The 115343-nt window shown below is 70.5% G+C and carries 98 protein-coding genes (2 of these 98 only partly in view); 38 read left to right on the top strand and 60 right to left on the bottom strand.

Translation table 11 applies throughout. From position 1 onward, the window contains the following. Window positions 1–1451: the final stretch of a tetratricopeptide repeat protein gene (locus ACFZBU_RS30100; protein WP_391586825.1), read on the top strand. It extends 1534 nt beyond the left edge of the window; only the last 1451 of its 2985 coding nucleotides appear in the window; its start codon lies off the left edge, out of view; the stop codon is at window positions 1449–1451. 81 nt (window positions 1452–1532) lie between these two features. On the opposite strand, the gene ACFZBU_RS30095 is transcribed toward ACFZBU_RS30100, so the two are convergent. Beyond that, entirely contained in the window at window positions 1533–1859 is a 327-nt protein-coding gene (locus ACFZBU_RS30095; protein WP_391586824.1) for a DUF6299 family protein, read from the bottom strand. A gap of 495 nt (window positions 1860–2354) precedes the next feature. Here ACFZBU_RS30095 and ACFZBU_RS30090 point away from each other — a divergent pair, with 495 nt between their 5' ends. After that, window positions 2355–3884, top strand: a complete 1530-nt coding sequence (locus tag ACFZBU_RS30090; RefSeq protein ID WP_391586823.1) for an IPT/TIG domain-containing protein — start codon at window positions 2355–2357, stop codon at window positions 3882–3884. Between the two features lie 40 nt (window positions 3885–3924). Then, on the top strand, window positions 3925–5214 hold the full coding sequence (eno, locus tag ACFZBU_RS30085) for a phosphopyruvate hydratase (protein ID WP_391586822.1): 1290 nt from the start codon (window positions 3925–3927) through the stop codon (window positions 5212–5214). Between the two features lie 429 nt (window positions 5215–5643). On the opposite strand, the gene ACFZBU_RS30080 is transcribed toward eno, so the two are convergent. Then, complete coding sequence (locus ACFZBU_RS30080; RefSeq protein WP_391586821.1) at window positions 5644–6804, bottom strand: acyl-CoA dehydrogenase; 1161 nt, start codon at window positions 6802–6804, stop codon at window positions 5644–5646. 197 nt (window positions 6805–7001) lie between these two features. Here ACFZBU_RS30080 and ACFZBU_RS30075 point away from each other — a divergent pair, with 197 nt between their 5' ends. Together ACFZBU_RS30075 and ACFZBU_RS30070 are read left to right on the top strand one after the other, a co-directional pair. After that, window positions 7002–8321, top strand: coding sequence for a UDP-glucose dehydrogenase family protein (locus ACFZBU_RS30075; RefSeq protein WP_391586820.1), 1320 nt, complete (start codon window positions 7002–7004; stop codon window positions 8319–8321). A gap of 106 nt (window positions 8322–8427) precedes the next feature. Then, entirely contained in the window at window positions 8428–8853 is a 426-nt protein-coding gene (locus ACFZBU_RS30070) for a CoA-binding protein (protein ID WP_391586819.1), read from the top strand. A gap of 60 nt (window positions 8854–8913) precedes the next feature. On the opposite strand, the gene purE is transcribed toward ACFZBU_RS30070, so the two are convergent. Further along, window positions 8914–9417, bottom strand: coding sequence for a 5-(carboxyamino)imidazole ribonucleotide mutase (purE, locus tag ACFZBU_RS30065; RefSeq protein ID WP_391586818.1), 504 nt, complete (start codon window positions 9415–9417; stop codon window positions 8914–8916). Further along, window positions 9414–10553 (bottom strand): 5-(carboxyamino)imidazole ribonucleotide synthase, encoded by a 1140-nt coding sequence (locus ACFZBU_RS30060; RefSeq protein WP_391586817.1) that lies wholly within the window; start codon window positions 10551–10553, stop codon window positions 9414–9416. The genes purE and ACFZBU_RS30060 overlap by 4 nt, the downstream gene beginning before the upstream one ends. Before the next feature lie 229 nt (window positions 10554–10782). Between ACFZBU_RS30060 and ACFZBU_RS30055 the strand changes: the two genes are divergently transcribed. Together ACFZBU_RS30055 and ACFZBU_RS30050 are read left to right on the top strand one after the other, a co-directional pair. Next, window positions 10783–11280, top strand: a complete 498-nt coding sequence (locus ACFZBU_RS30055) for a GtrA family protein (RefSeq protein WP_391586816.1) — start codon at window positions 10783–10785, stop codon at window positions 11278–11280. After that, window positions 11277–11888, top strand: coding sequence for a GtrA family protein (locus ACFZBU_RS30050; protein WP_391586815.1), 612 nt, complete (start codon window positions 11277–11279; stop codon window positions 11886–11888). The genes ACFZBU_RS30055 and ACFZBU_RS30050 overlap by 4 nt, the downstream gene beginning before the upstream one ends. 49 nt (window positions 11889–11937) lie before the next feature. On the opposite strand, the gene ACFZBU_RS30045 is transcribed toward ACFZBU_RS30050, so the two are convergent. The 9 genes from ACFZBU_RS30045 to ACFZBU_RS30005 form a co-directional block, all read right to left on the bottom strand. Then, window positions 11938–13203: an ATP-binding protein gene (locus ACFZBU_RS30045; protein ID WP_391586814.1), complete on the bottom strand. Its 1266-nt coding sequence runs from the start codon at window positions 13201–13203 to the stop codon at window positions 11938–11940. A 68-nt stretch (window positions 13204–13271) separates the two neighbouring features. Then, window positions 13272–13943: a response regulator transcription factor gene (locus ACFZBU_RS30040; RefSeq protein WP_020556678.1), complete on the bottom strand. Its 672-nt coding sequence runs from the start codon at window positions 13941–13943 to the stop codon at window positions 13272–13274. Window positions 13944–14121: 178 nt separating this feature from the next. After that, complete coding sequence (locus ACFZBU_RS30035) at window positions 14122–14982, bottom strand: hypothetical protein (RefSeq protein ID WP_391586813.1); 861 nt, start codon at window positions 14980–14982, stop codon at window positions 14122–14124. A gap of 229 nt (window positions 14983–15211) precedes the next feature. Continuing rightward, window positions 15212–16549, bottom strand: coding sequence for a hypothetical protein (locus ACFZBU_RS30030; protein WP_391586812.1), 1338 nt, complete (start codon window positions 16547–16549; stop codon window positions 15212–15214). Window positions 16550–16596: 47 nt separating this feature from the next. Further along, window positions 16597–17376 (bottom strand): hypothetical protein, encoded by a 780-nt coding sequence (locus tag ACFZBU_RS30025; protein WP_391586811.1) that lies wholly within the window; start codon window positions 17374–17376, stop codon window positions 16597–16599. Beyond that, complete coding sequence (locus ACFZBU_RS30020) at window positions 17373–18584, bottom strand: hypothetical protein (RefSeq protein ID WP_391586810.1); 1212 nt, start codon at window positions 18582–18584, stop codon at window positions 17373–17375. Before ACFZBU_RS30020 ends, ACFZBU_RS30025 begins: the two co-directional genes overlap by 4 nt. Further along, the gene (locus ACFZBU_RS30015; protein WP_391586809.1) at window positions 18581–20476 is read right to left on the bottom strand and encodes a WxL protein peptidoglycan domain-containing protein; all 1896 of its coding nucleotides are present in this window, start codon (window positions 20474–20476) and stop codon (window positions 18581–18583) included. The genes ACFZBU_RS30020 and ACFZBU_RS30015 overlap by 4 nt, the downstream gene beginning before the upstream one ends. A 283-nt stretch (window positions 20477–20759) precedes the next feature. Next, window positions 20760–22361, bottom strand: coding sequence for a hypothetical protein (locus ACFZBU_RS30010; RefSeq protein ID WP_391586808.1), 1602 nt, complete (start codon window positions 22359–22361; stop codon window positions 20760–20762). A 340-nt stretch (window positions 22362–22701) separates the two neighbouring features. After that, entirely contained in the window at window positions 22702–23556 is an 855-nt protein-coding gene (locus ACFZBU_RS30005; protein WP_391586807.1) for a hypothetical protein, read from the bottom strand. 946 nt (window positions 23557–24502) lie between these two features. On the opposite strand from ACFZBU_RS30005, the gene ACFZBU_RS30000 reads away from it, so the two are divergent. From ACFZBU_RS30000 to ACFZBU_RS29985, 4 genes are all read left to right on the top strand, one after another. Continuing rightward, entirely contained in the window at window positions 24503–25780 is a 1278-nt protein-coding gene (locus ACFZBU_RS30000) for a hypothetical protein (protein WP_391586806.1), read from the top strand. Window positions 25781–26091: 311 nt separating this feature from the next. Beyond that, complete coding sequence (locus tag ACFZBU_RS29995; RefSeq protein WP_391586805.1) at window positions 26092–27414, top strand: WxL domain-containing protein; 1323 nt, start codon at window positions 26092–26094, stop codon at window positions 27412–27414. Window positions 27415–27811: 397 nt separating this feature from the next. Further along, window positions 27812–30181 (top strand): hypothetical protein, encoded by a 2370-nt coding sequence (locus tag ACFZBU_RS29990; RefSeq protein WP_391586804.1) that lies wholly within the window; start codon window positions 27812–27814, stop codon window positions 30179–30181. A 339-nt stretch (window positions 30182–30520) separates the two neighbouring features. Then, entirely contained in the window at window positions 30521–31648 is a 1128-nt protein-coding gene (locus ACFZBU_RS29985) for a hypothetical protein (RefSeq protein WP_391586803.1), read from the top strand. A gap of 553 nt (window positions 31649–32201) precedes the next feature. Here ACFZBU_RS29985 and ACFZBU_RS29980 read toward each other — a convergent pair. Further along, window positions 32202–32735, bottom strand: a complete 534-nt coding sequence (locus ACFZBU_RS29980; RefSeq protein ID WP_391586802.1) for a hypothetical protein — start codon at window positions 32733–32735, stop codon at window positions 32202–32204. 495 nt (window positions 32736–33230) lie between these two features. Here ACFZBU_RS29980 and ACFZBU_RS29975 point away from each other — a divergent pair, with 495 nt between their 5' ends. From ACFZBU_RS29975 to ACFZBU_RS29960, 4 genes are all read left to right on the top strand, one after another. Then, on the top strand, window positions 33231–34835 hold the full coding sequence (locus tag ACFZBU_RS29975) for a hypothetical protein (protein ID WP_391586801.1): 1605 nt from the start codon (window positions 33231–33233) through the stop codon (window positions 34833–34835). A gap of 300 nt (window positions 34836–35135) precedes the next feature. Further along, the gene (locus ACFZBU_RS29970; RefSeq protein WP_391586800.1) at window positions 35136–36845 is read left to right on the top strand and encodes a hypothetical protein; all 1710 of its coding nucleotides are present in this window, start codon (window positions 35136–35138) and stop codon (window positions 36843–36845) included. Between the two features lie 185 nt (window positions 36846–37030). Beyond that, window positions 37031–38623, top strand: coding sequence for a hypothetical protein (locus tag ACFZBU_RS29965; protein WP_391586799.1), 1593 nt, complete (start codon window positions 37031–37033; stop codon window positions 38621–38623). A 271-nt stretch (window positions 38624–38894) separates the two neighbouring features. Beyond that, on the top strand, window positions 38895–40211 hold the full coding sequence (locus tag ACFZBU_RS29960; RefSeq protein WP_391586798.1) for a hypothetical protein: 1317 nt from the start codon (window positions 38895–38897) through the stop codon (window positions 40209–40211). 100 nt (window positions 40212–40311) lie between these two features. Here the strand turns inward: ACFZBU_RS29960 and gltX are convergent, their stop codons facing one another. The 3 genes from gltX to ACFZBU_RS29945 form a co-directional block, all read right to left on the bottom strand. Continuing rightward, window positions 40312–41682, bottom strand: coding sequence for a glutamate--tRNA ligase (gene gltX, locus ACFZBU_RS29955; protein ID WP_391586876.1), 1371 nt, complete (start codon window positions 41680–41682; stop codon window positions 40312–40314). A 227-nt stretch (window positions 41683–41909) separates the two neighbouring features. Next, on the bottom strand, window positions 41910–42317 hold the full coding sequence (locus ACFZBU_RS29950; RefSeq protein WP_391586797.1) for an ATP-binding protein: 408 nt from the start codon (window positions 42315–42317) through the stop codon (window positions 41910–41912). Between the two features lie 146 nt (window positions 42318–42463). Further along, complete coding sequence (locus ACFZBU_RS29945) at window positions 42464–42832, bottom strand: STAS domain-containing protein (protein ID WP_391586796.1); 369 nt, start codon at window positions 42830–42832, stop codon at window positions 42464–42466. Window positions 42833–42986: 154 nt separating this feature from the next. On the opposite strand from ACFZBU_RS29945, the gene ACFZBU_RS29940 reads away from it, so the two are divergent. Beyond that, the gene (locus ACFZBU_RS29940; protein ID WP_391586795.1) at window positions 42987–43889 is read left to right on the top strand and encodes an RNA polymerase sigma factor SigF; all 903 of its coding nucleotides are present in this window, start codon (window positions 42987–42989) and stop codon (window positions 43887–43889) included. Window positions 43890–44031: 142 nt separating this feature from the next. Here the strand turns inward: ACFZBU_RS29940 and ACFZBU_RS29935 are convergent, their stop codons facing one another. Beyond that, on the bottom strand, window positions 44032–45000 hold the full coding sequence (locus tag ACFZBU_RS29935; protein WP_391586794.1) for an HpcH/HpaI aldolase/citrate lyase family protein: 969 nt from the start codon (window positions 44998–45000) through the stop codon (window positions 44032–44034). Between the two features lie 115 nt (window positions 45001–45115). Here ACFZBU_RS29935 and ACFZBU_RS29930 point away from each other — a divergent pair, with 115 nt between their 5' ends. Next, window positions 45116–45733, top strand: a complete 618-nt coding sequence (locus ACFZBU_RS29930) for a hypothetical protein (protein ID WP_391586793.1) — start codon at window positions 45116–45118, stop codon at window positions 45731–45733. Between the two features lie 52 nt (window positions 45734–45785). Here the strand turns inward: ACFZBU_RS29930 and ACFZBU_RS29925 are convergent, their stop codons facing one another. Both ACFZBU_RS29925 and ACFZBU_RS29920 read right to left on the bottom strand, forming a co-directional pair. Next, a complete protein-coding gene (locus ACFZBU_RS29925) occupies window positions 45786–46742 on the bottom strand; it encodes a hypothetical protein (RefSeq protein ID WP_391586792.1) in 957 nt (318 codons plus the stop codon). A 110-nt stretch (window positions 46743–46852) separates the two neighbouring features. Then, complete coding sequence (locus ACFZBU_RS29920; RefSeq protein ID WP_391586791.1) at window positions 46853–47680, bottom strand: hypothetical protein; 828 nt, start codon at window positions 47678–47680, stop codon at window positions 46853–46855. A 143-nt stretch (window positions 47681–47823) separates the two neighbouring features. On the opposite strand from ACFZBU_RS29920, the gene ACFZBU_RS29915 reads away from it, so the two are divergent. The 3 genes from ACFZBU_RS29915 (at window position 47824) to ACFZBU_RS29905 (ending at window position 50378) form a co-directional block, all read left to right on the top strand. Then, window positions 47824–49098: a magnesium transporter MgtE N-terminal domain-containing protein gene (locus ACFZBU_RS29915; RefSeq protein WP_391586790.1), complete on the top strand. Its 1275-nt coding sequence runs from the start codon at window positions 47824–47826 to the stop codon at window positions 49096–49098. After that, the gene (locus tag ACFZBU_RS29910; RefSeq protein ID WP_391586789.1) at window positions 49088–49672 is read left to right on the top strand and encodes a DUF1003 domain-containing protein; all 585 of its coding nucleotides are present in this window, start codon (window positions 49088–49090) and stop codon (window positions 49670–49672) included. Before ACFZBU_RS29915 ends, ACFZBU_RS29910 begins: the two co-directional genes overlap by 11 nt. A gap of 124 nt (window positions 49673–49796) precedes the next feature. Further along, window positions 49797–50378 carry a TetR/AcrR family transcriptional regulator gene (locus tag ACFZBU_RS29905; RefSeq protein WP_391586788.1) on the top strand — a complete coding sequence of 194 codons (582 nt, stop codon included), beginning with the start codon at window positions 49797–49799 and terminating at the stop codon, window positions 50376–50378. On the opposite strand, the gene ACFZBU_RS29900 is transcribed toward ACFZBU_RS29905, so the two are convergent. From ACFZBU_RS29900 to ACFZBU_RS29890, 3 genes are read right to left on the bottom strand one after another with little or no spacing between them, the layout of a single operon-like run. Then, complete coding sequence (locus ACFZBU_RS29900) at window positions 50353–51591, bottom strand: benzoate/H(+) symporter BenE family transporter (RefSeq protein ID WP_391586787.1); 1239 nt, start codon at window positions 51589–51591, stop codon at window positions 50353–50355. The genes ACFZBU_RS29905 and ACFZBU_RS29900 overlap by 26 nt on opposite strands. 19 nt (window positions 51592–51610) lie before the next feature. Then, the gene (locus ACFZBU_RS29895; protein ID WP_391586786.1) at window positions 51611–52087 is read right to left on the bottom strand and encodes a macro domain-containing protein; all 477 of its coding nucleotides are present in this window, start codon (window positions 52085–52087) and stop codon (window positions 51611–51613) included. Between the two features lie 43 nt (window positions 52088–52130). Next, complete coding sequence (locus ACFZBU_RS29890) at window positions 52131–53015, bottom strand: amidohydrolase family protein (RefSeq protein WP_391586785.1); 885 nt, start codon at window positions 53013–53015, stop codon at window positions 52131–52133. 74 nt (window positions 53016–53089) lie between these two features. On the opposite strand from ACFZBU_RS29890, the gene ACFZBU_RS29885 reads away from it, so the two are divergent. Continuing rightward, window positions 53090–54238, top strand: coding sequence for an Mrp/NBP35 family ATP-binding protein (locus ACFZBU_RS29885; RefSeq protein ID WP_391586784.1), 1149 nt, complete (start codon window positions 53090–53092; stop codon window positions 54236–54238). A gap of 152 nt (window positions 54239–54390) precedes the next feature. Here the strand turns inward: ACFZBU_RS29885 and ACFZBU_RS29880 are convergent, their stop codons facing one another. The 5 genes from ACFZBU_RS29880 to sigE all read right to left on the bottom strand — a co-directional run bounded on the left by ACFZBU_RS29880 (window position 54391) and on the right by sigE (window position 59436). Next, the gene (locus ACFZBU_RS29880) at window positions 54391–55035 is read right to left on the bottom strand and encodes a hypothetical protein (protein WP_391586783.1); all 645 of its coding nucleotides are present in this window, start codon (window positions 55033–55035) and stop codon (window positions 54391–54393) included. A 286-nt stretch (window positions 55036–55321) separates the two neighbouring features. Further along, window positions 55322–55759: a sec-independent translocase gene (locus ACFZBU_RS29875; RefSeq protein ID WP_391586782.1), complete on the bottom strand. Its 438-nt coding sequence runs from the start codon at window positions 55757–55759 to the stop codon at window positions 55322–55324. A gap of 165 nt (window positions 55760–55924) precedes the next feature. Then, entirely contained in the window at window positions 55925–57805 is a 1881-nt protein-coding gene (locus ACFZBU_RS29870) for a trypsin-like peptidase domain-containing protein (RefSeq protein WP_391586781.1), read from the bottom strand. A 288-nt stretch (window positions 57806–58093) separates the two neighbouring features. Continuing rightward, window positions 58094–58714, bottom strand: coding sequence for an anti-sigma factor family protein (locus ACFZBU_RS29865; RefSeq protein WP_391586780.1), 621 nt, complete (start codon window positions 58712–58714; stop codon window positions 58094–58096). A 104-nt stretch (window positions 58715–58818) separates the two neighbouring features. Beyond that, window positions 58819–59436 (bottom strand): RNA polymerase sigma factor SigE, encoded by a 618-nt coding sequence (gene sigE, locus ACFZBU_RS29860; RefSeq protein ID WP_052174094.1) that lies wholly within the window; start codon window positions 59434–59436, stop codon window positions 58819–58821. A 325-nt stretch (window positions 59437–59761) separates the two neighbouring features. Here sigE and ACFZBU_RS29855 point away from each other — a divergent pair, with 325 nt between their 5' ends. Next, the gene (locus ACFZBU_RS29855; RefSeq protein ID WP_391586779.1) at window positions 59762–60448 is read left to right on the top strand and encodes an O-methyltransferase; all 687 of its coding nucleotides are present in this window, start codon (window positions 59762–59764) and stop codon (window positions 60446–60448) included. A 131-nt stretch (window positions 60449–60579) separates the two neighbouring features. Here the strand turns inward: ACFZBU_RS29855 and ACFZBU_RS29850 are convergent, their stop codons facing one another. After that, window positions 60580–60747, bottom strand: coding sequence for a DUF3117 domain-containing protein (locus ACFZBU_RS29850; RefSeq protein WP_078976897.1), 168 nt, complete (start codon window positions 60745–60747; stop codon window positions 60580–60582). A gap of 293 nt (window positions 60748–61040) precedes the next feature. Here ACFZBU_RS29850 and ACFZBU_RS29845 point away from each other — a divergent pair, with 293 nt between their 5' ends. Next, window positions 61041–61838: an enoyl-CoA hydratase/isomerase family protein gene (locus ACFZBU_RS29845; protein ID WP_391586778.1), complete on the top strand. Its 798-nt coding sequence runs from the start codon at window positions 61041–61043 to the stop codon at window positions 61836–61838. Window positions 61839–61942: 104 nt separating this feature from the next. Here the strand turns inward: ACFZBU_RS29845 and ACFZBU_RS29840 are convergent, their stop codons facing one another. Together ACFZBU_RS29840 and ACFZBU_RS29835 are read right to left on the bottom strand one after the other, a co-directional pair. Then, a complete protein-coding gene (locus tag ACFZBU_RS29840; protein WP_391586777.1) occupies window positions 61943–62521 on the bottom strand; it encodes a DNA-3-methyladenine glycosylase I in 579 nt (192 codons plus the stop codon). Continuing rightward, complete coding sequence (locus ACFZBU_RS29835) at window positions 62518–63285, bottom strand: DivIVA domain-containing protein (protein WP_391586776.1); 768 nt, start codon at window positions 63283–63285, stop codon at window positions 62518–62520. Before ACFZBU_RS29835 ends, ACFZBU_RS29840 begins: the two co-directional genes overlap by 4 nt. Before the next feature lie 205 nt (window positions 63286–63490). Here ACFZBU_RS29835 and folP point away from each other — a divergent pair, with 205 nt between their 5' ends. Continuing rightward, window positions 63491–64303 (top strand): dihydropteroate synthase, encoded by an 813-nt coding sequence (gene folP / locus ACFZBU_RS29830; RefSeq protein WP_391586875.1) that lies wholly within the window; start codon window positions 63491–63493, stop codon window positions 64301–64303. 119 nt (window positions 64304–64422) lie between these two features. On the opposite strand, the gene ACFZBU_RS29825 is transcribed toward folP, so the two are convergent. The 5 genes from ACFZBU_RS29825 to fdxA form a co-directional block, all read right to left on the bottom strand. Beyond that, the gene (locus ACFZBU_RS29825; RefSeq protein ID WP_391586775.1) at window positions 64423–65832 is read right to left on the bottom strand and encodes an alkaline phosphatase PhoX; all 1410 of its coding nucleotides are present in this window, start codon (window positions 65830–65832) and stop codon (window positions 64423–64425) included. Window positions 65833–65930: 98 nt separating this feature from the next. After that, on the bottom strand, window positions 65931–66713 hold the full coding sequence (locus ACFZBU_RS29820; RefSeq protein ID WP_391586774.1) for a TIGR00730 family Rossman fold protein: 783 nt from the start codon (window positions 66711–66713) through the stop codon (window positions 65931–65933). A 279-nt stretch (window positions 66714–66992) separates the two neighbouring features. Then, entirely contained in the window at window positions 66993–68054 is a 1062-nt protein-coding gene (gene dapE / locus ACFZBU_RS29815; RefSeq protein ID WP_391586773.1) for a succinyl-diaminopimelate desuccinylase, read from the bottom strand. 84 nt (window positions 68055–68138) lie between these two features. Then, window positions 68139–69212, bottom strand: a complete 1074-nt coding sequence (gene dapC, locus ACFZBU_RS29810) for a succinyldiaminopimelate transaminase (RefSeq protein ID WP_391586772.1) — start codon at window positions 69210–69212, stop codon at window positions 68139–68141. Window positions 69213–69308: 96 nt separating this feature from the next. Further along, the gene (gene fdxA, locus ACFZBU_RS29805) at window positions 69309–69635 is read right to left on the bottom strand and encodes a ferredoxin (protein WP_020556628.1); all 327 of its coding nucleotides are present in this window, start codon (window positions 69633–69635) and stop codon (window positions 69309–69311) included. A gap of 204 nt (window positions 69636–69839) precedes the next feature. Here fdxA and ACFZBU_RS29800 point away from each other — a divergent pair, with 204 nt between their 5' ends. Together ACFZBU_RS29800 and ACFZBU_RS29795 are read left to right on the top strand one after the other, a co-directional pair. Beyond that, window positions 69840–70781: a GNAT family N-acetyltransferase gene (locus ACFZBU_RS29800; protein WP_391586771.1), complete on the top strand. Its 942-nt coding sequence runs from the start codon at window positions 69840–69842 to the stop codon at window positions 70779–70781. Then, entirely contained in the window at window positions 70778–71617 is an 840-nt protein-coding gene (locus tag ACFZBU_RS29795; protein ID WP_391586770.1) for a SirB1 family protein, read from the top strand. The genes ACFZBU_RS29800 and ACFZBU_RS29795 overlap by 4 nt, the downstream gene beginning before the upstream one ends. Before the next feature lie 56 nt (window positions 71618–71673). Here ACFZBU_RS29795 and ACFZBU_RS29790 read toward each other — a convergent pair whose 3' ends face one another. The 5 genes from ACFZBU_RS29790 to ACFZBU_RS29770 all read right to left on the bottom strand — a co-directional run bounded on the left by ACFZBU_RS29790 (window position 71674) and on the right by ACFZBU_RS29770 (window position 77140). Continuing rightward, the gene (locus ACFZBU_RS29790; protein ID WP_391586769.1) at window positions 71674–73278 is read right to left on the bottom strand and encodes a cellulose binding domain-containing protein; all 1605 of its coding nucleotides are present in this window, start codon (window positions 73276–73278) and stop codon (window positions 71674–71676) included. A gap of 314 nt (window positions 73279–73592) precedes the next feature. Beyond that, window positions 73593–74198 carry a response regulator transcription factor gene (locus ACFZBU_RS29785; protein ID WP_391586768.1) on the bottom strand — a complete coding sequence of 202 codons (606 nt, stop codon included), beginning with the start codon at window positions 74196–74198 and terminating at the stop codon, window positions 73593–73595. Window positions 74199–74208: 10 nt separating this feature from the next. After that, a complete protein-coding gene (locus tag ACFZBU_RS29780) occupies window positions 74209–75417 on the bottom strand; it encodes a sensor histidine kinase (RefSeq protein ID WP_391586767.1) in 1209 nt (402 codons plus the stop codon). Window positions 75418–75464: 47 nt separating this feature from the next. Beyond that, window positions 75465–76193: an ABC transporter permease gene (locus ACFZBU_RS29775; protein WP_391586766.1), complete on the bottom strand. Its 729-nt coding sequence runs from the start codon at window positions 76191–76193 to the stop codon at window positions 75465–75467. Beyond that, window positions 76190–77140, bottom strand: coding sequence for an ABC transporter ATP-binding protein (locus tag ACFZBU_RS29770; RefSeq protein ID WP_391586765.1), 951 nt, complete (start codon window positions 77138–77140; stop codon window positions 76190–76192). Before ACFZBU_RS29770 ends, ACFZBU_RS29775 begins: the two co-directional genes overlap by 4 nt. Before the next feature lie 91 nt (window positions 77141–77231). Between ACFZBU_RS29770 and ACFZBU_RS29765 the strand changes: the two genes are divergently transcribed. After that, a complete protein-coding gene (locus tag ACFZBU_RS29765) occupies window positions 77232–77951 on the top strand; it encodes a hypothetical protein (protein WP_391586764.1) in 720 nt (239 codons plus the stop codon). 76 nt (window positions 77952–78027) lie between these two features. Here the strand turns inward: ACFZBU_RS29765 and ACFZBU_RS29760 are convergent, their stop codons facing one another. From ACFZBU_RS29760 to ACFZBU_RS29740, 5 genes are all read right to left on the bottom strand, one after another. Further along, window positions 78028–80859, bottom strand: a complete 2832-nt coding sequence (locus tag ACFZBU_RS29760) for a VanW family protein (protein WP_391586763.1) — start codon at window positions 80857–80859, stop codon at window positions 78028–78030. Between the two features lie 355 nt (window positions 80860–81214). Continuing rightward, window positions 81215–81607, bottom strand: coding sequence for a DUF6113 family protein (locus ACFZBU_RS29755; protein WP_391586762.1), 393 nt, complete (start codon window positions 81605–81607; stop codon window positions 81215–81217). Window positions 81608–81617: 10 nt separating this feature from the next. Further along, on the bottom strand, window positions 81618–82520 hold the full coding sequence (gene mshB / locus ACFZBU_RS29750) for an N-acetyl-1-D-myo-inositol-2-amino-2-deoxy-alpha-D-glucopyranoside deacetylase (protein ID WP_391586761.1): 903 nt from the start codon (window positions 82518–82520) through the stop codon (window positions 81618–81620). 59 nt (window positions 82521–82579) lie between these two features. Further along, the gene (locus ACFZBU_RS29745; protein ID WP_391586760.1) at window positions 82580–83200 is read right to left on the bottom strand and encodes a class I SAM-dependent methyltransferase; all 621 of its coding nucleotides are present in this window, start codon (window positions 83198–83200) and stop codon (window positions 82580–82582) included. A 147-nt stretch (window positions 83201–83347) separates the two neighbouring features. Next, window positions 83348–83548 carry a DUF2304 domain-containing protein gene (locus tag ACFZBU_RS29740; RefSeq protein ID WP_391586759.1) on the bottom strand — a complete coding sequence of 67 codons (201 nt, stop codon included), beginning with the start codon at window positions 83546–83548 and terminating at the stop codon, window positions 83348–83350. Between the two features lie 206 nt (window positions 83549–83754). Here ACFZBU_RS29740 and ACFZBU_RS29735 point away from each other — a divergent pair, with 206 nt between their 5' ends. Continuing rightward, window positions 83755–85887, top strand: coding sequence for a prolyl oligopeptidase family serine peptidase (locus tag ACFZBU_RS29735; protein ID WP_391586758.1), 2133 nt, complete (start codon window positions 83755–83757; stop codon window positions 85885–85887). Window positions 85888–85976: 89 nt separating this feature from the next. Here ACFZBU_RS29735 and ACFZBU_RS29730 read toward each other — a convergent pair whose 3' ends face one another. The 11 genes from ACFZBU_RS29730 to typA form a co-directional block, all read right to left on the bottom strand. Then, window positions 85977–87059: an ABC transporter ATP-binding protein gene (locus ACFZBU_RS29730; protein ID WP_391586757.1), complete on the bottom strand. Its 1083-nt coding sequence runs from the start codon at window positions 87057–87059 to the stop codon at window positions 85977–85979. After that, window positions 87052–88095: an ABC transporter ATP-binding protein gene (locus ACFZBU_RS29725; RefSeq protein WP_391586756.1), complete on the bottom strand. Its 1044-nt coding sequence runs from the start codon at window positions 88093–88095 to the stop codon at window positions 87052–87054. Before ACFZBU_RS29725 ends, ACFZBU_RS29730 begins: the two co-directional genes overlap by 8 nt. A gap of 16 nt (window positions 88096–88111) precedes the next feature. Next, window positions 88112–89122, bottom strand: coding sequence for an ABC transporter permease (locus ACFZBU_RS29720; protein ID WP_391586755.1), 1011 nt, complete (start codon window positions 89120–89122; stop codon window positions 88112–88114). Further along, on the bottom strand, window positions 89115–90044 hold the full coding sequence (locus ACFZBU_RS29715) for an ABC transporter permease (protein ID WP_391586754.1): 930 nt from the start codon (window positions 90042–90044) through the stop codon (window positions 89115–89117). The genes ACFZBU_RS29720 and ACFZBU_RS29715 overlap by 8 nt, the downstream gene beginning before the upstream one ends. A 158-nt stretch (window positions 90045–90202) precedes the next feature. Continuing rightward, window positions 90203–91849: an ABC transporter substrate-binding protein gene (locus ACFZBU_RS29710; protein ID WP_391586753.1), complete on the bottom strand. Its 1647-nt coding sequence runs from the start codon at window positions 91847–91849 to the stop codon at window positions 90203–90205. A 493-nt stretch (window positions 91850–92342) separates the two neighbouring features. Then, window positions 92343–93476: an ABC transporter ATP-binding protein gene (locus ACFZBU_RS29705; RefSeq protein WP_391586752.1), complete on the bottom strand. Its 1134-nt coding sequence runs from the start codon at window positions 93474–93476 to the stop codon at window positions 92343–92345. 45 nt (window positions 93477–93521) lie between these two features. Then, the gene (locus tag ACFZBU_RS29700) at window positions 93522–94742 is read right to left on the bottom strand and encodes an oligopeptide/dipeptide ABC transporter ATP-binding protein (RefSeq protein ID WP_391586751.1); all 1221 of its coding nucleotides are present in this window, start codon (window positions 94740–94742) and stop codon (window positions 93522–93524) included. A gap of 13 nt (window positions 94743–94755) precedes the next feature. Then, window positions 94756–95742 (bottom strand): ABC transporter permease, encoded by a 987-nt coding sequence (locus ACFZBU_RS29695; protein ID WP_391586750.1) that lies wholly within the window; start codon window positions 95740–95742, stop codon window positions 94756–94758. 130 nt (window positions 95743–95872) lie between these two features. Next, window positions 95873–97636 carry an ABC transporter substrate-binding protein gene (locus ACFZBU_RS29690; protein WP_391586749.1) on the bottom strand — a complete coding sequence of 588 codons (1764 nt, stop codon included), beginning with the start codon at window positions 97634–97636 and terminating at the stop codon, window positions 95873–95875. Between the two features lie 132 nt (window positions 97637–97768). Further along, window positions 97769–98812, bottom strand: a complete 1044-nt coding sequence (locus tag ACFZBU_RS29685) for an ABC transporter permease (protein ID WP_391586748.1) — start codon at window positions 98810–98812, stop codon at window positions 97769–97771. A 325-nt stretch (window positions 98813–99137) separates the two neighbouring features. Beyond that, entirely contained in the window at window positions 99138–101003 is a 1866-nt protein-coding gene (gene typA, locus ACFZBU_RS29680) for a translational GTPase TypA (RefSeq protein WP_391586747.1), read from the bottom strand. Window positions 101004–101204: 201 nt separating this feature from the next. On the opposite strand from typA, the gene ACFZBU_RS29675 reads away from it, so the two are divergent. From ACFZBU_RS29675 to ACFZBU_RS29655, 5 genes are all read left to right on the top strand, one after another. Next, window positions 101205–102014 (top strand): hypothetical protein, encoded by an 810-nt coding sequence (locus ACFZBU_RS29675; protein ID WP_391586746.1) that lies wholly within the window; start codon window positions 101205–101207, stop codon window positions 102012–102014. A gap of 273 nt (window positions 102015–102287) precedes the next feature. Then, window positions 102288–102611, top strand: a complete 324-nt coding sequence (locus tag ACFZBU_RS29670; RefSeq protein ID WP_391586745.1) for a hypothetical protein — start codon at window positions 102288–102290, stop codon at window positions 102609–102611. A gap of 4 nt (window positions 102612–102615) precedes the next feature. Then, the gene (locus ACFZBU_RS29665) at window positions 102616–103437 is read left to right on the top strand and encodes a hypothetical protein (RefSeq protein ID WP_391586744.1); all 822 of its coding nucleotides are present in this window, start codon (window positions 102616–102618) and stop codon (window positions 103435–103437) included. Between the two features lie 85 nt (window positions 103438–103522). Then, on the top strand, window positions 103523–105451 hold the full coding sequence (locus tag ACFZBU_RS29660; protein ID WP_391586743.1) for a fumarate reductase/succinate dehydrogenase flavoprotein subunit: 1929 nt from the start codon (window positions 103523–103525) through the stop codon (window positions 105449–105451). After that, window positions 105451–106209, top strand: coding sequence for a succinate dehydrogenase/fumarate reductase iron-sulfur subunit (locus tag ACFZBU_RS29655; RefSeq protein ID WP_391586742.1), 759 nt, complete (start codon window positions 105451–105453; stop codon window positions 106207–106209). The genes ACFZBU_RS29660 and ACFZBU_RS29655 overlap by 1 nt, the downstream gene beginning before the upstream one ends. Window positions 106210–106409: 200 nt before the next feature. Here the strand turns inward: ACFZBU_RS29655 and ychF are convergent, their stop codons facing one another. Continuing rightward, window positions 106410–107483, bottom strand: a complete 1074-nt coding sequence (ychF, locus tag ACFZBU_RS29650; protein WP_391586741.1) for a redox-regulated ATPase YchF — start codon at window positions 107481–107483, stop codon at window positions 106410–106412. Between the two features lie 135 nt (window positions 107484–107618). On the opposite strand from ychF, the gene ACFZBU_RS29645 reads away from it, so the two are divergent. Beyond that, window positions 107619–108161: a hypothetical protein gene (locus ACFZBU_RS29645; RefSeq protein WP_391586740.1), complete on the top strand. Its 543-nt coding sequence runs from the start codon at window positions 107619–107621 to the stop codon at window positions 108159–108161. Window positions 108162–108757: 596 nt separating this feature from the next. Continuing rightward, entirely contained in the window at window positions 108758–109141 is a 384-nt protein-coding gene (locus ACFZBU_RS29640) for a DUF6542 domain-containing protein (RefSeq protein ID WP_391586739.1), read from the top strand. Window positions 109142–109274: 133 nt separating this feature from the next. On the opposite strand, the gene ACFZBU_RS29635 is transcribed toward ACFZBU_RS29640, so the two are convergent. After that, the gene (locus tag ACFZBU_RS29635; protein ID WP_391586738.1) at window positions 109275–110228 is read right to left on the bottom strand and encodes a 4-hydroxy-3-methylbut-2-enyl diphosphate reductase; all 954 of its coding nucleotides are present in this window, start codon (window positions 110226–110228) and stop codon (window positions 109275–109277) included. 184 nt (window positions 110229–110412) lie between these two features. Here ACFZBU_RS29635 and ACFZBU_RS29630 point away from each other — a divergent pair, with 184 nt between their 5' ends. Beyond that, entirely contained in the window at window positions 110413–111504 is a 1092-nt protein-coding gene (locus ACFZBU_RS29630; RefSeq protein WP_391586737.1) for an acyltransferase, read from the top strand. A gap of 48 nt (window positions 111505–111552) precedes the next feature. On the opposite strand, the gene ACFZBU_RS29625 is transcribed toward ACFZBU_RS29630, so the two are convergent. Then, on the bottom strand, window positions 111553–112590 hold the full coding sequence (locus ACFZBU_RS29625; protein WP_391586736.1) for an alpha/beta hydrolase family esterase: 1038 nt from the start codon (window positions 112588–112590) through the stop codon (window positions 111553–111555). A gap of 167 nt (window positions 112591–112757) precedes the next feature. Here ACFZBU_RS29625 and ACFZBU_RS29620 point away from each other — a divergent pair, with 167 nt between their 5' ends. Then, the gene (locus tag ACFZBU_RS29620; RefSeq protein WP_391586735.1) at window positions 112758–113258 is read left to right on the top strand and encodes a (deoxy)nucleoside triphosphate pyrophosphohydrolase; all 501 of its coding nucleotides are present in this window, start codon (window positions 112758–112760) and stop codon (window positions 113256–113258) included. A 24-nt stretch (window positions 113259–113282) separates the two neighbouring features. Then, window positions 113283–115343, top strand: partial view of a SpoIIE family protein phosphatase gene (locus tag ACFZBU_RS29615; protein ID WP_391586734.1) — the 5' portion only. The gene runs 393 nt beyond the window's last position; only the first 2061 of its 2454 coding nucleotides appear in the window; it begins with the start codon at window positions 113283–113285; the stop codon falls past the right edge of the window.

The raw sequence follows: 115343 nt of genomic DNA, 5'->3' as shown, positions 1-115343 counted from the left end.
CTCTGGTGTTGCACCACCGCGCGATCGTGGCCCTGACGACCGGGGCCGACGACGTGGACGAGATCCTGACCGAGCTGCACGATCTGGGCCGGGACCACGGGCTGGGGCACCGGCAGGCGGCGGCGCTGCACCTGCGCGCGGAGCAGGCGCTCCAGGAGGACCGTACGGCCGACGCCGAGGCGGATCTGAGCACCGCCATCACGCTCTGCCGGGAGGCGGAACGGCCCTGGCTGGCCTGCCGACCGCTGTTCCTGCGCAGTCAGGTCCGGATGCAGGCGGGCGACCCGGCGGCGGCGGAGGCGGACATGCGCGGCGCGCTGGAGACGGCGGCCTTCTACGCCGAGCCGCAGTTCCCGGTCGGCCACGCGCTGACCATGCTGGCCAACGCCGTCGGCGCGCAGGACCGGCCCGAGGACGCACTGCCGTTCGCGCTGGAGGCCGCGCACGTCTTCGACGACGAGGGCGACGCGGAGATGGCGGCGGCCTGCCGCAGGGGCGCCGTGGGCATGTTGTTCGGCCTGGGCCGGGACGCGGAGGCCGCGGCGATCCTGGAGGAGCTGCTGCCCGAGATCGAGGCGCACCACGGCCCCGAGCACGCGATGCACGAACGGTGGGCGCTGGGCATGTGCCTGCGTCGACTGGGCGATGCGCGGGACGCGGCCAAGCACCTGTCGATGGCGGCCGAGGCCGCGACGAAGGTCGCCGATCGGGCCACCCAGGCGGAGATCGCGGTGGCGGCGGCACACGCGCTGGACGACGCCGGGATGGCCGCGCAGGCGCAGGCCGCGTTCGGCCGGGCGATCGAACTGCTGCGCGCGGAGGGCGACGTACGCGAGACCGTCCGCGCACTGCGGGCGAAGGCGTGGAACATCGCCGGCAGCACGGACCGGGAGGACCCGTCGGGGGTGGACCGGGCGGTGGCGCTGTTCGGGGAGGCGCTGCGGGAGTTGGCGGGGGCTGATCCGGGTTCGGTGGCCGGGGCTGGTCCGGACGCGGAGCCGGGCGCGGGGGCGGAGGCCCGGTCGGGCTCGGCCGACGTGGGTGACGACTCGGGGGCCGGCTCGGCGTCGGGTTCCGGTTCCGGCTCCGGTGATGGCGCGGCCTCGGGCCCGGGTTCGGGTGCCGACGGCGACGATGTGGGGGCGATGATCGCGATCGAGACGGCCGGTACGCATCACCAACTCGCCCACCTGCTGGCGCGCGCCGACCGGCTGCATCCGGCGCTGACCGCGGCCGACCGGGCGGCGGCGGCGTACGTGCCGCTGTTGCCGGAGGAGGGTCACGGGTACCTGGATGCGGTGCAACTGGCCGCCCGAATAGAGGCGTTCGGTCTGGAGCAGCGGCAGACGGCGGTGAACCGGTTGAGCGCGGCGCTGACGGTGTGCCGGACGGCCGGGTTCGACGCCGTCGACGATCTCAGGGAACTGCGGAACGAGCTGGCGAAGAACTGACCGACGGACGTCGGCAATCGCTCCCGCCGCCGCCCGGAGCCCCGCGACGCGGCCCGGGCGGCGGAGGCGCCGAGAGCGGTGTCAGGCCCGCTGGATCACCACGTCGCGCGCGTCGTGGGCGAGGATGTTCGGGAGTACGGGGATCAGGTCGTCGTCGTGCCGGAGTTCGAGCAGCGTGGCATCGCCGCTCGCCGGGCCGGGGACGAAGGTGATGTACGGCTGCTCGGTGTTCCGCCAGGTGTGCGTGCGGCCGTCGCACGTGGCCACGGTGCCGCCGATGGAGGAGTGCCGGCCGGCCTGGGCGACGTTGCCGCCGACCAGCACGGTCCCGACGTGGTCGGCGGAGCACCGGTAGGTCCCCGAGAGGGTGAGCGTCCCGTCCTCCGCCACCCACACGGTCGAATCCATCGCGACCCGGTCATCGCCGGCACGAACGCCCCCGTGCGGGAGCGTATGCGCCTGCGCTGCCGCAACGGGCGCAAGCGCGAGCAGGAGACCGGCACATCCGGCGGACAGGGCCACGGCCGTACGGCCGGCGGTGATCATCATGCCGTCGCCAACGATTGCGAGCCCGAAAGGTTTCGCCCACACGTACGGACGGGACGGCGAGCGCGACGCCCCCTCCGCCGAAGCCGCCCGACCTGCCGCAAGGCCCGATGTCCGCTGCCGGACCGAACGCGGCTGCCGGCCCCCGGCGTTCGCGGTCACGGAGGGACGAACTGCCGACGGCCCGGGGCATCCGAATCCGCCGCCGCCGGCCCACCGAGTAGCCCGATGCGCCACCCGACCTAGCCCAAAGGTATGAACCCGCAGTCGAGTTGCCCCGCGTTTCGCCATGTCCGGTCGGCAAAAAGTAGGTTGGATGCGACCCATTCGGCGCGGTCGGGGGCCAGGAGAGTGCGCATGTCGAACGAACAGCTCCCATCGGCGGTGGCCCCGGTGGCCATGACGCTGGCCGCCATCGCCGCGTCCGCGGCTCCCTCGCGCCCGTCGGGGGAAACCCTGTCGGAGCACGGCAACCGGGTCTTCCTGGGCATCCAACAACAACTGACCGACTCCTCTCTCGCGACCGGGAACAACTGGAGCCAACAGTGGCTCGCGCTGAGCGCGGACAACGCGAACATGGCCTACCTCGCGAAGAGCATCGACGGCTCCAACCAGTTCGCCGTGGTCATCCGTGGCACGGTCGCCAGTGAGACCGACATGCTCGAAGACCTCGACGTCGGCACGGTGGTCCCATTCACCGCCGTCGGCTCGCCGCCACGCCCGGTCTGGGTCTCCAAGGGCGCGATGGAGGCGTTCACCCAGGTCGTCACCATGAACTCGGTGGGCGTCACCCTGGTGAAGGCGCTCGCCAACGCGCTCGTCAAGGCGCCGCCGAACCCGACGGTCCGGGTGATCGGGCACAGCCTCGGCGGCTGCATCGCGACCATGGTCGCGCCCTACCTGCTGGCGCAGTCCTGGTCGAACGCGACCCCGCGGTTCGCGCTGCACACCTTCGCCGCGCCCAGCGCCGGCGGCTCGGACTTCGCGTCCTACGTCGATTCCCTGCCCTGGGTCGCCAACGAGCGCTACTACAACACCTGGGACTTGGTGCCGCAGGCCTGGACGGGTCTCGCCGCCGCCAAGAACTGGTATCCCGACCCCGGCCCGGAGGCGACCTTCGACGTCAAGGCGGTCATCGGGACGCTCGCCGGCCTTCCCGGCCCCAACGTCTACGCGCAGCCCGGTGACGCCTGCGCGCTCAACCCCGTCTACGGAAAGAGCGCACCCGGCTCCTACGACCCGAACCTGACCAGGAAGTCGCTCCAGGACTTCATGGGCCAGGTCGCGTACCAGCACGCCAATTCCACCTACCTGCGCCTGCTCGGCGCACCGAATGTCCTGCCGGGTCCGGTGGTGACCTCCATCAGCCCGAACACCGGACCGACCGGCGCCACGGTCACCATCAACGGCACCGGGCTGGGCATCGGCAGCAACAACACCGGGGTCGACTTCGGCACGCTGCCGTGCCCCCGGTTCGGCGTCTCCGACAACGGCACCGTGATCACCGCCTACCTGCCCACGGGAATCGGTACCGGCGTCGTCGACGTCCGCGTCACCACCAACCTGGGCACTTCTCCCGTCGTCCCCTCCGGCCGGTTCGCCTACGACGGCACCGCGCCCGTGGTGGTCACCGGCATCAACCCGCTCACCGGACCCAAAACCACCCAGGTCACCATCTCCGGCGAGAACTTCGCCTCCGACGCCAAGGTCTACTTCGGCAACAACGCCGCCGCGTTGGCCCAACCCCCACAGTCCGATCGAATCGTCGCGATCGCACCTCCGCCCGACACCGGCATCACCGATCCCCTGACCGTGAACGTCACCGTGCTGTCGAACGGCTACTCGTCCCCCGCGAGCCCGGCGGACGAGTTCACCTACAAGCTGTGATCCCGGCCGACCGGCCGACACCTGCGGTCCGCTCGCCCGCGTGACCCACCATGGCAATCCCGGGCCTCGCCTTCTCGGTCGTCGAAGCCGGTCCGCTGTCCCACGGCTTCGGCGGTCCCCGGCGGTCTCCTTCGACAGGGCGGCGGCGGAGACCCGCAGGATCCGCAGCGGCGCTTCGACCGGCGCTCGCGAGGCCGTCGAACTCCGCGACGGCGAACCCGCCCGCCGGCACGGCAAGGGCGTCGACGACGCGGTACGCCATGTCAACACGGAACTCGCCGCCGCCGTCACCGGTCGCGAGGCCGAGGACCAGGCCGGCCTCGACGCCGTCCGCGTCGCCACGGACGGCACCCCCAACAAGTCCAGGCTCGGCGCCAACGCGATCCTCGGGGTCTCCCTGGCCACCGCCAAGGCCGCAGCCGCCGCCCACCGGCTGCCGCTCTACCGCTATTTCGGCGGGTCCGACGCCCGAGTGCTGCCCGTACCGATGATGAACATCGTCAACGGGGGTGCGCACGCCGACAATCCGCTGGACTTCCAGGAGTTCATGATCGCCCCGATCGGCGCGGAGACCTTTGCCGAGGCCGTGCGGATGGGGTCCGAGATCTTCCAACCCCTGCGCCGGGACCTCCTCGCCGCCGGGCACGACACGGGCGTGGGCAACGAGGGCGGCTTCGCACCCGCGCTGCGCACCGCCGAGGAGGCCCTCGACTTCGTACTGGCCGCCGTCGAGCGCACGGGGTACCGACCGGGCACGGACATCGGCCTGGTCATGGACCCGGCGTCGTCCGAGTTCTTCCGCGACGGCGTGTACGACTACACCGGGGGAGGAGTTCGGCGCTCACCCGTCGAACAGGCCGACTACCTGGTCAAGTTGATCGACGCCTACCCCATCGTGTCGATCGAGGACCCGATGGCCGAGGACGACCTGACGGGATGGCGGGACCTGACCGCCCGGGTCGGTGCGCGCTGCCAACTCACCGGCGACGACGTGTTCTGCACGAACGAGACCCTCCTGCGCGAGGGCATCGACTCCGGCGTCGCCAACTCGGTCCTGGTGAAGGTCAATCAGATCGGCACCCTGACCGAGTCCCTGGCCACCGTCGACGCCGCCCACCGCGCGGGCTACACCGTCGTCATGTCGCACCGCTCGGGAGAGACGGAGGACACGACGATCGCGGACCTGGCGGTGGCCACGGGTTGCGGCCAGATCAAGACCGGTTCCCTGTCCCGCTCCGACCGCACCGCCAAGTACAACCAACTCATTCGCATCGAGCAGCACTTGGGCGCCGGCGCCCGATACGCAGGCGCGGAGGCACTGCGCCGCTGAGCCCGCCGATCCGGCGGATCATGCCCGGGCCGCGAGGGCGGCGAGGCGCGGTGCCGGACGTCGCGGTGCGTCCAACGCGCTGCACAAACTCGCCGCAGCAGCAAGGCAGTTGGCCGCAGCCATCCCGCGGCCGGCCACAGCCGCGCCATGGGCCGAGTTCCGGCACGGCACCCCGTCCACCGGCCCATTCGCTCCGGAGGACCTCCCGCTCGACTGGCGATCCCGCCTGCCGAATCCGGCCGACCGAGTGGAATCCGGCCTCGCCCACGACTGACCGCCGTACGCCCCATGGGCCGCAACCACCGCACGGCAACACCGCAGCCGCAAACCACGCGGTCCCCCGGCCGAATATCCGGCCAGGGGGACCGCCGGCACCATCGACCCGCCACCGCGACCGCCACCCCCGCGAGCGCGAGCGTGGGCGCGCCCCTACTTCGGCAGGTTCCGCGCCATCACGATCCGCTGAACCTGGTTCGTGCCCTCATAAATCTGGGTGATCTTGGCATCGCGCATCATCCGCTCCAGCGGGTAGTCGCGCGTGTAGCCGTATCCGCCCAGGAGTTGCACCGCGTCGACCGTGATCTCCATCGCCGCATCCGACGCGAAGCACTTGGCCGCCGCGCCGTGGAAGGTCAGATCCGCGTCGCCGCGCTCGGACCTGGCCGCCGCCGCGTAGGTCAGCTGTCGGGCCGCCTCCAGCTTCATCGCCATGTCCGCGAGCATGAACTGGATGCCCTGGAAGTCACCGATCGGCTTGCCGAACTGCCTGCGCTCCTGCACATAGCCCTTCGCGTAGTCGAGCGCACCCTGCGCGATGCCCAGCGCCTGCGCCGCGATCGTCACGCGCGTGTGGTCGAGCGTCCTCATCGCGGTGGCGAAGCCCGTACCCTCCTCGCCGATGATCCGGTCGGCCGGGATCCGTACGTTGTCGAGGTAGACCTCGCGCGTCGGCGAGCCCTTGATGCCGAGCTTCTTCTCCGGCGCGCCGAACGAGACGCCCTCGTCCGACTTCTCCACCACGAACGCGGAGATGCCCTTGCTGCGCTTGTCCGGGTCGGTCACGGCCATCACCGTGTAGAACTCGGACACGCCCGCGTTGGTGATCCAGCGCTTGACCCCGTCGAGCACCCACGAGTCGCCGTCGCGCACCGCGCGGGTCTTCATCGCGGCGGCGTCCGAACCCGCCTCGGGCTCGGACAGGCAGTACGAGAACATCCCGTCACCGCGTGCGACCGCGCCCAGGTAGCGCCGCTTGAGGTCCTCCGAGCCGGACAGGATCAGCGGCATCGTGCCGAGCTTGTTGACCGCCGGGATCAGCGACGAGGACGCACACACACGCGCGATCTCCTCGATCACGATCACGGTGGCCAGCGCGTCGGCGCCGCCGCCGCCGTACTCCTCCGGGATGTGCACCGCATGGAGATCGTTCGCGCTGAGCGCGTCCAGCGCCTCCTGCGGGAATCGGGACTGCTCGTCGACCTCGGCGGCGAACGGGGCGATCTTCGCCTCCGCGAGGGCGCGGACCGACTCGCGGAGCATGTCGTGCTCCTCGGAGACGCGGAAGAAGTCGAAGTCTTTTCGTCCGGCCACGGGTGCCTACCTCTCAACAGAAGAGTGTGCAGCGTTTTATTACCGCTCAGTAAACAACACTGGCGTCCACAATTATTCAGCCGCACCCGGTTCGGGCTCGCATCGGCACGGCCACGGTTCGGCGACGGCGCCGTGACGACGCCGGATACGATCCAGGTCCCGTCCCATCCCCACGACGAAGAAGTCAGGTGACGTACGTGGCACCCCGCATCACGGTCATCGGTACCGGCTACCTGGGCGCCACGCACGCGGCGTGCATGGCCGAGCTGGGCTTCGAGGTCCTCGGGATGGACGTGGATCCCGACAAGGTGGCCACCCTCGCAGGTGGTCGCACGCCGTTCTGGGAGCCCGAGCTCGAAGAGCTGATGGCCCCGCACGTGGCATCGGGACGGCTGCGCTTCACCACCGACATCGCCGAGATCGCCGAGTTCGGCGACGTGCACTTCGTGTGCGTGAACACGCCGCAGCGCAAGGGCGAGTTCGCCGCCGACGTGTCCTACGTCGACGCCGCCGTGGACGCGCTGGCCCCGCTGCTGCGCCGCCCGTGCCTGGTCGTCGGCAAGTCCACCGTCCCGGTCGGCACCGCCGAACGGCTGACCACCCGGATCGCCGAGCTCGCGCCGGTGGGCACCGAGGCCGAGCTGGCCTGGAACCCCGAGTTCCTGCGCGAGGGCTACGCCGTCCAGGACACCCTGCACCCGGACCGGCTGGTGATCGGCGTGCGCTCGCAGCGGGCCGAGGACACGCTGCGCGAGGTGTACGCGAGCCTGCTCGCCGAGGGCGTCCCGCTCGTGGTGACCGACTTCGCCACCTCCGAGCTGGTCAAGACCGCCGCCAACTCGTTCCTGGCCACCAAGATCTCCTTCATCAACGCGATGGCCGAGGTCTGCGAGGCGGCCGGCGCCGACGTCGAGCAGCTCTCCCAGGCGCTCGCCTTCGACCCGCGGATCAACGGCCGCTTCCTCAAGGCCGGGCTCGGCTTCGGCGGCGGTTGCCTGCCCAAGGACATCCGGGCATTCATGGCCCGAGCGGGTGAACTGGGCGCCGACCAGGCGCTCACCTTCCTGCGCGAGGTGGACGCGATCAACATGCGCCGCCGGTTCCGGATGGTCGACCTCGCCCGCGAACAGTGCGACGGCAGCTTCCTGGGCCGCCGGGTCGCCGTCTTCGGCGCCGCCTTCAAGCCCAACTCGGACGACATCCGCGACTCGCCCGCACTCAACGTCGCCGCGCAGGTGCAGCTCCAGGGCGGCGAGGTGACCGTGTACGACCCCAAGGCGATGGACAACGCCCGGAAGATGTACCCGGGCCTGACCTACGCGGACACCGCCTTCGACGCCGCCCGCGGCGCGCACGTGGTGCTGCACCTGACCGAGTGGTCCGAGTTCCGCGAGATGGATCCGGCCGTACTGGGCGAGATCGTCGCGGAGCGACGCGTACTCGACGGGCGCAACGCCCTCGACCCGGTGCGCTGGCGCGGCGCAGGATGGACGTACCGGGCACTCGGTCGCCCCTGAGTAGCCGGCCCGCCCCGGGGGCACACTCACCCGGCTGACGGCGCCGCGCCGTCCGTCTGTCGGGGGGCACCGCGAGCAGCGAGACAAGGACTGCGAGGTCATCAGCATGCCGTACGGCGACGAGGCCACGATCCGACGGATCCTCGACACGCACACGTGGGCGGTGGTGGGACTCAGCACCAACTCCCACCGTGCCGCATATGGAGTAGCCGCGTTCCTCCGTCAGTGGGGAAAGCGCATCGTGCCGGTGCACCCGAAGGCCGAGACCGTGCACGGCGAGCAGGGGTACGCCACGCTCGCCGAGATCCCGTTCCCGGTGGACGTGGTCGACGTGTTCGTCAACTCGGACCAGGCCGGCGACATCGCCGACCAGGCCGTGAAGATCGGCGCGAAGGCGGTCTGGTTCCAGTTGGACGTGATCGACGAGAAGGCCTACCAGCGAGTCCGTGATGCGGGCCTGGACATGGTGATGGACCGCTGCTCCGCGGTGGAGCTCCAGCGCATCACCATGACGGGCGCGGGCCGGGCCTGAACCCGGGAACCGGGGCCCGAGCACACCGCCGGGCCCCGCCCACACCTCCGGAGGAAGTACCTAGGACCCGATCCGCTCGCGCAGCTTGCGCCCCTTCTCGGTCGCCTGCGCCTTCAGCTCGGCCTGGAAGCCGGTCATCCGCTCCAGCAGCGCCGGATCGTGCGCCGCCAGCATCCGCACCGCGAGCAGCCCGGCGTTGCGCGCTCCGCCGATCGAGACGGTGGCCACCGGCACCCCGGCGGGCATCTGCACGATCGACAACAGCGAGTCCATGCCGTCCAGGTACTTCAGCGGCACCGGTACGCCGATCACCGGCAGCGGGGTGACCGACGCGAGCATCCCGGGCAGGTGCGCGGCGCCGCCCGCGCCCGCGATGATCGCCTTGAGACCGCGTGCGGCCGCGGTCGTGCCGTACTCGATCATCTCCTGCGGCATCCGGTGCGCGGAGACCACGTCGGCCTCGTACCGGATCCCGAATTCGTCCATGACCTGCGCGGCGAGTTCCATCACCGGCCAGTCCGAGTCGGACCCCATGACGATGCCGACGACGGGCTGCGTGCTCATTCGGTGATGTCCCCTCGGAGGTAGTCGGCGGCGTGCCGGGCGCGCTCGCGCACGTCGTCCAGGTCGTCGCCGCACACGGTGACGTGGCCGACCTTGCGACCGACCTTCACGTCCTTGCCGTACATGTGCACCTTGACCCCGGGATCGCGGGCCATCACGTGCAGGTAGGGACGGTACATGTCCGGATAGTCGCCGCCGAGCACGTTGACCATCACGGTCCACGGCGCCCGGGCGCGCGGGTCGCCCAGCGGAAGGTCGAGCACCGCGCGCAGGTGGTTCTCGAACTGCGAGGTGACCGCGCCGTCGATGCTCCAGTGCCCGCTGTTGTGCGGGCGCATGGCCAGCTCGTTGACCAGGATCCGGCCGTCGGCGGTCTCGAACAGTTCGACCGCGAGGTGTCCGGTGACCCCCAGCTCGCCCGCGATCGACAGCGCGATCCGCTGGGCCCGGACCGCGAGCTCCTCGGCCAGGTTCGGCGCGGGCGCGATCACCTCGCGGCACACGCCGTCCACCTGGATCGACTCGACCACCGGGTAGGCCACCGCCTGCCCGTGCGGCGAGCGCACCACGCATGCGGCCAGCTCGCGGGTGAAGTCGACCTTCTCCTCGGCGAGCACCGGCACGCCGGCGGCGAACGGCACCGCGGCCTCCTGCTCGCCGCGCACGATCCACACGCCCTTGCCGTCGTAGCCGCCGCGCGTGGTCTTGAGCACGACCGGCCAGCCGCCCACCTCGGCCGCGAACGCCGCCACGTCCGCCGGATCGGCCACGATCCGGTTGCGCGGGCACGGGACGCCGATCTCGGCCAGTCTGGCCCGCATCACGCCCTTGTCCTGGGCGTGCACGAGGGCCTGCGGGCCGGGCCGGACGGCGACACCGTCGGCTTCGAGGGCCTCCAGGAGCGCGGTGGGGACCTGTTCGTGGTCGAACGTGACCACGTCGCAGCCCTGGGCGAAGCGGCGCAGGTCGGCGAGATCGTCCTCACTGCCGAGCACGACGTCGCCCACGACCTGGGCCGCGGATTCGGACGGGGATGCGGCGAGTACGCGAAAGCGGGCGCCGAGCGGGATTGCGGCCTGGTGCGTCATGCGGGCGAGCTGGCCGCCGCCGACCATGCCGACGACTGGGAACGTCACGGGGGAAGGGTACCGACCCGACACGCGCGGCCGCGTCAGTGGGCATTGCGGGCGTGCTCGCGGCGGACCCAGGTCACCGGAACGACATGTGCCACACGTGCCGGGAGATGTTCCGGTAAAGAGTCTGCAACAGGAGGGAGACCGTGCGCCGATGCCGAGCGACCGCGGCGGCTACCCTCGTCAGGTGAGTCGTCATGCCCGTAGCCCCGTTGGTGCCGAAGGAGCGTCCGTGCCCTCGCCTGTCGGCACCCCCGCCGAGCCGACCGTCGAAGCGCCGCCCGGCCGGGCGGCGCGCATCCGTTCCGAGGTCACCCAGTTCCTGGTCGCGGGCGGACTCGCCTACGCGGTGGACGTCCTCGTCTTCAACCTCGGCCTCTCGCTCGGCATGGGCGGGGTCGCGGCGAAGATCGTCTCCTCGATCCCGGCGACCATCGTGGCCTATGTCGGTAACCGATACTGGACCTATCGGCATCGGGATCGCACCGGCGTCGGTCGCGAGTACACGCTCTTCTTCGTGTTCAGCGCGATCGCCGCGGGCATCCAGGCGTCGAGCGTGTTCGTCTCACACACCCTGATGGGTTATGAGAGCAAGCTCGCCGACAACATCTCGGCGAACATCGTCGGTATGGCTCTCGGCACGCTGTTCCGCTTCTGGGCATTCCGCACGTGGGTGTTCAAGCACAAACGACCCGGTGTCGCGCCGGTCGTCGAAGGTGGCATGTCGTGAAGGCGCTGCGGAATTGGTACGACCGAGTCGGGCACCTGCTGCGCGAGACGCTGAAGTTCGGCGCCGTCGGCGGGTTCGGCGTGGTCGTCAACGTGATCGTGTTCAACATCTGCCGTAACCACCTGGGCCTGGCCTCGGTGCGCTCGTCGGTGATCTCGACCGCGCTCGCGATCATGGTGAACTACCTCGGCAACCGCTACTGGGCCTTCCGGCACCGCTCGTCCGAGGACAGTCGGCGCGAGTTCGTGCTGTTCATGGCGTTCAGCGGGGTCGGCATGGCGATCGAGGCGGGCACCGTGGCCATCTCGCACTACTGGCTCGGCTACCCGTCACTGCTCGCGGACAACGTCGCGAAGTACGCCGTCGGCCTGCCGCTGGGCACGCTGTTCCGCTTCTGGTCCTACCGCACGTGGGTCTTCACCGGAACCCACCACGTCGACCGCAAGCCGGTGCAGGTCGTGGCGCCGCCGGCCGCCGAGACCGTCGAAGCCGGCAGGAACGCCGAGGCCACGAAGGCCGACGGGCGGCCGGCCGGCTCCGGCAGGGCCCACCTGGACACCGAGGCAGCCCGCCTGGTCGAGGACGAAAGCGAAACGTCCCGGGCCTGAGCCGGCCCCGGGGCCGTCCTGCGAGCCCCGGCCCCGCTCCCACCGCCCCTCACCCGGGCGGATCCTCCGGATGCGCCGCCAGGAACACCGCGAACACCGGCGGGCGCTGCTGGAGCAGTTCCAGTCGGCCGCCGTCCGCCTCGGCCAGGTCGCGGGCGACCGCGAGCCCCAGGCCGGTCGAGTTGTGGCCGCTGACCGCCCGCTCGAACACTCGCGCACCCAGCTCGTCCGGCACTCCGGTGCCCTCGTCCTCGACCTCGACCACCACCGACGTGCCGGTCGTACGGGTACGGATGTTCACCCCGCCGGCACCGTGCATGAGCGTGTTCTCCACCAGCGTCGCCAGCACCTGGGACAGCGCCCCGGGGGTGGCCACCGCGGTCAGCCCGCGCTCCCCCTCGACCCGGATGCTGCGTCCGGCCTCGCGGAAGTTGGGTCGCCACTCGTCGATCTGCTGCTGGATGACGTCGTCCACCCGGACGGTGACCGCCGACATGTTGCGCGGGTCGCGCCCGCCGCTGCCGCGCCGACTGCTGGTCAGCAGCCGCTGCACCACGTCGGTGAGCCGCTCGACCTGGGACAACGCGATCGCAGCCTCCTCCTTGACGATCTCCGGGTCCTCGGTCGCGATGATCTCCTCGAGCCGCATGGACAGCGCGGTGAGCGGCGTGCGCAGCTGGTGCGAGGCGTCCGCGGCGAGCCTGCGCTCGGCGGTGAGCATCCGCGCGATCCGCTCGGCGCTGCGGTCCAGCACCTCGGCGACGCGGTCCAGCTCGGGCACGCCGTACCGGCGGTGTCGGGGCCGGGGATCACCGGAGCCGAGCCGTTCGGCGGTCTCGGCCAGGTCGGTCAGCGGGCGGGCGAGTCGGCGGGCCTGCCACACCGCGAGGGCGGCGGCCGCGGCGACGGCGAGCAGCGCCACGCACAGGATCAGCAGGAGGGATTCGCGGATCTTGCCGGTGACCCGCTCGCGCGGTTCGCCGACGGTGACCGAGTCGCCCATCTCGCCGTGCATGTCCTTCTCGAAGACCCGGCCGCTCGGCTTGTCGCCGATCACCAGCGGGGGCTCCCCGGGCAGCCGCACGATCGCGTAGCGATGCGGCTCGATCTGTCTGTGCAGCAGTTCGGCGTCCGAGCGTTCGCCGGAGGCCAGGCGCAGCTCGACGACCTCCAGGATGCGCGCGGCCTCGGCCTTGAGGCTGTCGCCCGCGCTGTTCTCGATCGCGTGGGTCTCCACGAATGCCAGGGGCACGCCGAGTACGGCCACGACGACCAGGACCACGCCGAGCGTGGTGTTGATGAGCCTGCGACGCAAGGTTGGTCCCGTCAGCTTTCCGAGGTCGGCTCCGAGATCGACTCCGGCGAAGTCGGCCCGGCCCGAGGTCAGCTCTTCTCGAAGCGGAAGCCGACGCCGCGCACGGTGGTGATGTAACGGGGGTTGCCCGCATCGTCACCGAGCTTCTTGCGCAGCCACGAGATGTGCATGTCCAGCGTCTTGGTGGAACTCCACCACGTGGTGTCCCACACCTCGCGCATCAGCTGGTCGCGGGTGACCACCCGGCCTGCGTCGCGCACCAGCACCCGAAGCAGGTCGAACTCCTTGGCGGTGAGCTGGAGCTCCTCCTCGCCGATCCAGGCGCGGTGCGAGTCGACGTCGATCCGCACGCCGTGCACCCCCTGACCGACGTCGGCCGCGCCGCGCCGGAGCAGCGCCCGCACGCGGGCGAGCAACTCGGCGAGCCGGAAGGGCTTGGTGACGTAGTCGTCGGCACCGGCGTCGAGGCCGACCACCGTGTCCACTTCGTCGGCACGCGCGGTCAGGACCAGCACCGGGAAGCCGTGCCCTTCGGCACGCAGCCGACGGCACACCTCCAGGCCGTCCATCCCGGGCAGGCCGAGGTCGAGCACGAGCAGGTCCACCCCGCTCTGCGCGGCGCATTCGAGAGCGCTTGGGCCGTCCTCGCGCACCTCGACCTCGTAGCCCTCTCGGCGCAACGCACGCGCGAGCGGTTCGGAGATGGATGCGTCGTCCTCGGCGAGCAGTACGCGGGTCATGACCTTGATGTTACTGAGCCGTGGACGCGAGGTTGACGAGCTCCGCCCGACAGACCTGCGAGGGCCGGGAATCGACGGGGATTTTTCCCTGATCGAAGGGCCGGAAGCGACCGGGACATTCGCAGCGATCGGGACTCTGCGAGCGGTGGTGGCCTGCGGTCGAGGTGTCCACGCGCGGTCACCATTCGTCGTCCTCGTGTCGACGCCACGAGTACAACATCGTGGCCGCGGCCATCACCAGGATCAGTGCGCCGACCACGATCAGCACGATCGTCCCGCCGGAGACGTCTCCGTCGTCCTCGCCGCGGCTCACCGTCCCGACGTCGACCCCGCTCGCCTTTGCCCCTTCCCCGGCGACACCGCCCGGGCTCGCGGCCGGGCTCTCCGCAGGCTGTGACGCGGTCCGTCCGGACGTCTCGCCCGGTGCCGGAGGTTGCCCGGCGCCGGGGCCCGCCGCACTGCCCTGCGCACCATCCGGGGCCGTCCCCGCCACGTCGACCTTGAGGGTCGCCGCGGGCGGCGCCGGAGTGGTCGGGAAGCACGTGGTGATCTGGTCGCCGAAGATCGCGGTACTCGTGACCATCTTGCCCGGGGCAAGCCGGATGTCGCCCTTGGCATCGAGCGGCACGGTGATCTCACCCTCGTAGGGCGGCACCACGATCTGCGCCGGCGTACCCGGGATGTCGACCCGCATCCTGGGTCCCTGGAGCGTGAGTTCGCCGCTCGCGCCGCCGGACAGGACGAGCTGGATCGACGGGGTCAACGGAGTGCCCGGGAACGGCAGCGGACTGGTCGCGGGGCTGCCGCCGAGGGTGACCTTGATCTTCACCTTGTCGCCGGGGCGGACCGGATCGGTCGGCGCGTCCAGCGAGATCTGCTGTGGACCGTCCACGGCGGGCTGGTCCAGCGGGATGACGCAGTGCACCTGCACGATCAGCGGTTCCGCCGCGCCGGCGGGCGGAGCGAGGGCGAGCGCCGCACCGACCGTGCAGCCCAGGGCGAGGACGGCGCTCGCCATGCGTGGAGCCCAGAGAGCCATCGGGAGTCGTGTTCCTTCTCGTGGGGGCGGAATTCCTGTGGGAGAGACGAGGTGAGGGGAGTGGGATGGGGTGCGGTGCCGCGCGCGGGCGTGTTCGCGGCACCGGTATACAGCCGAAGGGTCCCCCGGCCGGGTGAGGACCGGCAAGGGGACCCTTCGCATTCGGATCGACTGGGTTCAGCCATCGAGGCCGCTACGACGCCGAGTTCCGGCGCGCACGGACCGGATGTCAGACCTGGTTGCGCATCCGCCGCCGGTACGGCACGAACAACATCAGCGCGATCGCACCGAGCACGGCGGTTCCGGCCGCCATCGCGAACGCGGTCATGCCGCCGCCGGAGGCCCCGGTGTGCGCGAGGTCGCCGGTGGTTCCGCCGGTGGTGGTGCTGCTGCCGCCGTTGCTGTTGGCGCTGCCCGAGGGGGACTGGGTCAGACTGGGCGGCGGGGTGCCCGCGTCACCCTTTGCCACGAGGGTCGCCGAGACGGCGGTCTTGGTGACCGAGCAGGTGGTGATGGTCGTGGTGTTGAACGCCGGCGCGAAGCTCTCCATCGTCATCACACCCGGGGAGAAGCTGAAGTCGCCGCCGCCCCAGACATCGAACTTGCCGGTGAGCGGGCCATCCGCGTACAGCTTGGAGCCCGGAGCCGGCTTGGCCTCCATCTGCTTCCCGACGACGTCGACGGACCTCTCGGTCTCCCCCTGCTTCACGGTGATCGCGAGCTTCGGGGTGTACTTGATCGTCGTGGCCGGCAGACCCACGATGTCGGGGGTGGTGCCGACCAGGTTGTCCTTGAACTTGGCCGAGATGTCGAGCTTGTCGCCCTTCTTGGCGGTGCTCGGGATGGTCACCGTGATGCCGTAGGTCGGCGTGGTGTTCGGAATCGTGATCGGCGAACCCGTGGTCACACACGCGTACTCCGCCATGACCTCCTTGCCGTTGGGCGGACCCGGCGGCTCGTCCGAAGGCGACGCGGAAGTGCTCGGCGAAGCCGAGGTGGACGGGGCGGTCTTGTCCACGTTGAGCGTGAGGAACTTCGGCGTCGTCTTCGGCTCGCACTCGACCTTGGCGCCGGCGGCGACCAGCGTCATGTGCTTGAGCGTGAGGTCGAGGTTGCCGTCCGTGGCTCCCGCGGCGATCGGCACCTTGGCGTCGAAAGCCGGCAGGACGATGGGCTCACCCTTCACGAGGGCCGGCAGTTTGCCCTCGCCGGCGATCTTCACCGGCGCCGTCGACGCACCCGTGGCCGTGGTGTCGATGGCCACGGAGAACGGGAGGCCGGCGTTGATCGGCCCGACCGGCGCGTTGACCGTCTTACCCATGTCCACCTTGACCACCGCGTCCTGGCCCGGAGCGACCTTGGCGGGCGCTTCCAGCTTGAACGTCAGGTCCAGGGTGGCGGGATCCATTCCCAGGTCCGACGGGAACGTGCAGGTCATGTTGACCGTGGCCGTCGAGGGCGTCCCGGCGGCCTGCGCGCTCGGGGCGAACACGATCATGCCGCCACCACCGGCGATCAGCATGCCGCCGATCGCCGTCATGGCGAGTCTTGTCTTGGCCTTGCTCATCAGGTTGTGCTCCCTTCGTCGGGGCGGGACTCACCCCGTCGTTTTGGTCAGCTGAGCGTGAGCGTCAGGGTCGCCGAGTAGCTCTCGGCGGATGTGTTCCGGTCGGGCAGCCGCAGGGTCAGCTCCGCGCCGACGTCGAATTCACCCCCTGTGATGCTCGGTGACGACGATGTCGAGCACAGGGTTGCCGTACGGCTCGACTGCGCCCGGTTTCCGGGCTTCGCCGAACTGGGATAGGGGCCGCGTCCCGGATGCGGCGTGCAGTACGGATCCCAGACGAGGTTGTGGGCCTCGATCCGCGTTCCGTCCTCCGCCCGAAAATCGGACATCGCGCCGGTGAGGGTCCACCCGTTGCGCGACCCGCGAAAGTCTTGGACCAGCATCGGATTCAGCGCACCCTTGGCGATGCCGCCGGCCCGGTCCACCGTGAGCCGGTTGTGTCCGGCGTTGGGTGTACTGACCGCCAGAACTCCCGGGTTGATGTTGCCGTCCACCCGGGCCGGGGAGCTGGGTTGCTCGATCTTCGTGTCCCAGTCGAGGTCTCCCGCGCCGGGCGCCGATCCGCCGCCGTCGCTCCCGCCGGACCCGGACGCATCCGGGCCGGCCGAAGTGTCGCTCGGCGGAGCGGAGTTCGTGTCGCCACCGCCGGCGGCGGTCGGAGCGGGCCGGAAGGTGCCCCCGCCGCTCGGGCCCGCCTGATCGGTGACGTTGGTGTGCGACGGCCCGAACTCGCCGCCGCCGGGCCCGTAATAGAACACGAGCACGGTGCCGACGACGGCCGTCGTGGCGATCAGGGCGCCGAGCCCCCTGCCGGGTCGCGCGCTCATCGCTCCGACCCCCCGGACTCGCCGGCCCGCGGATGGTCGTCCTCGCCCGGCTCGGAACCCGCGTACAGCGGGCCGCCGATCACCATCGTCTCGACCATCGAGCGGACCGGGCGCTTGCTCAGGTCCACCGGTGCGGCCGAGGGCTCGGTCGGCCGTCGGTTCGCGGTCCTGGGTTCCGACCCGTCGTCATCCGCCTTGTCCTCGGCGGACCTTCGGTTCTTGTCGTCCCTGGTCAGCCGGGACGGCGCCGCCGCCAGTCCGACTTCGCGCTCGCGCTCGCTCGTACGGCGGGCCCGCTGCTCGCCGATCAGTTCGACGACCCGCAGGAACAGCCGCCAGGCCGCCACCGGGACCACGATCACCAGGAGCGCGCCGAAGATGTAGACGCCCCACGGGCGGCCGACCTCCAGGGCCTGTTCGTCCACGACCTGGTTGTCGTAGGTCACCCGCCAGCTGAAGGTGCCGTGCTGACGGGGGTTCAGCTCCACCGGGAGCGAGATGGTGGTGCGCTTGCCCGGCGGGATGGTGACGTGCGACTCGTAGTTCTCCCAGGTCGGGGCGTAGACGCCTTCGTAGAATCCGATCCGGAAGGTCGGGTTGACGATGGGCGACTGGCCCATGTTGCCCACCTCGATCCGGAACCGGCGCTGCACGGGCGAGCCGAACCAGGTGAAGATCGAGTCCTTGCCGACCATGGCGCTGTCGATGAACACCAGCCGACCGGGGGTCTTCACCGTCACCGGCAGCGGGGCATAGGGCGCGCCGTCGATCTCGAGCGGCACGCTCGCGTCCTTCGGCGGGCCGTTCATGATCACCGCGATCCGGACCACACACGGACACGGAGACGGCGGGATGGCTGCGGTCAGGGTGATCGAGACATTGCCGCCGGCGTCCACGGTTCCGCTCGCGGCACTGGCCGCGGCGCAGTTGACCGTGCCGCGCAGGCCGTTCTCCCCGCAGATGCTGGCCTGGACGAGGGATCCGGGAGTCCAGTCACCACCGACGACCGAGACCTTGTCCCCGGCCGCGACCTTGCCCGGGTCGATCGACGCGCTCGGTCCCGCGGCCGGCGCCGGGTCCGCCGCACGCGCGGGCGCCGTGCCGCCGAGGGCGACCAGCCCCAGCAACAGCACGGCGATCAGCGCGAGGGCGGCACCGCGGACGCGGCCGACCCGAACTGCGTGACGAACCCGGTTGACCACGATCAACGGCCGACCCCCGCGGAATCGGCGGAGTCCTCGGCGGCCGGCGCATCGGCCCGCGGGCGGGCCGGGGGCTGCTTGCCCTTCGGGCGCTTGGCGGCCTTCTTCGCGGGAGCGGCGGCGGGGGCGGCGTCGGCAGCGGCGGGCTCGGCAGCGGCGGCCGACACGGCGGGCTCGGCCTCGCCGGCGGCCGGCGCGGCGGAATCGCCTTCGGCGACGGTCGACTGCTCGGCAGTCGGTGCGGCGGAGTGGGCGGCGTGCTCGGCCGGTTCGGCCTCGACAACCGCCGGCGTGGTGTCCTCGACGGCGGATGTGTCCGCAACGGGCTTGTCCGCCACGGGAGTCGCCTCGGCGTCGATCCGCTTGTCGTCGGCCTCACCGGCCACGGCCGGCTCGTCCACGCTCGCCGGGACTGCGGCCGGCTTCTCCTCGGACCCCTCGGTGTTCTCGGGCTTCTCGGTGTTCTCAGGCTTCTCGGGGGTCTCAGGCTTCTCGGGGGTCTCGGACTTCGCGCCTTGCTCGGCCTGCTCCACCTGCTCCGCCGCGACCGGCTCGGCGTTCTCCGTCGCAGCATCGGCCGGCATCCCGACCTCCGCCTCGGCCTTCCCGTCCGTCGCGTCCGTGTTCTCGCCCTCGCCGGAAGTCTCCGCCGGGGCGGCCTCCTTCGCGAGTTCGACTACCGCGGGCTCCGCAACCGGCGCGTCACCGGCGGCGGTTGCGTGCTCGGCAACGGTCTCACCGGTCGCCCCGGGCGCGGCCTGGGCGTGCTCGGCGACGCTCTCGCCGGCAGGCGCGGGCTCCGGCGCGGCCGGGATCGGCGGCAGCACGGTCGTGTCGTCGGTCGGGCCCACCGGGTTGCCGGGCTCGGCCGGGTCCCCGCCCTTGCCCTTGCGTCCGTTGCGCCACACGCCCCAACCGATGCCGGCGAGCAGCAGGATGGCGGCCAGGGTGAGCAGACTGGGCCATGGCACGGCCGTGTACGAAGCGCTCGCGTCGTCCTTGAGGTTCTGCTCCGCGACGACGCCGTCGACCTTGACGGTGACGTGGTCCAGTCGCGGCGCGTCCTTCCACTCGACGACCTTGTCGACGGTCGAACCCGGCAGGATCTCGGCGCCCTCGTCGGCCTTGCTCATCAGCTCGCGCCCGAACAGACCCTCGGCCCGGAGCCGGAACTTGGGGCGCAGGATCACATTGCCCCGGTTGATGATCCGGTAGGTGATCGTCGCCTTGCTCGACCCGAAGAATTCGCCGAAGCCCGCGTCCCGCTCGACCTCGACCTTTTGGATGTCCATCGCCGGCAGCGCGTCGCCCTGCACCCGCAGGTACACCCGGGCGCCGATCTGCCGCTGGATGTTGACCTTGATCTGGCCCTGCTGCTGGGTGCCCTCGATCGCGGTGTTGAGCGCGACGATGGCGCCGGGGTGGTCACCGGGCGTCGCGTTCGGCGGGATGACGATGTTGAACGGGACCTGACGCTTCTCCCCCGGCTGCAGGGTCAGCGTCTGGTTCTCCGGCGCCACCTGGATCCAGGTCCCGACGTCCTTCTGTTTGTCGGTGACCGTGCGCAGCGCGAAGCCGCCGTCGCGCGGCGTGTTGTACGCGTCCGCGCCGAACAGCTTCATGGTGAGCGGCGCCGGGCTCGTGTTGTGCAGGGTCACCACGTCGGGAACGGTGGTGCCGGCGGCGCCTTCGAGGAAGAAGTAGCGACGGGCGTTCTGGCTCGTGCCGTCCGGCACGTACGGGTCGACCGACCATTCGCCGTTGCCCGCGGCCGACGCGGGGGTCGGCGCGACCAGCGTCAGGGAGGCGAACAGCGTGGCCAGCACTGCGAACAGGGTGGCCAGGGATCGGTTGCGTCCGCCTTGCCGGCGGCTCGGGGGGGCCGGGGTGCCCGTCATCGGTGTCTCCAGCTGGTCTGTGTGCTGCGGATCGAAAGGGCCGGCTTCGGGAGCGGATCCGAAGGGCCCGCGCTGTGTGCCTGGATGGTGGCTGCGCGGATCGCACGTGTGCGGTGTGGGCGGGACGGGCCGGCTGCCCGCCCCACCCTCCGCTCTGCGTCGATCCGCAGCGGCCCGCTCCGGCGGACCGTGCGCCACGGATGGTTTTCCGTGGCGCCCGGGCCCCCGGTGTCGAGGCCGTTCGAGGTCCCCGCGCCGAAGGGATCCGGCGCGGGGAATTCGGTCAGGAGATGGAGAGCGTGAGCGTCGCGCTGTAGTTGCCGGGTGCCTGGTAGGCCGGGACCGCCAGGGACAGACCCGCGTCGGCCTTGAACGTGCCACCGGTGACATCCGCGTTGGGCGCGGACGCCAGCGTGGCGCCGGTCTTGCCGATCGGGCCCGCGCTACCGGCCACCGCCTGGCTCGGCGAGCCCTCGCCGGGCGTGAGCTTCGGAGTCCAGGAGAACTTCTCCGCCGGGATGGTGCCGCCCGCGCCGTTGGTGAAGTCGGTCACCGCGCCGGTCAGCGTCCAACCGGTGGAGCCACCGCGGTAGTCCTTGACCGTCACCGTGTTCAGCGCGCCGGTCATGTTCTGCTCGGTGCCGTTCAGGGTCACGTCGGAAAGCTTGATCCCGGCGTTCTCCTGAGTGATCGTCAGGGCGCCGCCGGCGATCGTGCCGGTGACGTCCTGCTTGAGCGCGCCGGTCGGGGGGTTGCCCCCGTCGACCGTGAACGGCGCACCGGCGGACAGCGTGCCGGTGGTGTCCTCGGATGCCGCGATCAGCGTGGTGTCCGCCTTGTTGACCTTGACCTTGGCGGTGAACTTGCCGTCGGCACCGGCCTTCGCCATCACCAGGCCGGGAACGTCCGGCTGCTGGGCGGCGTTGGTCGGGATCACGTACACGGAGGCGTCCGGCGTGTAGCCCTCGCCGTTCACCGTGACCTCGGTGCCGACCGGCCCGTGGGTCGGGTTCAGGGTGAGCTTGCGCGGGTTGCTCGGCACATCGGCCTTGACCGCCACGTTCGACGTCTTGGACTTGTCGCCGACGGTGACCTTGAGCTGGTACGAGCCGTCCGCGACGGTCGCGCCGATCGTCGCGGTGCCGGCGAGCGCACCATCGGTGACCGTGAGCGCCCCGGTGACCTTGGTCGCGTCGCAGGCGTTGCCGCTCGCGTCGCACAGTTCGACCGTGGGCGTTCCGGCCGGCCAGTTCGTCCCGGCGACGGTGAGGGCACCGCCGGGCTTGACCTGTCCGGGCGTGGTGGTCAGGGTCGGTTCCTGCGGCGTGCTGTCGGCGACCTTGTAGGACGCGACCACGCCGTTGTTGCCGGTCACCTGACAGGTGGCCGTGGTGATTTTGCTCGTTTGGCCGGCCAGATAGACGTCCAGGGCGAACGTCTTGAGCGTCAACTCGATCGTCGTTCCCGGCGCGGCCTGCGGAATGGCCAGGTCGGCGGTGAACTCCGGCGGGTTGATGCCCTGGGTGGGTCCGATGTCCGAGGTGAACTTCGGTGCGGTCAGCGTGACTTCGCCACCGGTGCTCAAGGCGAAGGTGTATTGGCCGACGAAGCCGATATTCGGGAACGGGGTGTCCGGCCGCAGTGGGTTCTCGCCCGCGTCGACCTTGGCCTGCACCGTTCCCGGTGCCGAGCCGGTGTCCGGCGTGAGCGAGACGTCGAACGTCTGCTTGCCGGACTTGTTCCAGTTCAGGATCGGCTCGGTGCAGGTCAGATCCGGGTTGACCGACGCCGCGGAGGCCATCGGCGCACCCGCCACCAGTCCCGCGCTACCCGCGATCACCGCGACGCCGAACGTCGCGACGACCTTCTTGCTGGGTTTGAACATGTGGTGCTGCTCCCTTCAGGGGTTGCCACCGGCCGCCGGGGGCGGAGTGGTCGAACACCACACCGGAGCGGGTGCCGAGGAGCGTCGCACTACCGTGAGCCCGGCGCTCCGGTGCCGTACCTGGGCGGTCGCCTCGCTCGAGATCCAGTGCACACGGCCGAGGCGGCCGTCCCGCTGTCCGTCGATCCCTTTGCGGGACACGGACCCTGAGCCACGAACTGAAACGTGTTACAGATTCTGGCGTGCCATTCACGCGCGATCGCGCCGCATAGTCAATAGCCGTCGGCAAGCGCCGCGGTCGGCCTCCCGAGCCGGAAGGCCGACCGTCAGCAGACCCGGGTCAGGCGTTGCGCGAGGACCGCACCCGACGGGTCGCGAGCAACACCCCGCCGACGCCGAGCAGCCCGACGGTCCCACCGAGCAGACCCATCGAGAGCGCGTCGTCCAGCGGACCGGTCTTGGGCAGCGTGCCCGAGCCGGTGGTCGAGCCGGCCGTCGTGTCCGAGGTGGTACCACTCGTGGAGCCCGAGGTGGAGCCGGACGTGGAACCCGAGGTCGAACCCGAGGTCGAGCCCGACGTGGAGCCGGAGGTCGAGCCGGAGGTCGAGCCGCCGCTCGTCGCGGCAGCCGGGGTGGTGACCGAGTAGGCCACCGCCGTCGAGGTCATGTTGCAGGGCACCGTGAACTCCAGCGGCGGTTCGATGACCTCGATCTTCAGCTGGAACTTCTTGGGGCTCAGCTCGACCTTGCCCTTGGCATTGCTCGGCAACTGCACGTTGGCGTTGAACTTCGGGACGTCGATCCCGGCCTTCGCCTCCACCGTCATGGTGGTGGTCGCGCCCACCGCCGTCAGCGTCGCGGTCCCACCGTCGGACTTCGCGTCGAAGACGACCGTGGGAGTGATCTTGATGGGGGCCTTGAGCGGGGACGACGCGGGGCTGGGGCCCGGGTCGATGGCGAGTTGGATCGACTTGCCGGGCGTCGAGTCGGCCGGGCCGGTGATCGTGAAGGGCTGCGCGCCGGAAACCGACGTCTTGTTGTCCATCGCCTGGATGACCAGGGCGTCGGTGAACTCGCACTTCACCTGCGTGGTGACCGGCGCGGCGCCGGCCTGCGGCGCGAACGCCAGCATGCCGCCGGCCATGACGGCGAACGCCGCCAAGCCGCCCGCGGTTCGCTTATAGGGCCTGACCATACGGTGGTTCTCCCTTCGGGGGGATCTCTTGCTCGTCGAGAAGTCCTGATCGAAACGGCCGGAGCGGCGCGCGCTCAGCAGGGCCGTTCCGGCGTGTCGGCCTGCACCGACCCGGCACGCGCCCCGACGCATCGGGTACACGCGGTCGCCACACCCGACTTCCCCCTTTCGAGGCGCGGACCGGGCGGGAAACCGGACCACGCAAGCACCGGTGGGACACGCCTCGCGTTCCCTGGAGGGGGCTTCCCTTGGCGCGTCCGGGAGACATCGAGACTGTTCCAGTACTTGATGTCACGTCAGATCTTCGGGTGACGGTACGACAAGTGGCATGAGCGGACAACAGCGAAAAGCAGAAAATCTGCATCCGTCGGACACGGTTCCATATCGCGCGGACCAGCGAAATCACTCTGTCGACAAGGCGGTTGCCAGGTCCCCACAAACTCGACACGTGTCGCGTACAACTGCCGCACGAAAAGCCTGCAAACAGTGAAACTCCGGGCGAGAACCCCAGGAGCCCCGGCGCGTACACCGCGCGGCGCGCCCCGGGGACGGCACACCGTGGCCGACGAGCCCGGAAGCACCGCCGCGGCCCCCGTCCCGCCGCCGACGCACCGCCGCCTGTCACGGGTGAACGAAACCCGGGCCCGTCCTGGCGGCGACGCACAACGGGTCCGTGGGAACGGCCGGGGATGCCGGCCCGGGATGCCGGCCCGGGCGCACCCGACCACCATGCCCGTGACGCTCGGCCGCGTCGACGACGACGCTCTGTGCCGGCGCTTCTCGAACCCGTCACAGCCGGCTCGGACCCCTTGACACCACGTCAGGCAAGCGGAATCAATGGGCATTTGGCCCATTTATGGAACACGTTTCAGGCCACCCCGCAGTCGAACGAGCCGGGGGCGGCCGAAGCCGAGAAACGAAGAACAGGGAAGGGAGCGTCCCGCGCATGGTTCCACCCCGCAGGAGGCTGTTCGCGATGCTGGGGGCAGGCGTGCTCGCCGCCGGCGCGGCAGGTCTCACGGCGGTCGCCCCCGGGGCCCAGGCGGCGCCCGTGGAGCACGAGGTGAGTTGCCGACCGCCGCTCGCAGGCGGGCCCGACTTCACCTGGAAGCCCCGGATCGAGCTGACCGTGTCGGCCCCGAAGCAGGGCACGTACAAGGTCGGCGAGGAGGTGACCGTCACCTGGCACTGGGCCACTCCGCCACGCAACCCGTGGACCTGGACCGACGCATTCGCCGATACCGAGACGCCGAACGCCACGGTCAAGCTCTCCAACGCGCAGGTCGGCGACATTCAGCTCACCGGTCCCGCGAAGCACCCGAAGGCCGGCGGCTCCCAACCGCTCCCGGTCGCGGACATGACCGGCCGGTTCACCATCGCCGCCGAGGGCCGGATCGACCTCGCGCCGGGCGCGTACGTGCTCAAGCAGACCTTCATCCGGGACTCGCCCTGCACCCCGGTCCACCCGGACCGGCTGCCGGTGTCGGCGAGCCTCCAGGTCGGCACCACCCAGACCCCGGGCCCGAGCACGGGCGGCGGTTCGGCGGGCGCCGGCCCGGTGGGCGGTGGCTCGGCGGGCACCGGCAGTACTCCCGGCACGTCCACCACCCCACCTCCCGGCGGCGCCACGACCGATCCGAGCGCGGGCTCGGTGGGCGCCGTCGGCGACCCCACACTCGGCGGTGTCGGCGCCACCCCGGGGCCGTCCACCGGGGCCGGCTCGCCCCCGCCGAGCGCCCCGCCCCTTCCGCCGCCGCCCGCCGGCCAGGTGCCGCAGACTCCCGCGGACACCGTGGCCGGACCGTTGTTCATGCGCCAGGACTCGGCCGGCGTGACCATGCCGCAGTTCCAACCCAGCGACGGCACCCAGCAGTTGGAGGGCCGGCTGAACCCGGTCTCCATCCTGGATCGGCGCGGCAGCACACTCGGCTGGACGCTGACCGCACAGGCCAGTGACTTCGTCGGCCAGGGCGGCGAGATCGTCCCGGCCCAGCGGCTCACCTGGATCCCCGCCTGCACGACCGTGGAGGGCCCGCCCGCCACCGTCGGCACCGGCGTGCCCGGCACGGTCGGCGGCAGCGCCGAGGTGCTGTGTCGGCAGAACCCGAGCACCGGCGCGGTCACCGGCGGGGCGTTCGAGGCGAACGCCCTGTTGAACCTGTCGCTCCCCGGCGGCTCGCGCTCCGACACCTACACCGGGAATCTGACGCTCAGTCTGAGCTGAGTCACCGTCGGAGACCGGGACGCCCTCCTCGCATCGCGCGAGGAGGGCGTCCTTTCGTTTCCACACCCGAATCCCTTGACTTTGTGATCGTCGTGAAGCGGAATGATCACGCACGATTTCTGTAACACGTTCCACCTGGCAGGCAGGGCCGCACCCGATGGCGGCACCGGCCCGGTCGTGCACGAGGCATCGAGGCCCGCGCGTCGCGTCCGCTCGCGACGGCAGCGCGCCCGGCCTCTCGATGCGGTGTTTCGGCTGCCCCGCCTTCCCCGGCGCCGGCAGAGCGGTAACCGAGAAAAGGAACGCACCATATGTTCAAGGCAAACAGGCAACTCGCCGCGTCGCTCGGCGTCGTGACGATCGCCGGCACCGTCGGCATGGTGGCCCTCGCGCCCACCGCGAACGCGGCCGACGTGGACTACACCTCGCACTGTGTGAACCAGATCGTCAAGGACTTGGTGATCCCGGACGGCAATCTCAAGATCGACCTGTCGGTGGCGCCCGCCAAGGCGCGCTACGACGTCGGCGAAGAGGTCACCGTGACCTGGACCTGGAAGTCGTACCCGAAGGCGCCGCCGGAGATCCCCGTCGTCGGCAAGGTGGACAAGGACTCCACCCTGCCCAAGGGCAGCGTCACCCTCGGTGGCGCGGCCACCGGCGAGGTCGCGGTCGAGGGTCAGCGGATCAACCCGGAGACCGGTCCGGGCCAAGAGCTCGTGCTCACCAACATGACCGGCAAGGTCAAGCTGACCCAGGCCGGCGACGTGACGCTGACCCCGGGTCTGTACTCGACCTTCACCAAGGCGTTCGGCCTCGACGCCGAGACCAAGTGCAACCCGGTCTCCGCGGTCGCCCCCTCGGCCACGCTCAAGGTCGGCGCGGCCGACAAGCCGGTGCTCAACGCGCCCGCCGGTGCGGTCGAGCCCGGCAGCGAAGTCGCCCTGACCGGAAGCAAGTTCGCGCCGGGCGCGGTGACCGCGACGCTGGACGGCGGGCCCGCCGGAATCGCCTCCTCCACGCTCGCGGTGGACGCGTCCGGCAACCTGACCGGCAAGGTCAAGCTGGCCGACAACGTCGCCAACGGCACCCACACCCTCGCGGTGGCCGACGCCGAGGGCAACAGCGGCCAGGCGCAGTTGCTCGTCCGCAAGAAGGTCGACCCGACCGAGCCCGGCGACCTGGCCCAGAAGCTGGACGGCACGATCACCGCCGGCTCGCTGGCGATCACCCAGCAGACCGGCGGCATCCGGCTGTCCGAGGTCGGCGTGAGCGCGCAGGACCAGACCATGACCGGCAAGCTCAACACGGTCACCGTGACCGACCTGCGCGGCGGCAACGCCGGGTGGACGCTGACGGGTTCGATCACCGACTTCGCCACGCAGGCCGGCGAGACGATCCCCGCCGACAACTTCTCCTGGAAGCCGAAGGCCGCCAAGGCCGACGAGAAGTCCAAGGGCACCCCGGTCGCGGGCAGCGCGGGCACCATCGGCTCGGGTGCGACCCTGGCCTCGGTGCCGCAGGGCACGACCGGCACGGGCGGCACCTTCTCCGCCGACGCCGACATCGACCTGAAGGTTCCGGCCTACCAGGGCGCCGGCGACTACAGCGCGACGCTGACCCTGTCGATTTCCTGACAATAGGCAGCGGTTCATCGGCACGGGGCGTCCGCCGCATTCCCTCACTGCGCGGTGGGCGTCCCGTCGCTCATTCCCACCCGTCGAACGCCCGGCCGCTCCGCATACAAATCGTTGCCGCCGGATCGCGTTCCGCTGTTGACTTCGCAAACGCCCCCGGGCTCAATGGGAGGCGCTGTTTTCTGGAACAGGTTTCAGGAGTGGCATCAGCAGGAACGACCGGGTGACACCGGCGGGGTCGGGTGTCACCCCGCCGACGTCGAATCGGCGCACGGCACCGAATCGACCGTCCCGCGCCGTGCGGGTCACCGACGGCGGCGGACCGGTCCCGGTGTGGTGTTCGACTGCCCGCTCCCCCGGCGGGCCAGGCAGGCATCCCGAGGAGGGACAGCACCACATGCTCAGACCAAGAACCAGGGAAAGCACTGGGTCCAGATTCCGCAACAAGCGCGTGGCCGGCGTGCTCGGTACCGCCCTCGTGGCCGGTGCCCTGGGCGTGGGCGCGGGGGCACAGTCCGCGAGCGCGGCTCCTGTGACGTACAACGTGCACTGTGTACCGCCGAGCATCGGTGGCGGTCCGTTCGACTTCGACGCCCAGGTCGACCTGACCGTGGATCCGGTCAAGCCGAAGTACAACGTGGGCGACGAGGTCACGGTCACCTGGACCTGGAAGGACGCGGCGAAGAACCCTTCCTCCGTGACCGTCAACGCCGACGCGGTCAAGCCTCGGGGCAAGGTCCTGGTCTCCGGCGCGCAGGGCGGCGAGATCGCCATGGAGGGTCCGCAGAAGAACGCGCAGACCCCCGGCGGCGAGAAGTTGTGGCTGTCGACCATGACGGGCACGTTGAAGATCGCCAAGCCGGGCGAGCTCAAACTCTCTCCCGGCGGCTACACGAGCACCGCGAACATGTTCGGCAGCTGGGACACGCCGTGCACGCCGAACGGCACGCCGGGCGTGGGCGCGACGCTCGCGGTGGACGGCGCGGTCAAGCCGGCCACCGTGGCATTGAGCTGGAACGTGGTCCGGCCGGGCGCGACCATCGACGTGACCGGGGAGAACTGGCCGGTCGGCCCGGGCGGCGTCAACGTCGAACTGTGCGACCTGAACGGCAACGCCTGTGCGGCGGAAGGGGCGTCGGGCTCCACCCTCACCGTCGACGCCTCCGGAAAGCTGCTCGGCCAAGTCAAGGTCGCCGCCGGTCTGTCGGACGGCGTACGCCAGGTCCGGATCACCTCGGGTTCCGCTTCGGTCCTGGTGCCGGTCTCGGTCGTCAAGGACGCGCTGCGGCACTCCGAGCCGGTCAAGTACGGCGTGCGCTACACCCCGGCCTGGGGCAACGGCCCGGACTTCGACTGGCAGCCCGAGGTCGCCCTGTCGGTGAGCCCGGTCAAGCCGTGGTACGAGATCGGCGACGAGGTCACCGTCGGCTGGAAGTGGATCGGCTACCCGCGCAACCCCTCCAGCTGGGTGGTCGCGCTCAAGGACACGGTGAAGCCCAGCGGTACCGTGAAGCTCTCCGGCGCGCAGACCGGCGACGTGTCGGTCAGTGGGCCCAAGGGCAACCCGGCCACTCCGGGCGGCGAGGTGCTCAAGGTCGGCGACATGAAGGGCACCTTCAAGATCGCCAAGGCGGGGCGCATCGATCTGGCACCCGCCGGATACGGCTTGAAGGTCATCACCATCTCGTCGAGCGGCGTACCCGTCGCAACTCCGGTGGTCTCCCACTCGATCTCGGTCGGCCAACCCGCCCAGGCAAATCTGATCGTGGATCAGAATCTGCTGAAGCCGGGTGACGTCATGAAGCTGTCCGGGGCGAACTGGCCGACCGGCCAGGGCAACCCGCAGGTCCAGCTGTGCGCGGAGGACGGTTCGGGCTGCACCGGCTCGGCGTTCGTCGCCGGGTCCGGGTCGGTGGCCCAGGGCGGCGCGCTCACCGCACAGGCCACGCTCGGCGCGCAGGTGAAGCCGGGCAATTACCTGGTCAAGGTCAGCGTCGGTGTCACCTCGTTGACCGCACCGATCACGGTCACCTCGGCGGTCGTGCTGCCGCGCGAGATCACCGCCTCCCCGGACCGGGGGCCCTCGGGTACGAAGGCGCATGTGACGGGGAAGAACTTCACCCCCGGCGCGACCGTCGTGCTGGAGACCCTGGACGCCGGCCTCGGCGCGACCGGTGACACGGTGGAGGCCACCGCGGCCGCGGACGGCACGTTCGCCGTCGATCTGACCGTGAGCAAGCCCGGTACCACCCAGATCCGGGCGTCCGAGAAGAGCGACCGCAACAAGATGGCACTCGCCGCGTTCACCTTCGAGGGTGGCGGCGGTCCCGGTGAGGAGCCGGGGACGCTGTCGATCGTCCAGGCCGGCAACGGCGTCGTGCTCGCGGACGTCCCGTTCGCGAACCACGACCAGTCGATGACGGGCTCGCTGAACGCGGTCACCGTCACCGATGCCCGCAAGGGCACGCTGGGCTGGCAACTCACCGGCTCCGTCTCGGACTTCAAGGCCGAGGGCGGCAACTCGCTGCCCGCGTCCGCGCTGTCCTGGACACCCCGGTGCGTGGCCGAGCCGAACTCGGCGAGCCAGGTCGTGACCGGCTCGGCGGGCACGGTCAACGGCGGGCTGCTGTGCAGCTCGGCGGCGTCCACGGACCCGGCACACAAGACCGGTGGCGTATTCACCGCGAACGCGGGCCTGTCGCTCGCGATCCCGGCGTACCAGGCGGCCGGCACCTACACGGGAACCCTGACGCTCACCGTCTCCTGACGGCGCATCAGCCCTGCCCGGGGCGCCCCCCGACACCTTCCGAGGTGCCGGGGGGCGCCCCGTTCGCATTCCCCCGGCTCCCACCCCCAGCGAAGTGGAACTTGTTCCACCACAACGGGACGACACGTGTCACCGCAGGTCAACGCCCCGGCGAAGACCTACCCGCCGGTCACATGGGTCGTTCGCGCCTCTTGACTTCGCCGGATGAAAGCGCATCAATGTGACCCGCCCCACTTCTGTAACACGTTCCACTTACCACGCGCGTATCCGCCCCCATGCCGCCGACGCGACGCCAACGCCCGCCGCCGGCAAGGAACGCAGGACAGGGAGCAGCACCCCATGAAGCAACGCACCATGCGCCTGGCCGCCGGACTCGGCGTCGGCACGCTGGCGATCACCGGATTCCTCGCCGGCGCCCCCGCCGCCCTCGCCGGCACCGCGACGCCGACCGTCACGTGTTCACTGCCGCTGGGCCAGGGCGAGAAGACCGGTCCGATGTCGGTGACCGTGGACGGCCCCACCACCGCCAAGCCCGGCGAGACGATCGACCTCAAGATCACCCTCGGCCCGAGCCCGGCCACCAGCCCGGCCGCGCTCAACGGCATCAAGATGACGCCGTCGATCGACTTCGCGCTGTCCGGCGGAGCCACCGGCTCGGTCACCCTCAGCGGGGCCGAGACCACGATCGACATCCCGGCGAACACGCCGATCCAGAGCCCGCCGTTCACGGTCAAGCTGCAGATCCCGGCGACCGCGACCGGCACGGTCGACCTGACCCCGACCAAGACCACCACCGCCACGGTGACGCCGTACGGCAACTTCACCACGCCGTGCGCGGTCACCGGCGGCTCCGGCGTCGCGCAGAGCATCGCCGTACAGAGCACGCCGGAGACGGCCACCCTGAGCGCGTCCCCGGGCACCGTGGAGGCCGGCAAGGAGACCGTGCTCGCCGGTACCAACTGGACCAAGGGCGGCACCGCCACGCCCTCCCTGTGCGCCGCGGACGGCACCGCGTGCAACCCGGCGGGCATCTCCGCCAACAGCCTGCGGATCGGCGCCGACGGCGTGCTCTCCGGCGGCGTGACGGTGGCCCCCGGCACCGCGGACGGCGCGTACAGCGTCCAGGTCACCGACGGCAGCCGCACCGCCTCCACGCCGCTGACGGTCAAGAAGGCCGACGTCCCGGTCGTGCAGCGCAAGGTGACGCTGAGCAAGAGCACGGTCCGCCCGTGGACGTTCGTGAAGGTGTCGGGCGAGAACTTCACCCCGAACACGCTGATCGCCCTCGCGGGCGTCGAGGGTGCCAACCCGACCTTCAACTTCGGCCTCGCCTGGACCGACCGCAACGGCAAGTTCAGCTCGTGGATCCTGGTGACCAGCAAGAAGACCACCGGCATCACGGCGGTCGAGATCGACACGAGCTTCAAGTTCGACAAGCTCGGCATGGCCGGCATCACGGTGAAGTAAACGGCGCCCGCAGGGGCTCCGAGGACATCGGAAGGGGCGGGAACCACCGGTCGGTGGTTCCCGCCCCTTCGCATGCGCGGGCCGGGGAATCCGATGTTCCTCGCTCCTCCCGGATTTCGACCTTTCGTCGATCGGACTTCCGCGCCTGCCGGCCGAGGGCGCGACGGCGACCGAAGCGGGGAAATAGAGTCGAGAGTTCGAAAACCTTCGGGACAACTCGACACGCGTCGCGATCTTGGTGACTCGTGACAATCGGACCGGGGTATCGATATCCGCCTCACGAATTGATGCGGTCGGATTCCCGTGCGCGACGGAAGGTAATCCCGGGGGCGGCGCCGGCTGCACACACTCACCATTCTTCGGCCGTTTCCGTCGATCACCGCGAGCGACCGCGCGGAAACTCGTGGTCGCCGCACGGCCGGCTCGACCACACGACACACGACCCGGGCCGGCCCGACCGAACCCCTCGCAGCCGATCCCGGGCACGGCAAAGCCCGCCCCACCGGCACGGTGGGGCGGGCTTGTCGAACCGAGATCGCTACTGCCCGGCGGGTCAGTAGGCGAGCGACACCTGCGAACCGGCGAGAACACACGCGATGTTGTGGTTCGGGATGCCGGACACGGCGGTGACGTTGATCTGCACGCTCCAGTTGGTCGCGCTCGGGACGGTCGGCGTGGCACCGGTGCCGACCGGGGTGGTGAGCGTGCCGGAGGTGATCGTGCCGCTGGTCTTGGGCAGCGCGCCCAGGCCGACGGTCGAGGGGCTGCCGGCGGCGATCGGGTCGTTGAACTGGCCGGCGAACTGGGTGGCACCGCTGGTCGAGTCGAGCTTGGCGGTGGTGATCAGCTGGTTCGCGGAAACCGCGGTGGGCATGTTGAGCGACGTGACGAAGCGCAGCTTGTGCGTCGCGGTCGTGGACAGGGTGCCGGTCACGCCCGTGTAGGTCGTCCCGAGCGTCAGGTCCTGGCAGTTGTAGGTCGTCGAGACAGGGCCACCGGCGAACGCTGTGCCACCGAGGCCCAGGGTGGCGGCGACAGCGCCGGCAACGCAGACCGAACCGAGGGTGAGGATCTTGGACTTCGACATTTCGGTTGTGCTCCTTCGATCGGTTGGGGACTGACACGTCTCTCGCTGCACCCCATAGGCAAGCCCATAAGGGGTGTTCGAACCGAACAGGCGACAAGTCGCCGATAAAGAAGCAGTCGGGGCGTAACGCCCTCGCCGCAGCCAGAGTGAATCAAGCCTTCCGGTAACAGTCAATGCCCATCTAGGGACTTTTCTTCTTGTCGACACACTGACACGTGACGCATCGGAAGCGCAGTTGATCATGAAATCCAAACCTGTGAAAGATCCCTGTTCAGGACATGATCTTGGTGACACGTGTCGACCTTTCCAGGGCCCCGATTTCCATTGACTTCTCTGAATAGCCATAGCTAAATAACGCGCGAAGACATAAGAGGATCCGACCCGGATGCCCGGCCCGCGGCTTCGGCCGCGCGGGAGCCGCCAAGAGCCTCGTCGAACCCCGGAGCGCGCCCTCTCGAACGGGAACGCGACCCACGCAACTTCGAAAGGAGTCCGGTGCCCTCCAGATTCGCTCCAGGAAAGATCACCGTCGCTCTCGGCGCCGCGATCGTCCTCGGCACCACAGGCCTGGTGGTACTCGCGCCGTCGGCGCTGGCCGCCGAGGTCGACTACACCGCACGATGCGTGAACCGGACGCTCCCCTCGCTGGAGATTCCGGACACGAACCTGAAGCTGGACCTGGTCGTCACGCCCGCCAAGGCGACCTATCAGGTGGGCGACGTCGTCAACGTCGAGTGGCAGTGGAAGAACCACGCCAAGGTTCCGAAGAACCCGTACACCCCGGGCGTCGACAAGGACTCCACCCTGCCGACCACCAACGTCCAGCTCGGCGGGGCGATGACCAACAAGGTCGAGCTCAAGGGGCAGCGGATCAATCCCCCCGCGCTCGCCGGCGAGGACCTGATCCTGACCAACCCCGTGGGCCAGTTCACCCTGACCACGGCCGGCCAGGTCACGCTCACCCCGGCCGCGTACAACACCAGCACCATCGCGTTCGGCACGGTGGAGTCGTTCACCGACTGCACCCCGCTCAACACGGTGGCCGTCTCGCAGACGCTCACCGTGGAAGGGGCCACCCAGACCCCGACCCTGGCGGCCAACCCCACCACCGTCGCCGCCGGCGGCGCCACCGCGCTCACCGGCACCAACTGGTCCTCCGGCCAGGTGACGCCGTCGCTGTGCAAGGCCGACGGCACCGCGTGCGACCCGGCCGGGATCAAGGCCAACTCGCTCGTCGTCTCGCACGCCGCGCTCAGCGGCAACGTGAGCATCGCGGACGCGGTCGCCCCCGGCGACTACGTGATCAAGGTCGACAACGGCGGCGCTTCGGCGAGCACGCCGATCAAGGTCACCCCCGCCGCCGTGCGCACGGTCACGATCAGCCCGGACCACGGTCCGGTCGGCACCGCGGTCACGGTCACCGGTTCGGGCTTCGCGCCCAACAGCGGCGTGCAGTTCGCCTGGTCCGACACCTCCGACGTGCCGGACGAGACCACGTACGTCACCACGGACGCCTCGGGTGCGTTCACCGCCACCACGGAGATGTACTTCGAGGGCTTCACCCAGCTCATGGTGACCGAGACGGGCGCATGGGGCTCCAACCCCATCAAGCACCTCCCGTTCCGGGTCACCGAGCCGCCCACCGGCGGTCTCGAGCAGACGATCACCGGCGCCGTGACCCCCGGCGCGCTGACCATCACGCAGCAGGCCTCGGCCATCAAGCTGTCCGACATCACGCTCAACGGTCAGGCGCAGAACATGACCGGCGCGCTGAACACGGTCACCGTCAAGGACTTCCGCGGCGGTGCGACCGGCTGGACACTCACCGGTGCGGTCACCCCGTTCACCAACGGTGACGGTGGCACCATCGCCGCCGACAAGTTCTCCTGGACCCCGAAGGTCGCGGCCGGGCCGGGCTCACCGAGCGTCGCCGTGGCCGGCGCCGCTGGGCCGATCGGCTCCGGCGCCACCCTGGCCTCCGCACCCAACGCGGCGGTCACCGGCGGAACCTTCACCGCCGACGCCGACCTCTCGCTCGCCGTTCCGGCGTACCAGAAGGTCGGCACCTACAGCGCCACGCTGACGCTCTCCATCAGCTGACGCCGTATCACCGCTCACCCGGTCCGGCCCCGGAACGAAGAAATTCGTTCCGGGGCCGGACCGCTTTATGGGGGCATATTCAAATCACGCATTCCGGCGGCCTAAAGAAATGATCTTGGTGACACGTGTCGAACAAGAAACCCATTGTTCACTCTTGACTTCTCATCCATTAGGAGATGAATTCTCTTCTGAACTCTCGACTTGCTTGACCCATGCCGCCACGGTCCTTTATGGCGGTTTTCTTCCGCGCCGCGATCGACCTTCCGGGGGCGATCGCACCCCCGACCATGGAGGAACCACATGCGCGTAGCGCGCAGATCCACCACCGCGACGAGGACCGGACGCCGGCTGACCGCCGCGTTCGCCGGGACGGCATTGGCGATCACCGGCCTGGCGGCACTCGCTCCGACCGCCTCGGCCACCCAGATCAACCCCACGGTGAAGTGCAGTCTGCCCGCCGGTCAGGGCACCGCCACCGGCGTGCAGGCGATGGACGTCACCTTCACCCCGGCCGTCGCCGCTCCCGGCGCGACCGTGACCGCGAAGGTGACCCTGGGACCGAGCCCGGCCACCAGCCCGCTCGCGATGACGGTGCCGACCACGCCGACCATCGACCTGGCGATGTCCGGTGGCGCCACCGGCACGGTGACGGTCGTCGGACCGCTGCTGCAGATCCCCGTGCAGGCGAACACGCCGATCCAGACTCCGCCGTACTCGGGCACGTTCGTGGTGCCGACGAACGCGGCCGGCCCGGTCACGTTCAGTCCGATCCGCACGCTGACGTACACCAAGGTGCTCGGCTCCAACTACGAGACGCCCTGTGTCATCACCTCCGGCGGCGGTGCCGTCGGCAGCATCACCGTGACCGGCGGCCCCGGCACGCCGGCCACGCTGGACGCGCCGACCACCGACGTGCGGCCGGGCACCGCCGTACCGCTGTCGGGCGCCGTGTGGACGCCCAACGCGACCGCCAACGTGCAGCTCTGCGACGCCTCCGGTGGCGGTTGCAACCCCGGCGCCTTCACGGCCAAGACCCTGGTCATCGACGCGGCCGGCAACCTGAGCGGCACCGCGACCCTCGCGGGCACCACCGCCGACGGCAGCTACCGGGTCAAGGTCTTGGACGGTACGAAGGAGGCAAGCGCCCCGATCACCGTCAAGAAGTACGTGCCCAGCGGCCCGCTGCAGATCTCGATCACCCCGAACCGCGGCCCGGTCGGCACCGAGGTCACGGTGTCCGGCAAGAACTTCCCCGCCAACGAGACCGTTTCCTACGCGCTCACCGACTCCGGCGGTGTCCCGGACGAGTCGTTCTACGCCACCAGCACCCCGGACGGCACCTTCACCGGCACCATCCCGATCTACTTCGACACGGCCTCCGCGGTGCTCGCCTGGACCGGCTCCTGGTCCGGCAGCACCCCCTTCGCCTCGGCACCGTTCACCGTCGCCACCGACCCGCCGACCGTGTCCGCCTCGCCGACCACCAGCCACCCCGGTGGCAGCGTGACGGTGACCGGCGCGAACTGGACGCCGAACGCGACCGTCACCGCCCAGCTGTGCACCCCGAACGGCGCCACCTGCTCCTCGGCGCAGATCGCCCAGGGCCCGGGAGCGGCCGACGCGAACGGCAACCTGAACGGCACCGTCAAGCTGGCCTCCTCGGGCATCGCGGACGGCCAGTACACCCTCAAGCTGACCGACGGCACGGGCACCGCGTCCACCCCGCTCTCGGTCCAGCGCCGCTGGATCGAGCTGGACAAGACCTCGGGCCCGGCGGGCTCGTGGGTCAAGGTCTCCGGCCACGGCTTCGGCGCCTCGGCCTGGATCAACGTGAACGGCCTCAACGCCTCGGGCGGCAAGACGAGCGACTGGGCCGGCGCGTGGGCGCTGCCGAACGGCGAATTCTGCATCTGGATCTGGATGACGCGCGGCGACAACACCGGCATCGTCGCGGCGGAGACCTTCCACCCCGACCGCAAGGCGTCGACCGCGTGGACCGTCACCCCCTGACCTGATCCGGAGCGATCCGAACCACCGCCGACGAATCGACAGGGCGGGGCCGCATATCCCTCGGATATGCGGCCCCGCCTTTCTTTTCCCGATGCGGGCATCGACGGTATCGGCAATTACCGGATGAATACGGCGCCGAACCGACCATTGGCAACGCCCTTCCGGCGAGGAGAATCGTGTCCCGAATGCGAAGAATCGCGCGACGCAGGCTGATCGCCTCCACAGCCGTGGCCGCCGTCGCGGCGACCGGCGGTCTCGTCATCGTCACCCCGTCCGCGCACGCGGCACCGGTGGATTACTCGACCCACTGCACCAACCCGTTCTCGAATCCGCCCGACGGCCACATCCGAGTGGACACGGTGGTCACCCCCGAGAAGGCCACGTATGCCGTCGGCGAAGAGGTCTCGGTCACCTGGAAGTGGGTCGTCCACCCGCTGGCTCCGGCCGAGATTCCGGTCATCGGGAAGGTGCCCAAGGATTCGACCCATCTCAAGGGCGCGATCAACCTGAGCGGCGCCCAGACCGGCACCGTCCCGGTCCAGGGCCCCGCCGACAACCCGGAGACCCTGCCGGGCCAACCGCTGATTCTCGGCAACGGCGAGGGCAGATTCACCCTGAGCACCGCCGGCGACGTCGCGCTGACGCCGGGCGACTACTCGACGTGGACCCACGCGCTGGGCCTGGACGTCGAGACCAAGTGCACGCCCGTGGCCCCGGTCCCGGTCTCGCGCACGATCAAGGTCGAGGGCACCTCGCAGGAGCCGGCCACGCTGACCGCCACACCGGCCGAGGTCGCCGCCGGCGGCTCGCTCACCCTGGCGGGTGACAACTGGCCCGCCGGCGGCGTGGTCCCGGAGTTGTGCGCCGCCGACGGCTCGGCGTGCGATCCCGCCAAGATCTCGGCGAACTCCCTCTCCGTCGGCGCCGACAAGAAGCTCACCGGCACCGTCACCCTCGGGGTCACCATCCCCGGTGGCGACTACAAGGTGAAGGTCAGGGGCGGCGGCGTCGAGGCGCTCAGTGGCGTGGTCCGGGTCGCCGCGACCCGGCGCCGAATCGCGCTGAGCGTGGACCACGGGCCGGTCGGCACTCCCGTCGTGATCACCGGCACGGGCTGGACTCCGGGCAACTACGTCCTGGCGTACGGCATGGCCGGCGATTACCAGGACGACGACGTCACCGCCTACACCCAGGCCGGACCGGACGGTTCCTTCAGCATCACCGACTTCGTGGTGAGCAAGGACACCATCACCTCGATCAAGGTGAACGAGGGCACGGACGACACCGCCGTGAACAAGGCGTTCCGCGTCACCACCCCCGGCAGCGGCCCGGACCAGACGGTGAGCGGCGACGTCGTGGCCGGCGGCCTGACCATCTCCCAGGAAGCCCGCGCGATCAGGCTGTCGGACATCACGATCAACGGCCGGGCGCAGAACATGACCGGCGCGCTGAACACCGTCACCGTCAAGGACTTCCGCAACGGCACCACCGGGTGGACCCTCACCGGCGCGGTGACCGACTTCACCAACGGCACCGGCGGCAGGATCGGCGCCGACACGTTCACCTGGACGCCCAAGGTCGCCGCCGGCCCGGGTTCGCCCGGCGTCGCGGTGCCCGGCAGCGCGGGCCCGATCGGCACCGGCGCCACGCTGGCGTCCGCTCCGGCCGCCGCCACCACGGGCGGCACCTTCGCCGCCGACGCCGACATCTCCCTCGCCGTTCCGGCGTACCAGGCGGCCGGCACCTACAGCGCCACGCTGACCCTCTCGATCAGCTGACGCAGTTCACACGCACTCCGGGCGGCCCTCGCGACGACAGTCGCGGGGGCCGCCCTCTTTGCACGCCCATATCCGCAAACTCCGTCGATGCACCGCCGACAACCCGGCCCCGCCCGCACATCGGTGTTCGAATCCGCGTGCGTCCAAGACGGCGATCCGAGATCATTGATCCTGCCAAACATCGCGTCGGTGCTCACCCGTCGGGTCGCTCGCCCGACTCCCGCCGCGAGCTGTTTGTGGCTACCGACTACGAACCCCGGCAAGGAGATTCGTGCGCCGAATCAGGCACATCACTCGTCGCGCCACGGCGGGTTGCGCGACGGCGACCATTGTCGCGACCATCGGCCTCGTGGCCGCGTCCGCCCCGGCCACGGCGGCGGAGGTGGCGTACCCGGAGCGTTGTCACCTCGTCGGTCATCCCGCCCCGGTGTGGGCAACCGACGAATTCAAGGTCGACCTGACCGTCTTTCCGGAGAAACCCGTCTACAGTGCGGGCGAAACGGTCACCGTCACGTGGCACTGGCGGACCCAGCCGGCGATTCCCGTCCCGCCCGGCACCACCCGGCTGCGCGCCGTCGCCGAAGTACGGGTCGGCGGCTCCCGGCCGACCACGTTCACCGTATCCGGCCAACCCCGTGACCAGCCCGAACGGCCGGAATCGACGGTCGATCTCCGGGATCTCCAGGGCGTACTCCGACTCCCCGCCGGTGGGCCGATCACCCTGACGCCCGGCGCCTATTCGCTGACCGACGCCTTGTCGCCGGTGCCTGTCGTCATGTGTGCCCCCACCACACCGCCCGCGGTCTCGCGCACCCTGGAAATCGGGCCCGGACCGACCTTGGACATCGCCCCGACCCGGGTCCGCCCGGGCGAACGCATCGAGTTCACCGGCGAGGGCTGGCCGGATGGCGACGCAAGGGTCCAGGTGTGCGGAACACCGACCGACGACTGCTTCCCGGAGTGGGTGAGTTCCCCCACCGGCGCTGCCCGATCCGGGCATCTGACGGGCTCTGTGACGCTCTTCGAAAGGGGCCTCCCGCTGCCGCCGCCGGGCCGTCCCCTGTTCCTGCTCGTCTCCGTGGGCAGGTCCGGCGCGAGTCGGGAATTCACGCTGGGCGGACCGGAGTCGCCGCAGACGGGCAGCACGCACATCACCGGCGCGGTCCTGCCCGGCGGCCTGACCCTCCGGCAACAGGCAAGCGCGATAAGGCTTTCCGACATCACCCTCGACGGCACCCCACAGGCGATGACCGGCGCCCTCAATCCGGTCACGGTCACCGACGTGCGCGGCGGCTCGCTCGGCTGGGCACTGACCGCGGACGTCTCCGACTTCACCTCGCCCGAGGGCGGCCGGATTCCGGCCGACCGATTCACCTGGAAGCCCTCGGTGCAGGCCGACCCCGCCTCCCCGAGCACCGCAGTCCCGGGCGCTCCCGGCCGAATCGCCGGCGGCTCGACGCTCGCCTCCGCCCCGCCCGCACCACACACGGGCGGCACCTTCACCGCCGGTGCCGCAATCACGGTGGCGGTGCCCGCCTATCAAAAGCCCGGCACCTACAGCGCCACGCTGACCCTCTCGATCAGCTGACGCAGCCGTACCCGGCGACACGGCGGGCCCGCGCACCGGCAATCGGTGTGCGGGCCCGCCTCGTTCGTGCCGGTCGGCTCCCGGTCGACTGCCGCGCCGACTACTCCGCCGCCGTCAGCCGCTTCAGCGCCGCGTCGATGCGGGCCAGCACCCGGTCGCGGCCGAGTACCTGGAGCGACTCGAAGAGCGGCAGGCCGATCGTCCGGCCGGTCACCGCGACCCGCACCGGGGCCTGCGACTTGGAGAGCTTGAGGCCGTGCGCGGCGCCCGCGGCCTCGACCGCGGCCTTGAGCGCGTCCACGTTCCACTCGGCGGCCGCGAGTTCCGTGCGCGCACTGGCCAGCACGTCCGCGGCGCCCGGCTTCATCGCCTTGGCCCAGGCCGCCTCGTCCTCGGCGGGTGCGTCCAGGAACAGGAAGTCCACGTACATCGGGACCTCGTCGAGCACCGTGATCCGGGTCTGCACGAGCGGCGCGACCTCGGCGAACACGGCCGGGTCGTACGCCTCCTTCGCCCACGGCGCCTTCGCCCCGAGCACCCACGGCTCGCAGGCCCGCACGAACGCGTCCGCGTCGAGCGCGCGGATGTAGTCGGCGTTGAACGAGGACAGCTTCTTCACGTCGAAGAACGCCGACGACTTGTTCACGTCCCGCAGGTCGAAGAGCTGCTCCAGCTCCGCGTAGGGCCGGATCTCGATGTCGTCCTTGGGGCCCCAGCCGAGCAGGAACAGGTAGTTCACCAGCGCCTCGGGCAGATAGCCCTCGTCCAGGTAGGACTCCAGGGCCACCTTGTCCCGGCGCTTGGACAACTTCTGCCGCTTCTCGTTCACGATCACCGGCAGGTGCGCCCACTGCGGCGGGGTCGCGCCGAGCGCCTCCCACAACAGCTGCTGCTTGGCCGCGTTCGACAGGTGCTCCTCGCCGCGGATCACGATGGTGATCTTCTGGTCGACGTCGTCGACCACGTTCGCCAGCAGGAACACCGCCGAGCCGTTGCCCCGGGCCACCACGAAGTCCTCCAGCGAGGAGTTCGGGAACTCGGTGTCGCCGCGGACCAGGTCGGCCACGACGGTGACACCCTCGTCCGGTGTGCGGAAGCGCAGTGCGCGACCCTCGCCCGCGGCCAGGCCGCGATCCCGGCAGAAGCCGTCGTAGCCCAGGTGCTTGGAGCCGGTGCGGGCCTCCAGGTCCTCACGGGTGCAGTCGCAGTAGTAGGCCCGGCCGGCGTCGAACAGCCTGACCGCCGACTCGCGGTGCAGCGTCGTGTTCTCCGACTGGAAGTACGGGCCCTCGAAGGCCGGGTCGGACGCGTTGATCCCGATCGCCGCGAGCGCGCTGAGGATGCCCTCGGTCCACTCCGGCCGGTTGCGCGCCTCGTCGGTGTCCTCGACCCGCAGCACGAACGTGCCGCCGGCCTTGTGCGCCACGGCCCAGTTGTACAGCGCGGAACGAGCGCCACCGACGTGGAACATGCCGGTGGGAGAGGGAGCGAAGCGAACACGAACCGAAGAGGCAGACATGTGCTCCAGGGTATCCGCCGAGCGGGCCGGGTTCGGGCCGGCATCCGGCTCCGCGCAGGACCGACCGAACTCTCGGCTCGGCGCACGACCGCAGGGTGGCCCGGCTCACCGCACGCCACCCACGACACCCCGCACACCCCCGCGACACCCGGCTCCGCGCACGGCCCGAGGCACCCCGCTCAGCGCATGGCCTCCGGAACGGGCATGTCCACCCACACCGTCTTGCCGTCGCCCTGGTGCACGACCACACCCCAGTCCAGCGTCAACCGCCGGATGATGTGCAGTCCGTGACCGCCCGGTCGCGTTCCCGAGTGCGGCGCACGCGCTTGTGGCGGCTCCTCGCTGCGGTCGTCCACCTCGATCCGGAGCAGATCGCTCGTCCGCACGACACGCAGCTCGACGGGACCGCCCGCGTGCAGGCACGCGTTGGTGACCAGTTCGACCGCGACGAGCAGGACGTCATCGGCCGTCAGCATCACCTGTTCGTCGTCGGAACCCGACCATCCGTACGCGTGGAGCGTGTTGCGGATGAACGTCCTGGACCGCGCCACCGCCCCCGTCGCGCCCTCGAACGGCAATCTCCGCACCTGACGAAGCGGTGGGGTGGAGAAACAGGCACCCCCGTCGCCGGGCGCCTGCGATCGCATGGCGCACATCTACTGGCTCACCTCGCTCACGCTGCTACGCGGTGATAGTTGCCCGCATCCCGCTGGAGGACACCAGAAGTCACGGGCTACTCTCCGACCGCCTCTGCCAGGGTCTCGTGGAAAGTGAACCCCTGTACCGCACCGGTGATCTCGAATACCCGCGCAACGGCAGGTTGAACGCCCACGAGGTGGACCTCTCCTCCTGCGGCCTGCGCGCGCAAGCGGGCACCGAGGAACGCGTTCAGTCCGGTCGAATCGCAGAAATCGAGTTCCGAACAGTCGATCACCAAGCGCGTACTGCCCTGCTCGACACACTCGAACAGGCGGTCCCGCACCGCGTCGGCACTGTCCACGTCGATCTCACCGGCGACCGTAACGATCGCAGAGGTGCCATTGGTGCTGACCGACACCGTCAAGCCGCCCTGCATGCCAGCCTCCTGCTGCCCTTTGCCCACCGAGTAATCCGGCCCGGGCACACGATAGACGACCGCCCCTCGATGGTGGGGGTCGGCCGGCGCACACAAACTTTTTCGGGTGGATCGTGTTTGCCCTTCCCCATCCGGGTTAGGCGCAGGGGGGACACCTCAAAACGCGTCACGAGGGGGAGGCATGGCAGTACAGCTCGAAGCCGAGATGCAGGTCCGGGGGTCGCAGCGGCCACCGGCAATGGACACCGGGGCAGAAGAGCTGGATCTGTGCGGGCTTCACCACGAGTTCGACGAGGGCGAGATCGGGTCGATGGGCGCCGCGGACGCGCGCTCTCTGTCCCGGACGCTGTTCCAACGGCTGAACCGGCTCGAAGAGGGCACGCACGAGTACCAATACGTGCGCAACACCCTCATCGAACTCAACCTGCCCCTGGTGCGCTTCGCCGCGGGTCGGTTTCGCACCCGCAGCGAACCGCTGGAGGACATCGTCCAGGTCGGCACGATCGGGCTGATCAAGGCGATCGATCGTTTCGACACCGATCGCGAAGTCGAGTTCCCGACCTTTGCGATGCCGACCATCCTCGGCGAGATCAAGCGCTTCTTCCGGGACACCACCTGGTCGGTCCGAGTGCCGCGCAGGCTCCAGGAGTTGCGACTGCGGTTGGCCAAGGCGAGCGAGGAGCTGGGCGGACAGCTGGATCGGGCGCCCACCGTCGCCGAACTCGCGGCCTTCCTGGACGTCTCGCGCGAGGAGATCGTCGAGGGCATGATCGCCTCGAACGGCTACAGCGCGTCCTCGCTCGACGCACCCGGCGGCGGTGCCGGCGGTGACGACGCGGCGGTCCCGATGGATCGGCTCGGCGCGGACGACGACGCGATCGAACTGGTTGACAATCGCGAGTCGCTCAGGCCACTGATCGCCGCGCTGCCGCCGCGCGAGAAGCACATCCTGCTGCTGCGCTTCTTCGGCGGCAAGACGCAGGCCGAGATCGGCGAGCAACTGGGCATCTCCCAGATGCACGTCTCCCGGCTGCTCTCCCGCACGCTCGGCACCCTGCGCGCAGGGCTGCTCACGGAGAGCTGAGTCGGGCCAACATCCGTCCGCAGGAACACAGGCCCGTGGAGAAGGGGCGGGAGGCGATCGCCTCCCGCCCCTTCTCCGCGTCCTCGGCCTCGGCCGGACCCGGCGGACCGGGCCGGCTCCGGACCGGTCCGCCGATGCGGCCTCAGCCCTTGGGGGCCTCGAACTTCTGCGTGCGCTGCATGCCCGCGGCACGGCCCTTGGCCGAGATCACCAGGGCCATCTTGCGCGACGCCTCGTCGATCATCTCGTCACCGAGCATCGCGGCGCCCTTCATCCCACCCTCGGCCGAGGTGCACCAGTCGTACGCGTCGAGGATCATCTCGGCGTGGTCGTAGTCGGCCTGGGTCGGCGAGTACAGCTCGTTCGCGGCGTCGATCTGGCCGGGGTGCAGCACCCACTTGCCGTCGAAGCCCAGCGCGGCCGAGCGGCCGGCCACCCGACGGAACCCGTCCACCTCCTTGATCTGGAGGTACGGGCCGTCGATCGCCTGGAGGTCGTTGGCCCGCGCGGCCATCAGGATGCGCATCAGGATGTAGTGGTACGCGTCGCCGGTGTCGTAGCCGGGCGGCTGCTCGCCGACCACGAGGGACTTCATGTTGATCGACGCCATGAAGTCGGCCGGGCCGAAGATGATCGTCTCCACGCGCGGGGACGCGGCGGCGATCTCGTCCACGTTCACCAGGCCGCGGGCGTTCTCGATCTGCGCCTCGATGCCGATCCGGCCGACCTCCAGGCCGACCGTCTTCTCGATCTGGGTGAGCAGCAGGTCCAACGCCTTGACCTGGCCCGCGTCCTGGACCTTCGGCAACATGATGGCGTCGAGGTTGGCCCCCGCGCCCTCCACGACGGTGACCACGTCGCGGTAGGTCCAGTGCGTGGTCCAGTCGTTGACCCGCACGACGCGGATGCGATTGCCCCAGTCGCCGTTGTTCAGCGCGTCGACGATGGTGTGTCGCGCGCCCTCCTTCGCGAGTGGGGCGCAGGCGTCCTCGAGGTCGAGGAACACCTGGTCGACCGGGAGCCCCTGCGCCTTCTCGATGAAGCGCGGGTTGCTGCCGGGCACAGCCATACAGGAACGGCGGGAACGCAAGCTACGCGATGTGGCGGCCATGTGTCTGGTCCTCCCAGTGCTGCGGATCGTGCGGTCAGGTTACCGACGGGTCACCCCACCCGGGCTATGAGGTGGCGCACGTTCCGCGACCGCACGTTGTGGGACGCTGTGGCCCATGACGGACACCGACCCACTCCCGGGAGCGAACACGCCGCGCGGGCAGGGCGCGTCGCCCGAAGAAGCGGCCCGGCGCGAAGAGGGTGCGCGGCTCGAGGAAGGCGCGCTGCTTGAAGAAGCCGCGCTGCTCGAAGAAGGAGCGAAGAAGTCCGGCCTGCTCTGGCTCACCGTGGGCACCGCCCCGCCCCGCCCGGTCTGGCACGTGTGGCTGGACGGTTCGTCGTGGCTGGTGAACGCCCGCGAGGACGGCGCCGTCGAGCAGTTCGTACCCGGGCTGGCCGAGGCCGGCCGGGCGCTCGTGGACATGCGCAGCAAGGACAAGGGCGGCCGGCTGCCCGGGTGGACCGCCGAGGTCGCCGTGGTCACGCCGGACGACCCGGCGTACGAGCCGGCCGTCCTGGCCCTGCACGCGGCCCGGTTGAACGCGCCGGACGGCGAGGAGCAGCCGGCCCGCTGGGCGCGCGAGTGCGACCTGATCCGGCTCACCCCGACCGGCTCGGCGCGCTCCGTACCCCGGGACGCGGGCCGCACGGTGCCGATCGGTTCGCCCGCGGTGACCCGCGGAGCCGCGCCGTTCAATCTGTCGATCGGCCGGCTGCGCCGGCGCGGCGGCTGAGCCCGGGAGGCCGCGAACCGGCGACCGCCCGGCCGGGGCCCGGCAGGAGACCTCAGGAGAACAGCAGCGGGTCGCTCCTGAGCCCGGTGGGCACCGGCGGCTTGCTCATCCGGCCGATGTCCGGACGGCGCGTGGTGGAGGTGGACGGCGTGCCGTTCGGAGGGCGCGTCGAGGTGCCGCCGGTGCCGGACGAGGAACCGTTGTTGCCGGTGCCGCCGGTCGGGCGGCCCTGGGTGGTCAGGCCCTTGTCCACCACCTCCTTGGGATCCGGCGCGTGCACGATGACCCGCTCGCCGTAGCCGAGGAAATCGAACGCGCCGGCCTGCTTGGCGTCCGGGGCCGACTCCATCCGCAGCAGGTACGGGGCGCCCTCGACGGCCACCCAGATGGTGCCGCCGGTGCCCGGCGTCCGGTTCTCCAGCGCGATCGCCTTGTGCCCGTTGACCTGTTTGACCGGGCCCTTCTCCAGCTTGCCCGGCTTGCCCATCAGCTTGTTGGTCAGCCGCTCGACGTAGGTGTTCTCCACGATGCCGTCGTATTTCTTGTCCCCGGAGGTGGGGACCTGTACGTACTTGTCGTGGTTGGCCACCTCGGTGGCGGTGCCCTCGACCTTGGACCAGAACTTCGCGTCGCCTCGGAACCAGACCTGGTTCTGCACCCGGGTGACGTAGGCGGTCGTGGTGTCCTCGACGATCTGGCCCTCGCTGCCGGTGCTGGTGAAGCGCATGTCCACACTGAACGGCTTGGCCGGCTTGCCGGCCGCGCCCGGGACCGTCAACTCCCCCTTGACGTGCACCGACTTCGCCCCCGCCGTCGCGGCCTGGGCGCGCTGCAGGATCGCCGCCGGATCCAGGTTGTCCACCTGGTTGCCGAGCGGCGCACCCGCCGTCGGTTCGTCCACCGGTGCCTGCCACGAGCGGTGTGCGGGTCGTCCCGCACTACACCCGGCGGCCAGCACCGTGACCGATACAGCCGTAGCCACCACGAAGCCGCGCCGCACGTGATCCACCGTTGGGTTCCCTCGTCGTTCGATGTCTCGTTGGTTCGCTGACCCGAGTCGACGCCCGGGTGCGTCGACGTCCTGCCGGAAACGGTATCCCGGAGCCGGAATCGCCCGCCTCAGTCGGTGCCCGGCACCAACCCGTCGGGATTGCCCGAGGGTTTGTCCGACGGCCTGCCGGAGGGTTTGTCGGACGGCTTGTCCGACGGCTTGACCGGGGACTTGTCCGACGGCTCCTTGCCGTCGGTCAGCGTGCCGTAGTCGACCGTATCCTCGGTCTTGGGCAACACGAGCGGGAAGTCCTGGTCGAATTCGAAGAGTTCGAGCGCTCCGCCGCCGGGCGACGGGATGTACTTGAGCGGGAACGGCACTCCGTGCAGAGCCACCCGCAGTTCGCCGCCGCGACCTCGGTCCGCGACGAGCTTGAGCGACTCGGCTCCGCGCACCTTCTCCCGACCGTCCTTCTTGAGCTTGCCGTTGAGCCGGATCAGGTCGGTCATCATGTCCTGCATCCGGGTGAATCCGGACAGTCGGGCATAACTGGGATCGGCGGGCGGAACCTTGACGAACTTGTCCCGCAGCGCCTGGGCCGACTGTTCCACATCGGCCCCGCCGCGACCGTCCCGCCCCTGATAGAGCCGGGCGTCGCCGCGCACGAACAGGTCCTCGTTGATCCGCAGCAGTTCGATGGTGCTGTCCGCGGTGACCACGGTGCCCACCCCGCCCTCGCGCTTGAGCCGCAGGTCGATCCGGAACTCCTGGCTCTGGATCTTCCACACGCCCTGCACGTGGACGGCACCGGCCCGCGCGGCCGCCGCCTTGGACTTGCCGGCGATGGAGTCCGCGGACTCCGTACCGAGCCCGGTCTCCTCCTTCGAACACGCCGTGCCGGTGAGGACACAGGCGGCCAGGAGGGCGATCGTGGTCTTCGTCTGAGGCAAGCGCACGGGCGGCACTGTACTGAGCCGGGCACCGGGTGTCGTGATCATGCCCACCTTCACCGGTAGCCTGGGCCGTCCGGGGCACCCGCGGAGTGACCGCGCGGATCGGCCAACGCGGACGTACACATCGGCGACGGAGGGACCACGGCATGGGTGCGTCATCCGGGCGAGTGTTCATCTCGCACCTGGCCGGCGTGGCCGTGTTCGACCCCAACGGCGACCACGTCGGCCGGCTGCGCGACGTGGTGGTGATGCTGCGTACCGCCCAGCTCCCCCCGCGCGTGCTCGGGCTGGTGGTCGAGGTGGCCACCCGCCGGCGGATCTTCGTACCGATGACCCGGGTGACCAGTGTGGAGACCGGCGAGGTGATCACCACCGGGCTGGTCAACATGCGCCGCTTCGAGCAGCGGCCGAGCGAGACGCTGGTGCTCGCCGAGATGCTGGACCGCCGGGTGACCCTCGCCGAGAACGACGAGGCGGTGACCGTCCTGGACGTCGCGATGGCGCTCGGGCGCGGTCGCGACTGGTTGATCTCCAAGCTGTTCGTGCAAAAGGGCGGCACCTCCGGGCTGCGCCGGCGGCGCGGCGAGACGATCACCGTCGACTGGAACGCGGTGGTCGGCTTCGAGCGTCCGGAGGATCAGCAGGGCGCGGCCAACCTGCTCGCCACCTTCGAGCAGCTGCGACCCGCCGACCTGGCGAACGTGCTGCACAACCTGTCCGCCAAGCGCCGCGCCGAGGTGGCCGCGGCGCTGGACGACGACCGCCTCGCGGACGTGTTGGAGGAACTGCCCGAGGACGACCAGGTCGAGATCCTGGGCCAGCTCCAGGAGGAACGCGCGGCCGACGTGCTGGAGGCGATGGACCCGGACGACGCGGCCGACCTGATCTCCGAGCTGCCCGAGGACACCGCGGAACGCCTGCTCGGCCTGATGGAGCCCGAGGAGGCGGAGGACGTACGCCGCCTGCTGACCTACGTCGAGGACACCGCCGGCGGCATGATGACCACCGAGCCGATCGTCCTGGAACCGGGCGCCACGATCGCCGAGGCGCTCGCGCACGTGCGCAACTCCGACCTGTCGCCGGCCCTGGCGAGCCAGGTCTACGTCTGCCGGCCGCCGACCGAGACGCCGACCGGCAAGTATCTGGGCACGGTGCACTTCCAGCGACTGCTGCGCGATCCGCCGTTCACCCTGGTCGGGGCGGTCCTGGACACCGACCTGATGCCGCTGCGGCCGGACACCCCGCTCGCCGAGGTGACCAGCTTCCTGGCCGCGTACAACATGGTCGCCGCGCCCGTGGTGGACGAGGACGACCACCTGCTCGGCGCGGTCACCGTCGACGACGTGCTCGACCACCTGCTGCCCGAGGACTGGCGCGAGGGTGCCATACACGGAGACGGGGGTGTCCGCCGTGGCACGTGAGAGCACGAACACCGACAAGCGCCGCCGCCCGCGCCTGGATCAACCGCGCGACCCGCGGCGGCGTCCGCTGCTGCCCGCGTACGACCCGGAGGCGTTCGGCCGGTTCTCCGAGCGGATCGCCCGGTTCCTGGGCACCGGTCGATTCCTGGTCTACATGACCGCCACGGTGATCGTGTGGATCGCCTGGAACATCTTCGTGCCACCGGCGCTGCGCTTCGACGAGTACCCGTTCATCTTCCTCACCCTGGCGCTGTCCCTCCAGGCGTCCTACGCGGCGCCGCTGATTCTGCTCGCACAGAACCGACAGGACGACCGGGACCGGGTCAACCTGGAGCAGGACCGGGCCCGCAACGAGCGCAACATCGCGGACACCGAATACCTGACCCGCGAGGTCGCGGCGCTGCGGATCGCCCTCGGCGAGGTCGCCACCCGGGACTTCCTGCGCTCGGAACTCCAGTCCATGCTCAAGGAGTTGGACGAGCGCCGGGAGACCGACGGGTGGCTGATGGGCCGCAACGTGACCGACGCGCACCTGACCCGGCAGCAGCCCCCGCCGGACCCCGAGCACTCCTGAGCCGAGGGCCGGGTCCGCCGGCGCCGCCGGGTCCGGGGTGCCGTCCCGGCCTCGGCATCTTTTTATACAAGTGTATGAGTCATTTGTATAAGACATTTGTCTAGCGCGGGGTTACGATCACTTCATGGGACATCGCGAAGACCTGCTGGCCGGAGCCAAACGTTGTCTGTACGAGAAGGGCTACATGCGCACCACCGCGCGCGACATCGTCGCCGCGTCGGGAACCAACCTCGGATCGATCGGCTACCACTACGGGTCCAAGGACGCGCTGATGCAGCAGGCGCTGCTGGAGTCGATCGAGGGGTGGGGCGCGGAACTGGCCGACGCGCTGGCCGACGCCGTGGGCAGCCAGACCGCGCCGCTGGAGCGCTTCGAGGCGATCTGGACGCGCGTGATCGACCTGATGGAGGCGCACCGGATGATGTGGGCGGCCAATTTCGAGATCCTGGCCCATCTCGACGAGCTGCCGGAGATCCACAAGGTGCTCGCCGCGGCGCAGAACGACGGCCGCTCCGGGCTGGCCTCGATCTTCCTGGGCGTGCCCGAGGAGGGCAACGAGCACCTCACCGGCACGGTCGGGGCGCTGTGTCAGGCGCTCCTGGTGGGCGTGGTCAGCCAGTGGATGTTCGCCCCGGAGAGCGCACCCACCGGCCGGGATCTCGCCGAGGGCATGCGCGTGCTCATGACCGCGAACCCGACCGGCTGAACCGGCCGCCGGACAGCACCAGGTGGGCCAGGACACCCGCGATCAGCCCCCAGAACGCGGACCCGATCCCGCCGATGGTGACCCCGGACGCGGTGGCCAGGAAGGTGATCAGCGCCGCCTCGCGGTGCTCGTCGTCGGCCATCGCGCCGGTGAGGCCGCTCGCCAGCGCGCCGAACAGCGCCACGCCCGCCACCGCCGCGACCAGTTCCTTGGGCAGGCCCGCGAACAGGGCCACCAGGGTCGACCCGAACATGCCCACGACCAGGTAGAAGACGCCGCACGAGACCCCCGCGACATAGCGCCTGCGGGGGTCGTGGTGCGCCTCGGGGCCGGTACAGATCGCGGCGGTGATCGCGGCCAGGTTGATCGCGTGCGATCCGAACGGCGCGAGCAGCGTGGACACCGCCCCGGTCGAGCCGATCAGCACCCGGTCGTTCGGCGCATAGCCGGACGCGGCCAACACCCCCATCCCGGGCGCGTTCTGCGACGCGAGGGTGGCCACCAGGAGCGGCACCGCGATCCCGATCAGGGCCGGCACCGACAGGTGCGGCGTGGTCCACTCCGGACGCGCGATCTCGAACGTGTCGATGTGCACGTGCAGCCGCGAGGTCGCCGCCGCGCAGGCCACCCCGACCACCAACGCGACCAGTACCGCGTAGCGCGCGAGGAACCGCTTCCCGACCAGGTAGGCGAGCAGCACGCCGCCGCCGATCCAGGGCGCGGTCCGGACCGACGTGAACACCCCGGTACCGAACGAGAACAGGATCCCGGCCAGCATCGCGGACACCACCGCGGCCGGCACCCGCCGCATCAACCGGCCGAACACGCCGGTCACCCCGATCACCGTGATCAGCACACCGGTGACCACGAACGCGCCGATCGCCTCGGGATACGAGTACGAGCCCAGGCTGGTCACCAGCAGTGCGGCGCCCGGTGTGGACCACGCGGTGACGATCGGCATCCGGGTGTGCAGGCTCAGACCCAGGCAGGTCAGCCCGCTGCCGATGGACAGCGCCCAGACCCACGAGCCGGTCTGCTCGGCGGTCAGCCCGCCGGCGGACGCCGCGGTCAGCACGATCACCAGCGGCCCCGAGTAGGAGACCAACACCGCGATCAGACCGGCGAGCACGGCCGAGAAGGAGGCGTCCCGCCACAGGTTCGGCGCGGTCGCGGACGACGCCGGCTCGGTGTTCGTCGTGGTCCCCGTACTCACCCGGCGCCTCGCCTCGTGCTCAATCGTGGTCGTAGACGGTGACCCGCACACCGCACGCGCTCAACCGTTCGAGGACGAGCGGCTCCACCCTGCCCCAGTTGCCCCCCGCCAGACCACAGCCAATTCGCGGCATGTGGACCGATGCCCCGAGTTCGAGCGCCCGGCGGCCGAGTTCGGTCAGCGCCCGATCGATCGCGTCGTAGCGCACCGGCGGCCCCTTGCTGCCGGTGCGCATGCCGTGTTGGCCGATCATGTTGGCCACCCACAGGTAGGTGTCCACCCGGACCAGGCGCACCGCGCCGAGACCGAAATCGTTGTGCGCCCGCTCGCGATGCCATCGCCGGTAGTCCCGCTCCGGCTCGGGCCATCGCCCGGACAGCGCGAGCACGAAGCCCTTGCCCCACCCGCCCTGGTCATTGCAGACGTGCGCGATCACCTTGACGCCCTTGCCCAGCGGCGTGGTGGCATCTCCTCGGACATACGCGACGGTCGCCATGCGCGGCACGCTAACCGCCCGCACCGACGCCGTGACACCGGTTTCACGGCCGGTCGAACAGGCGCGCCGCGTTGTCGTGGCAGACCGCCCGCAGCCAGTCGTCGCCCAGGTCGAGCCGGGTCAGCGCGTCGAGCGCGTGCGCGTAGCCGTAGGGGATGTTCGGGAAGTCGCTGCCCCACAGGATCCGGTCCGCCGCGTCCCGCAGTCGAACCCGATCGGCGGGCGGGAACGGGGTGAACTCCTCGACGAAGTCGGTGAAGGCCATCGTGGTGTCCAGGTGCACGCCCTCGTGGCGGTCCGCGAGATCCAGGAACTCGCCGTACTCCGGCATCCCCATGTGCGCGACGATCAGGCGCAGCCGCGGGTGTCGGGCCAGCACCCGCGAGACGGGCCCGGGCCCGGTGTGCGCGCCCGGCACCGGCCCCGACCCGCAGTGCGCGACCACCGGCACCCCCGCGTCCGCGAGCGTGCCCCACACGTCCGCCAGGAGCGGATCGGTCGGGTCGTACCCACCGACCTGGACGTGCGCCTTGAACACGACCGCCCCCGACTCGATCGCCTCGCGCACGTACTTCCCCGCGCCCGGTTCGGCGAAGAAGGTCGCCGTGTGCAGGCAGTCCGGGGTGCGCGCGGCGAACTCGCGCGCCCACGCGTTCAGCCACGCGGCCATCCCGGGTTTGTGCGGATACAGCATCGAGGTGAACGCCGACACGCCGAATGCGCGCAGCCTGGCGACCCGTTCGTCCTCGTCGAGCCGATAGGTGATCGGCCAGGGGCGGCCGATCAGCGGACCGGCCGCGTCGAAGTAGGCCCACACCTTGTCCAGCACCTGCTTGGGCATGAAGTGCGTGTGCACGTCGATCAGCGACGCCAGGCCCAGCTCCCGGCGGAACCGGGCCACTCGCGTCTCCTCGGCCACCGTCGTCACGCGGCCACCACCCCATCCGGCTCGGAGGTCGATGCTCTCGAAGTCTTTTCCCGAGGGCGTCGTAAGCTCACGGTATGGCTTCTGCAACCCTGCCCTCGGCGGACGACGTCCAGGATGCGCTGGCGACCGTCCAGGACCCCGAGATCCACCGGCCCATCACCGAATTGGGCATGGTCAAATCCGTCGAGATCCACGCCGACGGGCGGGTCGAGGTCGGGGTGTTCCTGACCGTCAGCGGCTGCCCGATGCGCGAGACGATCATCAGCCGGGTCGAGACGGCGGTCGGCGCCCTGCCCGGCGTGACCGCGGTCCGGGTCGAGCTCGACGTGATGAGCGACGCACAACGCAAGGAACTCGCGAGCAACCTGCGCGGCGGCCAGGCCGAGCGCGAGGTGCCGTTCGCCCGGCCCGGCTCGCTCACCCGCGTGTACGCCGTGGCATCCGGCAAGGGCGGCGTCGGCAAGTCGTCGGTGACCGTGAACCTGGCCGCCTCGATGGTCGCCCAAGGCCTCAAGGTCGGCATCGTGGACGCGGACATCTACGGCCACTCGGTGCCGCGCATGCTCGGCGTGGAGGGCAAGCCCACCCAGGTCGAGAACATGATCATGCCGCCGTCGGCACAGGGCGTGAAGGTGATCTCGATCGGCATGTTCACCCCGGGCAACGCCCCGGTGGTGTGGCGCGGCCCCATGTTGCACCGCGCACTCCAGCAGTTCCTCGCCGACGTCTACTGGGGCGACCTGGACGTGCTGCTGCTCGACCTCCCGCCGGGCACCGGCGACATCGCCATCTCGGTCGCGCAGTTGGTCCCCAACGCGGAGATCCTGGTGGTGACCACGCCGCAGCAGGCCGCCGCCGAGGTCGCCGAGCGGGCGGGCACCATCGCCGTGGAAACGCGCCAGACCATCGCCGGCGTGATCGAGAACATGGCCGGGCTGCCCTGCCCGCACTGTGGCGAGATGGTCGACGTGTTCGGCTCCGGTGGCGGTCAGCGGGTCGCCGACGGCCTGTCCGCGGCCACCGGCACCAAGGTCCCGCTGCTCGGTTCGATCCCGATCGACACCCGGCTGCGCGAGGGCGGCGACACCGGCAAGCCGGTCGTACTGGACGCCCCGGAATCGCTCGCGGCCATCGCGCTGAGCGCGATCGCCGCCAGGCTCGGCGGACGCGAGCGCGGGCTCTCCGGCCTCCAACTCGGCCTGACCCCGCTGCGCAACTTCTAGGTCGGTTCGGGTCGGTTCGGGCCGCCCGGACACGGGCACCGCGCCGGTGCGCGGAGCGCGCCCGGCCATGCCGGCTCCACCGCGATGATCCCGAGGGCACGCGCGCCCGCTCCACCGGTCGCGCCCGTGCCCCCGGGGTCATCGCCGCACAGTCACGAATCCGGCGTCGCGTACGTGCGCAGGTCCACCGCGCGGGACAGGCCCAGGCCGTACGCACTCGCGCCGCGGCCGTACACCCCCAGGTACACGCCCGCGCTCTCGCCCGCGAGCACCCAGCCGTAGGCCGACTCCCGATAGCGGAACCGCGCGGGCACCCCGTCCACCGGGATGGCCAGGTCCGTCCATCCGGGGCCGGTCAGGTTGTCGGACAGATCCCACGCGATGTTGGTCTGCTGATCCAGCCACTCCGCCCGGGTCGCCCGGTCCAGCTGCCACGGCCAACTGTCCGCGAGCAAGGCCACCCCTGCGAGTGACGCCGCGCTCGCCCGGGAGGTGGCCTCCATCTGTCCGGTACCGTCCCCGGCCGGCCGCTTGGGCCGCCGCGGAACGGTCACCACGGACACGAACCGGCGTGGCGTGGGATCACCGGGGCGCCGGCTGGGCAGGTCGCCGTGGCCGAGGGTGCCGTACTCGATCGTGCGCCGGCCCCTGCACACCGACGCCAACCAACGCCGCCCGTTCCAGCCCTCGTCCAGGCCGTACCAGGGGAAGTCCGCGCCCAGGTATTCCGCCAACAGGTCGGGCTTGCCCGCCTCGTCGGCGGGCAACGCCTCGCCCGCGTGGCTGATTGTGTCCATACTCCGCCTCAGGTCCTCTCGCGCGGCGCGGCGGCGCCGCCGGCTGCCTCGGTCACGCCATGTCCGGAGCCCACCTCCCCCGGCGACTCCCGGTGGACCGACCGTCCGATACATGTATCCGCCGAGTCACCGAACACACACCGCCCGTGTACTCCGGCTCCATAGTGCCCGAATGCGCACGCGGCCCCGCACCGTGCGCGGCGGGCGGCGGGTGGGAATCGGCGGCGGCCCGGAGCGGTCCTCGAACCCGCGTCGGAAAGGACCCCGGACGCGGGAAGCGCCGACGTCAGGTCGCGTCGGCGTCGTACGGCGGGCGTTCGCCGGGCTCGACCCGGGGAGCGGTGGTCTTCTTCTGCAAGGACGGCGGGCTGTACGAAGTGTCCGGCACGTCCGGGTCGTAGGGGCTGCCACTGGCCAGCCCCTTGATCTCCTCGAAGTCCTTGCCGAGCGAGTCGCGCAGTTCCCGGATGCCCAGGTCGTCGTCGCCGTCACCCATCAGGTTCTTGCGCACGAACGTCTTGGGGTTGAGGTCCTCCAGGTGCATGTCCTGGAACTCCGGGCCCAGTTCCTTCTTCAGATCCGCACGGGCCCCGGAGGAGAACTCGCGAAACTTGCGAATGGTGCGGGCCACGTCGCCGATCATCTTCGGCAGCTTCTCCGGGCCGAAGATCACGATCGCGAGGATGACGAGCGCGACCATCTCGGGTGCACCGACGTCGAACACCTGGACTCCACGAGATTGCGCCGAAGGGGTTCGATCGGGCGACCGAACCCCCTCAGAGTAGTCGTCGACACCCGGAGCGGAAGGCCGCGGCCGGCATCGAACGTTCCGTTTGGTGCCTATCGTCGGAAGATGTGACCGTCCGGACATGTGTACGTCATGTCCGGGTCATCCGGCTTCGAGGGTCATGTCGACCGTGCGCTCGGTCCCGTCCCGTTCGATGGTCAGCTTGACCACCGCGCCGGGGGCCTTGGCCCGGATCGCCACGATCAACTCGTTGGCGTCGTGCACCTTGCGGCCGTCGATCGCCTTGATCACATCGCCCGGCTTGAGGCCGGCCCGATCGGCCGGCCCCCCGGCCCGGACCGGCGGCGTCCCCTTGACGTCGGTCGGCGAGATCCGCGCGCCGTCGCCCTGGTAGGCCACGTCCAACGAAACGCCGATCACCGGGTGCGACGCCTTGCCGGTGTCGATCAACTGCTGCGCGACGCGGCGCGCCTGGTTGATCGGGATGGCGAAGCCGAGACCGATACTGCCCGCCTCCTGCTGCGCTCCGAACGGATTGCCCTGCCCGCCGCCGGCCGAGCGGATCGCCGAGTTGATCCCGATCACCGAGCCCGCCGCATCGATCAGCGGACCACCGGAGTTGCCCGGGTTGATCGGCGCGTCGGTCTGCAACGCGCTGATGTAGGACACGTCGCTGCCCGAGCTGCCCGCGCTCACGGCGCGGTCCTTGGCGCTGATGATGCCGGAGGTGACGGTGCCCTCCAGGTTGAACGGCGCGCCGATGGCGATCACCGGATCGCCGACCTGGACACTGTCGGAGTTGCCCAGCGGCAGCGGGTGCAGCCCCTGCACGCCCGCGACCCGGATGACCGCGAGGTCGTAACCGGTGTCCCGGCCGACCAGGGTCGCCGAGGTCTGCTGGCCGTCGTTGAAGGTGACCGTGATCGTGCCGCCGGAGGAGGCCGCCTCGACCACGTGGTTGTTGGTCAGGATGTCGCCGGCCGTGTCCAGGACGAAGCCGGTGCCGGTGGCCTCGCCGCGGCCGGTCTTGGTGTGGATGTACACGACGCCGGGCAGCGTGCTGCCCGCGAGCCCGGCGATGGTGTCCTTGCCCCGAGCCGGACCGCTGGGCGGCGGGTCGCCGAGCCGGACCTTGGTGTCCTGCCGATCGGCGACCCAGGCTCCGATGCCGCCGCCGATCAGTCCGGCGACCAACGCGATGGCCGCGGCCCAGACCACCAACCGGCGCCCGTAGCGCCTGCCGAGGTCCTCCGTCGGCCCGCCGGCGCCGGTCATGTCCCCCGGTACCGGATAGCCGTACGGCACGGCCTGATAGGGCGTGTAGGCCGCCTGCGGGGCATACGAGGGGTACGGCCCGTACGGCCCGTAGCCGGGCTGCCCCGCGCCGGGGTGGGTGCCGTAGGGGCCGGCCTGTCCGGGCCACGGCTGCGGCCGGGTCGGCGCGGCGGGCGGGGGCGGCTGCGGAGGTGGCGCGAAGGGGTCGTACGCCGGATCGTCCGCGCTCGGCAGCTCGGCGGTCCCGTGCACCACCGGCACCTCGGCGGTGACCGCTTCGCGCACATCCGGAACCGGGGGCCCGAATGCGGCCGGCTCGGTGGCCGGATCGGCGGCGTGCTCGGGCGGCACGGGCTCGGCGGCGTGCCCGAACCGGGTCGCGCCGTCCCGGGCGCCGGCCTCCTCGGCCGTCGCGTCCTGCACCGAACGGTCGGGCTCGGCCGACGACGGCCGGGCCGGGAACGCGTCGGGCTCGGCGTCGGGTCCGGGCTCGGCCGGGTGTTCCGGCGGGGTCTCGGTCGATGCTCCGACCGGTGTCTCCGGCCCGGCATCGGCAGCCGGTGCCGGCTCGGCCGATTCGGCGGATCGACCCGGCTCGGGCTCGTCCTCCCGCCGGGCACCCGCCGCCGAGGGCGGTGCTCCGGGCGGGAAGGCCGCCGGCTCCGCGTCGTGATCGGGTCCCGGCCCGGCCGGCGCGTCGTCGCCTCGCGGCGGCTCCGCTCCCCCGCGGCCGTATGCGTCGCTCATCGTGTGCCTTCCTACCGCTCCCGGTGTGCCGAGCACCTGCTGCTTCCCCGACACGGCCACAGTCTTGCGCGTGCCGATCGGTGCCGTCCCGGCGGCAGTGGATACCCGCCCCACCACGCCGCACGCGCGGTCGGCCGAAAGTGCCCCACACGGTCGGCCCGCACACCCGGGCCGACCCGCGACGAACCGTTTCCGCCGATTCCCGCGACGGCCGACACCGGGCGGAGCGAGCAGACCGGCGAAGCCGGAGCCGGCCCGGTACCGAACACGCCCGGTACCGAACACGGCCTAGTGCCGGACACCCTCCGGCTGGACCGCCACCGTCAGCGGTGTCCCGGCCAGCACCTGCGCGGGGCGTCGGGGCGCCGAGCCCGCCGGCAGTGCGGTCGTGGTGGCGGCCTGCTCCACGAGATAGCGCTCCACGGCCGGCGCCGCGGGGCGTCCCTCGGTGCCGCCGCTGGTCCCGCCCGGCACGAACGCGCTGCTCAGCGCGACGGCCATCATCGAGAACGCGCCCGCGGCGGCGAACGTCAGCCGACGTCGGCTCACCGGCGGGCGCACCCGCTCGGGCATGTTGCCGGGCCGACCGGCCCGCGGACCGGTCGAGCGCGAGCGCCCGCGTGCCGAGGCCGCCGATCGCCCGGCGGTCGGGAAGGTGAAACGGTCCCCCGACGCGGGCGGCGGAGGCGGCTCCTGGGCGGGTTCGCCGAGAGCCAACAGCCGTGCCATCAGGTCGTCCGACGGACCGGGCTGCCGCACCTTGCCGAGCAGTTGTTTCACCTGGCGCTGCTCCTCGGCCTCCACGCGACAGTCCGCGCATTCGGCGAGGTGCGCCAGCACCTTCTCCCGGGCCTCATGGCCCAGCTCACCGTCCACATAGGCGGCGAGTTTGTCGTCGAGGTGGCTCATGTCCCCACCTCGCATGCCCCACGTCGGGTCGCGGCGCGCCCCACCCGTGTGGCACTCACTACCCCCCTGCCCAAGCGGTCGCCGGGCTCACTGGTCACGGTCCCTCATCTCCGCACCGTGGTCCGGACCTCCGCAGCCGTCTCCTGGCCTGCCTTGTTCCGGGGAGCACGATGCCGCAGCGCCGCACGGAGCTGGGACCGGCCGCGGTGAATGCGGCTGCGCACGGTCCCGAGTTTCACTCCGAGCGTGGTGGCGATCTCCTCGTACGACAGGCCCTCGATGTCACACAGCACGACCGCGGCGCGGAACTCCGGGGCGAGGGCATCCAGCGCCTGCTGGACGTCCGCGTCCAGGTGGGCGTCGTCGTATGCCTGCGCGGGTGAGAGCTCACGACCGGCGAGGCGTTCGCCCGCGTCGTCGCCCAGACCCTCGAAGCGGATGCGCTGACGGCGCCGAACCATGTCGAGGAAAAGGTTCGTGGTGATGCGGTGCAGCCAACCCTCGAACGTGCCGGGCGTGTAGCTCGACAACGATCGGAACACTCGGACGAACACCTCTTGGGTGATGTCGTCCGCATCGTGCGGGTTGCCGCTGAGGCGGTAGGCGAGCCGATAGACCCGAGCGGAGTGGGTGCGGACGATGTCCTCCCACGACGGCGGGACCCATTCGGCCTGGGCTGGGCTGCTGATTGCGTTTGCGGCTTCGGCCACGTGATCCGGCATCGGCGACGCGTCGCGGGTACAGGATTGTTCCCCGCGGTGGTCGACCACTGCCACACCTCCTCTTCCGAGTAGCGCAACCACCATAAGCGCCCTGCCTGTTAAGCCCGGATAAGGGCGCCGAGCCCGGATCCGACCCACCTGCGGTGCCGCGAGACCACGAGCCTCGTGTTCACCTGTCTTCCGAGGGGGCCAACGAACCGCGCCCGGACGGGGTTCCCCGATTGCGGCCCGGTCGCCGGACGGCGGTCGCCGACGGCGCTCGGGCGCACTCGTGCGGCGCTCCCCGGCCGGGCGGATGACCCCTCGGTAATACGCTTGCGCTCAGGTGGCCGACCCGTCGAGACGCGTACGGGCGGCCGGGACAGAGGAGGAAGCCATTTCCGGCAATCGCCAGGCGAGCTGGGCGTTCGCGGAAGAGTACGTCGGCGAGGACGCCGTCCTCGCGGGCGCCCGCGCCCGCGCCCGGGAAGTCGGCGTGGTCCCGATAGGTCCGGGCGGCGGCGCCGCGCTGCGCTTCCTCGCGGCCGCGGTGGAGGCCAAGGCGGTCGCCGAGATCGGAACCGGGACCGGGGTCTCCGGCCTCTACCTGCTGCGCGGCATGCGCTCCGACGGCGTGCTCACCACGGTCGACGCCGACCCGGAGAACCAGCGGCTCGCGAAGGAGACCTTCACCGAGGCGGGCTTCCCCAGCGGTCGCGCCCGCTTCATCCCGGGTCGCGCCCTGGAGGTGCTGCCCCGGCTCGCCGACGGTGGCTACGACCTGGTGTTCTGCGACGGCGACAAACTGGAGTACCTGGACTACCTGGCCGAGGCGCTGCGCCTGCTGCGGCCCGGCGGCGTGGTGTGCTTCGACAACGCGTTCCTGCACGACCGGGTGGCCGATCCGGCGCACCGCGACGCGGAGACCGCGGCCGTGCGCGACGTGCTGCGGGTGATCCGCGAGCACGAGTCGCTCGTGCCGGCCCTGCTCCCGGTCGGCGACGGCCTGCTGTGCGCGGCCCGCCGGGGCTGATCGGCGCCGTTCGCGTGCCGGTCGCCGGGAGTCGCCCGGACATGCCGACGGCCCCGATCCGGACATGAGTATCCATGTCCGGATCGGGGCCGTCGCATCACGACTTTCGTCGAGGGCGTCGCCCCTGGGGGTCAGCCCACGGCGTTCTTCAGCGCCTCGCTCAGGGCGCCGGCCTCATCGGCCGACAGCTCGACTACGAGCCGTCCACCGCCCTCAAGCGGAACGCGCATGACGATGCCCCGCCCTTCCTTGGTCACCTCGAGCGGGCCGTCGCCCGTCCGCGGCTTCATGGCCGCCATGCTCGTTCCCCTTCCTGCATATCGACGCACCGGTGCTCAAACCGGCCACCGGTCTTCGAGAGCATTGATCAGGGACCATTATCCCGCATCGAACGGTGGGGTGAGCAACATCGGGTCCCGTCGGCCTCTCGAACCTCGTCCGTACGACGACGGAATGAGACGGTCCGTCCCGGCTCGGCCCCGACTCGGGAATGAGCTGACGGCCCGTCAGGGCCGGGCGGGGGCACGGCATGGCGGTCCGGCATGCTGTGCACATCCCACCTGCGGTGATGTACGTGATGCGGAGGCAGGCCATGGCCGACAAGACCGACAATGTGCGCTACGAAGTCGTCGACGGAGTCGCGACCGTCACGCTGAACCGTCCCGACGCGATGAACTCGCTGGACGAGCCGACCAAGATCGCGTTGCGCGACGCGGTGCTCCGCGCGGCCGAGGACGCCGACGTGCGGGCCGTCCTGCTGACCGGCAGCGGTCGGGCGTTTTGTGTCGGCCAGGATCTCAAGGCGCACATCCGACAGCTGGAGACCGGCCCCGAGGCCACCTTCGCGACCGTGCGTGAGCACTACAACCCGCTGGTGACCGCGCTCGCCACGATGGCCAAGCCGGTGATCGCCGCGGTCAACGGGGTCGCGGCGGGGGCCGGCGCGGCGATCGCGTGGGCCTGCGACTTCCGGATCATGGCGGACACGGCCGGCTTCAACACCGCGTTCGCGGGGGTCGCGCTGACCGCCGATTCCGGCGCGTCCTGGACGCTGCCGCGCCTGGTCGGCCAGGCCCGGGCGATCGACCTGCTGATGTTGCCGCGCACGGTCAAGGCGGCCGAGGCGCTCGAACTGGGCCTGGCCAACCAGGTGGTACCGGCCGATCGGGTCCTGGACACGGCCCGCGAACTGGCCCGCCGGCTGGCCGAGGGGCCGACCGTGGCGCTGGCCGCGCTCAAGGAGTCGGTGGCCTACGGCGCGTCCCACTCGCTGATCGACACCCTGGCCAAGGAGGAGGAGCTGCAACTGCGCGCGGGCGGCTCCGAGGATCACAAGATCGCGGTCGCGGCATTCGTCGCCAAGGAGAAGCCGGCCTTCGTCGGCCGCTGAGCCCGGGCCCGGTCCGGCGGGTCTCGGTGGCCTCGCCGAGACCTTCCGGACGGGTCCCCGGGGCGCCGGCGCGCGGGGTTCCACGCGCCGGCGGTGCCCGATGCTCAGCGGGACACGCAGCCCTTCAGATGGTCGTTGACCAACCCGCAGGCCTGCATCAGCGCATAGGCCGTGGTCGGGCCGACGAACCGGAAACCCTTGCGCTTGAGTTCCTTGGCCAGCGCGGTGGACTCCTCGGTGACCGCCGGTACGTCCGACAGGGCCGCGGGAGCCTTCCGGCGCCCGGAAGGTGCGAAGGACCACACGAGCGCGTCCAGACCGCCCTGGAGGGCCTGCGCCGCGTGTGCGTTGGCTATCGCGGCGTCGATCTTGGCCCGATTGCGGATGATGCCCTCGTCGGCGAGCAGCCGCGCCCGGTCCGCGTCGTCGAATCGCGTCACCCGGGCAATCGAGAAGTCCGCGAAGGCGGCCCGGAAGCCGGCCCGTCGGCGCAGGATGGTCAGCCAGGACAAGCCGGACTGGAACGCCTCCAGGCACAGCCGTTCGTACAGCGCGTCCTCGCCGTGCACGGGGAGGCCCCACTCGGTGTCGTGGTAGGTCCGGTAGTCCTCCGGGCCGGTCGCGCCCCACGGGCAGCGCAGCAGTCCGTCCGGTCCCGCGACCGGGCCGCCGACGACGGTCACGGCTTCGGGTCGCCCTTCGGCTCGGCGGTCGGCGTGGCGACGTCGCTGGGGGCGTCGGCGTCGGCCGGGGCGGTCGGGGCGTCGGCATCGGCGGAGGCGGTCGAGACGTCGGCCGAGGCGGTCTCGTCGATGGAGGTCCCCGCTTCGGTCGCGGCATCCGCCGGCTCGGCGGTCGACTCGACGGTCGGCTCACCCGTCGCCGGCTCACCGGTCCGCTCGGCGTCGGCCGGGGCATCCGTCCCACCCGCGACCGACTCGGGGACACGCGTGTCGTCCGCACCCTCGTCCGCACTCTCGGCCACGTTGACGGGCAGTGTCCCGTCCCGGTCGGGCTCGGTCGACTCGGCCGGGCCCGGCTTCTCCAGGGACAGTGTGGTGCCGCCCGCGGCGCGCGGCGGCGGGGCGAGCCGGCCGGCGCCGAGCGCGCTCGCCCCGACGCCGGCGGCGCCCGGGACGGACACGGTGATGCCGGCGGGGGTGATGCCGCTGATCTTGTATTCGAGTTCCAGGATGCGCGCGTCGCGCGCCGCGAGTTCGCCGGTGAGGCGGTCCAGGACCACGTCGACCTCGCTCATCCGGTAGCCGCGGAAGACCACCGGGAACCGGATGTCGTCGACATCCGCGCTCGTGAGCGGGCGGTCGCCGGGCATCCGCAGCTCGGGCTGTTCGCGGTGGGCGTCGGGAAGGGAGCCACCCGCCCCGAGCACGACCGCGGCGATCACGAGGATCACCCCGGTCACCACGACAAGCTGGATCCAGAACACGGACGGCTCCCCTTCGACGGTGGTGCAGGTGCTGGGACGGGTGTCCGCTCCGGCGGCTTCGGGAAGCCCCCGGGTCGTCGCACGGGACGATCGTGCCACGATCAGGGGGTCAGGTGGCACGTGCAGGGTGTGGTTAGCGGAGGTCGACGGGGTGACGACGCTGAGGCTGGGGCGACGGGAGTTCGATGGCGACGAGTTGGTGATCATGGCGATCATCAACCGCACACCGGACTCGTTTTTCGACAAGGGCGCGACCTTCGACGATCGACCGGCCCTGGACGCGGTCGAACGCGCGGTGGCCGAGGGCGCGGGGATCGTGGACATCGGGGGGGTCAAGGCCGGGCCGGGGGCCGAGGTGGACGTGGCGGAGGAGATCCGCCGCACGGCGTCCTTCGTGGCCGAGGTCCGCCGCCGCCACCCCGACGTGGTGATCAGCGTCGACACCTGGCGGCACGAGGTGGCCGAGGCGGTCTGCGAGGCGGGCGCGGACCTGATGAACGACGCATGGGGCGGCGTGGACCCCAAGCTCGCCGAGGTGGCCGCCAAGTACGACGTGGGCATCGTGTGCACACACGCCGGTCGCGCGCAGCCGCGCACCCGGCCGCACCGGGTCGGCTACGTGGACGTGATGGCCGACATCCTGGACGTCACGGTCGGCCTGGCCGAGCGGGCCGCCCGGTTGGGGGTGCGCCGGGACGCGATCCTGATCGACCCCGGGCACGACTTCGGCAAGAACACCCGGCACTCGCTGGAGGCGACCCGCCGACTCGGCGAGATGGTCGACACCGGCTGGCCGGTCCTGGTGTCGTTGTCCAACAAGGACTTCGTCGGCGAGACGCTGGACAAGCCGGTGAACGAGCGCCTGCTCGGCACCCTCGCCACCACGGCGGTCAGCGCGTGGCTGGGTGCCCGGGTGTACCGCGCGCACCAGGTCGAGGAGACCCGCCAGGTGCTGGACATGGTGTCCTCGATCCACGGCACCCGGCAGCCCGCGGTGGCCCGGCGCGCCCTGGCCTGACCGACCCGCGGGGCCGCCGCGCGGTCCCGCGGGGAACGCGCTTCGGCGCCCGCGCCCACCGGGGAGGTGGACGCGGGCGCCGGGGCGTGCACGCCGACCGCAGCCGGCGATTCAACGGATCAGCAGCGCTTCCAGGGGCCCTGGATCGCGTACATCGTGCCCGGGGTCTGCATGTTCGCGAACAGCGTGCGGCCGTCCTCGGAGAAGACCGGGCCGGTCATCTCGCTGCCACCGGGCACGTCGTTGCGGGCGATCGGGTAGGTCTTGCCGTCCTCGGTCGCGCCGAGCAGGTGCTGCACACCCTCGCCGTCCTCGGCGATGATCACGCCGCCGTGCGGCGAGACGCTGATGTTGTCCGGGCCGTCGTACGGACCGTCCACGTCCGGCGTGGCGTTGACGCCGAAGCGCAGCTTCAGGGTCAGCCGACCCCGACGCGGGTCGTAGAACCAGACCTGGCCGTCGTGCGGCGTACCCGGGCTCTCCTTGCGGGCGAAGCTGGTGACGACGTACGCGCCGCCGTCGCCCCACCAGATGCCCTCGATCTTGCGACCGCGGGTGATGTCGGTGTTCTGGAACTGCTTGCGGATGGACACCGTGCGCGCGTCGCGCTCCTGCACCGTCACCCAGTTCACCGCGTAGGTGGTGCCGATCTCGGTCGCCCGGGAGAGGTCGTCCACGTGCTTGCCGCTCGCGTCCACGCAGCGCATCGCCGCGAGGGTGCCCGCGTCGTCGGCGAGCTTGCGCAGCCGACCCCGGCCGCCGTCCCAGTGGCGCGGGGGCTCCCAGCGGTAGAACAGCCCGTTCGGGTTGCTCGCGTCCTCGGTCAGGTACATGTGGCCGCGACGCGGGTCGACCGCGACGGCCTCGTGGGCGAACCGGCCGAGCGCCTTGATCGGCTTGGGGTCGCGGTTCGCGCGGCGGTCGTAGGGGTCGACCTCGAACACGTAGCCGTGGTCCTTGGTCGCGCTGCCCTGACCGGCCAGCTGCTCGGTCTCCTCACAGGTCAGCCAGGTGTCCCACGGGGTCACCCCGCCCGCGCAGTTGGTCGCGGTGCCGGCCACGCCGACGTACTCGCGGATGCGCCGGCCGTAACGGTTCACCTCGACCACGGTGCAGCCGCCGGCCAGACCCTCGTCGTAGACCAGGCCGGACAGGTGCGGGACCGGGAGCGGGGTGTCCTTGAGCGAACCGCCGAGCTCGTGGTTGTTGACCAACACCGTGCCGCCGCCGCGCAGCTTGAAGGCGCCGGTGCCGTCGTGGTTGCTCGGGGTGAACTCGCCGGACTCCAGCTTGGTGACACCGGCCTCGGTGACGATCTGGTACGAGAAACCCTTGGGCAGCGCCAGGCGCCCGGCCGGATCGTCGATCAGCGCACCGTAGCCCGGCTGGGCCGGCGGCCGGCCGTGCCCGTTGTGCCGGGACGAGGCCGAGGCGTTCGGGGCCAGCAGCATGCCGGTGCTGCCGATGAGGGCGACACCGGCACCGGTGGTGGCGGTGCGACCGAGGAAGCCCCTGCGGGACAGCGACATCTGGTTTCTCCAGTGACAGGCAGGAAATATCGGGACGCCCCTACGCTTTCGCCCGCCGGTGTCCACCGAGTGAACGCGGCGGGGCGCCCGAATGCCCGTCAGGTGGCAATTGCTCCGCCACCGGCGCGGCGTTCCGCCGCGGCCTTGTCCGCACGGGACTCGGCCTCGATCTTCGAGCACTCCAGGTCGGCGTCGCGAATGATCCGCACCGCCTCGTCCACGTCGTCGGTGATCCGGATCAGGTCCAGGTCGGCCGGTGACGCCTTGCCCTGGGCAATCACCACGTCGCGGACCCAGTCGATCAGGCCGGTCCAGTAGTCGTGGCCGATCAGCACCACCGGGAAGTGGGTGACCTTGCCGGTCTGGACCAGGGTCAGTGCCTCGAACAACTCGTCCAGCGTGCCGATCCCGCCGGGCAGCACGATGAAGCCCTGCGCGTACTTGACGAACATCGTCTTGCGGGCGAAGAAGTACCGGAAGGTGATGCCCCGGTCCACGTACGGGTTGAGCCCGGACTCGAAGGGGAGCTTGATGCCCACGCCCACGGACTGCCCGCCCGCGTCCCGGGCGCCCTTGTTGGCCGCCTCCATCGCGCCGGGACCGCCGCCGGTGATCACCGCGTAGCCGGCCTCGGCCAGCGCCCGGCCGACCCGCTCGCCGATCCGGTACTCGGCCGACCCCGGTTTGGTCCGGGCGGATCCGAACACGCTCACCGCCCGGCCGAGGTCGGCGAGCATGCCGAACCCGTCCACGAACTCGGTCTGGATCCGCAGCACGCGCCACGCCTCGGTACCGAGGTGCCCCATGCCGGGATGCTGTTCCTCGACCTCACTGGGCGAGGCAAACTCGGGTGGCTCCTCCGGAGCGAATCGCGCATCCATCCGGCCACCCTGTCACGCCGCGGCAACTGTTGATCGCATTTACCCGGGAAGCACCGCGAACGGACCGCCGGTCGCCGGTGGCGCGGCACCAGGCCGTGTCCGGCGGATCCTGGTGGGGCCGCGCCGCCTGGCATCCGCCCTTCGCGGGCTCCTCGCTGCGCTCGTCTCGCCGCACCGGAGAAACAGCCGAATGGAACCACCATGCGGCCGCTTCTCCGGCACGCCGAGCAACGGCACCGGACGACGCGACCTCATCCACCAGGATCCACCGGACACGGCCTAGCGAAGCCAGCGCAGCAGCCTGCTCTCGCTGTCCCCGATCAGCGCGATCTCCACGTGCTCGTCCCGCTTGTGCGCGAGATTGGGGTCGCCGGGCCCGTAGTTGACCGCGGGGATGCCCAGCGCGGAGAACCGGGCCACGTCGGTCCAGCCGAACTTGGCCCGCGGCGGGGTCCCGATCGCCGCCACGAACGCCGCCGCCGCGGGTCGGTCCAGACCGGGCAGCGCACCGGCGGCCGCATCGGTGAGCACCACGTCGAAACCGGCGAACACCTCCCGCACGTGCTCGAGCGCCTGCTCGACGCTGCGGTTGGGGGCGAAGCGGAAGTTGACCGTCACGGTGCAGGCGTCGGGGATGACGTTGCCCGCGACACCACCCTCGATCGCGACCGCGCTGAGCCCCTCGCGGTATTCGAGCCCGTCGATCACGACCCTGGCCGCCTCGTAGCCCTGCAACCGGGTCAGGATCGGCGCCGCCGCGTGGATCGCGTTGTCGCCCAGCCACGAGCGGGCCGAGTGCGCCCGGGTGCCCTTCGTGGTGATCCGCACCCGCAACGTGCCCTGGCAACCGCCCTCGACCGCGCCGCCGGTCGGCTCCATCAGCACCGCGAAGTCGGCCACGAGCCACTCCGGGTGGGTGTTCGCCAGTCGCAGCAGACCGTTGCGGGACGCCTCGATCTCCTCGCAGTCGTAGAACACGTAGGTGACGTCGCGATTGGGCTCGGTCAGGTGCGCGGCGAGCCGCAGTTGGACCGCGACGCCGCTCTTCATGTCCGAGGTGCCGCACCCGTACATCAGCGGGCCCTCGATCCGCGACGGCAGGTTGTCCGCGATCGGGACGGTGTCCAGGTGACCCGCGATCAGGATGCGTTCGGACCGACCGAGGTCGGTGCGCGCGACCACCGAGTCGCCGTCCCGGTACACGGTCAGGTGCGGGTGGGCGCGCAGCGCCTCCTCCACCGCGTCGGCGAGCACTCGCTCGTCGCCGCTGACGGACGGAATGTCGACGAGTTGCGCGGTGAGCGATGCCGCGTCCTGGGACAGATCAAGCCTCACGGTCATACCGGCAGCCTATCCCGGTCCCGGGACACGTCATCTGACGATCCGTCAGGTGAATCGGGCCTCGTCACTCGACAATTGCCCGGCTCAACCGTTCTTGAGGCGCTCCACGCCCGCCGCCACCCGCTCGTCGGTCGCGGTGAACGCGATCCGCACGTGCCGGTTGCCCAGCGGGCCGTAGAAGTCGCCCGGCGCGACCAGGATGCCGCGCTCGGCGAACCAGGCCACGGTCTCCCAGCAGTCCTCGTCGCGCGTGGTCCACAGGTACAGGCTCGCCTGGGAGTGCTCGATCCGGAAGCCGGCCGACTCCAGCGCGCCGCGCAGCGCGGTGCGTCGGGCCGCGTAGCGGGCCTTTTGCACCGCGACGTGCTCGTCGTCCGCGAAGGCCACGGCCATCGCCGCCTGCACCGGGCCCGGCACGATGTGCCCCGAGTGCTTGCGCACCGCGAGCAGCTCGCGGATCACCGCGAGGTCGCCGGTGACGAACCCCGCACGGTAGCCGGCCAGGTTGCTGCGCTTGGACAACGAATGCAGGGCCAACAGCCCCTCGTGCGAGCCGCCGCACACGTCCGGATGCAGCACCGAGACCGCCTGGGTGTCCCAGCACAGCTCGATGTAGCACTCGTCGGAGACCACCAGGATGTCGTGCGCGCGGGCCCACTCGACCACCGTGCGCAACTCCTGGACCGAGCGCACCGCGCCGTGCGGGTTGCCCGGCGAGTTCAGCCAGATCATCCGCACGCCGGCGGGATCCGGCAGCGTGCCGTCCACCACCGCGAGCGGGGTGGCCCCGGCCAGCCGCGCACCCACGTCGTAGGTGGGGTAGGCCAGCGCCGGGTGCGCGACGACGTCGCCCGGCCCGAGCCCGAGCTGGTTGGGCAGCGCCGCGACCAGTTCCTTGGTGCCGATCACCGGCAGCACCGCGTCCGGGTTCGCGCCGGCGATCCCCAGTCGGCGGACCAGCCACGCGGCGATCGACTCGCGCAGTTCGGGCCTGCCGTACACGGTCGGGTATCCGGGCGAGTCGGCGGCAGCGCTCAGCGCGTCCCGGATCAGCTCCGGGGTGGGGTCGACCGGCGTGCCGACCGACAGGTCGACCACGCCGCCCGGGTGGGCCCGCGCCCGTGCGCCGAACGGTTCGAGGCGGTCCCAGGGAAACACGGGGAGCAGATCGGTGACGCGACGCGCCCGCCGACCCCGCGCGGCTGCGGGGTCGGTAGGCGTTTCCGCACCGTTGTGCGAAGCGGTCACGTCGCTCTACTCGCCGGTCGCCTGCGGCGGCAGCGCGGCGATGAGCGGGTGGTCCTTGGCGATCAGGCCCATCTTCGAGGCGCCACCCGGGGAACCGAGGTCGTCGAAGAACTCCACATTCGCCTTGTAGTAGTCCTTCCACTGCTCCGGGGTGTCGTCCTCGTAGAAGATTGCCTCGACCGGGCAGACGGGCTCGCAGGCTCCACAGTCGACGCACTCGTCGGGGTGGATGTACAGCGCACGTTCACCCTCGTAGATGCAGTCGACGGGGCACTCCTCGATGCATGCCTTGTCCTTCAGGTCGACGCAGGGCTGCGCGATGACGTAGGTCACGTCGGGTTCCTCCTCATGCGGGCGGTACAGGGTGCGCGGGAGCGCGGCAACGTCGGTGCCCGCAACTAGTATCGCGGTGGGCCGGGGCCTACTCCTAGCAGGTGGCCCTTACCTGTGGGCCGGGAACATGTCAGCAGACGTGGGCGGACGAGGTCAGCACGGATCGGGGAAGCCGGACAGGTGAAGAGGATCACACCACGGGATGTGGGCAGGCGCGTGTCGGTGCGCCGCGAGCTGCCGCCCGAGGACTCCGGAGCGACCTATACGGACGTCGTGGGCGACCTCGTGGACTGGCGCGACGGTGTGCTGACAATCACCCGCAAGGACGGCAGTATCGCCCGGGTGGCCGAAGCGAGCATCGTGGCCGCCAAGGTGGTCCCGCCGCCCGTGCAACGGCTCACCCCGGCCCGACTGCAGGACGTGGCCAGCCGATCCTGGCCCGCGCCGGAGGTCGCCACGTTCGGCGAGTGGCTGCTGCGCGCGGCGGAGGGCTTCACCCGGCGGGCCAACTCGGTGCTGGTTCTGGGCGAGCCCGGTGTCCCGTTCCCGGAGGCGCTCGATCGAGTGAACCGCTGGTACGAGAAGCGCCGGTTGCCGACCCTGTTCCAGGTCGCGCACGACGACCCGTTCGACCGCTTCCTCGACACGGCCGGGTGGCTCACCGAGGGCGACGCCCTGATGCGCACCGGGCGGCTGGTGCGCGCGGCGGACGTGCTGCACGACGTGGACGCCAGTGCGGTCCGGGTGCAGGACACCCTCACCGACGCGTGGCTGTCCCTCTACCACCACGTCGCGGGCCGCTCGGGCGGCGGCGCCGAACGACACGTGCTCCAGGGCCCGCCGGGCACCCTGTTCGCGACCGTGTGCGATCCGGACTCGGGCACACCGATCGCGATCGGGCGTGTGTGCGTGCTCGGTCGGTATGCGGGCTTCGCCGCCCTGGAGGTCGACCCGGCCCATCGTCGGCAGGGCCACGCCCGGGCGATCGTCCGGGCGCTGACCGATCGGGCGCTGGCGAACGGCGCGGTCACCGGGTGGCTCCAGGTGGAAGCGGACAACCGGCCGGCCCGCGAGCTCTACGACGCGCTCGGCTTCACCGACCACCACCGCTACCACTACCGCCGATCACCGGTCACGGGCCCGTGAGCGTTCCCGGGAATCCACGCGACCGGTTCGCCTCGGTGGTCCGGGCGGACGAGGTGGATCTGGCCGAGGCCGCTTTGCTGATGGGCGTCGAGGTCGATCCGGCCTTCGACCCGGCCACGGGCATCGCCGAGCTGGACCGGCTCGCGGCGGCCGTGCGGGCCGAGGCGGGATCCGGGTACGACCCGGCACGGGCCGCCGCGGCGCTCGCGCTCGTGCTCGGCGGCCGGGCCCGCTTCTTCGGACAGCAGTCGGACTACGCCGACCTGCGCTCGTCGCTGCTGCACGAGGTGCTGCGCCGCCGACGCGGGTTGCCGATCCTGCTGTCGGTGGTGTGGATCGAGGTGGGCCGCCGGGCCGGGCTGCCGGTGTACGGCGTCGCGTTGCCGGGACATTTCGTGGTCGGGATCGGCGATCCGGACGGCGCGTTCGAGCTGGCCGACCCGTTCCACGGCGGAGTTCCGCTGTCGGTGTCGCGGGCCCGTCGCCTGGCCGCGGAGGCGGGCGGGCAGGCCGGCGACCCGGCGCTCCTGCAACCGGCCCGGCCGACCGCGATCCTGCTCCGGGTGCTCAACAACATCCGCGCGTGGGCCGCCCAGCCCGAACGCGGCATCGAGGGCGCCTGGACCCGGCTGTGGGCGGTCGAGCTGTCCCTGCTGCTGCCGCGCCATCCGGCGGCGCTGCGCCACGAGCGCGGTTCGCTGCTCGCCAAGACCGGCCAGTTCGCGGCCGGGGCCCGGCAGCTGGAGGAGTACGCCGAACTGGTCGAGCGGATCGACCCGAAGGTCGCCGAGGGCGTGCTGGCCGAGGCCAAGGCGGCCCGGGCCCGGCTGAACTGAGCGCGGCCACCGAGGCCCCGTGCCGCGGTGGACGACCGCCTCCCGGCCGCCGGGGCTCAGCCGCCGAGGATGCGCAGGAACGCGTCGGCGTCCTGGGCGATCCCGCTGCACGTCGGCTCGGCACCCGCATCGGCGCCGCCGCCGGTGGGGCACGGCCGGTCCCGCGCGGCGGACCACCAGGCAACTCGGCCCAGGCGCACCGTGCGGGCGAACTCGGCGAACCTGCGCGCGTCGTCGAGGGTGAACACCTCGCCCGCGACGTCGTTGCGACCGATCATCACCGTCACGGACACCCGCCGCCAGGCCTGCTCCTCGGACAGGTGCGGCCACACCTCGCGGATCTGTCCCTGCACGGCGTGCGCGGCGTCGCTCGCGAACTGGCCCATTCGGCCCTGCGGTCGCGGGGCCACCGCGGCACCGTAGTTGAGCGCCTTGACGTTGACGTAGGAGACCTCGACCCGCTGCGTGACCGCGTCCCGCAGCAGCGCCTTGGCCTCGTCGCCCAGGCCCTGGAGCGGATCCACCGGCAGCGAGTACCCGATGTCCACGGCCTTGCCGGCCGCCCGGGCGCCCTCCTGGAGCAGGTGCAGCGCCGCGTTGCGCCGCTGGACCACGTCGGGACGCACCAGCGAGCGGCCCTCGATGTCCAGGTCCATGCCGGTCGCCCCGGTCGCGGTCAGCACCTGCCGGTAGACGGTCGCCAGTTCCTCGGGCGTACCGCACGACGCGGCCAGGTCGGTGCCGCCCGCGCCGCCGAAGGCGACCCGGATCGTCCCGCCGGCATCGCGCAGCGCGGCGATCCGACCCGTGGTCACCGGGTCGTCGAGTCGGGTCACCCCGCCCCACATCGGCCGACACCCACCGCCGTCCACGACGTAGGCCAGCGTGCGCTCGCGCACCGTGCCGGGCGCGCCCGCCCGGATGGGGTCGAACGGACCGGCAAGCGTCATGTCCAGGTACGGGGCGATGTGTTCGATCGTGCCCGAGCGCGGCGCGGTGCCGCCGGCTCCGTTCGGGCTCGGGGGCGGCGACGTGGTAGTGGGGGCGGCGGCCCGGGCGGTGCCGGTGGGGACGGGCGTGCCGGTGTGGTGGTCGGCGCCGTCGGGCGGCCCGGTCCGCGGGATCGGCCCGGCCGTGGCCGAGTGGTCGCCGGACGCGGTCGGGGCGGGCACGTTGCACGGCTTGTCGTTGATCGTGCAGGCCATCGGGCCGTCGGAGCGGACCGGTTCGCTCGCGGTCGGCACCCCGGCGCCCTCCCGGCGCACCTCGAAGCCGACCACGATGCTCTCGCCCGGGCGCAGCGCCTTGTTCCAATTCTCGTTGCGCACCGTGTACTTGCCCTCGGCCGGTTCCAGGCGGCCGTTCCACACGTTCGCGATCCGGGTGCCCGCCGGCAGGTCGAAGCGCAGCGTCCAGCCCTTGACCGTGTCCGAGCCGAGGTTGCGCAGCACGTACTGGCCGCTGTACCCGGTGGGCCACGAACCGGTGCGGACGTAGTCGGCGCTGAGCACGTGGTCGTGCCCGGGCGAGTCCCCGGACAGGGCCACGACCAACGCTGCGGGCAACGCGGCGAGCGCGGCACTGGCGGCGGCCCAGCGGATCCGCTCCCGACGGGGACGACCGGCGCCCGGCTCGGGACCGCTTGCCCGGTGCGACCCCATGCCCATTTCCTCCGACATCCTCTCCGGCGGCACTCGGGCCGCCGGGCAGGAGGACTCTACCGGCCTTCGGGCCCGGGTCCCATCGACCCGGTCCGGGCGATCGAAGCAAAGATCCTTCGTCTCGGACCCGGAGATACGGGTATCGAACTCCGGCTACGAGCCGTGCATTCCCGGGCATCGCCCGGCACGCTCCCGGACTCGGCACGAGCGCCGCGCCCGACCGCGCCCCGTCCCGGGCACCGCCGGATCCGGGCCGGGATCGCACCCCGGGCGGCCCGGTGCGAGCCGCCGCGTACAACCGGTCGTTCCGCCGCTCACAACCAGCCGTTCTCGTGCGCGATGCGCACCGCGTCCGCCCGGTTGCGGGCGTGCGTCTTGCCGATGCACGAGGACAGGTGGTTGCGCACGGTGCCCTCGGACAGGTGCAGCCGGGAGGCGATCTCGGACACCGTCGAGCCGTCGGCCGCCGCGCGCAGCACGTCGCGCTCGCGCTCGGTCAGCGGATCGGCGCCCACCGAGAGCGCGGTCGCCGCGAGCGTGGGGTCGATCACCCGCTCCCCGCGCAGTACCCGGCGGACCGCGTCGGCCAGCTGCGCCGCGGGCGCGTCCTTGACCAGGAACGCGTCCGCGCCCAGCTCCATCGCCCGGCGCAGATAGCCGGGCCGGCCGAACGTGGTCAGCATGACGATCCGGCACCCGGGTACGGTCCGACGCAACTCGGCGGCCGCGGCGAGGCCGTCCTGACCGGGCATCTCGATGTCCAGCAGCGCCACGTCGGCGCCGCTGGTGCGCACCGCGTCGAGCACCTCGTCCCCGCGTGCGACCTGGGCGACGACGCGAATGTCCTCCTCCAGGCCGAGCAACGCGGCCAGCGCCTCACGCACCATGGCCTGGTCCTCGGCGAGCAGCACATTGATCACGGGCCGAACGTTAGCGGTTCACCTCGTGGGCGATCCGCCCCACGTCGTCCCTACCGGGAAGCACCGGGACCGAAGCGGTCAATCTGAACCCGCGCCCCCCGTCGGGGACACCCACCCGAATGTCGCCGTCGGCCAACGCGAAGCGCTCGCGCAGCCCGGTCAGCCCGTTCCCCTCGCATCGCGTCGCACCGCGCCCGTCGTCCGCGACGTCCAGGCTCCACACCGCTCCCGTGCCCAGCGTGACCGTGCAGCGCCGTGCTCCGCTGTGCCGCACCGTGTTGGTGACCGCCTCGCGCAGCGCCCACGCGAGCACCGCCTCCGCCTCCGGATCCGGGCACACCGGCCACTGTTCGGGCACCACGGCCAGTTCGATCCCCACCGCCTTGGTTGCGATCCGGGCGCCCGCCAACTCGACCGCGAAGGTCGGCCGCCGATAGCCGCCGACCGCCTCGCGCACGTCCACGAGCGCCTGCCGGCTGACCCGCTCGATGTCCGCGACCTGTTCCGCCGCCCGCTCGACATGCCCGGGCAGGAACCGGCCGGCGAGTTCGCTCTTGAGCGTGATCAGCGACAACGAGTGGCCGAGCACGTCGTGCAGGTCGCGGGCCATCCGCAGGCGCTCCTCGTTCGCGGAGAGCTGGGCCACGATCTCCCGGGCCTCGCGCAACTCGACCAGCGTCTCCAGGAGTCGGCGCATCCCGATCATCAGCCCGCCGGTGAGCACCGTGACGAACGCGAGCACCAGGATGTCGTCCCCGGCCGCGTCCAGCAGCGTGCCCAGGGCAAGCCCGGTCAGCATGCAGCCCAGGATCGCCCACATCGACTGCGGGAAGCGCAGCCCGGCCCCCAGCGACACCGACACGTAGACCATCAGGCCCAGCCACGCGTCGTCGAAGGCCAGGATCAGCCCGACCGAGGTCGCCCACAACACCAGGCAGGTCAGCTCCAGGATGCGGTCGGTGTCCAGCACCCGGCGCACGGCGGTCTCCGCCCGGCCGAACAGACCGAACCAGCCGATCCCGCCGAACACCAGCGAGACGTAGCAGACCACCACCACGAGCAGCCCGAACGAGCCCAGCGCCAGCCGGATCGGGCCGTAGCCCCCGGTCGCCAGGTCGTGCACGATCGGGGTGAGGAAGAACAGCCACAACAACGACCACGACATCCGGATCGCCCGCCCTCGCGCGCTGTCCTGCCGCGTCGGGTCCGACCATTTCATGCCGTGTGCTCCTCCGTGCGAGAGATCCCGTGCCGAGCGATCCGGACTCAGGCCGCGACCTTCTGCTCGTCGCGACGGTAGCGCCACGCCGCCAACGCGGTGAACGCGACCAGATACAGCGCCAGGATCGCGATGTCCGAGATCCGGGGATGCCGTCCGGCCAGCACCTCCCAGCCGAGTTGGCCGAGCCGGTACGTGGGCATCACGTGCCCGATGTCCTGGAGGAGTCGCGGGAAGCCGGTCAACGGGACCCACATCCCGCCGAGCACCGCCATGCCCAGGTAGACCAGCATGAACACCGGCTGGGCGGAGTCGGGCGCGACCAGGTAGCCCAGCCCGATCCCCAGCACCGCGAACACGAACGAGCCGAACCACAGCGCGATCACGAGCACGCCCCACTGCCACGGGTCCAGTCGGACCCCGCGCAGGAAGCCGGTGAACAGCACCAGCACGATCGCGGGCAGGCCGACCACCGCCGCCGACGCGAGCTTGGAGATCACGTACTGCCGCCCGGTCAGCGTGGTCAGCCGCAGCTGGCGGGTCCAGCCGCTCTGCCGCTCCGCCGCGATCCGCTGCACACCCGCGCTGAGCGTCGCGCCGACCGCGCCGAACGAGGCCATCGACACCATGATGTAGGCGGCGACGTCGGTGCCGTCGACATCACCCGACTGGCTGCCGAAGATCAGGTACATCGCGACCGGGTAGGCGAGCGTGAAGATCAGGTACCGGCGGTTGCGCAGCATCCGCAGGATCTCCAGCCTCAACAGGGTCCTCATGACGCGATCTCCATGCCTTCCGCCTCGTCCGCCTGCTGGGTGATCGCCAGGAACGCCTGCTCCAGGCCGAGTCCGGCCACCTCCAGGTCGCGCGGCCGAAGACCGGCGGCGTAGATCGCGGCGACCGTCTCGTCGGCGTCGTCGCTGCGCATGCGCACCGTGTTGCCGCCGAGTTCGAGCTGCACCACGCCGGGCAGCGCGCGCAGGGTGGGCTCGTACCGCTCGACCGTCTCGGCCAGGTCGAAGGCGATCCGGCGCAGTCCCGCGCGGGCCTTGATCTGCGCCGCGCTCGCGTCGGCGAGCAGTTTGCCGCGGTGCAGCACGAGCACCCGGTCGGCGACGTTGTCCGCCTCTTCCAGGTAGTGCGTCGCGAACAGCACGGTGCGACCCAGCTCGGCCTGCTCGCGCATGCTCCCCCAGAACCGCTGCCGGCTGTCCACGTCCATGCCGGTGGTGGGCTCGTCCAGCACGATCAGGTCCGCCTCGCCCGCGATGGCGACCGCGAAGCGCACCCGCTGGGCCTGACCGCCGGAGAGCTTGGCGACGTTCTTGCCGACCAGTTCCTCGATTCCGGCCCGACGCAGCACCTCCGCCTGCGGCAACGGGCGCGGGTGCAGGTCCCGGGCCAGCCGGACCATCTCGCCGACGGTCACGTCCGGCATCAGGCCACCGCTCTGCAACATCGCGCCGACCCGGCCCAGGCGGATCGCGTCGCGCGGGTCGCCGCCGAACAGCGCGACGGTGCCCTCGGTGGGCCGGCTCAGGCCCAGCAGCAGGTCCAGCGTGGTGGACTTGCCGGCGCCGTTGGGGCCCAGGAGTGCCACCGTCTCGCCCTGGTGCAGTTCCAGATCGAGACCGTCCACGGCGCGCAGGTCGCCGAAGCTCTTGCGCACACCGCTGAGCGCGACGGCCGGCGCGGTCGTCTGTTTTCCAGCCGTGATCGTCATGGATCAACAGTGGCGGCGGGCGCCGACCCGGCGAAGTGGGAAACCTCCTGATCGCGCCATGACAGATGTCATGGGCGCCTACCGTGGGCGCATGGTGCGACTGACCGACTCCCAGACCGGCAAGTCCGAGCCCGTGACCAGCTCGATCGGCAGACGGGTGCGCGTCGCGTATCCGAGCCGCTCGTTGCGCGCGGCGATCCTCGCCGACACCTTCCGCCGCGTCGCGGGCCGGCACCGGCTGACCGTGACGATCCATCAGCTGCCGTATCGCGCCCAGGTTGCGGACGCGGCGGGCTACGGGCGGTACAACATGCCGGTGCCCACCACCGGGCAGCCGGACGGCGCGATCGACCTGTACATCGGCGAGAGCGGCGATCAGGGCCCGAGGGCCCGGGTGCACGTGCTGCATCCGGCGGCGTTGATCGAGACGGCGCCGCGGCGCCCGGTCCCGCATCCCGAGGACCCGCTCACGCTGCGCCTGCTGCTGCTCTCGCTGGCCGCGGACGAGCCGCTGCGCGCCGACCCGAAGGGCTATCTCGGGGCCGCCGAGGCCGAGCGCACCCTCGCCGAGCTGCGTGCCCGGACGGCCCGGTGCGCCGAGTCCCCGTCCCGGGCCCTGCCCGCCGAGGCGGTGGAGCCGATCCACGCGGCGCTCGACGACGACCTGGACACCCGCACGGCGCTCCGGCTGGTGCTCGAACTGGCCCGCGACGAGGGGCTGGCGCCCGGCGCCCGGTTCGAGGCGCTGGCCCACCTGGACCGCTTCCTGGCCCTGGACCTGTCCCGCGACGTGGGCCGTCCCGCGGACTGACCGGACCCGGCCCCGAACACACCGACGCCGGACGGGCGAGGCGCCCGTCCGGCGTCGTGCGGTGCGGGGCGCGGCACTAGTCGTCCGAGGCGCGCACCGGCATCCCGCCCGGCGGTGGTGAATCCGCCGTGCGTCCCTGGCCCTCGCCCTCCGCGCCGCCGGTGCGATCACAGGTGATCTTGTCCGCCGGGTCGTACTTGGTGTGGAACTTCTCCCGCGCGGTTTCCTTGCCGCCCTGGATGAACACCCGCGTGACGTCGATCTTGAACCCGTCGGAGGCGGCCTGCTCCACGCAGCCGGCCGACTTGTCCACCACCGACTTGGGCTTGACCACGTCGTACTTGCTGCCCGGCTCGGCCTTGATGTCGTCGAACCGGCGCGTGCCGAGCAGGGTCACCGTCACCGTGGAGTCGGTGTACGTGGACTCCAGGTAGACGTTCTTCCCGGAGTCGTTCTGGAACTTCAGGTCCAGCGAGGGCCAGGCCACGGTGGCCTCGCGACCGGCCGGGTAGCGGTCGATCCAGAAGCTGTGCGGGCGGTGCATGACGTCCTTGAGCCCGGCGAAGAACACCGCGTTGAAGGTCGTCGTGGCCACCTGCGACACGCCGCCGCCGAAGTCGGTCTGGAAGCGCCCGTTGTTGATGATCGTGCCCTTGGCGAAGCCGTTCTCCGCGGTGCGCTCGCCGACCGTCTTGTTCAGACTCCAGGTGTCGCCGGGCTTGATCACCGAGCCGGTGATCAGGTCGGCGGCCCGGTGGATGTTGGTCAACCGGTACGGGGCGAACGGGTAGTTCGTCGTGTACGTCGACATCACCTCGGTGATGCCGAGCTTGTTCGCCGCCTCGGTGGTCAGTTCCGGCTCGATCGGGCCGAGGTTGACCTTCGCGGTGCGGGCCGTCCCCGTCTTGGCCAGCACCGTCAGCAGCGCGTCGGCCGCGGTCGCACCGGAGACGCCCTTGCCCGCCACGGACGGTACGACGGACACCTTGGCGCCGGCCGCCAACTTGCCCTCGACCTTGAACGTCGCGTTCTTCGGCTTGTCGCCGACCGAGGAGAAGGTCTGGCCCAGTTCGTCCTGCAGGCCGTTCGCGTCGATCTTGGGCTGGAGCCTGCCGTTGCCGTCCGGAACCATCGTGAGGTACTTCGCGAGCACGGCCGGAGTCAGCTTGATGCTCTTGGTGCCGGCCGTCAGGGTGACCGGTCCGGACATCGCGGGCACCGCGAACTCGCGCATCGCGCGGTCCACTTCGGCCTGGGTGACCTTCGGATCGGCGGTCTTGGTGGGTAGTTCGACCGGAGCGTCGCCGCGCAGGAAGGCGGCCTGGACCAGCTTGACCGCGGCGGCGGTGTCCAGCACCTTGCCCTTGGTCGGCGCGACCGCGGCGGCCTGACCACCCGCGAACGTGATGCCACCGTCCAGCTGCGCGCCACCGGCCTCGGCGGCGAGCGCCTCCAGCTGGGCCCCCAGCTTGACCGGGTCCACGACCGTACGCGGCGCCGTCTCCCGGGTCTTGCCGAACATCGCCGGCACCGAGGTGAGCGGGTTCATCCCGCCCTTCGAGGCCTCGCTGACCGTCGCACGCGCGTCGAGCAGCAGTCCGGCCACGGCCGGGTCGAGCTGGAGCTGCTTGCCCGCCAGGGTCAGTCGGATCGGCTTGGTGGTGCGGTCGCCGAGCTTTTGTTCGAGCGTACGAACCGCCTCGTCGCGGGACTGGCCGCCGATGTTGACGCCGAGCACGGAGGTGCCGCGCGGCACCCCGCCGCCGGCATAGGCCAGCGAGGCGCCGTACACCCCGCCCAGCACGGCGAGCCCGGCCGCACACGCGATCAGCGCCTTCGGCTTGCGCCGCCGCGGGCGGGCGGGCGCCGGTCGCGGATCGTCGGCGCGGTCCCCGGTGTCGTCGGGGTGCGCCGCACCGGTGTCCGCCGCGTGCGCGTCGGTCGTGCCGTACTGCGGGAACCCGTGGTCGGCGGCGTCCTGCTCCTGCCGCGTCTGGTACTCGTACGGCCCGTCCGCCTCGCCGTCGCGCGTCCAGCGCGGTGGGTCCTGCGAGGGCAGCGGTGCCTGGCCGCGCAGCACCACCGGCGGGATCGGCCGTGATCCGGGGATCTTGATGCTGACCCGGGTCGTCATGGTCTGGTCGCCCGACTCGGCATCCGATTCGGCGTCCGACTCCGCGGCCGGCGGAGCCGGCGCCGGGTTGGCCTCGGGCGTGCCGAAGCCGGCGATCAACCGGCGCCGACCCACCCGGGTCGGCAGCGCGCCGCTCTCCGGGGGCGCCTCGCCCGGCGCCGCGTCGGTCGGCCCGGTCGGGTGGGCGAACGGCTCGGACCCGGGCGGCGGGCCGTAACCGGCGTCGTCCAGGCCCGCGCCGCGCTCGCCCGCGTGGGCGGCGGGCGCGCCGGAGTGACCCTGCGGCGGTTTCCGGTGGAGCGGCGGCTGCCCGGACTGCCCCGGTACGAACGCCGGCGGCGGCGCGTCCGAGAACGGCACCGGACCGGGCGCGCCCGTACCGTCGGCCGTCAGACTCCTGGCTCCCGAGGCGCCGGGAACGCGCTGCGGCAGTCCGTTGGGCCCCAGCGGCGGGGCCTCCTGCCGCGGTGGTTCCGCGACGGGCGGCACATCGTCGTCCGCGCTGGGCCACGACGAGCCACCCGGCGGCCCCGCGACGGGCGCGGGCCGGGGCGGTTCGTCGTCGAACCACGACGCGAACTCGTCGTCGTCCCCGAACGGATCGGGGGATGGATGCGGAGACGACGCGGGCGCGGCGGATCGCTCACGGGCAGCGGGCGCGGCCGGCGACGGGCGGCCGACCCGTCCGAAGAACGGATGCGGATCACCGCCGAGATCGTCACGGCGCGGCTGCGCGCCCGGGTCGTCGGGCGTGGGGGGCTGGTCGTTACTCACGAAGAACGAGCTCTCCGACAGCTGAAGGTTGCGTGGCGGCGCACGGCCGCCCCCGCCCGGGGTCGGACGGTATCCAGGAAAGTGCGACGGCGGTGCGTTGACACACGCCGTGTGCGGGTCGTGACACCGCCTCCGAGGGTTTTGCTGCTCCCCATCGAAAGCGAGTGGACGAACTCGGCCACCGAGGTTGCCCGGTACGACGGGCTAGAGGAGTCGGCCGCGACGGCCCCATGGACAGGGCATGACGCGCACCGCACCTCGGCAACCACAATACTGCGCTCCTGCCACACCGTTACCCCGCACCGTCGCCTGCCTCGAAGCACGCGCCGTCGGCAAGCATGGCGGGGCAAGGAACTCACCTCGTATGCGTCTTCACCGATTCACCCGAAAGAAGGACGGGTTTGATGCCGCCCCAGGGGTAAGTGGCTGCGGCCACACCGAAGATCGTGCCACCGAGCAGGTAGATGTAGGACAGGACCCCGCTGACGAAGATCCAGTCGCCCTCGGGCTTGGTCCAGCTCGCCAACCACAGCACGGTCAGCATCCAGCCGGCGACCGGTACCGCGGCGCCTGCCTTCGTCTTGAGCAGCGAACCGCCCGCGACGAACAGCCCGCCGCTGCCCGCGAGCGCGACGATCAGCCCGGCGGGCGGGTAGGCCGCCTGGGTGAACGCCCCGATGAAGGCGATCACCACGCCGAGCAGGAACAGCACGACGTATGCCGCGATGCGGCCGGCTTTCTCTGGCACGAGGGCTACCTTACGGGCGCAGTCCGGCGAACAGGTCGTCCTCGCGGCCGTCCGGGCCGGTGGGCCCGAGTTCGCCGCGGACCAGTCGATAGTGCTCGACCGACATGATGCTCTGGCCGATGTTGTTGGACAGCGCGAAGAAGCCCTCCTCCACCGAGACCTGGGTGGGATAGGCCCGCAGCGCATCGAACTTCGCACCCACATGGTCGCCCGCGTCCACGGCGGTGGTGACCTGGTCGTCGTCCACCGCGAACGGCAACTCGTCCACCTCGACCACGGTGAACGGCACGTCCTGGCCGGCCTCGATCATCCGCTCGATGCCGGCCTTGAGAATCGACCGGGGCATCACGTTGTAGTAGATCTTCGCGATCGTCCAGGACTCGCCCTCGCCCTCGGCGAAGGTCGGATCGGCGGCCAACTCGGCGGCGCGCAGCGCCACCCGGTGGGCCTGGATGTGGTCCGGGTGGCCGTAGCCACCGCGCTCGTCGTAGGTGGCCAGCACCTGCGGGCGCACCTCGCGGATCACCGGCACCAGGTGCGCCGCGGCCTCGTCGACGTCGGCCTGCCAGAAGCAGTCGGGCCGGTCGTTGCTCGGCACGCCCATCATCCCGGAGTCGCGGTAGCGGCCCGGGCCGCCCAGAAAGCGCTGGTCGGAGATGCCGAGCGCCTTCATCGAGTCGGCGATCTCGGTCATCCGATGCGGACCGAGCGCATCCTCGCGGTCGGCCGCCAGGTGAGCCAGTTCGGGCACCAGGATCTCGCCCTCCTCACCGAGCGTGCATGTGACGAGCGTGACGTGCACACCCTCGGCCGCGTAGCGCGCCATCGACGCGCCGTTGTTGATCACTTCGTCGTCCGGGTGGGCGTGGACGAGCAACAGGCGCAGCGGGCTCTCGGCAGTGCGTTCGGTCATGCTCGACAGCCTACGCAGCCGAGCCGGGTGCCCGGCGGGCCGGGCCCGCGGCCGCGGGCTCAGCCGGTCGGCCGCGCGTGCACGGCCACCACGTAGTCACCGCCGTCGATCCAGGGCTCGCGCGCCCAGCCGGCGTACCGGGTGCGGCGGGTCAGGCCGGCCGCCGCGCACGCGGCCTCGTACCGGTCGACGTCGATGGTGGCCCCGACCCCGTCGGGACCGCCCGTGAGGCTGAAGCCGGCGACCAGGATCCCGCCCGGCCGCAACATCGTGGCCAGCGTGCGCACGACCTCGGCCTCGCTGCCCGGGGTCAGGAAGATCATCACGTTGCCGGCGGCCACCACCAGGTCGAAGCTGCCGCGGCCGCCGAGCGGCAGCGGGTCCAGGTCGGCGAGGTCGTCGAGCACCCAGGTCAGTCCGGGCGCCGCCGCCTCGGCCTCGGCCAGCATCGAGGCGTCCAGGTCGACGCCGACCACCTCGTGGCCCTGCCGGGCCAGCTCGATCGCCACCCGACCCGTCCCGCACCCCGCGTCCAGCACGCGGGCGGGCTCGGCCAGCAGCGCGTCGCAGAACCGCGCCTCGCCGTGCATGTCCCGCCCTTCGGCGGCGAGCCTGCGAAACCGCTCGGCGTACTCGGGCCCACGGGTGCCGCCGGTATTGGCCAGCCATCGATTGGTCATGGCAGACGAGCCTACAAAGCCCGACCCGCCACCCGGCCCGGCGAGCCCGCGATCACACCCGGATTCCGTACACCACAACGGCGGTGAATCGGCCCGGAAGCGCCCCCGAACCCGCGTCGACGGCACCCGCTCGGAAACGAATCCCGTTCAGAAGTGGATCCCGTTCACCACTCCGGCGAAGCTCATCCCCGCGTCTCGGATCGAGGGCGCCATCGACGTCGTCGACAGATAGAAGCCGAGCAGCGTGCAGGTGATCGCGTGGACGGGCCTGAGCGCGGACTTTCGGACGAAGAAGACGACGGTGACACCGAGCAGCAGCACGGCGGAGACGGACACCACCACAGTCACGCACCTCCTGTGCGCAGGGGGTTCGCGGCTTGCTCGGGGAAGCCGGCCGGCGGACCCAAAGGGACATGTCTACACACAGACTGTAAGCCGGCGATCACGAACAGCGTTCACTCGTTCAGCGGGCGTGAGGTGGTGTTCGTACGGGCGTCCGCACTCTCCCTCGGTCTCCCCTTCCCTCGACCTCACCGCCACGTACGCTGTGGCGCATGAGCTCGGAGATCACATTTCCCCGGCAATACGCCCGCACGCAGCGCTTCACCCAAGGCGCTCCGCGCAGCTTCGGCATCGCCGACGGCCGGATCACTTTCCTGCGGTCCAAGGCCGCCGACGACCCCACCACGTGCCTGTGGACGCTCGATCCCGAGACCGGCGTCGAGCGCCTGGTGGCCGATCCCGCGGTGCTCCTCGGCGGCGCGGCCGAGGATCTCTCCGCCGAGGAGCGGGCCCGGCGCGAACGCAGTCGCGAGGGGGCGGCCGGCATCGTCGGCTACGCGCTCGACAGCGCCGGCGATCTGGCGACTTTCACCCTTTCGGGCCGGCTGTTCGCCGTCTCCCTCGCCACCGGGGAGGCCCCGCGCGAGCTGACCGTGCCCGGCCCGGTGATCGATCCGCGTCCCTCCCCGACCGGCACGCACATCGCCTATGCGGCGGGCGGCGCCCTGCGCGTCGTGGCCGTCGACGGCTCCGGGGACACCGCGCTCGCCGAGCCCGACGGCGACGACGTCGTCTGGGGCCTGGCCGAGTTCATCGCCGCCGAGGAAATGTCCCGCTTCCGGGGCTACTGGTGGGCCCCCGACGGCTCCGCGCTGATCGTCGCGCGGGTGGACGACGCGCCGGTGGACCGCTGGTGGATCAGCGACCCGGCCAACCCGGCCGGTGCGCCGACCCGGGTCGCCTATCCCGCGGCCGGCACCCCCAACGCCGATGTCACCGCGTGGCTGATCGGCCTCGACGGCAGCCGTACCGAACTGACCTGGGATCGCGCGGCATACCCCTACCTGGCGAGCGTGCACTGGTCGGCCGGCGGCGATCCGCTGCTGAGCGTGCAGCCGCGCGACCAGAAGCGCCTGCTCACCCTCGCCGTCGACGTCGCCGCCGGGACCACCCGCGAGCTGCACGCCGAAACCGACGACGTGTGGATCGACCTGGTCCCGGGCGTGCCCGCGTGGACGCCGGACGGCCGGCTGGTCCGGCTGGCGGACGCCGACGGCGCGCGCCGCGTGGTGGTCGCGGACAAGGAGCTGACCGACCGGCGTCTGTTCGTGCGCTCGATCCTGGACATCGCCGACGAGGACGTGCTGATCACCGCATCGGCCGGCACCGACGCGAGCGATCCCGAGATCGGCGAGATCCACGTGTACCGGGTCGCCGCCGACGGGGTCACCCGGGTGAGCACCGAGCCCGGCGTACACAACGCGGTGCGCTCCGGCGACACCACCGTGCTGCTGTCCTCCTCGCTCGACCGCTTCGGCGCCCGGGTCACCGTGCACCGCGCCGGGGCCGAGCTCGCCGAGATCACCTCGCACGCGGCCACCCCCGTGCTCACCGCGCGGGTCGAGCTGCTCCGCGCCGGTGCCCGCGACATCCCGTGCGCACTGCTGCTGCCGACCGGGTTCGACCCCGCCTCCGGCGAGCGGCTGCCGATCCTGCTGGACCCGTACGGCGGCCCGCACGGCCCGCGGGTGCTCGCCGCGCGCAACCCGCACCTGACCTCGCAGTGGTTCGCCGACCAGGGCTTCGCGGTGCTGGTCGCGGACGGCCGCGGCACTCCCGGCCACTCCCCCGAGTGGGAGAAGTCGGTCCACCTCGACCTCGGCCCGGTCACCCTCCAGGACCAGGTGGACGCCCTGGCGGCGGTCGCCGCCGAGCGGCCCTGGCTGGACACCACGCGGGTGGGTATCCGGGGCTGGTCCTACGGCGGCTACCTGGCGGCGCTGGCCGTGCTGCGCCGTCCGGACGTCTTCCACGCGGCGGTCGCCGGCGCGCCGGTCACCGACTGGGAGCTCTACGACACGCACTACACCGAGCGCTACCTCGGCCTGCCGGCCGAACAGCCGGACGCCTACCGGCGGAACTCGTTGGTCACCGCCGGCCGGGCGGGCGAGCAGCCGACGACCCGTCGGCCGCTGATGCTGGTGCACGGTCTCGCCGACGACAACGTGGTCGCGGCGCACACGCTGCGGCTGAGCAGCAGCCTGCTCGCGTCGGGCTACCCGCACGAGGTGTTGCCGCTGTCCGGCGTCACCCACATGACGCCGCAGGAGCAGGTCGCGGAGAACCTCCTGCTCCTTCAGGTCGACTTCCTGCGCCGCGCGCTGGCGCGTCCCGCGACCGACTGACCCACCGGCGAGCGACACGAGCCGCCACACGCCGCAGCGCCCGCCGTTCCCGATCGGGAACGGCGGGCGCTGCGGCGTCGGGACGCGGGTCAGGCCGCGCCGACGATGTCCTTCTCCTCGGCGAAGTGGCACGCGCTGTCGTGCGCACCCAGTCCGGAGAGGCCCTTGCGGATCTCCAGCAACGGCTCCTGCTCGGCGCAGATGTCCTGCGCCTTCCAGCAGCGGGTGCGGAACCGGCAGCCCGAGGGCGGGTTCGCCGGCGACGGCACGTCACCGGTGAGGATGATCCGCTCGCGGTGCTCGCGGCCGTCCGGGTCCGGCACCGGCACCGCGGACAGCAGTGCCTGGGTGTACGGGTGCGTCGGGTGGTCGTAGATCTGCGCATCGGTGCCGATCTCGGCGATCCGCCCGAGGTACATCACCGCGACGCGGTCCGAGATGTGCCGCACCACGGAGAGGTCGTGCGCGATGAACAGGTACGACAGACCCAGTTCGTTCTGCAGCTTCTCCAGCAGGTTGACCACCTGCGCCTGCACCGACACGTCCAGTGCGGAGACCGGCTCGTCCGCGATGATGATCTCCGGGTTGAGCGCGAGGCCCCGGGCGATCCCGATGCGCTGGCGCTGACCGCCGGAGAACTGGTGCGGATACCGGTTGATGTGCTCCGGGTTCAGACCCACCAGCTCGAGCAGTTCCTGTACCCGCCGCTTGCGGTCGCCCCGGGGCGCGACCTCGGGGTGGATGTCGTACGGCTCGCCGATGATGTCGGCGACCGTCATCCGCGGGTTCAGCGACGTGTACGGGTCCTGGAAGACCATCTGGATGTTGCGACGCACCGCCTTGAGCGCGCGACCGGACAACTTCGCCAGGTCGTCGCCCTTGTAGAGCACGCTGCCCGCGGTGATCGACTCCAGGTTCATCAGCAGCCGGGCGACCGTGGACTTGCCACAACCCGACTCGCCGACGAGACCGAGGGTCTCGCCCTTCATCAGGTCGAAGGTGACGCCGTCGACGGCCTTGACGGCGCCGATCTTCTTCTGGAAGAGGATGCCCTGGGTGATCGGGAAGTGCTTGACCAGCCCCCGCACCTGAAGGATCGGCTCGCCCTGCGTCACCGGCTTGACGACCTTGCGCAGGTCGGCGGCGGTCGCGCCGCTCGGGGACTCAGTCACGGACTTCTCCCTCCATCACGGTCTCCCAGAAGTGGCATGCGCTGCCACGCCCGACCGAGATCTCGTGCAGCGGCGGAATCTCGCTGCGACACACGTCCTGCGCATACGGGCAGCGCGGGTTGAACGCGCAGCCGGACGGGATGCGCATCAGGTTCGGCGGCAGGCCCTTGATCGCGTACAACTCGCGACCCTTGTGGTCCAGCCGCGGGATCGACTCGAGCAGACCCTTGGTGTACGGGTGGGTCGGCTGCCGGTACAGCTCGCGCACCGGCGCCTGCTCGACGATCCGGCCCGCGTACATGACCGCGATCTTGTCCGCGACGTCGGCGACCACGCCGAGGTCGTGGGTGATCAGGATCAGACCCATGTTGCGCTCGCGCTGGAGTTCCGCGAGCAGGTCCATCACCTGCGCCTGCACGGTCACGTCGAGCGCGGTGGTCGGCTCGTCCGCGATGATCAGCTCGGGGTCCAGCGCGAGCGCCATCGCGATCATGATCCGCTGGCGCATACCGCCGGAGAACTGGTGCGGGTAGTCGTTCACCCGGTCCTTGGCGGCCGGGATGCGCACCTGGTCCATCAACTCGATGGACTTGAGCTTGGCGTCCTTCTTGGACATCCCGCGGTGCACGGTGAACATCTCGGCGAGCTGGAAGCCCACCGAGTACACCGGGTTGAGCGCGGAGAGCGCGTCCTGAAAGATCATCGAGATCTTCTGGCCGCGGATCTTCCGGCGCTCCTCCTTGGACATCTTGAGCATGTCCTTGCCGTGGAAGCGGATCTCACCGCCGGTGATGTGCCCCGGCGGCATGTCCAGGATGCCCATGATCGTCTGCGCGGTCACCGACTTGCCGGACCCGGACTCGCCGAGCACCGCAAGCGTCTCGCCCGCGCTGACGTCGTACGAGACACCGTTGATCGCCTTGGCCACGCCGTCGCGGGTGCGGAACTCGACGTGGAGGTTGTCCACTTCGAGCAGCGGCGCGGCGGCGGCCGAGCCCGAGCCCTCGGGCTTGTTCTTCGTGTCGATCGTCGTCACTTGTCTGTCCCCTCCCTCAGCGGAGCTTCGGGTCGAGGGCGTCGCGCACCGCGTCGCCGAGCAGGATGAAGCTGAACACCGTGACCGAGAGGAAGATCGACGGGAAGATCAGCTGGTACGGCGAGTCGCGCAGCGCGGTGGTCGCGGAGCTGATGTCCGCACCCCACGAGATCTCGGTGGGCGGCAGCCCGATGCCCAGGAAGGACAGCGTCGCCTCGGTGGCGATGAAGGTGCCGAGCGAGATGGTCGCGACCACGATCACCGGGGCGATCGCGTTCGGGAGCACGTGTCGACCCAGGATGCGCGGGGTGCCGGCGCCGAGCGCCCTGGCGGCCACCACGTAGTCGGACTTCTTCACCGTGATCACCGAGCCGCGCATGATGCGCGCGATCTGCATCCAGCCGAAGACACCGAGCGCGGCCACCACGGTCCACACGGTGCGGTCCTTGACCGAGCTCATGAACACCAGCGCCGCCAACAGCAGCGGGATGCCGAAGAAGATGTCCGTGATGCGGGCCAGGATGGTGTCCAGCCAGCCGCCGAAGTAGCCCGACAGCGCACCGACGAGACCGCCGATGACCACGATCAGCGCGGTCGTGGCGACGCCGACGATGATCGAGGCGCGGGCACCGTAGACGGTGCGCGCGTACACGTCGCAACCCTGCACGTTGGTCCCGAACCAGTGGTCGCCGGACGGGTCCTTGTTGGTGTCCAGGATCGGGCAGTGCCGCGGGTCGATGTCGGTGAACACACCCGGGAAGGCCGCCATGAACACCAGGAAGAGCAGCAGCACGCCCGACACGTAGAAGCTCGGGCTGTTGCGCAGCTCGCGCCACGCCTCGGCCCAGGCTCCGCGGGGCTTGTCCTGCGGTCCCTGCACGTCCGGTGCGGAGTACGCGCCGCGCTTCTCCAGCGTGGTGCCCTCTTCGTCCGCGAGCAGCATCCCCGGCAGCTCGATGGCCGACTGCGGCTGCTCGTCGCTGCTGGTCGCCAGTTGTTCGCGCTGCTGCTTGTTCATGTCAGGCATACCGGATCCTCGGGTCCAGGACGGCGTACAGCAGGTCGACGATCAGGTTCATGACCAGATAGATCATCACCAATGCCGCCACCGCGCCGACCACTGTCGAGCTCTCGTGCTTGGTGACCGCGAGGTAGATCAGGCGGCCGACACCGTCGACGTTGAAGATGCCCTCGGTCACGATCGCGCCGGCCATCAGGGCACCGAGATCCGCACCGAGGAACGTCACCACGGGGATGAGCGAGTTGCGCAGCAGGTGGCGGGTGACCACCCGACGGCGCGGAAGACCCTTGGCGGTCGCCGTGCGGACGTAGTCGGCGCGCATGTTTTCCGCGACGCTGGTCCGGGTGAGTCGGGCGACGAAGGCCAAGGAAAGCGAGCCGAGCACGATGCCCGGCAGCAGGAGCTGACTCCAGGTCGCGTCGCCCACGGTGGCGGTGGCCTCGAAGATGCCCCACTCCGAACCCAGCCAGAACTGGGCGACGGTGCCGAGCACGAAGACCGGGATCGAGATGACCACGAGCGTGCCGGCGAGAACGAGCGTGTCGACGAACTTGCCGCGGCGCAGGCCGGACAGCAGGCCCAGACCGACACCGACGACGACCTCGATCGCAAATGCGATCATCGCGAGCCGGATCGACACGGGGAAGGCCCGCTTGAGTTCGTCGGCGACGGGACGGCCGTTGAAGCTCGTCCCGAAATCACCATGGAGCAGGTCGGTGATGTAGTACCAGTACTGCACGATCAGCGGGTCGTTCAGGTGGAACTCTTCCCGCATCTGGCGCACGAAGACAGGGTCGGCACCCTTGTCGCCGAACATGGCCGCGATGGGGTCGCCACCCAGCTGATACACCATGTAATAGATCAAGAACGTGGTCCCGATGAACACCGGGATCATCTGGAGCAGTCGCCGTACGACATATCGCCCCATTGCCAGCCTCCTGCTGTCGTCGTCGGCCCGAAGCGAGGGATCGGACCAGCGACCGGCGCCGTGGATCGCACGTCGCCGGCCCGGCCCGCCACCGGCAAGGTCCGGCCGCACCCAGGGTGCGGCCGGACCGATGTCAGTGCCGGGTCATATCCGGATCACTACTTGACGGTGACCTCGGTGAAGACCGGGTTGCCGTAGGGGTCGAACTGGACGTTGGAGACCTTGGTCGAGGAGCCGCCCTTGGTCACGTAGTACCACAGCGGGATGGACGGAACGTCCTTCGCCATCTGCTGCTCGGCCTGCTGCCAGAGCTTGACACCCTCGGTCTGGTCCGGGGCGGCCATCGCACGCTTGGCCAGGTCGTCGAAGACCGGGCTGGAGTAGCCGGAGTCGTTGGACGCGGCACCGGTCAGGTAGATGTCGGCGAGGAAGTTGTCCGGGAACGGGTAGTCCCCACGCCAGCCGGTGCGGTACGCGCCGGTCATCTTCTTCTCGGTGATGTCCTTGCGCGCCACGCTGAACTCGGGGTACAGCTTCGGCTCACAGGCGCCCGGCTGCTTCAGCGCCTCGTTGATGCTGTTGCAGACCGCGGTGACCCATTCCTTGTGCGGGCCGTCCGCGTTCGTGGCGATCGTGAGCTTGCCACCGGGGATGCCGCCGCCGGCCGTGACCAGCTCGCGAGCCTTCGCGGGGTCGTACTTGGTCAGGTCGCCGGTGATGTCCTTGCTGTAACCCGGGATGTTCGGGGCCAGCCAGTCGGTCGCCGGCTGCTCGGCGCCCTTGTAGATCGCCTTGACGATGCTCGCCCGGTCGATCGCCATGGACAGGCCCTGGCGGACCTTCTCCTTGCCCGGCGCGCCCCAGCCGGCGTCGTACAGCGGGAAGCCGATCTTCTGGATCGAGTACTGCGGAGCCTCGATCGCGCGGTCGCCCAGGTCCTTCTTGAAGCTGCCCACGGCCGACGTCGGGATCTGGTCGATCACGTCGAGCTTGTTGTCGCGCAGCGCCGTGTAGGCGGCGTCGTACGTGGTGTACATGTCCAGACGCACACCGTTGGACTTCGGCTTGTCGTCACCGGCGTACTTGTCGTACTTCTTCACGGTGATCGACTTCTTGTGGTTCCAGCCGCCGTTGGCGGTGTCCAGCTGGAACGGACCGTTGCCGATCGGCGCCTCGCCGTACTTCTTGGGGTCCTTGAAGAACTCCTGCGGCAGCGGCGAGTAGACCACGTAACCGAGGCTCGCCTTGAAGGACGAGACGGCCTGCGTGAGCTTGATGGTGAACGTGTTGTCGTCCACCACCTTGAGGCCGGACATCTCCTTGGTCGTCGGCGCACCGTTCTCCGGGTGCACCGCGTCGTAGCCCTCGATCTTGGCGAACCAGCTCGAGTTGATCTGCTTGTTGTCGGAGTTGGCGCCCCAGTTCCACGCGTCGACGAAGGACTTCGCCGTGACCGGCTCGCCGTTGTGGAAGGTCCACCCCGGCTTGAGCTTCACGGTGTAGTTCGTCGAGTCCGGGCTCTCCACCGACTGCGCCATGGCCGGCACGGGCTGGCCGGTCTTGGAGTCGTAGGTGTACAGACCGCGGAACATGAGCTGCAGCGGGTAGAACCCACCGGTCTCGTTCGAGTTCGCCGGCTGAATCGGGTTCTGCGGCTCGGTGCTGCTGGCGGAGTAGTAACCGGCCGGAAGCCCGCCGCCACCGCCCTTGCTGCCCTTGTCGTCATCGCTGCTGCCACACGCAGTCGCCGCCAGGCCGAGAACGGCCATGCCGACGACCCACTTCACGCGCGTTGTTCCGCGCATGGGTTGCCTCCTCGTGGAATCACTACCGAAGTGAAGTGCAACGGGGCGTCCCGATCGGGAAGCTTCCGTCACAGCTGCTCGTAGAGTCGGCGCCCCCGAGCGCGTGACCAGGTTCCGAGCACAAGCGGATCTACTATCCGTCACCAAATGGCTTCGACCAATCCCCTACAGGTTTCAGTTTGATCACGTAAATCCGTGATCAATCTCGAAACCCGCACATATGAGACCAGTAATGAAGCCGTATCAAACGGACACCATGTACCGCTGCCCGGAGCATACAGTCCGATGAACGAACACCCATAGCACGCCCCCTACCTCGTCTCGACAGGCGAGAAACGCTACCGAGGGTGACGACACTCGCCCGGGCCCGACGGCGCGGACCCGCTGGTCGAACGGGTTCAACGCGCGTAGCTGACCTGCAGGAAAGCACGAAGAACGGGATGCCACCAAATCGGTGGCATCCCGTTCGGGACTGCGCTATAACAACCGGCCGTTACTCCGGGTCGGAACTGATCCCCGCTTCCAGGGCCGCTTCGATCCTCTCCTCGGGCATGGTCTCCTCCGCTTTCGCGGTGGCTTCCAGTGGTCCGGGGAAGTGGCACGCGACGCGATGGCCCGCCAGCAGCGTCTCGATGCCGATCAGCGGCGGCTCCTCGTTCGCGCACACGTCCTGCGCCTTGGGGCAGCGGGTGCGGAACCGGCAACCCGACGGCGGGTTGATCGGACTGGGCATGTCCCCGTAGGCGTGCACGCGTGTCCGGTTCGCGCTCTTGTCCGGGTCCGCCTCCGGCACCGCGGCCAGCAGCGTGTGCGTGTACGGGTGGTGCGGGTTCGAGTACAGCGACGCGCGATCGGCGATCTCCACGATCTTGCCGAGGTACATCACCGCGACCCGCTGGGAGAAGTGCCGGACCACCGCGAGGTCGTGCGCGATGAACACGAACGCGATGCCCATGTCCCGTTGCAGGCCCTGGAGCAGGTTGATCACCTGGGCCTGGATCGACACGTCGAGCGCGGAGACCGGTTCGTCGGCCACGATCAGCCTCGGTTGCAGTGCCAGCGCGCGGGCGATGCCGATCCGCTGCCGCTGGCCGCCGGAGAACTCGTGCGGGAAGCGGTTGTAATGCTCGGGGTTCAGCCCCACCCGCTCCAGCAGCTCCTGCACCCGCTTTTTTCGGCCACCCTCCGGATCGATCCCGTTGACCTCCATCGGCGACGCGATGATCGCGCCCACCGTCTGTCGCGGGTTCAGCGACGAGTACGGGTCCTGGAAGATCATCTGGATCTCGGTGCGGATCGGCGCGATCTGCCGCCGGGTGGCGTGCGTGATGTCCTTGCCGTCGTAGCGGATCGTGCCGCCGGAGGGTTCGAGCAGCCGGCTGATCAGCCGGCCGGTCGTGGACTTGCCGCAGCCGGACTCGCCGACCAGGCCCACGCTCTCCCCCGCCGCGACCGACAGGTCGATGCCGTCCACCGCGCGCACGTGCAGCATCTTGCGGCGGACCAGACCGCCCCCCTTGACGGGGAAGTACTTGACCAGGCCCCGCACGTCGAGCAGCGGCTCGCCGGGCGACTCGGGCGCGGGGTCCGGGGTCGGCGCCGGGGACTCGCTGATCGTCTCGGTCATCGTCGTTACTCCTGCTTTCTACCGTCGTCGGCCGGGCTGGGGCGGTCAGCCGAGCAGCGGACGGACGTCGTCGATGAAGATCCGCTGCTTGTCCTCGGCACTGAGGTGGCACGCGGCGCCGCGGCCGTCCACCAGGGCGAGCGGCGGGCGCTCGCTCGAACAGCGATCGCCGCCCACCGCGTCGACGTAGTCGCACCGCGGGTGGAACGGGCAACCCGAGGGCGGCGCCAGCAGGCTCGGCGGGGTGCCGCGCACCGGCCGCAGCGGAATGTCGACGTCGCCCGACAGGTTGGGCATCGAGGACAGCAGCCCCCACGTGTACGGATGCCGGGGGTTCTTCAGCACCTCGCGCACGGAGCCCTTCTCCACACTGCGCCCCGCGTACATCACCAGCACGTCGTGCGCCATCGACGCGATCACGCCGAGGTCGTGCGTGATGAACAGGATCGCGGTGCCGAACTCGTCCTGGAGATCCCGCAACAGATCGAGGATCTGCGCCTGGACCGTCACGTCGAGCGCGGTCGTCGGCTCGTCGGCGATCAGCAGGTCGGGGTCGCAGACGAGGGACATCGCGATCATCGCGCGCTGGCGCATACCGCCGGAGAAGTGGTGCGGATAGTCGTTCACGCGGGTCTTGGGGTTGGGGATGCCGACCCGGTCCAGCATCTCGATGGCCCGCGCGTGCGCGTCGTGCCGATTGGCGCCCGTGTGCCGGCGGTAGGACTCGGCGATCTGCTCGCCGACCGTGTAGAACGGCGACAGCGCGGTCAGCGGGTCCTGGAAGATCATCGAGATCCGTCGCCCGCGCAGGTCGCGCAGTTTGCGCTCGGGCATCCCGACCAACTCGTGACCGTCGAACCGGATCTCGCCGTGGATCCTGGTCCGCTCGCGGTTGTGCAGCCCCAGGATGGTCAGCGAGGAGACCGACTTGCCCGATCCGGACTCGCCGACGATACCGAGCGTGCGGCCCTTCTCGACGTCGAAGGACAACCCGTCGACGGCCTTGACCACACCGTCCTCGGTGTTGAAGTGGACCTGGAGATCGCGGACCGACAGGAACGCGTCGGGTCGGTCGCCGGATCCGCTCGAATCCCGCTGCTTGACCAGACTCGGGGTGCCGTCGGTGGTGTCGGTGCCGGCGGCCATGTCCTGCTCCCGGGCCTGTTCGTCGGAGACCGTGGCATCCCTGGATGCCGCGGCCGTGGTGGGCTTGGTGGACGCTCCGGAGGGAGCGGGGCTCGTGGCCGCGCTGCGGCGCAGTCTCATCGCGGGCCGCCCGTCATGACAGCCGCACCCGGGGGTCGATGGCCGCGTACGCCATGTCCACGGCGAGGTTCGCGAGCATCGTGAAGGTGGCCGCGACCATCACCACGCCCATCATCATCGGCAGGTCCGAGTCGACCACCGAGGTCACCGCGAGCATGCCGATGCCGTGCAGGCTGAAGGTGGACTCGGTGATGATCGTGCCGCTCATCAGGACGCCGATGTCGACGCCCAGGACGGTGACGATCGGGCTGAGCGCGCCGCGGAAGGCGTGTTTGAGGTAGACGCTGCGGCCGGACAGACCCTTGGCCTTGAGTGTTCGGACGTAGTCCTCGGACAACACGTCGACCATGGTGGATCTGGTGAGGCGGCAGTACATCGCCATATGGATCGTCATCAGACACACCCACGGCAGCAGCAACGCGGATACCCATCCTCCGGGATCACCGAAGAACGATGGGGGGTCCGTCGGGCGGTCGAGCCATCCGAGTTGCTGGACGAAGACGTAGATGAACAGCGGGCCCAGCACGTAGATCGGGGCGGAGCCACTGAGCAGCGCGACACCGGTGGTCACCTTGTCCGTGGCCTTGCCGCGCTTGAGCGCGGCCAACACGCCCATCCCGATGCCGATCCCGATGCTCAGCACGATCGCACCGATCGCGAGCGACAGGGTCACGGGGAATCGGTCGGCCAACTTGTCGAAGACGTTCTCGTTGTTGGCGAACGAGTAGCCCAGGCACGGCGCGTCGCACACCTTGTCGCCGATGGTGCGCCCCGTGAAGATCCCCGAGATGAAGATCCAGAACTGTTCGATGAGGGGTTTGTCCAGGCCGAGGTTCTGCCGGACGACTTCGCGCATCTCCGGGGTGCAGTTGCGACCGCACGAAAGTCGTACGACGTCGTCGGCGCCGGAGGCCGCGAAGAAGAGATAGAAGGTGATGCCGCTGACGACGAGCAGGATCGCCACTACGCCGATCAGCCGACGGACCAGGAATCGAAGCATGAGGCCGGGCTTCCTCCGCGATGTGCCCAGAGGGTGATCCGTCCCGTCGCGTTCGGTCCGGGACCCCGACCTCGGGGTCCCGGACCGAACGCTTCACCGTCGGATCAACCGGAAGAGGGGCTGACGGCTACTACTTGACGAAGATGTTGTGCAGGTCGATCGCACCGTGGGTGTTCAATCCGGCCCCACCGATCTGCGGGCCGTAGACGAGACGGTGCCGCTGGTACAGGTACGGGATCGTCGGCACGTCTTCCATGATCTTCTGGTCCAGCTTCATCCACTCGACGGCCTGCTGGTTCACGTCCGCGATCTTGAGGATCCGGTCGATCTCCGTGTTCACGCTCGGGTTGTTGTACTGCGAGTAGTTCTCACCGTCGTCGACGATCTTGCGGCCGTCGAAGACCGGGGTGTAGACGGTGGCGCCGGTCGGCCAGTCCGCGCCCCAGCCGGCCCAGTACAGGTCGCAGGGGGTGTCCAGCTTGCCGATGACGTCGTAGTACTCCTTGTCGGAGATCTCCTTGCGCTCCATCTGGAAGCCCGCCTTGTTCAGCGAGTCGATGATGGGCAGCGCGCGCTCCTGCTGGGTCTTCGAGGTGGTGAAGCAGAAGACGACCTTCTGGCCGACCTTGCCCGCCGCTTCCAGCATCTGCTTGGCCTTGGCCTGGTCACCGTCCGGCGGCAGACCGTCGAACAGGCTCTTGTAGGGCGCGAAACCGAGCTGGGTGACCGACGCGAGCGAGTTCGCGAAGTCGCCGGCGGTCGGGCCGCCCTCGGCCAGTCGGGCCGAGTTGCGCGGGAACGCGGTCAGCATCGCCTTGCGGACGTTGACGTCGGTGATGCGCTTGTTGTTGATGTCCCAGCGGTTCGTGTACGGGCCCACGGCGTCGGTGACCCGGTTCTTCAGTGCCGGGTCGGTCGCGATCTGCTGCGCGAAGTTGGCGTCGGGGCGCTCGTTCAGGGTGAACGCGGCGGCGTCACTGCCGGCCGCGGCGGTCAGCCGCTGGAACTGCTGCGGAGCCGTGACCCCGAGCTCGAACTTGAACTGGTCCACGTACTGGTGCCGGATCGCGTCGGTGGCCGGATCCCAGTTCGTGTTCTTGTCCAGGACCAGTGCCTTGTCCGGCTCGTGCGTGGTGACCTTGTACGGACCGCTCGCGAACGGCTTGCGGTCGTTGTCGTCCTTGGTCTCCTTGGCCTTGGGCATCGGCGAAGAGGTGCCCATGGCGACCGCGAAGGGGAAGTCGGGGTGCGGTTCGGTCAACTTGAAGATGATCGTCTTCGCGTCGGGCACCTCGATCTTGTCCGGGCCCAACTCCTTGCCGTTGAACGGGCCCTCGTAGACCTCGAAGTAGTTCTCACTGCCCGTCAGCCACTGCTGCACCCACTTGGGGCCCTGGTTGTAGGCCTTGTGGAAGGAGCGCTCCACGCCGTACTTGACGTCCGCCGCGACGATCGGCGAACCGTCCTCGTACTTGAGGTTGTCCTTCAGGGTGAACTTCCAGGTCTTGCCACCGTCGGTGGTGGTGCCCGGGTCGGTGGCCAGGTCACCCACGAGCGTGGTCTTGTCGCCCTCCTTCTTGTAGAAGGTCAGGCGCCGGGAGACCAGTTCGGAGATGGTCATCAGGTTGCTGACGTACGCGCGCTGCGGGTCGAGGTGGGAGAAGCCGCTGCGGTTGAGGACGCCGGCGACCCCGCCCTTCTTGGCCCCGGGGATCTCGGGAGCGGGCCCCTTCGAGTCCGCGGCCGTACCCACGGAGACCGCCGCGGTCTTGGCCTGCGGCTTGCCCTGCTCTTCCTTCTCGTCCCCGCCACCGCTGCTGCACGCGGATGCCGAGGCCGCGAGGGCCCCCACTGCGAGCAACGCGGCGAACCGGTGCTTCCCCGACGTTTTCATGTAATCCCCTCATCAGAAAATCCGGGTTCACCCGGCTGTGCTTTACGACATGCAGGAAGTGCCAGAAGCAGACTTGAAGGCCGCGACGGGATGCGGTTTATGCGCGTCGACCCGGGAGGCGACCGTGCTCGGTCACCGGTTGGCCTTGGGGTCCAGTGCGTCGCGAACCGAGTCGCCGAAGAGGTTGAAGGCGAGCACGAAGATCACCATCGCGGCGGCCGGGAAGGCCATGTAGGTGACGTCGCTCTGCATGTTCTCGAAGCCCTTGTGGATCATCCGGCCCCAGTCGGGGGTCGGCTCCGTCATGCCGACACCGAGGAAGGAGAGCGCGGCCTCGGTGGTGACGTAGGTCGGCACCTCGATCGTCGCCACGATCAGGATCGGGGTCCACAGGTTGGGCAGGAGCTCGCGGAAGATGATCCGCCTGGAGCTCGCGCCGCTGATCTTGGCGGCTTCGATGAACTCGCGTTCACGCATCGACAACACCTGCCCGCGCAGGATCCGGGCGATCCGGGTCCAGCCGAAGAGCGACAGCACGATGATCAGCGCGGTGGCCCTGAGCCAGGTCGGCGTGGTCTCGCGGTCGCTCACGAACAGCGCGAGGGCGATCGGCGTGAAGGCGATGAAGAAGAGCTGCGAGGGCATCGCCAGGAGGGTGTCGATGACGCGGCTGATCACGTAGTCGGTCCGGCCGCCGAGGTAGCCGGCCGTGATCCCCAGGATGGTGCCGGTGATCGTGACGATCAGGACCACGATGATCGCGAGCAGCAGGGACGTCCGGATGCCGTAGACGAGTTGGGTCAGCACGTCCCGACCCAGCGTCGGCTCGATGCCGAACCAGTAGTCCCCGGACATGCCACCGTTGGGCGCGATCGGGAAGCCGCGAGAGTTGAGCAGCCCGGGCTCGGTCTGGCCGTAACGCGTGTAAGGGTCCTTGCCGTACAGCTTGGAGATCAAGGGCGCGGCAAAAGCGATCACGAAAAAGAAAATCACTATGGCCGTCGAGACCATACCGATACGATCCTTGCGAAAGCGCCGCCAGGCCAGTTGGCTCGGCGAGCGCCCCACTATCTCTTTCGGTACGGCGCCGACGCCCGTTTTGTCGAGCATCGCGCCGGGTTCCCCTGAAGCCGGGGGTCCGCCCGCTTCCGGGACCAGCTGGGGTTGCATGGTCATTGCCGCAAATACCCCCGAGGTGAGGTCGGGTTCGACCGAGTGCCGTTTGGTTTGGTGGCCGCACGGACTCTCGCAACCCAATTACCCGGACGTCAAGAGGCAGTCAGAGTAAACCTTGAAACGAAAAGTAATTAACATTTACGTTTCTTTAAAACTTCGAAGTTGATCGATTATTGACCGATTATTTCGCGCACATAGCCAACATAACGAATATAACCGGGCAAAGATATCGACTTGGTCTCAGCATGCGAAAAGCCGGTGACCTGCGGGTTCGACCGCAGGTCACCGGCTCGTTTCGGGTCGCTCGACGGCGACCGTCAACCGATCAGCGCTTGGCGCGCGAGGCCGTGCGGCCACGCTCCTTCTGATCGAGAACGACCTTGCGGATGCGCACGGTCTCCGGGGTCACCTCGATGCACTCGTCCTCGCGGCAGAACTCCAGCGCCTGCTCCAGCGAGAGCCTGCGCGGCGGGATCAGCTTCTCGGTCTCGTCGGAGGTCGACGAGCGCATGTTGGTGAGCTTCTTCTCCTTGGTGATGTTGACGTCCATGTCGTCGGCGCGCGAGTTCTCGCCGACGATCATGCCCTCGTACACCTCGGTCGTCGGCTCGACGAACATCTGGCCGCGCTCCTGCAGGTTCATCATCGCGAACGGCGTCGCGACACCCGCCCGGTCGGCGACCAGGGAGCCGTTGTTGCGGGTCCGGATCTCGCCGAACCACGGCTCGTAGCCCTCGTGCACGCTGTGCGCGATGCCGGTGCCCCGGGTGTCCGTGAGGAACTCGGTGCGGAAGCCGATCAGGCCGCGCGCGGGCACCACGAACTCCATCCGGATCCAGCCGGTGCCGTGGTTGGTCATGGTCTCCATACGGCCCTTGCGGGACGCCAGGAGCTGGGTGATCCCGCCGAGGTACTCCTCGGGCGAGTCGATGGTCAGGCGCTCCACCGGCTCGTGGATCTTGCCGTTGACCTCGCGGGTGACCACCTGCGGCTTGCCGACGGTGAGCTCGAAGCCCTCCCGGCGCATGGTCTCGACCAGGATCGCCAGCGCGAGCTCGCCGCGGCCCTGGACCTCCCACGTGTCGGGACGCTCGGTGGGCAGCACGCGCAGCGACACGTTGCCGACCAGTTCGCGCTCCAGGCGGTCCTTCACCAGGCGCGCGGTGACCTTGTGGCCCTTGCCGCCCTTGCCGACCAGCGGCGAGGTGTTGGTGCCGATGGTCATCGAGATCGCGGGCTCGTCCACCGTGATCAGCGGCAGCGGACGCGGGTCCTCGGCGTCGGCGATGGTGTCGCCGATCATGATGTCCGGGATGCCGGCGATGGCGATGATGTCACCGGGGCCGGCCGACTCGGCGGGCTTGCGCTCGAGCTGGTCGGTCATCAGCAGCTCGGTGATCTTGACCCGCTCGATGGTGCCGTCGTGCCGGCACCACGAGGCCTGCTGGCCCTTGCGGATGGTGCCCTGGTGCACGCGGCACAGCGCGATCCGGCCGAGGAAGTTGGACGCGTCCAGGTTGGTCACGTGCGCCTGGAGCGGCGCGCCCTCCTCGTACTCCGGGGCGGGGATGGAGTCCAGGATGGCCTGGAAGAACGGCTCCAGGCTGTCGCTGTCGGTCGGCACGGAACCGTCCGCGGGGCGCACGAGGGTGGCCACACCGTCCCGCGCGCACGCGTAGACGATGGGGAACTCGATCTGCTCCTCGGTCGCGTCCAGGTCCATGAACAGCTCGTAGGTCTCGTCGACGACCTCGGAGATGCGCGAGTCGGGACGGTCGACCTTGTTGATGCACAGGATGACCGGCATCTTCGCCGCGAGCGCCTTGCGGAGCACGAAACGGGTCTGCGGAAGCGGGCCTTCCGAAGCGTCGACGAGCAGCACGACACCGTCCACCATCGACAGACCGCGCTCCACCTCTCCGCCGAAGTCGGCGTGGCCGGGCGTGTCGATGATGTTGATGGTGACCGTGGGGCCACCGTCCTTGGGGTGATAGGCGACGGCGGTGTTCTTCGCGAGAATGGTGATGCCCTTCTCGCGCTCCAAGTCGTTGGAGTCCATCACCCGATCGTCCATCTGGTGGTGGGCACTGAACGTGCCCGCCTGCTTCAGCATGGCGTCGACGAGGGTGGTCTTGCCGTGGTCGACGTGGGCGACGATGGCGACGTTGCGGATGTCATGGCGCGTGGGCACGGCTGCGTGTCTCTCGGCTTCAGTCGGGGATGCTACGGACGGGCCGGCGACCGCGAGCCTCCTCAGCCGCGCGATGAGCATCGCGCGAACCGGCCTGCCTCCTCGGCGCCAAGGTCAATCGTACGGGGAGGAGCGTCCTGCGCTCGGTCCCGGAGCCCGCCGGCCGCCGTTCGAGGCCCCCACAGGGCAGAATCCGTAGGTGTGAGCGAGTCTGGCGAATCTTTCAACGAGCGCATCCGCAAACGGTGGTCCAGGCGGGCCGCGGACCGGCCGGACGGGACTTTTGGACCTGTTCCGGCCGATATGGGGGCCGACGCGACGCCTCCACCGTCCGACCAGGGCACCCCGGCGGGGCGAGCCCGACTGCTCTACGAGCGGGCCACCGAGGCCTATCGCGACGGCGATGTCGCAATGGTCGAACAATTGGCCGATCTCATCCCCGAGGGCCCCGAAAGTGAGCCCTATCGCACTTTCGCGCGGGTCCAGGCGCTGGAGGCGCACGCGGACGACGCCGCCGCGGCGGCGGTCGCGCGGGCCTATCTGGACCGCATCGGTCCGAGCCATCCCGCCTGGGACACCGGTCGCGCGTTGTTCGGCGAGGTGATGGTGCAGGCGCTCATCATGGGCACGGTGCCGCTCGCGGACAACCTGGCCGCCGCCGAGGAGGCCCTGCGCAAGCCCGAGGACTCCTACCGGCACCCGTCGGGCGCGACCATCCGCTTCGAGTCCGAGGACGAGGAGCCGCTGCTGATGGTGCTGCACGGAAATGCGACGAAGGCGGTACGAGCCGCCAAACGCCTCGTCGCGACGGAAAAGCGGTCGTCTCGCGCCGGTCACGCCGACGCCTTGTGCACGTTCGCCCTGTGTGTCTGCGCCGCGGGCGACATCACCGCCGCCCGCGCGGCGCTCGTGGAAGCGGAGGGGATTCTTCCGGGCCGTCCGCGCATCGCCGCGACCCGCGCCCGGGTGGAATCCAGCCCGGCCGCCACATTGCGCTCGGAAGATCGTTAAACCTCGACTTTCCCGAGCCTCGCCGAGAGGTTCGAACCCCGTTCGACCTGATCACCGGAATTCGATCTTGTTTATCGAAGATCGAATTCCGGTGATCTTTGTTTCGGTGATCATGTTTTTCCGATCTGTGACCCATCAGATCCACGAAACACTTTCCTTCGATTGATCGTTCGCGCCAGACTGCCGACGTTCCCACCTCGGGAATCAATGGCAAGTCCGCAACACCATCCCCATCCGCCGGCCCCCGACGACGTGGCGCCGGAAAAGCAGGAGGTGAGCGCGATCTTGACGACTCGGGCGCACGAGGACCTGGCCCAGGCCAGGCGCAGGCTCGACGATCTGGCACGCGCGGCGCGCGCGCTGCGCCGCACGCTCGGCGACACATACGGCGTTCGCAGACTCTGCGACGACGTGGAACGGGCTCGAACCAGTCTCGCCTTCCTGGCCGAGACGGTCGCCGAGAGCGAACCGGCGGACGCTCCCGTCCCGACGCCGGTCGAAGTGATGTCCGACCTGCCTTACGACCCGATCCTCTTCGCGGACGCGGACGACGAAGGTGTGGGCGGCATGCGTCCGCCCCACCGAACAGGAAGGTGACGTCTTGGCTACAGGGACGACGGGACCCGCCGGCAGCACCGGCACCAACGCGCCCGGCCGGGCCCAAATCCAGGCCCGGCATCTGCGCACGGACCGCTGGTGGCTCTCGCCGGCGGTGACGGTGGCCATCCTGTCCGCGTTCATCGTCTACTCGACCTGGCGCGCGTTCGCGAACGACGACTACTTCGCCGAGCCGTACGTGTCGCCGTTCTACTCGCCGTGTCTGGCATCCAAGTGCGACAGCATGCCGATGAGCGCCAACGCGCCGCTCTTCGGCGACTGGTGGGGGTTGTCCCCGGCGCTGCTGATCCTGATCTTCCCGCTGGGCTTCCGGCTGACCTGCTACTACTACCGCAAGGCCTACTACCGGGGGTTCTGGGCGTCGCCGTCGGCGTGCGCGGTCCCCGAGCCGCGCGGCAGGTACTCGGGCGAGACCCGGTTCCCGCTGATCATGCAGAACATCCACCGCTACTTCTTCTACTTCGCCGGCGTGGTGGCGGTGATCCTGTCCTGGGACGTGCTGATCGCCTTCCGCGACGAGCACGGCGCCTGGGGGCACATGGGGCTCGGCACCCTGGTGCTGCTCGCGAACGTCCTGCTGATCTGGGCGTACACGCTCTCCTGCCACTCGTGCCGACACATCGTCGGCGGCAAGCTCAAGCACTTCTCCAAGCACCCGGTGCGCTACCGCTTGTGGGGCTACGTCAGCAGGCTCAACGGCCGCCACATGGAACTGGCCTGGGCCTCGCTGTTCAGCGTCGCGCTGGCCGACCTGTACGTGTACCTGGTCGCGAGCAACGTCTTCGACGACCCCCGCTTCTTCTGAGCAACCGGCTCGCCCTCGGGCCGCGAAACCCTCCGCACCTGCCCGACCCCGTACATCTGCCCAGCCCAGTACAGGAGTTGCCCTCGTGTCCGAAGTGGAACGTCATTCGTACGACGTGGTCGTGATCGGCGCGGGCGGCGCCGGGTTGCGGGCCGCGATCGAGGCCCGCATGCGCGGCATGCGTACCGCCGTCGTCTGCAAGTCGCTGTTCGGCAAGGCCCACACGGTGATGGCCGAGGGCGGCATCGCCGCCTCGATGGGCAACGTGAACTCGCAGGACAGCTGGAAGGTGCACTTCCGCGACACGATGCGTGGCGGCAAGTTCCTCAACCACTGGCGGATGGCCGAACTGCATGCCAAGGAAGCACCCGACCGGGTCTGGGAGTTGGAGTCCTGGGGCGCGCTGTTCGACCGCACCGCGGATGGCCGGATCAGCCAGCGCAACTTCGGCGGCCACGAGTACCCGCGACTGGCGCACGTCGGCGACCGCACCGGGTTGGAACTGATCCGCACCCTGCAGCAGCAGATCGTCGCCCTGCAACAGCAGGACGAGCGCGAGTTCGGCGACCCCGAGGCGCGACTGAAGGTCTTTCAGGAGTGCACCATCACCCGCCTGTTGACCGTCCCGGACGCCGGTTCCGACACCGGCAACCGGATCACCGGCGCATTCGGCTACTGGCGCGAGTCGGGCCGCTTCACCGTCTTCGACGCACCGGCCGTCGTGCTCGCCACCGGCGGGATCGGCAAGGGCTTCAAGGTGACCTCGAACTCGTGGGAGTACACCGGCGACGGCCAGGCCCTCGCGCTGCTCGCGGGGGCGCCGCTGATCAACATGGAGTTCGTCCAGTTCCACCCGACCGGCATGGTCTGGCCACCGTCGGTGAAGGGCATCCTGGTCACCGAGTCGGTGCGCGGCGACGGCGGGGTCCTGCTCAACTCCGAGGGCAAGCGGTTCATGTTCGACTACATCCCGGACGTGTTCAAGGAGAAGTACGCCAAGTCCGAGGCCGAGGGCGACCGTTGGTACACCGACCAGGAGAACAACAAGCGCCCGCCCGAGCTGCTGCCCCGGGACGAGGTGGCGCGCGCGATCAACTCCGAGGTCAAGGCGGGCCGCGGCTCGCCGCACGGCGGGGTGTTCCTGACCGTGGTGGGCCGGATGGCGGGCGGCACCGAGGAGATCCGCCGCAAACTGCCTTCGATGTACCACCAGTTCAAGGAACTGGCCGACGTGGACATCACCGCCGAGGCGATGGAGGTCGGGCCCACCTGCCACTACGTGATGGGCGGGATCGCGGTGGACCCGGACACCGCGGCGACACCGGGCGTGCTCGGCCTGTACGCGGCCGGTGAGGTCGCCGGCGGCATGCACGGCAGCAATCGGCTCGGCGGCAACTCGCTGTCCGACCTGCTGGTGTTCGGCCGGCGCGCGGGCGAGCACGCGGCGCGCTACGCCGAGGGAATCGGCGAGGAGCGGCGCGAGGCCGCCGAGGCGCAGATCGACGCGGCCGCCGCCGAGGCTCTGGCCCCGTTCGCGGTGGAGAGCGCGGAGAACCCGTACACGGTCCACCAGGAGCTCCAGCAGACCATGAACGACCTGGTCGGCATCATCCGCCGGGAGGGCGAGATGACCGAGGCGCTGACCCGCCTGGAGGAGCTCAAGGCGCGCGCGGCCAAGGCCGGCGTGGAGGGCCATCGGCAGTACAACCCGGGCTGGCACCTGGCCCTGGACCTGCGGAACATGTTGCTGGTCTGCGAGTGCGTGGCGCGCTCGGCACTGGAACGCCGGGAGAGCCGGGGCGGGCACACCCGCGACGACTTCCCGGCGATGTCGGCCGAGTGGCGTCGGGTGGTGCTCGCGTGCTCGATCGTCGACCCGGACGCGGAACACCTGTCCGTGGCCCTGACCCGGAGCGAGGCCGTGCCGATGCGCGCCGACCTGCTCGAACTCTTCGAGCGCGACGAGCTGAAGAAGTATCTGACCGACGCAGAACTTCCCGGGGAGGACGGCTGATGTCCTACAAGGCGGACTTTCGCATCTGGCGCGGCGACGTCGACGGCGGCGAGCTGCGCGACTTCAAGGTCGAGGTGAACGAGGGCGAGGTCGTCCTCGACATCATCCACCGCCTCCAGGCCACCCAGGCCCCGGATCTCGCGGTGCGCTGGAACTGCAAGGCGGGCAAGTGCGGTTCGTGCAGCGCGGAGATCAACGGCCGCCCCCGGCTGCTGTGCATGACCCGGATGAGCACGTTCACGCCGGAGGAGGTGGTCACGGTCACCCCGATGCGCACGTTCCCGGTGATCCGCGACCTGGTCACCGACGTGTCGTTCAACTACGCCAAGGCCCGGCAGGTGCCCTCGTTCACCCCGCCTGCGGACCTGAAGCCGGGCGAGTACCGGATGCAGCAGGTCGACGTCGAGCGTTCGCAGGAGTTCCGCAAGTGCATCGAGTGCTTCCTGTGCCAGAACACCTGCCACGTCATCCGTGACTTCGAGGACAACAAGGCGGCCTTCTCCGGCCCCCGCTTCCTGATGCGGATCGCCGAGTTGGACATGCACCCCCTGGACGTCGCGGACCGACAAAAGGCCGCCCAGGAGGAGCACGGCCTGGGACTGTGCAACATCACCAAGTGTTGTACGGACGTGTGTCCCGAGAACATCCACATCACCGACAACGCGCTGATCCCGATGAAGGAGCGGGTGGCGGACCGCAAGTACGACCCGCTGGTGTGGCTGGGCAACAAGATCCGGCGGCGGGGGTCGGGGGACTGACACGGCGGGGCGGCCGGCGGTTCGGATTTGTGGGTCGTTCACGTCCGACACCGCTCCGCCGTCTACGGAACGTGATCACAGCCGGCCCCGCGTAGGCTTTCCGGCACCTTTTCGAGATGGCGAAAGGGCCGGGCTCGTCCGAGCCCGACCCTTTCGATCCGCACGCCCGACGCCCTGTGCAACGTCTGGTCGCGGGTCGGTCACACGTTGAAGCGGAACTCCACCACGTCGCCGTCCTGCATGATGTAGTCCTTGCCCTCCATGCGGGCCTTGCCCTTGGTGCGGGCCTCGGCGCGGCTGCCGGTTTCGACCAGGTCGTCGAAGCCGATCACCTCGGCCTTGATGAAGCCGCGCTGGAAGTCGGTGTGGATCACGCCGGCGGCCTCGGGGGCGGTGGCGCCCTTGGCGACCGTCCAGGCGCGGGCCTCCTTGGGGCCGGCCGTGAGGTAGGTCTGCAGACCCAGGGTGTCGAAGCCGACCCGGGCCAGGATCGACAGGCCGGACTCCTCCTGGCCCAGGCTCTGGAGCAGTTCCAAGGCCTCGGCCTCGTCCAGCTCGATCAGCTCGGACTCGATCTTGGCGTCCAGGAAGATCGCCTCGGCCGGTGCGACCAGCTCGCGCAGTTCGTTCTTGAGCTCCTCGTTGACCAGCTCGTCCTCGTCGACGTTGAAGACGTACAGGAACGGCTTGGCGGTGAGCAGGTGCAGCTCGCGCAGCGGCTCCGGGTCGAGGCCGGCGGCGAAGACCGTGGTGCCCGCCTCCAGCACCTCCTTGGCCTTCTCCACGGCGGCGGCCACCGCGACCTTGTCCTTCTGCAGGCGCGAGTCCTTCTGGAGGCGCGGCAGGACCTTCTCGATCGTCTGCAGGTCGGCCAGGATCAGCTCGGTCTCGATGATCTCCTTGTCGTCGGCCGGCGAGATCTTGCCGTCGACGTGCACCACGTCCGGGTCGGTGAAGACCCGGATGACCTGGCAGATCGCGTCCGACTCGCGGATGTTGGCGAGGAACTTGTTGCCCAGGCCCTCACCCTCGGAGGCGCCGCGCACGATGCCCGCGATGTCCACGAAGTCGACGGTCGCCGGGACCTTCTTGGCCGATCCGAAGATCTCGGCCAGCGTGTCCAGACGCGGGTCCGGCACGCCCACCACGCCCACGTTCGGCTCGATGGTCGCGAACGGGTAGTTCGCCGCGAGCACGTCGTTCTTGGTCAGGGCGTTGAAGAGCGTCGACTTGCCGACGTTGGGCAGGCCGACGATTCCGATGGTGAGCGACAACTGGATTCCCTGGCTTCTCGGCGATCGATGTGGCGCACTGCGGACATACAAGCGCCTGCGGAAAGTGTAGGTGGTGGCCTGTGGCCAGTAGCATCCCTGGTTTCGTACGACGGCCACTCAACGACGGGGACATCGATGAGCCGCACCTCGAACACCAGCCACAACCGCAGGCAGCTGATGGACGGCGTCCTGTGGGAGTCCAAGCCGATGCGGATCCTGCTGCTCACCGCGTTCGTCCCGGTCGCGCTCGGCCTGTTCGACGTGGCCGGCCTCGGGCTGCCGACCGTCGTGGCCTTCGCGCTCTACGGCGGGCTCGGCCTCTTCGTCCTGCTCGGCTTCGCGCTCTACCAGTACCGCAAGTTGTCGATCGGGCCCAATGGTCTGGTTTTCCACGGCCTGTTCCGTACCCGCGGCCTGCGTTGGGAGGAGATCGCCGCGGTCGAGGTCAAGCTCAAGGTCAACGGCGGGGACACGCCCTGCTACGCGGTCGTGCGCTGCGGGATGCGCGCCGGTGGCCGGAAGCAGCACACGATCAACTTCCTGGACAAGCGGATGTTGCCCTATCTGGCCGTGGACCTGCGTTGGTACGCGGCGTCCCGCGGCATCCCGGTCCAGGTCAAGAGCACCGACGAGGTGGTCCGCGCGGTGGAGCTGGTGGAAAGCGGCGCCCAGGTGTGACCTCCGGCCCCGGGACCCGGAACGGGCCCACGACCCGACCTCGGCCCCGAACCCGGCTCCGGCCGCCGACCGAGACCCGCCACGTCCGAACCCCCACGGCCGCCGTGCCCGCCCCGCCCCCGGCGGCCCCGTGCGCCCGTCGGCCGGAATTGCTCGCCCGAAACCGCCACCAATCCCGCCCGAACAAGCGTCCTCCCTGGTGAACCCCGAGGAATCGGGGCAGGAACGGATCGGTCGAGGACGAGGTGAGCGGCGACCGGGCGGACGGTTCGACACAGGCGGGGTGAGGTTTTTCGTGTTCTTGGACGGGTTTGACCGTGATGCGGCAATACCGTGTGTGGATGGAACAGCGCAGCCGAGCGGGAGCGCGTCCCGTACCGACCCGCAACCCACCGAAACGGCCTCCCGTGCCGGCACCCGGACGAGGTGAGGCCGTGCGCCGTCGACCCGACCCGTCCGCCCCGCCGCCCGCGACGCCGGCGGCCGGCCGCGAGTTGCCCCGGGGCCGGAACGGGAGCCACCCGGCCCGAGCACAGGGCCGACCGCGTCGGCCCGCCCCACCGCGCCGGGCGAACGGTGCCCCGGGCGGGTCGCGGATGTCCGGCAGCAGCCTGACCGCCGCGGGCGCGGCCGTGTTCGGCTTCGGCGGCACGCTGCTCGGCGGCCTCGTCGATCACCTGGCGACCGACGAACTCGGCTTCGTGTTCGGCCTCGCGTTCCTGCTCAGCTCGGTGTTCGTGGCCTGGAAGGTACGCACCCAGGACTGGATCGCCGCGATCATCACGCCCCCGATCGCGTTCGCCGCGACCGTCGTGCTCGTGAGCACGTTCCTGGGTGCCGACACCCAGGAGACCTATCTCTCCCGGGTGGGCCTGGACCTGATCACCGCGCTGTCCTTCAAGGCCGGCCTGCTGTGGGGCGGTACCGCCCTGGCCGGCGTCGTCGTCCTCGTCAAGCGCCGAGCGGCCGACCACCCCTGATCCGGGCGCGCCCCCGCCCATGACGCCGCAGGGCCCATCCGATCGCTCGGACGGGCCCACAGCACGACTTCTTCGGTTCTGCGATCCCGCGACGACCTCGCGACGCCCCACCCGACTCCGGTTCGCCCACCCCTCAGGTGTTGCGCAGATCCCGGCGCAGCTCCTGCGGCAGCGCGAACTGCAGCCGTTCCTCGACCGACCGGTGGATGTGCACGTCGGCGAAGCCGCGCTCGGCCAGCCACGCGAGCACGCCGTCCACGAGCACCTCGGGCACCGACGCGCCGGAGGTGACGCCGACCGTGCCGACCCCCTCCAGCCACTCGTCCTTCAGCTCTTCCGCGTAGTCCACCAGGTACGACGCCCGCGCGCCCGCCTCCAGTGCGACCTCGACCAGGCGCACCGAGTTGGACGAGTTGGTCGAGCCGACCACGATCACCAGGTCGGACTCGGCGGCGATCTGCTTCACCGCGACCTGGCGGTTCTGCGTCGCATAGCAGATGTCGTCGCTCGGCGGGTCCATCAGCAGCGGGAGCTTCTTGCGCAGCTCCTTGACCGTGGCGACGGTCTCGTCCACGGACAGCGTGGTCTGGGAGAGCCACGCCACCTTCGACGGGTCGCGCACCTCGACGTTCGCGACGCCCTCGGGGCCGTCCACCAGGTGGATGTGATCGGGCGCCTCACCGGCGGTGCCGATCACCTCCTCGTGACCCTCGTGGCCGATCAGGAGGATGTCGTAGCCCTCCTCGGCGAAGCGCACGGCCTCCTTGTGCACCTTGGTCACGAGCGGACACGTGGCGTCGATCGTGCGCAGCGAGCGGGCCGCCGCCTCCTCGTGCACCACGGGAGCCACACCGTGGGCGGAGAAGACGACCGTGGCGCCCTCGGGCACCTCCGCCGTCTCGTCCACGAAGATCGCGCCGCGCTTCTCCAGCGTCTCGACGACGTATTTGTTGTGCACGATCTGCTTGCGCACGTACACCGGCGCACCGTACAGATCGAGGGCCTTCTCGACGGTCTCGACGGCTCGGTCGACGCCCGCGCAGTACCCCCGGGGGGCGGCGAGCAGGACGCGGCTGGTTGACGACATGGATCCATCGTACGGGCGCTCCCGGGTGATCCACCCGGCTCCGCGCGGCATAGCGCACGTAATAGGGTCCTTTGTCGGAGCCGGCCCTCGAAGCGTCGCGCCTCCCGGGTCCCGATCCGTCAAGGCCACCGAGACGTCCCGGACCGGACCCGGCCCGCCCACGCCGTCCACGGGAAGACGTCGGATGCCCTTCAGCTCAGCGGAACGGCCCGGAAACGACACCTCCCGCCGATCGGAGCCCGCGAAGCGGCGCCGGGTCAGCTGGGACCTCCTGCGGGTGGCGTTCGTGGCGCTGGTGCTGCTGTTCCACGGCACCTACCTGGCCCGGCAGTGGCACCCCGAACTGGTCGCCCGCCCGTTCGTCTTTCCGTACCAGTTGGGCGCGAGCCTGCTCCTGGTGGTCTCCGGCTACTTCGCCGCGGTCTCGCTGCGCAGGGGCGACGTGGTCCGCTGGTGGGTCGGCCGGATGGCGCGCATGTTGCCCGCCTTCTTCGTCGGCGTACTGGGTACCTCGCTGTTCCTGCGGCTGTGCGCACCCCCGGGGTGGTACGCGCCGAGCCTGCCCGACGTGCTCGCCAATCTGGCCATGTTGTGGAACTGGAAACCGCAGTCGTACACCTATGTGGACGCGGCCTATTGGACGATTCCGCTGCAACTGTTGTGGTTCACCGCGATCTTCGCGCTGTGGCGCGCACGGCGGGTGCACGGCGACGCGACGGTGCGCACGCTGTGGCTGGTGGTGTGCCTGGAACTGGTCCTGCTACCGCCCCGGTTGCACCTGCAGTCGGAGGCGTTCCGCACCCTCTACGACGGGTTCGGGCTGTACCGCGTGCACCTGTTCGTGGCGGGCATCGCCGTGCAGTTGTGGTCGCGGCGCCGGATCCGCGGCCCGCATGCGGTGTTCCTGCTCGGCGCGTGCGCGTTCGTCCACCTGTGCCAGACCCGGCACCCGTCCTGGACGGTCGGGCTGGTGCTGGGCATCGGCGCGATCTGCGTCGCGGCCCTGGGCCCGGACTGGGACCGGTTCCTGCCCGCGTGGGTGGCCCGGCTCGCACAGTGGACGGCCGGCATCACGTACGCGATGTATCTGGTGCACCAGTCGATCGGCTATGTGGTGATGCGCCGGCTCCAGGACCACGGCGTGGGCGCGACGGGTCAGCTGCTCGCGCTGGGTGTACTGGCCGTGCTGCTCGGCTGGCTGCTCACGGTGCTGGTGGAGCGCCCCGCGCATCGCGCGATCATGCGCGGCTTCGACCGATTGCGGCCGACCGCCTGAGCGGCGACGGGCCGGCGCTCGGCGGCAGTGTGTGCGGCGGAGCGAGTGTCAGAGCCGGTACCTGGAGAAGAACGCCCACATCAGTTCATTGGCCGAGACCTCCTGGTTGATCCGGCCGAACCCGCGCACCTCGGTGCCCGCCGCGCCCGGCCAGGTGTGTCCCGCGTCGGACTGCGTGTACAGGACAACCGCCGCGCCGCCCGCACAGCCGGTGTACGCGGTGCGCTCGACGTGGCGGGACACGCGCGTACGCACCGGCGTGCTCGGGCAGTCGTCGATCGCGGCCCAGCGCCGCACCGCGTCGGTCACCGGGTAGGTCCAGCGCGACGCGATCCCGCCCTCGTAGGGGTTGGCCTGGTCGGCCAGGCCGTGCAGGGTCAGCACCGGGACCGGTCGGATCGGTCGGCACGGCGCCGGCCGGGCGCCGTCGGTGCCGTCCGCACGCAGACCCGCGACCGGGGCGATGGCCGCTATCCGCCGACTGAGCGTGCAGCCCAGCAGCGAGGTCATCCGGGCGCCGCCGGAGAACCCGGTCGCGTACACACGCCGATCGTCCAGGCACAACGAGCGGTCCAGCGCGTCCAGCGTGGCGCCGACGAAGCCGACCTCGTCCCGGCCGCCGACCGCGGCCGGGTGTCCGCCGTACAGCGGCACGCCGGGGATGTTCCAGGCCCGCCCGCCGGTCGAGCCCGGATAGCCCAGGCCGCCCTCCGGGACCGCGACCACGAAGCCGTAGCGCTCGGCGGACGCGCCCATGCCGGTGATCGCCATCTGCGCCGTGCCGGTGCTGTTGCTGCCGTGCAGGTTGAGCACCAGCGGTTGCGGATCCGCGCCGTCGTAACTCTGCGGGACGTACGCCTGGACCCGGTAGGTCTCGCCGGAGAAGGACACCGGGACGCTCACCCAGCCCTGTCGGTCCCGCCCGTTGCACCCGGTGTCCGCCGCGGCCGACCCGGTGGCGCCGGCCGGGTCGGCCTGGCGGGCGGTCAGCCGGGCCAGCGCGAACACCGCGAGCACCGCGGCGACCGCGGCGAACACCGCGAGCATCCGGGCCACCCGCAGGCCCGCGCACCGGGATCCCGCCACAGCCACCCCACCTCGTTCGGCGATCCGGGTCCGGATCCGGTTCGTTTCGGGAACCATGCATTTCGGAAAACACACGTGTTTCGCAAGCATGTCCCCGAACTCAGACGTTCGCGAACCGTCAAAGGTTGCCGCATGCGACGACCGCTCGGCACGTAGAGTTGTCCGCCATGACCGGGACCCGCATCGTCGTCGGCGCCGCGATCCTCCACCGAGGGCGCGTACTGGCCGCGTGCCGCAGCGCGCCGGCCGAGTTGGCGGGTGGTTGGGAGTTCCCCGGCGGCAAGGTCGAACCGGGCGAGAGCGAGTCCGCCGCGCTGGTGCGCGAGTGCCGCGAGGAGCTCGGCGCGACCGTGCGACCGGTTCGCCGACTGCCCGGGGCGTGGCCGCTCGCCCGGGGGTATGTACTGCACGTGTGGCTCGCCGACCTGGTCGCGGGCGAGCCCCGGGCGCTCCAGGATCACTCGGCGCTGCGCTGGCTGGGCCCGGACGAGATGTCCGACCTGGCCTGGCTGGCACCGGATCGCCCGGCGGCGGAACTGGTCGCCGTCGAGTTGGGCGGGCACGACGCACGGCAGGCACGGGAGCCGACAGCGCATTCGGGGGCGGTGCGGCCGCACCCGGGGGCCGGGCTTGAGAACGTGATCAACCGGGAAAACGGTCCGGAGTAGCAGCGACAAAGGGATCCGCCGTCCATGGAGCAGCGCCGACAAGCCGACCGGAATCCGGGGGACCCTGCCCGGCGATCCTCGGCGCCCGGATCCCTCTTCGAGCTCGTCCCGTCGGCCACGTGGGTGCTCGACGCCGACGGCCGGATCGTGATGTGGAGCGCCGCCGCCGAGCAGCTGTTCGGCTACCGGCGCGAGGACATCCTCGGCGCCCGCGCGGTCGACCTGGTGCATCCGCCGTTCACCGCCGCGCAGGAGGCGGCCACCCAGCAGGCGGTCGCGGGCGCGGACGTCTTCGCCGGCCTGTACACGATGCGCCGCGGCGACGGCACGCTGTGCACGGTCGAGTCGCGCGCGGCCTTCGCCGAGGACCTGGCCGGGAACCGCTACGTCCTGATCACCTCGATGGACTCGACGGTGGTGCGCAAGGTCGAGGCCGACCTGGCGATCCGCGAGGCGCTGTTCGACCAGTCGCCGATCGGGGTGGGCATCTTCGACGCCGACCTGCGCTACGTCGCGGTCAACGACGCGCTCGCCGCGATCAACCGGATCCCCGCCGAGGAGCACATCGGGCGCCGGCTCGAAGAGGTCCGTCCCGGGATGGACACCGAGCGGGTGCGCACGATCCAACAGCGCGTCCTGGAGACCGGCGAGCCCGTGGTCGACTCGCGGATCTTCGGCCCGATCCCCACCGACGGCAGCCCGCGCACCGTGTGGTCGATGTCGTACAACCGCCTGGAGGCGCCCGGCGGCCGGATCCTGGGCATCAGTTGCTCGCTGATCGACGTGACCGAGCGGCACTACGCGATGGTCAAGGTGGACGCCGCGCGCAAGCGCCTCGCGCTGCTGAACGAGGCCGGCACCCGGCTCGGCGCCACGTTGGACATCCCCCGGATCGCCGAGGAGCTGACCGCGTCGGTGGTGCCCGGCTTCGCCGATCTGGCCGCCGTGGACCTGCTGGAGGCGATCGTCCGGGGCGAGGAGATCCCACCCGGCGCGCACGCCGAGAAGGCCCGGCTGCAACGGGTCGCCTCACGCGGCGCGCGCCCGGGGCGGTACACCGACGAACTGCTCCGCCAGGGCAGCACGCTGGTCTACGCGGCCGACTCGACGTTCGGCCGCTGCCTGCGCACGGGCGGCTCGTACCTGATGCGCAACGTGCAGGACGACATGTACGACGAGCTGATCCACGACCCGGGCCGGGCCGAGGCCGCCCGCGCACTGGGCCTGCACACGATGATCGTGGTCCCGCTCAGCGCCCGCGGGGTGGTGCTGGGCACGATGTTGCTCGGGCGCGGCGAGGGCCGGCCGGCGTTCGACCCGGACGACCTCACGCTCGCCACCGAACTGGGCGCGCGAGCGGCCGTGTCGGTGGACAACGCACGGCTGTACCACCACCAGCGGGAGACCGCGGTGATGCTCCAGCGGAGCCTGTTGCCGCAGAACCTGCCGGAGTTGCCGGGCATCTCGGTCGCGCACCGCTACCTGCCGGGCAGCTCGGTGACCGAGGTGGGCGGCGACTGGTACGACGTGATCCCGCTGTCGGGCGGGCGGATCGGGCTCGTGGTCGGCGACGTGATGGGGCACGGTGTGCACGCGGCGGCGGTGATGGGCCAGCTGCGCACCGCGGTGCGCACGCTCGCAGGCCTGGAACTGCCGCCGGCCGAGGTGCTCGGGCACCTGGACGACATCGTGGTGGGGCTCGGCGAGTTGCACTACGCGACGTGTGTCTACGTGGTCTACGACCCGGTGGCGCGCACCTGCGAGTTCGCCAGCGCGGGCCACATGCCGCCGGTGCTGGTGCCGACGGGCGGGCGACCGCGCGTGATCGACAACCCGCCCGGCACGGTGCTGGGCGTGGGCGGCATCGGCTTCGAGCAGGGCGATTTCGCGGTCGAGTCGGGCAGCACGCTGGTGCTGTACACCGACGGCCTGGTGGAGACCCGGGACCGCTCCCTCGACGTGGGCATCAACCTGCTGTGCGATGCGATGGCGGGGCCGCCGGGCACACTGGAGCAGGTGGCCGACAAGATCCTGGCCGACGTGCACGAGGAGCCCGGCTTCGACGACGTGGCCCTGCTCGTGGCC

Origin of the sequence: Embleya sp. NPDC008237, assembly GCF_042956465.1 — a bacterium.
Lineage (GTDB): Bacteria > Actinomycetota > Actinomycetes > Streptomycetales > Streptomycetaceae > Embleya.
Note: the sequence above shows the minus strand (reverse complement) of the source record. Positions and strands in the feature narration are given on the sequence as shown.

Excerpts from the sequence above, each read along its gene's own strand:
- ACFZBU_RS29690 (WP_391586749.1), bottom strand. The coding sequence starts at position 97,636 with ATGAAAACGTCGGGGAAGCACCGGTTCGCCGCGTTGCTCGCAGTGGGG.
- ACFZBU_RS29715 (WP_391586754.1), bottom strand. The coding sequence starts at position 90,044 with ATGGGGCGATATGTCGTACGGCGACTGCTCCAGATGATCCCGGTGTTC.
- ACFZBU_RS29640 (WP_391586739.1), top strand. The coding sequence starts at position 108,758 with ATGTCCGGCAGCAGCCTGACCGCCGCGGGCGCGGCCGTGTTCGGCTTC.
- ACFZBU_RS29765 (WP_391586764.1), top strand. The coding sequence starts at position 77,232 with ATGGTGCGACTGACCGACTCCCAGACCGGCAAGTCCGAGCCCGTGACC.
- dapE (WP_391586773.1), bottom strand. The coding sequence starts at position 68,054 with ATGACCGTGAGGCTTGATCTGTCCCAGGACGCGGCATCGCTCACCGCG.
- ACFZBU_RS30025 (WP_391586811.1), bottom strand. The coding sequence starts at position 17,376 with ATGAGCGCGCGACCCGGCAGGGGGCTCGGCGCCCTGATCGCCACGACG.
- ACFZBU_RS30000 (WP_391586806.1), top strand. The coding sequence starts at position 24,503 with ATGGTTCCACCCCGCAGGAGGCTGTTCGCGATGCTGGGGGCAGGCGTG.
- purE (WP_391586818.1), bottom strand. The coding sequence starts at position 9,417 with ATGAGCACGCAGCCCGTCGTCGGCATCGTCATGGGGTCCGACTCGGAC.
- ACFZBU_RS29965 (WP_391586799.1), top strand. The coding sequence starts at position 37,031 with ATGCGAAGAATCGCGCGACGCAGGCTGATCGCCTCCACAGCCGTGGCC.
- ACFZBU_RS30015 (WP_391586809.1), bottom strand. The coding sequence starts at position 20,476 with ATGACGGGCACCCCGGCCCCCCCGAGCCGCCGGCAAGGCGGACGCAAC.
- ACFZBU_RS30010 (WP_391586808.1), bottom strand. The coding sequence starts at position 22,361 with ATGTTCAAACCCAGCAAGAAGGTCGTCGCGACGTTCGGCGTCGCGGTG.
- ACFZBU_RS29980 (WP_391586802.1), bottom strand. The coding sequence starts at position 32,735 with ATGTCGAAGTCCAAGATCCTCACCCTCGGTTCGGTCTGCGTTGCCGGC.
- ACFZBU_RS29940 (WP_391586795.1), top strand. The coding sequence starts at position 42,987 with ATGGCAGTACAGCTCGAAGCCGAGATGCAGGTCCGGGGGTCGCAGCGG.
- ACFZBU_RS29845 (WP_391586778.1), top strand. The coding sequence starts at position 61,041 with ATGGCCGACAAGACCGACAATGTGCGCTACGAAGTCGTCGACGGAGTC.
- ACFZBU_RS29700 (WP_391586751.1), bottom strand. The coding sequence starts at position 94,742 with ATGAGACTGCGCCGCAGCGCGGCCACGAGCCCCGCTCCCTCCGGAGCG.
- ACFZBU_RS29820 (WP_391586774.1), bottom strand. The coding sequence starts at position 66,713 with ATGGATGCGCGATTCGCTCCGGAGGAGCCACCCGAGTTTGCCTCGCCC.
- gltX (WP_391586876.1), bottom strand. The coding sequence starts at position 41,682 with ATGTTCCACGTCGGTGGCGCTCGTTCCGCGCTGTACAACTGGGCCGTG.
- ACFZBU_RS29995 (WP_391586805.1), top strand. The coding sequence starts at position 26,092 with ATGTTCAAGGCAAACAGGCAACTCGCCGCGTCGCTCGGCGTCGTGACG.
- ACFZBU_RS29710 (WP_391586753.1), bottom strand. The coding sequence starts at position 91,849 with ATGCGCGGAACAACGCGCGTGAAGTGGGTCGTCGGCATGGCCGTTCTC.
- ACFZBU_RS29790 (WP_391586769.1), bottom strand. The coding sequence starts at position 73,278 with ATGGGGTCGCACCGGGCAAGCGGTCCCGAGCCGGGCGCCGGTCGTCCC.
- ACFZBU_RS29780 (WP_391586767.1), bottom strand. The coding sequence starts at position 75,417 with ATGAAATGGTCGGACCCGACGCGGCAGGACAGCGCGCGAGGGCGGGCG.
- ACFZBU_RS29645 (WP_391586740.1), top strand. The coding sequence starts at position 107,619 with ATGAGCCGCACCTCGAACACCAGCCACAACCGCAGGCAGCTGATGGAC.
- folP (WP_391586875.1), top strand. The coding sequence starts at position 63,491 with ATGGCGATCATCAACCGCACACCGGACTCGTTTTTCGACAAGGGCGCG.
- ACFZBU_RS29775 (WP_391586766.1), bottom strand. The coding sequence starts at position 76,193 with ATGAGGACCCTGTTGAGGCTGGAGATCCTGCGGATGCTGCGCAACCGC.
- ACFZBU_RS29935 (WP_391586794.1), bottom strand. The coding sequence starts at position 45,000 with ATGGCCGCCACATCGCGTAGCTTGCGTTCCCGCCGTTCCTGTATGGCT.
- ACFZBU_RS29930 (WP_391586793.1), top strand. The coding sequence starts at position 45,116 with ATGACGGACACCGACCCACTCCCGGGAGCGAACACGCCGCGCGGGCAG.
- ACFZBU_RS29985 (WP_391586803.1), top strand. The coding sequence starts at position 30,521 with ATGAAGCAACGCACCATGCGCCTGGCCGCCGGACTCGGCGTCGGCACG.
- ACFZBU_RS29870 (WP_391586781.1), bottom strand. The coding sequence starts at position 57,805 with ATGAGCGACGCATACGGCCGCGGGGGAGCGGAGCCGCCGCGAGGCGAC.
- ACFZBU_RS29825 (WP_391586775.1), bottom strand. The coding sequence starts at position 65,832 with ATGTCGCTGTCCCGCAGGGGCTTCCTCGGTCGCACCGCCACCACCGGT.
- ACFZBU_RS29970 (WP_391586800.1), top strand. The coding sequence starts at position 35,136 with ATGCGCGTAGCGCGCAGATCCACCACCGCGACGAGGACCGGACGCCGG.
- ACFZBU_RS30040 (WP_020556678.1), bottom strand. The coding sequence starts at position 13,943 with ATGACCCGCGTACTGCTCGCCGAGGACGACGCATCCATCTCCGAACCG.
- ACFZBU_RS29635 (WP_391586738.1), bottom strand. The coding sequence starts at position 110,228 with ATGTCGTCAACCAGCCGCGTCCTGCTCGCCGCCCCCCGGGGGTACTGC.
- ACFZBU_RS29865 (WP_391586780.1), bottom strand. The coding sequence starts at position 58,714 with ATGAGCCACCTCGACGACAAACTCGCCGCCTATGTGGACGGTGAGCTG.
- ACFZBU_RS30030 (WP_391586812.1), bottom strand. The coding sequence starts at position 16,549 with ATGAGCAAGGCCAAGACAAGACTCGCCATGACGGCGATCGGCGGCATG.
- ACFZBU_RS29895 (WP_391586786.1), bottom strand. The coding sequence starts at position 52,087 with ATGGCGACCGTCGCGTATGTCCGAGGAGATGCCACCACGCCGCTGGGC.
- ACFZBU_RS29720 (WP_391586755.1), bottom strand. The coding sequence starts at position 89,122 with ATGCCTGACATGAACAAGCAGCAGCGCGAACAACTGGCGACCAGCAGC.
- ACFZBU_RS29705 (WP_391586752.1), bottom strand. The coding sequence starts at position 93,476 with ATGACCGAGACGATCAGCGAGTCCCCGGCGCCGACCCCGGACCCCGCG.
- ACFZBU_RS29735 (WP_391586758.1), top strand. The coding sequence starts at position 83,755 with ATGAGCTCGGAGATCACATTTCCCCGGCAATACGCCCGCACGCAGCGC.
- ACFZBU_RS30035 (WP_391586813.1), bottom strand. The coding sequence starts at position 14,982 with ATGGCTCTCTGGGCTCCACGCATGGCGAGCGCCGTCCTCGCCCTGGGC.
- ACFZBU_RS29655 (WP_391586742.1), top strand. The coding sequence starts at position 105,451 with ATGTCCTACAAGGCGGACTTTCGCATCTGGCGCGGCGACGTCGACGGC.
- ACFZBU_RS29885 (WP_391586784.1), top strand. The coding sequence starts at position 53,090 with ATGGCTTCTGCAACCCTGCCCTCGGCGGACGACGTCCAGGATGCGCTG.
- ACFZBU_RS30005 (WP_391586807.1), bottom strand. The coding sequence starts at position 23,556 with ATGGTCAGGCCCTATAAGCGAACCGCGGGCGGCTTGGCGGCGTTCGCC.
- ACFZBU_RS30070 (WP_391586819.1), top strand. The coding sequence starts at position 8,428 with ATGCCGTACGGCGACGAGGCCACGATCCGACGGATCCTCGACACGCAC.
- ACFZBU_RS30090 (WP_391586823.1), top strand. The coding sequence starts at position 2,355 with ATGTCGAACGAACAGCTCCCATCGGCGGTGGCCCCGGTGGCCATGACG.
- ACFZBU_RS29770 (WP_391586765.1), bottom strand. The coding sequence starts at position 77,140 with ATGACGATCACGGCTGGAAAACAGACGACCGCGCCGGCCGTCGCGCTC.
- ACFZBU_RS29745 (WP_391586760.1), bottom strand. The coding sequence starts at position 83,200 with ATGACCAATCGATGGCTGGCCAATACCGGCGGCACCCGTGGGCCCGAG.
- ACFZBU_RS29850 (WP_078976897.1), bottom strand. The coding sequence starts at position 60,747 with ATGGCGGCCATGAAGCCGCGGACGGGCGACGGCCCGCTCGAGGTGACC.
- ACFZBU_RS29630 (WP_391586737.1), top strand. The coding sequence starts at position 110,413 with ATGCCCTTCAGCTCAGCGGAACGGCCCGGAAACGACACCTCCCGCCGA.
- ACFZBU_RS30095 (WP_391586824.1), bottom strand. The coding sequence starts at position 1,859 with ATGGATTCGACCGTGTGGGTGGCGGAGGACGGGACGCTCACCCTCTCG.
- ACFZBU_RS29905 (WP_391586788.1), top strand. The coding sequence starts at position 49,797 with ATGGGACATCGCGAAGACCTGCTGGCCGGAGCCAAACGTTGTCTGTAC.
- ACFZBU_RS29880 (WP_391586783.1), bottom strand. The coding sequence starts at position 55,035 with ATGGACACAATCAGCCACGCGGGCGAGGCGTTGCCCGCCGACGAGGCG.
- mshB (WP_391586761.1), bottom strand. The coding sequence starts at position 82,520 with ATGACCGAACGCACTGCCGAGAGCCCGCTGCGCCTGTTGCTCGTCCAC.
- sigE (WP_052174094.1), bottom strand. The coding sequence starts at position 59,436 with ATGCCGGATCACGTGGCCGAAGCCGCAAACGCAATCAGCAGCCCAGCC.
- ACFZBU_RS29620 (WP_391586735.1), top strand. The coding sequence starts at position 112,758 with ATGACCGGGACCCGCATCGTCGTCGGCGCCGCGATCCTCCACCGAGGG.
- ACFZBU_RS29990 (WP_391586804.1), top strand. The coding sequence starts at position 27,812 with ATGCTCAGACCAAGAACCAGGGAAAGCACTGGGTCCAGATTCCGCAAC.
- ACFZBU_RS29685 (WP_391586748.1), bottom strand. The coding sequence starts at position 98,812 with ATGACCATGCAACCCCAGCTGGTCCCGGAAGCGGGCGGACCCCCGGCT.
- ACFZBU_RS29695 (WP_391586750.1), bottom strand. The coding sequence starts at position 95,742 with ATGCTTCGATTCCTGGTCCGTCGGCTGATCGGCGTAGTGGCGATCCTG.
- ACFZBU_RS29915 (WP_391586790.1), top strand. The coding sequence starts at position 47,824 with ATGGGTGCGTCATCCGGGCGAGTGTTCATCTCGCACCTGGCCGGCGTG.